This is a genomic window from Salinicoccus roseus (assembly GCF_003814515.1).
GTDB lineage: Bacteria > Bacillota > Bacilli > Staphylococcales > Salinicoccaceae > Salinicoccus > Salinicoccus roseus.
Map to the genome: position 1 here is coordinate 1,035,760 of NZ_RKQJ01000001.1, position 115,343 is coordinate 1,151,102.

A 115,343-nucleotide genomic window follows, 5' to 3' on the forward strand; every position below is an offset into this window, starting at 1 on the left:
TTGGTGAAAACACCCTTACCAAGAGACATGTCGAGCGGCTTTATCACTACACCCTCACTCGATTCCGCATAAGCTTCCTTCTTTGCCTGATCCAGCTGATGTGATTCATAAAGTTTAGATTTTGTGGTCCCTAGCCCGGCGCTTCTCAAAAACTTTTCTGTCTTAAATTTATCAATTGCAATTTTCCTTCCAACTTGGGAATTGGTAGGGTAGATAGGATTTTTCAATGTTGCACTTCTGTCCCCATTTTTTCTCAGCATCTCAATGGCATGATGGCCTGACTTCAGTTTTCTTAGTGAATACCTATAGCCACAGTCCTTCATCGTCTCGGCGAATTGAAGGACTGTATTGGTGTTCAAGCCCTGGGGATAAACATTCATTTCTGTATACGGCATTCTGTTGTAGATGTATCTCAGATCATTACTTTTCACCGTCTTTTCACCTACACTCACTTCTATTTTTTCATAATGCTCTCAATCATATGGATAGTGTCATTCTTGGCCAGCGGGCTATGCCCCCCCTTCTTATCATGATAGAGGAGGAGATTGAGATTTTCAGTATCAAGTTTCTTGTCGTTCACCTGTTTAAGGAAAGGGGTATAATGCTGCTTCATATCACCGGGACATGCCCTGTTCTGAGCATAGAATATTCTTGGCATATTATTATACTTTTCGAAGGCTTCCACCACTTTTACACGGTGCAGATATTCATCGTACGCAGTTTCCACACTTCCATATACTCTCTCAAGTAATGGGACAGAAAAATTTCGCATATAGTTTTTTATACTTGTCTGAGGATTATTCACGATGGCGGTACTGCCCACGTGCATTGATGCGAGAATCATCGACATGAATCCTCCTGCAGAAGAACCGTAATAGAATACCTGCTCATCCTTGATTCCGAGGTGTGCTGCCAATTGCGTAATCAGTGCATTATAAATCTCCAATGCAAATTCATCTCTGGTTCCCTGGCCCCATCCCAACCGCAGTCCCAGATCATGGATGGTAGGATCATCCAGGTAAACAAGTGAACTTTGAAAATCCTCTTTCCATTTATGTCGCATGAAGACCGGTGGCTGCTTTTTTGAAGTATCCACTGCACCGTTTGAAAGAACCAGCAGCTGATCTGCAGGCTCTTTAATTATGACACGAAAATGGTAGTTTAAATTTCCACTTTTATAGATGACTTTGATGTCTTCCCCTGCTGCAAATTCAATCTCGTTTATCTCAGCAATGGATCTGATTGTATGATCCATGTCCCCACCTCATTCTAATGGTTTCTTTATATTAATGCCTTATATTCAAATAAATACACGCTTAATCTGATAGACTATTCCACTTCTACCTGGAGGGTCCCCGCTTCCTGCCAAGATGCCCTGCTGAAGTTCTCATTATAGAGCACTATAACCGAGTATGGGGTATCCGTAATTTCGATCTCCAAAGGCGTATTCAAGGAGAGGATATCATAGACTTCGTGAGATTGCGAAGTACGCACGACGACTTTTATGATGCCTTTACCTTTAGGGTTGGAATAGAAGCTTTTCAGCCTGACTTTCCTTGCTTCCTTGCTGCCATTTTCTATAACGAAAGAGTTGACATTATGTGCATTGGTCATGCCAGCTCCAGGTTTCAATAGGACACTGTCTTCATTCTGTTTTTTCTCTAGAATCATGGAATCCTGCGCCATTATCCTCACTTCTCTGATGTCTGCTGAAGAGGCTTCAGGGACCTGAACAGGCTCAGGCTCCCGAAGCATCTCACGGGCTTCTTCACAATACTGTTCATACAGGTTCTTTTCACTGTTGATGCCAAAATGCAGGAGTACCGGCCAATAGTGATTAATGATTTTCTTATAGAGTGAAAAGTTCCTTCTCTCGTCAATACTAGGCTGCTGCATAAGATCGATCATCCTGCGTGCATTCATGAATATGAATTCGTCAACTTCAGGATCTGTCTCGAGCGTCAGGGTGCTATGCCAGTTACCCATTCTTGATTCAAGATGGAACAGGTCAAAGTAGTGCCGGCCCTTGGTGACTCCTTCATATACATGATTTCTTTTAAAGTACTTTTCGACTTCTTCTGCTTCGTCATAATGTCGTTCAAAAGTTTTCGAAAGCCCATGAATGCACTTTCTATAGAATGTCAAGGTATCTTCATGATCATCAAGTGCCGGCTTGAAATCAGCTTTTCCCATACCAAATACAGTCGACTTGATGTGCAGAGCATGCTTATAGTTTTTGTGGTGCCGATAATAATTGATGAGGCCATATGCGTGCCTTGAATTATAGCGCTCGACCCACTCCTCTTTAGTGGCTGCATCCGGCTTATAATCCCTTATATTGATGATTGAATGTCGCCATCCCATATCATCCTTCATCTGTTCTGCAACATTACGATCGATTTTGTGGATTATCTTCGCCATTCTCGTGGCCAAGTATTTGCTCGGGGTATAATAGGTGAGAAACTCCACCCTCTCCCTAAGGGGACGGATCAAGGCTGCCGACACCCTCGAGTCTATTCCAGCAGTAAGCGTAAGAAAAAGCTCTCCTTCTGCTTTACTCAGCCACTGTCTGCTCTCCTCGAGATATGGTTTCATCTGTTCAAATGAATATTCGGCATCACTTTCATCAACGTCAGCTCGAGGGTAGATGCGTTCAAAATCAAAAGTATCCAGGCTGAGTCTCAAACTCGGGTTCACTTTAAATATCTCTTCATATCTGGTGAAATCGAGTTCAGTATGGCCTTCACCCGGTCTTCTTACCAGCTCCATGCCCTTCCCAGAAAGGATGGAGGCAAGCAGATGATCATGTGAAGCAAGTGAGGCACTTGCTTCATGGTAGACGAGCGGCTGAAGTTGAGATGCATCGGAATAGAGGGTGCATCCTTCCTCCGAACACATGATCAAAAAGTATCTGCCATTGATGAACTCCAGCTCTTTCGGAAGATCCACAGAGTTTGAGAGCTTTTCCATTATTTCCGTATGCCCAAGCTGTCCATCTCTAATATCAAAACAATAGCCGACAAGCAGTATATCCGTCGTACTGTTGCTGAAGGAATGGACTTTAACTTCTTCCGAGTGATGGAGCTCGTAATGCCCAATGCTTATTTTCCGACAGCCTCTCAACCCTTCTGTTATGAACCCTTGAGGTGACAGCACGTATGCAGCCGGATAATCGTGTCTTTGATAATACATATTCATTCCCCTTTATGAACTCTCTTTCTCTATATTGCTCCAAGCTGGGTCAGGAAACTGTATAAGAACAGGGCGAGAAAGGCAAAAGCTGGGATATAGTTCAGGACAGGTCTCCTGTATTTTATCCGTTTTTCTTCATGCATTCCTCTTTCCTGCTGCTGCCGAGTCATCTTATCTTTATATTGAAGCTGTTCTTCCTTGGTCATGCCTTTGAATTCATTGATGAATCGTGCGTATTCATTGACTATGGGCGTACACTCCCCGAATGCTTTGGTTTCCCCATAATGGACCCAAATGGCCTTATTACACATTCTCGCCACCTGCTTAGCTGAATGTGAAACGAAAAATATCGTCTTGCCTTCTTTCTGGAACTGTTTCATGCGCTCGATGCACTTGTTTGAAAATGTTTCATCGCCAACAGACAATGCTTCATCGACAATCAATACATCCGGGTCGGTATGGATGGCGATGGCAAAACCGAGGCGTGATTTCATTCCGCTTGAATAGGATTTTATTGGCTGGTGAATGAAGTCCCCCAGTTCACTGAACTCGACGATGTCTGTGTATCTCTCATTGATCGTTTCTTCAGAAAGGCCGTGCATCAGACATTTCATACGTATATTCTCTTCCCCAGTCAGGTCCTGGTTCAGTCCCGCACTGATGGCAATGAGCGAGCTTCTGCCATTGATCCTGATTTTTCCAGATGTTGGTACAGTCACTTCCCCCAAAAGATCCGACAGGGTCGATTTCCCTGACCCGTTCAGCCCGATGATGCCGACAGAGTCCCCTGCTTGCACTTCAAAGTTTATATCGCGCAGTGCATAATATGGTTTCTCCTTGTAGAAGTGGCCCATCGTGAATAGAGAGAGCAATTTTGCTGCACGGCTTCTATTCAGATCATATACTTTGGAGACGTCCTCCACCTTCACCTTATAAGTCATATGATGACCTTCTTTCATTCATCTAAGTTTTTATAGACATCGAGAAGCTTCTCTTTTTCTAAATCCCAATTGTACTTTTTCTTTGCAGCCCTGCAGTTTTCACTATATAAATTCCTTAAAGACTCATTACTTACCAACCTATTCACTGCATCCGCCAACACCTTTGGATCAGAAGCGTCAACAGCCACTCCAACTTCTTCTCCTTCAACAACTTTCTTTATTTCGGGGAAGTTGCAGCTGATTACGGGCACATGAGCCATTATATATTCAAACAGCTTATTCGAGGAAGCGGAATAATGGTTATAGTTTATATCCTGCAATACCTGAAAGCCCACATAGGCATTACGGGTATACGCGGGGAGCTCAGACAGATGGACTTTAGCAATGAACCTCACCCGTCTCTCCAATCCTTCCGACTCAACCATTCGTACCAGTTCTTCCTTCTGCCTTCCATCACCAATAAACACGAGGGTTCCAGAATTGACATGGTGCATCATCTGAACAAGCAGCTCTAGGCCACGGCCCGGCTGTATCCCCCCTTGGTACAATAGGATTTTTTCATCCTTCGGGAGGTTAAGCTGTTCATGGATGTCCATCCTATCTCGGCCTTCTATATCGTAGAATTCCGAATAGTTATAGATGGGGATGGGATAGTATCCATAGAGTGACTGATGCTTCTTTGCACGCGTATGATTTTCCACTATCGTTTCATCGACGAATGGGAGCAGGGCACCTTCCCATCGTTTGATGAAGGCGGGGTTATATCCTGTACGGTCTGTCTGGACTTCATGGGAGTCGTAGATCAGTTTCCTCGGTTTGAGTCGTGCCTTTGAACAGATCACCCCTTGGGTCAGGGTATTCAGATCATGGGAGTGGTACACATCCGCATTAAGCCTATACCCTTTGATGATCATTCTGATACTTCTGATCACCTTGATCATGTTCTTTCTGGTGCCTCCCCCGTGCAGACCTTGGTATAGGGCAGCAAGAACAAGGAAGACTCCGGATAACAGCATCCAGGATTTATAGAGCAATCCTGGAACTACTATGGTCGTCACTCCTGCAACACTGATGATGAAGGTCCTTTTGTTTTTCTGATACAGTTCGAGGAGCCATGGGTACATCCTCACACGGTGCACATTAAAACGCTCGTTGATCACTTCAAACTTCCCAGCCCGCGGGTCTTTTCTATTTTCAATGGCAATCAGGTCGACGTTATACCCGTGTCTGCTCAGAGCCAGTCCTTCCCTCATGACTCTTGCATCATTTGTAAAATGGTTCCACACAAACATCGTTACTCTTTTCATAATTTCACCCTAAAGGCCCTACTGCATCAAACAATGATGGAAATGGTTTCACCATTAATCCTCATTCTGAGCAGTGGACCTTCCCATTCATAGTCTTCTATAGAAACTTGCTCATCCATACTGATGATCGTTTCAAAAGTGAATTCGTCAAGCCCTGCAGCTGTATTCTTAAATCTTAGCTGCTGTGTTTCAGCCGCTTTTCCGAAACCTATTGTGTTTACACTCGACACAGGCCTTTTCAACGAAGGTCTAACTTCAACACTGCCTTCAGTCCTTTTCATTTGCCGGAAGTTCACCTTGCGTCCTGAAGGAAGTGTGACTGTGGCGCCTGCTGCATCCTGTGCCTCCACCCTTACTTTCTGGTCCAGATTAAAGTTCTGATAGGCGATTTCATCTGAATAAGCTTTGTCAAGCAGAAGTACAATTGGATGGTCCTTCAGCATAACCACTATCCGTTCAAGAGTTGAAGTTTTAAATGCCCGATTTTCACCCCGTACAAGCACATACGACTCATTTTTGAAGAATTGTGTCGTTTCAACAAGTCTTGTAAACCTGTTGTCATGGGACTTATTATATTTCTCCTTTTCAAGGAAGATCGTACTGTGGGCCTGCGGGGACTGCATATACGACCTGATTGGATTGCGGCTATAGTTGAACTTCCCAGGGTCCACCAAGATGTCCTCCATATCGTACTGCAGTGTAATGCTGAGATCATCGCGGTGTTTATGAGTATTAGTGGAGAACCCTGCAATAAAGGATAGATATAGTGGACGAGGTTCCTTATATTGAAGTATTGTCATTCCAGATTCATAGTCTGTAAAATTCATATATTTCTTGTTCTGCGTCCCTACACTGTTCCCCGAATCACCGATGGCAGGCAAACGGCGGTCAGGCCTCGCAAGAATATCCAAGTAGTCTTGAGCCTCCTCCAGGTATGACACTAAAGTGGACCCGAAAGATTTATCCTGGCCGTTCAGATACTCTTCCATAGCGAGATACATGTTGCGGACCATGTTATGGTACTCCGGGGAATTTTCCAGATGGACGGCCTTTGCGCTGAAACTGAACCAGAAAGTATCTATGGCCCTATAGTAGCCAATGTTGAACAGATCCTCCCGCCCAAGGATTCTTCCAATAATCATCAATGCCCTGTCCATCATCAGTCCATGATTATTCGGGCGGTACTCTGAAGCATCACTCATGAATTCTGCATGTTCCACAAGTACATTATGGTAGCGTGGAAGGTCCAGGCTGAACTTATCCTGTGCCAGAAATAGAAAATGGATGATATTCTGAGCCCTGTTCGCTGCGGGATGGTCATACCAGATCATCCTGTTCTCGGGTTTTGTGTCATTAAAGTCCATCCATGACTCTATCAGCGTCCTTGCTTTTTTGAGGTATGCAATCTCCTTGGATTTCTCGTACTCCAACAGCAGTGCACTTACTATCCTCAATGCCTGGATATACAGCTGATAACTATCTCCATACTTGGCAGTGCGGTCGACCTGCCAATCATATCCTGCAGAGAAGTCGACAGGATCAAAATTCGGGAAAGGTACGATTTTATCCTGCAGTGCCATGTCGGCATTCTTTTTCGTATTTTTATCATATTTTACAAGACGTATTACATCCGCTTCTTCAATACGGTTGGGCAGCCTATGCCGAGTTTCAGCGTCGGGACCGACTTCATCCAACTTTCTTTCTATGCGTATAAGCCGTTGCCGCAGCTCCTTGTTGAGGGGCAACGCCCTCTTCATTTTCTTCACGCTTCCCGAATGCCTGAACCTCTTAAGACGTTCCATCATTTCATCCTTCATTTATAATCCACTTCCTCCTTCAGGTCGGAGATAATCTGCTTCAGGTCGTTATCAACCGATTTGTCATACTCATCATATAAGCTGTAGATATCAAGGAACCGCGTTACAGCTTCATGCCGTTCTTCAGGATTGATGCGATCGAGGCGGGCGATATACCAGCCTTTCACATAGAAATTGAAGCGTTCATGGAGATAGGTTTCGAGCAGTTTATGCTTTTTGAGGAATGGGATCCTCTCAACCTCAAGTCTGTAATACTTGTCGAAAAACTTCTTGCCGATCGTATTCGTCACCGATCCGCTGACTGCCGCATAATACATATGCACAAAGGTATCCACTGCAAGCACTTTCCCTGAGTTGAGCATCAGTTCCTGGAAGAATACGGTGTCCTGTCCTGCTGCCCCTTCAACCATCCTGATGGCGTTATCCTGAACAATGTCAGTTTTTATAACAACCGCCTGAATGCTTTGTGCCCGCAACCCGCTGTTTTTCATGAACCTATGTGTATCTTCTATGTAGTTGCTGCCGTCGTTATATTTTCTGACTGTGCCGGAGTACTGGAAACTGGCTTTTCGCTTATTGTCCTCCTTGATGATGTTGCCGACTACCATATCCACTTCACCATGTTCAATAAGTTCGTTCAGCAATTCCGCATAACCATCTCCAGTCGCCTCGTTATCCGGATCCAAATACGTCATGTATTTCGTCCTCACAAGATCTGCCCCCTTATTCCGGGGACGGGAAGCACTCCCAGATCCTTCAGGAAATTCATAATATCGAATGTCCGGGTATCGGCGGCGCAAACGATCGATGATTTTAATCGTCTCCGCGTCGGTGCTTCCGTCATTGACAAAGAGAACTTCCATTTTATCGAAGATGGAAGACCTGGTCAGACTGCGGAAACATTTATCTTCAAGGTACCGCCCATTGTTATGGATGGGCACGATTACCGACAACACCTTTTCCGACGGTTTGGCCGCAGGATATTCAACCATGATTTCAGTCATTGGAAGCACATAGCCCCGATTGGCGTGTAGGCTCAAATCGTTTCGGATGCATTCACTGTCGTAGAGCGTCAGTTCTGGCGATACTTCATCGTCCGTAAACTCGTGAATGTTACTATGGCTCTTAGTGACAAAATCAACGTCCGTATATACAAACCCGGCCAGGAGATCCTCAAGGTGATACTCCTCATATATATATTCGCCGCTGAAGAATGTGATGAAGTCATGCACGTCCAACATTTCTGCCGTCACAGCTTCCTTAGTAACCAGAGTTTTTTTGGCATACATCTGACGTTCAAAACTTTTCTTTACTTCCTCAGTGAGCTCATCTGCAACAACCAGAATTTGTTTTTGTGCAACTTCAGTTCTGATGCCGAAGTTCTCTGCAAACTTGACGATTCTATGATATGCCGTATCTTCCAGCATGACCTGCCTGATGCCTTTCGCCCTTATATCCTCATAGTCCGCTTCACTATGATTTTTAAGCATCGGCTCCACATCACTTCTATGATTCACCATGAGAAGATGCGGGAACCTATTATTGACACCGACGCTATAGTTCGTCAGCAACAGATTGCCCATAGCCTGTAGTTCGTATACGCGGTTTGCAAACATCGTCTCTGAATACTTCACAGAGTTCACATTAATAGCCCACCTGAAGAGCCGATGTGTATTCATGAGATCCTCATGCTGCATCGGGTATGTCAGATTTTCAATATACCTCGTAGGGAACTGATATCTGCTCTTTTTCAGATGAAAGTTCCTGTCGATTATCGTAAGGTCATACCCACTTTCTTTAGCGCCATCAAACATTTGGGATGACTCCTTATTCCTGACAGGATACTTCTCTGTCCAACTTCCGGCGAAAATGACGTGATCGTTATTGCCTTCAGCAGCATCCGACCGTGTGCCTACAGGATTATGGTATTCAGGATTGACGCCAAAATCCATCACATACACCTGGTCATGTCCACAATATTTCCGGTACTCCTCGACCATTTCCTGGGCAGAGGTGTAGACTACGTCACAAATTTCTGCAATACCTTTGAACAGATGATAATTGACAGGATCCTCTTTGGAATAGAAGGCCACCGGAATTCCGAGTGCCTTCGCATTGGTGATCATATCAAGCAGTGCCTGCCGCTTTTCACTTCTTGGGGATGCGACCTGTTCCCAGCTGCCATCGATTCCCTTCCAGGCTGTAGCCACTATTAAGAAATCAAGATTTTTGTTGAGCCCGCCCCCCTCAGCATCAATATAATGAAAGTTCGCTACATCCTTATATGAATTGTAAAGAAATTCATCGCAGATGATTCCTATATTCAAATCAAGTTTTTTGAAATAGCGGGACCCATTGCTTTTGGAGAGTCTGCTGAAATACGGCGCAATGTCCTCCAGAAAATCCACTTTCCCGAGCTGGTCAAACTTTTCATAATATTTGTGGTGAGTGTTATATACCTTTTCACTGCTCATATGTTCGAGCGCTCTGAGGTAGTCGGTCTCAAGCAGCTTGGTGTAATACCTCAGACGCTCATCCCTGTTCATTTCGCTTAAATTCTGGACTTCGGCATCATTATTCTGATCAACATTATCCCTGGTATACTTTATTTCAGACATCATTCTGCACTCCTTTTTCTACGCTCCCAGATTTTCACTTGGATTCTGCCCAATTTGGAGTTCTTCAAATTCCTATACAGTGCTTCCACCCTGATTAATCGGGATTTGGTCCGTTCCACTTCCTTCTCGAGTTGAAGTTGTCGCCCTAACAGCCCTTCTAACACAGATTTCGCCTTTTTCCTTTCCTCATTATAGTAGTGGTGGACGTCCTCTTCTATGGTACTGGATTCAGCGTACACACCCGCGAAATCATACTCAAGGTCCGAAGCCTCCATCCAGAAGGCCCGTCCCCTCTTCTCAAGTTTTGCGAGATTACGCTCCGGGAAATAAAGTGTGAGCACCGCTTCAAAATCTTCTTTCCTTTCCGGCAGCGCTACATCAAAATTCGAATCTCTGTAGCGCTTGATATCCCCTTTTATAGTGCATAATTCTTCTAATGCTATGCCCCTATGGAGATCTGCTGATTTCACAAATCCCTGTAGCCTGCTTTTCATAAACACAAGCTCCAGGAGCTCATCCTCCACGACGATATAGGACTTCGAGGTCAAAAGACGATTCTGTAAAGCTAAAACAAGGTCTTTTGTAATTCCGACCATGCTATTAAAAGGATGTGTCCGGAAGCTCGACATATTGACCTTGACCGAGTCCAGTCTCTTTGGATATACATACCATGAATCGGATAATCGGGTCCAACCGATGATTTCTCCCCCATGTTTAAATAATCCGTAAAACTCCTCATTCTCCTTTTCAAGCGAAATGACCGAGACCAACTGGTTCTTGAAATTCCCCAAGGTTCTTTTAACTTCTGTCATATCGAATTCTTCGTAGATATGTTGATTGATGTCTTCATTGAGAATGACCTCAAACATATGGGGCCTTGCCACTATCATTTCCAATCGATCTAAAAGCTGGGTGTTCATCCAATCATCCTTTCATCATAGATAATCAACGAGTTTATTTCTAAACCTGTAGTGTATATGTGCCCCTGTATAGATAAGCAGCAATGCAAGAGACCAGAAGTACAGGTGATCGTTCAAATTTCCATAGAATGGTGCTGCATCGAGCACCATGGCATTTCGATAGTTCATGAGAAGATAGGCAAAAGGATTCAATGAGGACAGCACCTGAAGTATGCCGTTCGCCTCCTCAAGAGACCAGAATATTGGCGTCATAAAGAAAAACATCCTTATGACATTTTGCAGAACATTCTTCATGTCCCTGACCAGGATGACCAGTGAAGACATTATCAATGCAATGCCGAATATCAGCATATAGCTGGCAAAGACAAAATAGAAGAATCCCAGATAGTCCAGGGGCGCTGAGTAGCCGTTCACCAGACTCAGAATGAGCAGCAGTGCTGTAGTCATACACAGATTGATCACGCTGTTTGTAAGTGCCATAGACAGCAGGATGCTTGAAGGGAACTTCATCTTTGTAACCAGACCAATCTGTGCCTGTATAGCATTTGATGCCTGATTTATACCCTGCGATATGAATAGCCAGGGGAATATGCCTGAAATCAAATAGATGATGAAAGGGATCTCTCCCACATCCCCCCTGTCCCCCCTCAGACCGAGACCAAATACTACATAATATATGAGTACTTGCATGGCCGGTTGGAGTATGTTCCAGAAGACACCAAGATAGTGGTTGGCGTATTGGCTTTTTATATTATAAATCGTAAGTTTCCATATTAGATGTCTATGTATCCACTGTTCCTTAAAAATATCCCAAATTTTGTTCATCTTTAATCCTCTATTCCTTTACAGCCTTGATCAAACAATCCGAACATATTAGATGGACAGGCAAAAACCGATTATATCATACTCTTTTCAAAATCGCCTTGGAGTCCATTCTGCCTGTTTCATTATACTGTCAAAAGATTTTCATGTCATCAAATTATACAGTGTATATAATGTAAAATTGTAAGTAATATTACATTTATATTACTTTTTTCAAAAATTTGAAAACCCTATATATAAAAGCCATAAAATCATATAAACTAGGGATATCATTGTCTAGGAGGCAAATATGAAATACAAGAATAGATTGATTATTCCTACGCTCATTTCTACCGCATTGTTCGGCGCAGCTTTGAATGCAGAGGCTGAAGAAATTACAAAGGAGGAGAGCCTGGAAGTACCAAGTTCAAAACAATCCGAAGTTAGTGAACACCCACAAGAAGAAACTGCAAAATACATAAATGAACAATCCGACTCCCCGTCTTTGGAAGCCGAACATGAAGATACCGATTCGGCACCTTCCGCTGCTACATCCAACGAACAGCTTACTCCACCAGAGGAAGAACCCTCAAAAGCTCCAGGCGATACTCAAATAGTAAATACTGAAAATCAGAAAGAGCGGATCCCAGATGAAAGTGAGAGTTACGAAGAAAGTACTGGGGGATCCTTGCAAGAAGATGAGACATCTTCCGAACATGAGAAGCAGGAAGCATTGCAAAATGTTCCAGAAGGCAATGATGAACCTGAAACTCATGGGAATGTCGTCGTTACAGATTCTGAACATACAGAAAATCAAACACCTGAAGATCAAGCCACGCCTACTGAATTACATACATCATTAAAACAAGAGCACACATCAGATGGTGATGAGGACTCTGAAGTAAAAAAAGACTCCCCAGACGGAGAAGAAATTGACGAAAATAGTCATCCTCAACAATCACAACTTCCAGAAAAAGACGATCAGGATAATACTTCAGTTGAAAATGATGAAACTGACGACGCATCGACTGAAGAGGACGAAGCTGACGACGCATCGACTGAAGAAGATGAAGCCGAGGACACATCGACTGAAGAGGATGAAGCTGACGACGCATCGACTGAAGAAGATGAAGCCGAGGACACATCGACTGAAGAAAATGAAGCCGACGACACATCGGATGAAGAGGATGAAGCTGATGACGCATCGACTGAAGAAGATGAAGCCGACGACACATCGGATGAAGAGGATGAAGCTGATGACGCATCGACTGAAGAAGATGAAGCCGACGACACATCGGATGAAAATGAGGAAAACGATCAAAGAGAAATAATTACTAAACTCAAAGAAGGTCCAGCCTTGTTTTCCTTTGCGTCAATTTCGAATGATGCAGACAGTCCAGAATATTCAGAGGCTTCTTATGCAGCGAAAATCAAATCCGCCCGAAATTCAGGTATATTCAGTCCCCTCACAAATAAAGAAGGTGTATCAGCGCAAACACTGCTAGATCATACATTATTTATCAATAGACGGGCAATCTACAAGGGAGACACCTACTATCTGATCAATCGAGAATACGAAGACCGCATGCAGGGATGGATGAAAGAGAAAGACCTGAATCTCTGGACTTTGTCGGACGAAAAAAGAAACACACGGTCCTATGCTCTGACCAACCGGAGCGGCGCTCTGCTCACCGATCCATGGGGTACTGAAAAACAGCAGAAGGCAAACCTCAACTCATACGGAGAAGGCACTGTTTTCCAAGCAGAAAAAACGGTAAACCTCGGTGCACTCACCTTCCACTACGGCAAGCTCGGCAACGACTACGGGTGGGTTCAGGAAACTAAAGTGAAGGATACGAGCGTCACCCCTGTACACTTTGACGCTTCTTATGCAGCCAAAATCAAATCCTCCAATAATTCAGGTGTGTTCAGTCCACTGACACGCTCGACAGGAGTCTCTGCACGTTCTCTGCAGAATCAGACACTGTACACTGATAAAAAAGCGGTCTACAAGGGAGATGTATTCTACCTCATCAATCGGGAGTATGGAGACCGCATGCAGGGATGGATGAAGGAGAAGGACCTGAACCTGTGGAGCCTCTCAGAAAAAAAAAGGAACACACGGTCCTATGCTCTGACCAACCGGAGCGGCGCTCTGCTCACCGATCCATGGGGTACTGAAAAACAGCAGAAGGCAAACCTCAAGTCATACGGAGAAGGCACTGTCTTCCAGGCAGAAAAAACAGTAAACCTCGGCGCACTCACCTTCCACTACGGCAAGCTCGGCAACGACTACGGGTGGGTTCAGGAAACCAAAGTGAAGGATACAAGTGTAGACCCTGTATACTTTGACTCCTCCTACGCCGCAAAAATCAGGTCTGGAAACAACTCAGGTCTGTATAGCCCGATCACAAGCACAAGCGGAAAATCCGCAAATGTACTCATGGATCGAACTCTTTTTACAAATAAAAAAGCAGTCTACAAAGGGAATACATTCTATTTAATATATAGAGAATATGGAGACCGCATGCAGGGGTGGATGAAGGAGAAGGATTTAAACCTCTGGAACCTCTCGGAAGAAAATAAACACAATAAAACATACTCCCTTTCCTCAAGAACCGGGGGGCTTTCAACAGACCCTTGGGGGACCAGTAAACAGTACATCAATCCATTAACTGCTTATCAGGAAGGTGCAGTGTTCCAAGCTGAAAAGACGCTGAACCTCGGAGCCCTTACTTTCCATTATGGCAAAATCGGCAATGACTATGGCTGGATTCAGGATACGAAACTATCTGACTATGTCCCTTCAAATCCTGCACCTGAAGTGAAAACTGTGAAATACAACATCTCACTCGACCGCGCTGTCGACATACAGATGAACCTTGGCTCCAAGCCGCAGGCCTGGGCAAATGGTGGTGGATGGAGAAACGCCACACGCAGTGAAGTGGCATACTTCATCAATCCTGCCAACCATACGACAGATACGTGGGACTACACCTATCTCGACCTGAACCGTGCGCAGAACATCTCCACTGTGGAGCTGAACAATAAGCTGCTCAACAATAAAGGCATCCTGCACAACCAGGGCACGGCCTTCCTGCAGGCGGCGAACACACACGGGGTGAACGAAGTCTACCTGATTTCACATGCCCTGCATGAAACAGGCAATGGTCAAAGTACACTTGCTCAAGGTGTCCGACTGGATGCAAACGGCAACATTTCATCCAATGGCAAACTCTACTACAACATGTACGGCATCGCAGCATATGACCACAACCCTGTGCTTGAAGGCGCACGCTACGCGCAGCGCATGGGCTGGGATACACCTGCAAAGGCGGTCATCGGTGGTGCACAGTTCATCTCGGGCGGCTACTTCAACCGTGGACAGAACACGCTCTACGCAATGCGCTGGAATCCGGCAAACCCGGGCACATACCAGTATGCAACGGACGTCAACTGGGCCTATGCCACAGCACGCAACTTGAAGAACTACTATGATCAACTCGGCATCCGCGGCCAGTACTACACAAGATATACGTTCTAGCAAAAAGACATTCCTCGATTGAGGAATGTCTTTTCTATTTGTCTATTCTCCTGTATACCTTCTTCAGTACATCCTTCTCTTCGTTCCAGTTGTACTTCAGCTTCGCCTGCTTCGCATTCTCCCTGAACCTCTCCCTGAGTGCATCATCACCCACAAGCTGTTCGATCGCAGCCTTCAGCTGGGTGGTGCTCTCGGGTTCGACCGTCAGCCCCACTTTTTCTGATTCAATGACCGCTTCGATCTCCGGAAGCTTCGAACCGATGACCGGTACGTGGGCCATGATATACTCGAAGAGTTTGTTGGATGAAGCGGAGTAGTGGTTGAAGTTCGTGTTCTCAAGGAACTGGATGCCGATGTCGGCGGATTTCGTATAGCATCTGAGTTCCTTGTACGGCACACGGTCGATGAAGATGACCTTGTCCTCCATGCCAAGTTGTTTATGGTATTCGATCAGGTTGAGGCGTTCCTTCCCATCTCCAAGCATGATCAGACGGGCGCCTTCGATATCCTTGAAGGCATCGAGCAGCTTGAACAGTCCCCTGCCCTCCTGCATGCCGCCCTGGTACAGTACAACCTTCTCGTTTGGAGCAATACCGTATTCCTTGCGGATCGGGAATTCTTCAACCTTTTCGATATCATAGAACTCCGAATAGTTATGGACCGGTGTCGGCCTTTTTCTATATATCCGCCTGTGGTAGTCCGCCCGTGTATCATTCTCCACGATGACGTGGTCGGTGAACTTGAGCAGGAATTTCTCAATCCTGTATATCTTATTGAACGAATAGTGTGTACGGCTCGTCTGCACTTCGTGGGAGTCATATATGAGCGGCTTCCTATCGAGACGCAGCTTCGCGCTGTATATGCCCTGAATGAGCGTGTTGAGGTCATGGGCATGATAGATGTCTGCGTTGCTGCTCCGTCCAAGCATCATCATCTTGAACATCTCGAGCATGTTCGGCAGATGCTTCGACAGGATCGTGGACTTCATTTTCTCCTGTATGATCTTCGGCAGCTCCATCTTGAGCGGCCGGTTGACATAGACGTTCGGCGCGACGGTTTCGCTTGACGGGAGATGCAGTTCATCCATCTCCTTCTTGGCGATCACGGTGACTTCGTATCCCGCTTCCGTAAGCGCAGTGGCTTCCCTGAGCACTCTTGCATCATTGACGAAATTGTTCCATACAAACATTGTGACTTTCTTCATAAAGCACCTCTGGTGTGTTCTAGTTATCTCTTGTGATTTCACTCTATATTCTATATCATATGGTACAGTTTTAATATCGGGAAATAATCATCATTTCCTATTCCATTTTATGGTTCTTCCATATTATAATTAAAAGATGGCGATCTGTCATTACATACCAATACCAAAACAAAGTGGGTCTATCAAATCATGAAAAAGAAAATTTTTATCGGCATACTGCTGTTCCTCATCATTGTGCTTGTGGTCATCGGGGTATATATATACAACCTGTTCAATTCATTCGAGCAGGGGGTGAGCGATTCGTTCGAAGCGACGGACCGCGACCGTTCCGAGCTCCGGCTGGATGATATCGATCCGACGATGGACAGCTTCACCGTCCTGATCCTCGGCATCGATGAAAGTGAATCACGCAAGGAGGAGGACGACCTGGAATCCGGGGACTTCCGGACGGATTCGATGATTCTTGCGACATTCGACAAGGATCAGGATGAAGTGAAACTCGTCAGCATCCCGCGGGATACATTGACGTACTTCCCTGAAGAGAACTATTTCGACAAGATTACACACGCCCACCGTGAAGGCGGCCCGGAAGCATCCATGCGCGCTGTGGAATCCCTTCTGAACGTACCGGTCGACTACTACGTCCGCGTCAACATGGCCGCCGTCGTGGATATGGTCGATGCGCTCGGCGGTGTGGAATTCGACGTGCCGTTCGACATGAACGAGCCAAACTCCATGGACCGCGGCCGTATCGAGCTTGAGGAAGGCGTCCAGGAACTGAATGGTGAAGAGGCGCTCGCAGTCGTAAGGAGCCGCCGTGTGGATACCGACCTCGGACGGGGCCAGCGCCAGCTCGAAATGGTCGAGAAGATACTCGCAAAGGCGAAATCGACCGGGGCTCTCTCGAAGATCGATGACCTGATCGAGGTCGTCGCAGACAATACGAAGCATGACATGGAATCGAAGACGATACGCAGCCTTGCGGCCTACTACTCCTTCAACGACATCGAGTTCAACACGACCCAGGTGCGCGGCTCGGATTTCTGGTTCCAGCAGAACGGTGCCTACTTCTACTGGGCGAACGAGGAGCATCTGTTCACGATCTCCAAAACCCTCCGTGATGTGCTCGATATGAAGGAGCCGGACCCGTATGACCTCATCAATGTCCGGCTGTCGGACCATATCGTGCCGTACCAGTTTGTAGACGACTACTATCTGGATGAATTCGAGCCGGAAGAGAAGCCGTACTTCATGCAGGAAGGCTACGAGAGCCGGTTCGGCGACGGCTTCAGCATTCCGGAGGACAACCCTGAGGACAGCATCGAAGGCGAAGATGATGTCGAAGAGGCGTCCGGCGAGCCAAGCCCTGAAGAAGCGACGGGCGAGGAAGCGACAGGAGAACAGCCGATGCAGGAAGAAGCGACGGGCGAAATGCCAGGCGAGCAGACGACCGAAGAGGACAACTACTGGCCGCCGGAAGACGGCAACGGTTCTGAAGGCATACAGGAGGAAAGCACGGAGCAGTTCAACTATGAGGAGAACACCGGCGAATACTACGACAACAGCACTGGCAGCGCGGACTTGGACCGTGCACAAAATGAATACTAGGAGCGGATTGTGATGCGGAAGACGTATGACAAGGAGACGAACATCAACGAGATGTTCGATTTCCTGGAAGATCAGATCAAGCACAGCGGCGAGCCGAAGATCGAAGATACGTATTTCTATCAGAACCACGAGCACAAGGAGATGTACCAGTCGATCCGGGGCTACTTCAGCGAATCGCAGAAGAATCCGGAAGTCGATGCGGCGTGCTACATCATCGCGCTGCCGGACATCTACAAGCGGATCAACATATTCGAGCTCATCTTCCCGATGGACTGGGTCAAGGAGGACGGCCGGCTGTCCGAGCCGTTCAAGCAGCTCAGGCCCCACATCCAGTATTTGGCGCTCGCAGCGGCTGAAGCGAGCGGCATCAAGTTCAACACGAAGCCTGCCCTCTCACTCGGCCTCGAGTACTGGAACCTCGAGCAGTTGAAGATATTCTGGCAGTTCACCGCCATCCGGCGCAAGAATGCAATGTAAGGAGGATTCCATGGAAATCAAAGTGGCTGACAACAACATCATGTACAACCAGTGCCTTGAAATCAGAAAACGCGTCTTCGTCGAGGAGCAGAACGTCCCGATGGACCGCGAAGTCGATGAATATGAAGACACGGCGACGCACATCCTGCTCATCGATGACGAGCCGATCGGCACGGTCAGATACCGTCCGGCCTCAGAGGGCATGATCAAGGTCGAACGCATGGCCGTCCTGCCCGAGGAACGCGGCAGGAAGCTCGGTTTCAAGCTGATGGAGTTCGTCCATGACCATGCCCTGGAGCATGGCTACACCCGCGCCAAGCTCGGGGCTCAGGTGCACGCGATCGACTTCTACAGGAAGCTCGGCTACACCGTCAGTTCCGATGAATTCGAAGATGCGGGCATTCCGCATGTATATATGGAGAAGGCACTGTAGACAGTGATCGACACCCGGATGGCATCCCGCTGTCCGGGTGTTTTTAAATAACCGTTTGGACATGAAAAGCGTCCATGATATAATGGATGTGCAAAATGAATAGAAACAGCATAGGGGAGCCGTCATGGCTGAGAAGGTGAATACCTGACCCTTGGACCTGATCTGGATAATACCAGCGTAGGGAATGTGCAGATTATACGGCATCCGTATATCCTGCTGCAGCTCTTTGACGCCTCCAGATAAGGAAGGTGTTTTTTTATACCGTTTTTGCGGTATGGGAGGCACCCGATCTTGAGAGGAGATTTTATCATGAAGAAATTATTGTCCATCTTTATACCGGTACTGCTGCTCGCAGCATGCGGCGGGAACGGGGACGGCGGCCAAACGGAGGACGATGGGCTGACGGAAGTCACCTTCGTACTCGACTGGACGCCGAATACGAACCATACAGGCATCTACGCCGCGCAGGCGGAGGGCTACTACGAGGAAGCAGGGCTCGATGTCGAGATCATCCTGCCGGGTGAAGCGGGTGCGGAACAGACCGTTGCGACGGGCAACGGGGACTTCGGCATCAGTGCCCAGGAGAACGTCACACAGGCACGCCTCCAGGACGTATCGATCGTTTCGCTGGCGGCCATCATACAGGATAATACATCCGTCTTGGCTTCACCTGAGGAATATGGACTTGAGACGCCATCCGACCTCGAGGGCCACACTTATGGGGGATACGGCTCCCCGATCGAGGAGGAGACCATCGCCTCCATCATGCAGGCGGATGATGCCGATATTGAGAATGTCGACATCATCAACATCGGCGACACGGACTTCTTCACCGCCGTACAGCGTGATGTCGACTTTGCATGGATCTACTACGGCTGGACTGGCATCGAAGCGGAACTGCGCGACTTCCCGCTCAACACGATCGACTTCACCGAGTATTCCGACGCTCTCAACTTCTACACGCCCGTCCTGATCACGAACGAAGAGATGATCGAAAATGACGCCGAAACCGTCGAGGCATTCACAGAAGCGACGGCCGAAGGCTATCAGCTTGCGATGGACGACCCGGAAACGGCGGCACAGCACCTGCTCGATGCAGAGCCGGACCTCGACGAAGAACTCGTCATGGCGAGCCAGGAGTGGCTGACGGACGTCTATCAGGGGGATGCGCCCTACTGGGGCCATCAGGAGCGGGACGTCTGGGAGAACTATATGAACTGGATGTATGAAAGCGGCCTGATCGAATCCGAACTCGACGTCGACCAGGCGTTCACGAACGAATACCTGCCTGGTGGAGAGTAAATTGGAGGAATAGCGAATGCGACGAATTTCATCATGGAGCGTGATTCCACCGCTCCTTGCGATACTGGCCATACTGGTGATCTGGCAGCTGGCCGTCTCGCTCTTTGACATCCGTGACTGGGTCCTGCCAAGCCCGATGCAGATCATACAGGAAGGCATGGATATCTATCCGCGCCTGTTGGGCCACAGCCTCGCCACAATACAGATTGCACTCGGAGGGTTCGCCCTCGGCGTAGGAGTCGGGCTTCTGCTCGCCATACTGCTCCATCTGATGCCGCGGGCCAAGGAGAGCATCTATCCGCTGATGGTACTTTCCCAGAATGTGCCCATCATCGCCCTGGCACCGCTGCTCGTGCTGTGGTTCGGCTTCGGCACACTACCGAAGATCCTGATCATCACACTCGTCTGCTTCTTCCCCGTCGCAGTCTCACTGATCGACGGATTCAGGCAGACCAATCCGACACTGCTCAACTACATGCAGATGATCGGCGCGTCCAGGCGGCAGATCTTCTTCAAGCTGGAATGGCCGAGCGCCCTGCCCTACTTCTTCTCAGGCCTCAAGATTTCAGCGACATACAGTGTGATGGGCGCCGTCATCGCGGAATGGCTCGGTGCCCAGGAGGGGCTCGGCGTCTTCATGACCGTCGCCTCCTCCGCATTCCGGACGGACCAGGTATTCGTCGCCATATTCGTCATCATGGCGATCAGCCTGCTCCTCTTCGGCTTCATCATGGTGATGGAAAAATGGCTCGTGCCATGGGATACGGACAGGAAAGGAGCGGATGATGATGACGAATAAGCTTGAGGTCCACAACCTCACACACACGTTCAATGGCGGCAACACCGTGCATGTGCTCGATGACCTGTCCCTCGATGTGGCAGATGGTGAATTCGTCACCCTGCTCGGACCCTCCGGCAGCGGCAAGAGCACCATCTTCAACCTGATCGGTGGACTCTACAGGCCCGATTCGGGCGACATCTTCATCGACGGTATCCGCGTCAACGGCACGCGCGGCAACATCAGCTACCTGCCCCAACAGGATTCCCTGCTGCCGTGGCGGACGATCGAGGACAACGTCACGCTCGTCCAGGAGATCACCGGCTCCGTCGATAAGGATACTGCCCGGGAGTGGCTCAAGCGCGCCGGACTCGAAGGATATGAAAAGTCCTACCCGAGCACGCTGTCCGGGGGCATGCGCCAGCGCGTCGCCTTCATCCGTTCGCTGCTCAGCCCGCAGGAGCTGATGCTGCTCGATGAACCGTTCGGTGCGCTCGATGAGCTCACCCGCCTCGATATGCAGGACTGGCTGCTCAAGATATGGGAGATGGACCGGCGCTCCGTCCTCTTCATCACCCACAGCATCGAAGAGGCCATCTACATGTCCGACCGGATACTCATCCTCTCCGACAAGCCCGCCCGCATTGCACGCGAAATAGAAGTGCCGTTCGAGCGGCCTCGGAATCATGACATCATCCTTGAGGAGTCATTCACCAAGCTGAAACGCGAAATCTATCATATGTTGAGAGCAGGTGATGAAGATGATTGATGCACAGATCACCGAGACGGTCAGACGGCACGCGGAAAGCATGGAAATTCGAGGAGAAATGGATGCTGAAGTGCTTGAGCTGATATATGAAAGGCGGCTCTTCAAGCTGTTCACCCCGAAGGAAGTCGGCGGACGAATGCTCGATCTGCCGGAAGCGCTGCATCTCTTTGAAGACGCGGCATGGGTCGACGGCAGCTTCGGCTGGCTTGTACAGATCGGCTCCGGAGCCGGCTTCTTCGCCACCGTCATGGAACCCGATGCAGTCAGGAAGCTTTTCACACCGCAGGAGTTCTACATCGCCGGCAGCGACCGCCCGATGGGCACTGCACGCAAGGTCCGGGGCGGCTATATGATCGGCGGCACCTGGCCGTTCTGCAGCGGCGCCCAACACGCAAGCCTCTTCACCGTCACCTGCCGGATTGCCTCCAATGATATGGAGGACGGCAGGGTGCGGGCATTCGCCCTGACGCCGGAGCAGGTTTCGGTCGAGAAGGACTGGAATGCGTTCGGACTGAAGGCGACCAGCAGCCATACCATCCGTGTGTCGGATGCATTCGTTCCTGAATCCTACCGGTTCAACGTCACAACCCCGCATTTCCATTTCGACCACCCCGTCTATCATTATCCGTTCACGGCGTTCGCCACTGCCAACATCGCATCGACGGCCATCGGAATCGCCCGGCATTTCTTCGAGGCGTCACGTGGCCACATCGACGGGAAGAAGGCGGGATGGATGGACAAGGCGCCGGAAAGGTACGGTCATGTCGACATGCTGCTTGAAGAGAAGGAAGAGGCCTTCATGCAGGCACGGAAAGACTTCTACGATGCAGTGGCATCATCTTGGCACACCCATCTGGACGGCCGCCCGCTTGATTCCTACCATTTGGATGCGGTCGTACACTGCAGCAAAAAGGTCGCCAAAGCCGGTCTGGATGGCGCCCAGGCCCTCCACCGCCACCTCGGCATGGAGGTGCTGATGGAAGATCACCCACTGAACCGCATCTACCGTGACCTGCATGTGGCATAGCAGCATGGCCTGCTGGTCGACGACACCGGAAAGCTTTAAAGGAGTTCTGGCTGTCCAATCATATACTGAAAAAAAGCAGGTTCCAGAGTCTATCATACTCTGGAACCTGCTTCTATTTTGTGTCAGAACCCGAGCCGCGACACATTCAGCGTCACCTTCATGTTGGCGTTCTTCGTCCGAATGGCATCCATCAGCGTCTTGTCCCGGGTCTCCTTCTTCGTGCGCACCCTGTACTCGAGCATGTACATCGTGCCGAGGTTCGTCGTTTCGATGTTGACGAGCTCGTTCTGTTCGAGATATTGGCGGAACACGTCGTCGAATGCGCCTTCGAAATGCATGTTTTCAGGTATGGTGATCTTGAGCACCTTCTCATCGGACCCCTTGCTGCCGTAGTCGGTCTTGTGCATCAATCCGATGATCAGGCTCATGAGGGCTGTGAATATGACGGCGAGCAGATAGAATCCGAGACCGCATGCGATGCCGACGACCATGCCGAAGAAGATGAACGCGATGTCCTTGGGATCGCTCATGGCGCTCCTGAACCGGATGATGGAAAATGCGCCAACGAGTCCGAATGCGACGGCGACATTGTTGCCGATGACGATCATGATGATGGCGACGACGACACTCATGATGACGACCGTCTGGACATAGGACTGCGAGTAGTTCACCCCGTGGTGCGTCCATTTGTAGACCAGCGTCACCACCGTACTCAGAATGGCGCTCAGGATGATTGCGAGCAGGAGCTCGATGACCGTAAACGTCGTCGTTTCATTGCCGATTTCAAAATACTGCTGTACAAATTCATTCATTGTTATCCCTTCCTTTTCTCATTTACGGCATGTTCGATGCCTTTCGTTTCAACGTCGATGCTGGTGCAGAATTTGGATACCCCTTCCTTCCGGAGCCCGTGGGCGGACAAAATTTCCGTCAGCCAAAGCGGGATGCTTGAAGACATCTTCACTTCCATCACGACAAGACCTGGGTCGATGAAGTGGGTCCCGTGCGGTCCGTCCTCTATATTCAGATCATCCGAACGGCAGCGCAGGTTGTAGTCGAACGTCACCCGGAGGTCGTCCTCCCGTATGCCGTGGAAGGCCTGGCGGTCATAGCTCACGACCACCTGTGGCGCGAGGTTGTAGAGCCCCTTGAAATGGTCCGCCTCCCTGAATATCTGCGGGTTCGTCGCCGCTTCCACCACATCGCGCCCCCCATATATGTAGTCATATGCTGCATGCAGCGGCAGCCCCGTCCGTCGTTTGTTGACCACATTATTGTACTTCTGCTTCACTTCGAGGAATGCCGTACTGGTGAGGTCGGCATCATCATAGACCCGGAGCCTCAGTTTCTGGCGGAACCTGAGCTTATTGCGTGTCTCCGTATAGATCCTGCCATCCTCGGAGTCGAAGTACAGGCTGACGATGTTGTACTTCCCATCCGTGCCGAACCGGTCGAAGCGCATATGTGCGGCTATTTCCCGGGCAATTGCTTCATACGTTTCAAAGGGGATCAGATACTTCACTTCCCTGCGGCTGAAAACTTCAAGTGCCATGGTCATTCTCCTTTCTTCCTCCTGCATGGTTCAAATGTACATGTGGATTATTAAAGGATGGTTAGACGCTGATGATAAGTCCTTTAAAAGACGGTTAATCGGCAAAATGAAAGGCCCGCCTCCCGGATGGGGAAACAGGCCAAACCTTGCGTTATTCTGCATGGGCGACAATCGCATCCCGCAGGAATTCTGCAGCACCCGGTGCGATATCATCATAGTATTTCCTGAAGCGTTCGTCATATACATACATTTCGGCGAGCCCCTGATGGGCTTCTCTGGAATACGTGCTCCATGTGAACAACAGCCATTCCTTATGCAGCCGGGCAGCCTCCCGGGCGCGGTCTTCCGTCGGGTCGTCCGCAGCCTCTTTCAGGACTGCCTTGAGCGCGGCTTCAACCGCCGTCATCCTGTCGTAGTCCGCTTCCGACATGCCCATCCATTTCTCGTTGGATGCCTTGACGGTGTCCTCCCCGTACTTCTCACGGATCTCTTCGCCGTACTGCGCCTCATTTTCCTGTAGCTTCTCATCCTTGAATCCTTCGAACTTGTCCTTATCCTCCATATCTCTGCCTCCTTCTTTCGCTTCCAACGTCTCTTCCACATTCCGTATCAGCCTATCGATCCTGCTGCGTTCTTCAAGCAGCTGCGCATGGTGCCGCCGGAGTGCCGCTTCCGCGTCGAAATCCGGGTCCTCCATGATCTGCCTGATTTCATCAAGCCGCACCCCGAGTGCCCGGTAGAACAGGATGAGCTGCAGCCGGTCCACTTCCGCCCATCCATATATCCGGTAGCCCGAACTGTTGATGCGGGCGGGTGTGAGCAGTCCGATCTTGTCGTAATACCTGAGTGTCCGCCGGCTCACTCCGGCGAGATCGGCAAGTGCCTTCACTGTATACTCCATATTTCCTCCTCCTCACCTTCATGATAGACCGTGACGCTGCGTTAATGTCAACATACATTATATCCGGAAAAGTTTATATTCCGCTTCCCGGGGTACGCTATAAACGAAAGCCGATTGAATAGAACGGGAGGAGGATGGACATGGCGAAGAAGAAGGATAAGAAACAGAATAAAAATGCAGAAAAGCCGGAGCTTGCGGTGCATGAGACACTGGAACTCCATGAGGTGATGACGGTGAAACAGTCATCGCTCCTCAAGGCCGGCATGATGGAATCGCTCGTCGAGGATGCCAAGCTGCGTGAAATCATACGCAAGGAACGCAAGATCTCCAAAAAGGCGATAGATGAAATACAGGAACTTCTGCCCTAGGGGCGGAACGATGGAAAGGAGTGGTATGTATGGAAATGGAGGAAATGCTTGAACAGGCAGGAGAAAAGCGGGATGAGCTCATCGCCACGGAGATGCTCGTCACGGCGAAGGCCGCCGTCCGCACATATGCCGTGGCACTGACGGAAGCGGCGTCCCCGGAAGTCCGGGACGTGCTGAAGCGGCAGCTGACGCAGGCGGTCAACCAGCATGCACGGATCGCCGACTACATGATGGAGAATGGCATGTATCATGCCCACAGCGTCAAGGATCAGCTCAAAAACGACAAGAAGAAAGTGAAGACCGTAAAGAAACTCACCAAAAAAGATAAATAGATGCAGAAAATCCCCCGGAACCTTCAAATTCCGGGGGATTTTACATCACAGATGGATCTTTTCAAGAATGTCGGTCAGCGCCTTCTTCTCATCTCGATCCAGCTTCTCAAGTACGTCATCCGTCACTTCACAGATCTTCTCTTCCAGTTCATCGAGCGTCTCCCTCGACTGTTCCGTCACTTCGAGGTATGAGGCCCGCATGTCATCATGATGTTGACGTTTGATGAGATAGTTCTGGTCGACGAGTTTTTGGACGGCCCGTGAAATCGAGGTCTGCTCCCGCTTCAACCGTCCGATGAGCGTCTTCTGTGTGATGCCCGGCTCCTCAGCCACCATTTCGATGATGTAGAGCTGCTCCCTCGACAATGTACCGTACTTCGTCCTGAATTCGGCCAGATGATCGATTTTCGCATTGAGCAGATAGATGTATCTGCAGACATTCCGTGTATTCAATTTACTCATAGATAGTCAACCCGCTTCTTTGACATATTACTCTCCCTCACATTATGACAATCAAGGTGCCATACTCCATAGTGGCAGTAATGCCACCAGATGGCAACCATTCATTTTAACGGATGCCTTCCAGCTGGGACTTTTCTATATATCCTATGGAAGCGGCGGTGCCCAATTGCACGTATGTAGGCAGATGTGTGTCGGTACTTTCAAGATGGGTGGTGGTCCCTTCGAATTCGCCGATGATATCGGCCATATAATGGATGAGTGACGTAATCATATCGATATGCTGCTGCGAAATCGGCGGATGATTCATATGGATCAGTGGATTGCGCCGGCGGCGCGATGGGAACATGATTGTCCGCACCCACTTGAGCTCCTCCTTAGTGAGTTCATCCCGGGACTTCAGTTCGATGGTCAGGAACGGGTCCCGATCCTTCTTCCGGAAGGCCGCCTCATACTGCGTATCGAAACGGAAGACTTCAATTGCCTGGAGCTCCCGCCGCAGCAGATACTGGTCCGACTCCTCCTGGACGAAGAATACAGTCCCGGGCCGCACCGCAAATGCTTCAAGCGCCTCGTCATACCGCTTCACCGCCCCGACGATCTTCGAATAGTCGAACAGCATCTGGTTGGCGAGCGATGGCACTTCTGCCTTCCGCGTCAGTGTGATGCTGATATGCGCATTGCTCAAGTACGCCTTGTCTGTGCTCCAGAAGAGTCTGGAAAGTCTAAGGTGTTCTTTCTTAAGTTTTTCATACCCCTTTACAGTCAAATCATGCATCATCTGTGGAGGTGCCAGCCTTTTTTCGACCAGCAGGCCGATGAGGTCGTGTATGGTGTCTTCTTCATTGATGCTTACGGTGTCTATCGTGAGTGCTGTGTCTTTGATCTTCACTTTAATCTTCAGTTGAAGCCCTCTCCTTCTCATACTCCAGGATGTTGGATAATATATCGACGCGCAGTCCGACGAGTGCCGGGTCTTCATAGAGTGCGCGCACTTTGATGTCCTTCAGCTGACTGCTCTCCTCCGGCATTTCATTGATGATGAAGTGCAGGAAGGTGATCGCAAAGTCCTCCTTCGGATTGGTCGCCTGATAAGGCTCGTGGAAATCGTTGATGTTGTTGTTGTAGAATGCCTCCCGCTCCGGCTGGGACTTGAACTTGTTCTCGATCCACTCTTCTCCGTACTGGCTCCAGAAGCGCTCGGTGTACTCCGACATCAGCGTACCTTCCTTCAATTGGTCGAGGTCGGTGCCGTCGGTTTCGAACGCCTCGATCGGCAGGGAGTAGACATGGGCAAACTCGTGGATCAGCGTACGGTACTCGCTGGCCAGGGTACGGTTGTCGCGGATGTCCATCGCAAGCGTCGTCCCCGTCTCCGTCACATCGACATAGGCGAGCGTGTTGCCCTCCCCGTCGGAAAAGAGCTCGAACTGGTCGACGTCACGGATGTGCGCCTCCGGGAAGAACGTGTGGAAGCGCGCCCATATGGCTTCGAATTCTTCCCTGGAACCGAGCGGCAGCGGCTCGTGCTCGGTCGGATTTGTGAGGGCGAAATCCTCCACCGTATAGGTGATGTAGTGGATCCTGCTCCGGTTCTCGACGAACATGTGCGGGGACTCGCGGATGTCGATGTATGTGCCGAGCGCCGCAAGATGATCGTCCCCAAGTGCGCGGCAGTCCGCCACGGTGCTGCAGTCGACGTGGTCGACTGCCCGATCGGGGTCGACATCCGCCTCATGGGCACCGTTCCCACCGGTGAGTCCGATGAGGTACAGCACACCGAGTATCGCCAGACCGACGATTGCACCGATGGCCGTCAGCTGCACAAGGACGCGCAGCACCGTATGGAGCGGCGAACGGACCCGGCCGCTCCGCTCGACCGGGGATGGTTCGATGATGCCCCGCGCAAGCAACGCCTCGCGGATTGCTTCGGTGTGGCGGTGATACTCCGGGATACCCGTCTCTGCCAGAATGACGGTATCGATGTCATGCGTGCTGAACGACGTATACTCGCCGCATGTGAAGACGATGACGGGAATGGCTTCCCTCCGGGCACGGGCCAGCAGCCACCTGAAATCGCGCTCGGCGATGTCGGTGGTGAGGATCAAGAGGTCGTAGCCCTCCCCTTTTCCGCTCCGGTCGGCCCGCACGGTTTCGAACACGTTGCTTCCGGGTTCGACGGCCTCCCCATCGATTATGCCATAGGGGGCTGAGACGCGGCCGGCGATGCGCGGATCGACCCCGTCGTCACGCAGGCGGCGCTTCAGGACCTTCGTCTGTTCCGTCGACTCGGTGCTGAGATTCGTATGTAGGTGAATGGTGTGCCGGGAATGGGACGCCGTCAGGATGGCCACTTCATGGCCGCCGATGAAGGCGTCATCCGCTTTAGTCTGATCGATATATACGCCGCCGGCCATCAGTATCTTCATGTGCCACTCCCTCCATTCACATTACCATTATGCAAAAGTTTCCCCAAAATGAAAAGTTTTAATGATAAAAGTAAATTTATCAGCTGCCGAAGTGTGCCGGCTGATCATGCTTCTGGTGCCTTGTGATGTAGAGCGCGCTCTGCTCGCGGATTTTCGTCGAGCGGTCCAGCACCCGGAGCGCCTTCTCGTACTGCTTTTCGCAGAAGTTGTAGTCTGCCGCCACCCGCTTCATCATACCATGATTGAAGTGGATTTCCGTCATCCCCTCCCCTGCAGGTGCACACATGAGGAAATGGTGGAGGTTGATCCAGAATGGATTGCGCGAGCGGCTTGTCGTGATGGGAAAGAGGACGAACTGCATGCGCTCATCGATGACGATCGGCCCCATGCGGTGGATAGCATGCGCCGCCTTGAGATGGGCGCGCCTGGCCGCGAGGTTCGTTCCGTAATAATAGATGAGCAGTTCGTCGATCAGTGCTTCTGTCGGCTTGTGTGATGGTTCCGGCGCCCTGCCGTGGTAGACCGCCTGGCACAGGAACTCCGCATGCCGGACGGGTTCGATGCAGCAGACGCCCGGATTCAATGATGGTGTCGTAAACATGGTTCACCCCTTTATGTAGTTGCAGCCTCAATTATACCCTAATTTCACTTTATATAACATAATATTAACAATATTTAAATAAATGTTAACTTAACTTTGATTAGGGGTCTGTTTTGGGGGCGGGGGACATGTGCCGCAGGGAGCCTTTTATTCTACGATACAGTCATCCGGAAATAAAAGAGGCATCGATGCGTCACAGGACGAAGCTATGAACGAGAAGATAAAGGACTATGAACCGATGATCTACAGCATCATGAAGCGTCTGAGCATACAGTACGACCAGGATGACTACATGCAGGTGGGCCGCATGGCGGTGTACAATGCGCTGTCCACCTTCGATGACATTGCGGCGAAGGGGGCGACGGAGTCCCAGTTCGTCTATACGCGGATCCATCAGCGGCTGATCGATGAGATACGCAGGGTCTCCCGCTATACGAATGCGGTGAGCGTGACGGCGGATGATCTGCTGGCGGAATCGGTCGGCGGGCGTTTGGACAACCTCCATATGATGGAACTGGAAAGCGCGCGGGGGCTGCTCGGGGAGCAGGAGCGGCTGTGGCTAGCGTACACATTGAAGGGGTACAGTGTGCGGGAAATTGCCGGGGTTACGGGCTTCAGCGTGTCGAGCGTGAAGAACTGGCGGGCGTCGGCGCGGAAGAAGCTGCGTGCGGTGTATGATGGGGCGTGACGGTGCAAGTTGTTAGAATATTATTTCTATTGCGTCCCATGGTGTCTATTTTCCCTACTCATGGTATTCTAATGCCATAGAGTGAATTGAGGAGGCATACCATGGCCAAAAATGACAAACTCGACCTTGAACTCGGCGTCCACGAAACGCTGGAACTGCATGAAGTGACGACGCTGCGCCGGTCGACTTTATTGAAAGCCCATATGATGGAATCCATCGTCGAAGACCCGGAACTGAGGAAGCTGCTGCGCAAGGAAAAGCAGGTTTCCGAGAAGGCGATCGATGAGATAGAAGCGCTGCTGCCGTAGTTCAGGATGCAATTTTGAGTACCAGAGTGATAGTGAAATGTAAGACCAGGACCCAGGGAGGCCAAACAATGGAATTCGAAGATATTTTGGATCATGCCGGCAAGAAGCGGGATGAGCTCATCGCCACGGAACTGCTCGTCTCGTCCAAAGCCACCGTCCGTGCCTATGCCGTTGCACTGACGGAAACCATTTCCCCCGAAGTGCGGGAGATTCTGAAGCGCCAGCTGTCACAGGCGTTGAACCAGCACGCCCGTATCGCCGACTATATGATCGAGCGGGAGATGTACCATCCTTTCGACCTTGAGAAACAGATCAAGAAGGATAAGAAGAAAGTGAAGAAGGCGCGTAAGATCATCGCGGAAGGCGAGAGGCCGAAGCAGCCCAGCCAGAAGGTGAAGAAGCGCAGCAGGAACGAGGAAGCCGCGGTTGATGATGCTGCGTCCATGTCTGATGCGCATGAAGCAGACCGCCAGCCGGTGGAATCCGGCAGTACGCGTACAGAATAATAGTGTGGATTGGACCGGGTACCGTGTGTTTGCTGGATGCTGCTGTACCCGGCTTTTTTACGGATAATAGTGTAAGCGGTTACTTTTATTTTTCATATAAAGCAGCTATGGATTGAAAAATATTCAAAATGTAGTATAATGTCTTACATCATTGTTGTGGAGGTATGTTCCATGGAAGTAGAAGTAGAAGCGGCGAAAGTTGGAAACATCGTAGAGTTTGACGGCATGAAAGGCAAAGTTGAGAAAGTGAACGAAAACTCCGTCATTGTCGACGTAACGATCAATGATGACTTCGATGAACACGAAATGTTCGAAAAGACTGTCATCAACCACAAGAGATACAAGATCATCGAAGAGTAGTTCTCTAGCGATCGATGGGAACGTCCGGCAACCGGGATGGAGTGAAGTTTTCTTGAAGGGGCATGTATGACAGGTGTCGCAGTATGGCGATATCGATATATGATTTTACAGATTACAGGATGCAAGACGTCCATCGATTCTTTTATAGATTTTATAAATAGAGATGAAAACCACCCTCAGCGGCTGCGGTATTGCAGTGTGCTGGGGGTGGTTTTTTTGTGTGGGCGGCTGGGGGTGTGGCGGTTAATTCACAGTGGGAAGCGTTCCGACTGCAAGTTAGACCGCCAATTCACAGTGGGAGACGGTGCGATGGCGAGTTAACCCTCCAACTCACCGTCGCGAGCGGAACGATGGCAAGTTAACCCTCCAATTCACCGTCGCAAGCGGAACGATGGCAAGTTAACCCTCCAACTCACCGTCGCAAGCGGAACGATGGCAAGTTAACCCTCCAATTCACCGTCGCGGGCAAAACGATGGCAAGTTAATCCTCCAACTCACCGTCGCAAGCGGAACGATGGCAAGTTAATCCTCCAACTCACCGTCGCAAGCGGAACGATGGCAAGTTAATCCTCCAACTCACCGTCGCGCCCAAAACGATGGCAAGTTAACACCCCCACAACCCCCGCACCTCACAAAAAATCAGCAGTCCCCCATCGAAAGGAGCTGCTGATCTTCATTTTCATAGATGGTAGTGCACGAGGTCGAGCATGCGGTGGTCTTCCGTGAGCTGGGAGACGGACTGGTCGATGCGTGAGACGGAATGGCTCAAGTATTCGTAGGTGGTGGTGCGTGTCTTGAAGTTGAGCTCGACATGCATGATCTTACCGGTGTGGTGATGATGGTAGCGCGGGATGTTGTGGTCATCGGCCGCGGTGAAGGTTTCGTGCGTGTCCTCGTCGACCGGCTCGTCGTCGCAGCTGCCGGTGATGAGGAGGCCGACGCCTTCCATATCTTTGATGATGGTGCTGATTTCGTCATCGGCATCGGAGATGCAGACGATGACGTAGTCCGGGTCTTCGGTGTCGTAGATGTAGCGGAGCCAGCGTTTGATCGACCCGCTGAGTGATGAGACGTGGAGTGTCGGGCGCTTCTTCTCCGCTTCGGGGCGGAAGCTGCCGGCGTAGCCGCCGAGTATTGCGAGCTTCATTCCGTTGATGATGTAGATTTCGTATGGCTCACCGAAGAACGGTTCCTTCGTCATCGGATGGGTGATGTTGCAGTTCATCCATGGGAAGTTGGAGAAGCTCATCGTCCGTCGCAGATGGGAGATGTTCGACATGTCCTGGTGGTTGAAGACGCCGAAGTCGTATCCCATGTAGTTCATGCTGGTGATGGACGGATTGCGCGGGGCGATGTACTCCATATCGATCCCGAGCGTCCCGCCGAGGTCACACAGGAGGATGTGGTTGTTCTCTTCAAAAGAGAGTCCACGCTTGTACCTTGAGACTTTGGACAGGGTGACGCCGGGCTTTTTGCCGAGCTGACGATTGATGTGCTGCGTCAGGATGAGGCTGACGCTGAAGAATTCCTGCATGGCGCTCCCTCCTTTCTCATTAGGATATGCTTAACCGATCAGGATGCGCTCTTTAGGGAAGTGGTACGGCAGTTCCTTCTGCCGGCCGGCCATGGAGAACAGGAATGAAATGAACCCGATCCGGCCGATGAACATGAATATCATGACGACGATCTTACTCGGCGCCGACAGTTCGTCGGTGATGCCGGTGGATAGTCCGGATGTTCCGAATGCGCTGGTCACTTCGAAGATGACGTCGATCAGATCGAAGCGGCTGTCCTCGAACAGGACGACGGAGATGATGCCGCTGAAGACGAGGAAGACGGCGAGCGTTATGACGGCGAATGCGCGGTGCAGATCCTCCTTCGCGATCTCCCGGTTGAAGATGCGGATGTCCGTACGGCCACGGCTGAAGGCGACCAGGAACAGGATGAGCAGGGCAAACGTCGTCGTCCGGATGCCGCCGCCGGCCGAACTCGGCGAGGCGCCGATGAACATCAGGGCGCTCATCATCAGCTGGGTGGCATCACTGAACAGGCTCGGGTCGACGGTCGTCAGCCCTCCGCTGCGCGTCGTCGCGGAGGCGAACAGGCTGTTCATCATCGTCTTGAACCATGAATCGCGGACGAAATAGTTCTGCGATTCCATGATGAAGATGAAGAAAGCACCGATGAAGAAGAGTCCTGCATACGTCACCGTCGTAATCTTGGCGAACAGTGTGAAGCGGAAGTTCTTATGATGCTTGCTCAAATAGTTCCTCACTTCGATCAGCACCGGATAGCCGATGGCCCCGAGCATGATCTGGATCATCACCGGCACCTGCAGTATGTAGGCTTCTTCAAACCCGAGCAGGGAATCGCCGAACAGATCCATCCCGCCGTTCGTCGTGGCGGATACGGAGAGGAAGATGCCGTGCATGAGCGAATAATACACGTCGTTCGTCTCGACAAGGAAGTATGTCACATACATGAATGCCCCCACCGCTTCAATCACCAGCAGCACCTTGATGATTTCGAGAACCAGCTTGACTGCGCCGGAAAATTTGTACTGGTTGTTGTCGACTGCAATCTGCATGCGTTCGCGGAGGCCGATGCGGCGGCCGAACAGGACCCATACCATGGTTCCCATCGCCATGATGCCGATGCCGCCGAGGTTCATGATCAGCATGATGACGACATATCCCCCGAGGTTGAATGTCTCGGAAATGTTGATTGATGTCAGACCCGTCACCGACAGGGCCGAGGCGGCGACGAAGATGGTGTCGATCAGCGCCGTCGTCTTCTCTCCTCTGTAGAATACAGGCAGGCTGAGCAATACACTCGCCAGCATCAATGCAATGAGATAGTACAGAAATATACCCCTTTGTGGACTGAGAGAATCCAGGAAGCGCTCCAGCCACTTGAACATTGCAACCCCTTCTTTCAAATGCATTCGTTACACATCATATATTCAAAAATACACTTCATTATCACGCAGGTGGACACCTGTGTCAAGACACGCCGTAATTGCTTCTACAGTACCCTCTTTCACCCCCTTACATGCATAATAAAAAGCACCGGCCATCGGCCGGTGCCCCTCTCCTACTCCAATGTCGCCGTCGTCTGCTGCAGCTGTCCATCGCGGTAGTATTCTATCTGCATCTCTTCGCCCTGTTCCTTTTCATAGTACAGGTATTTCCTGAGTTCCATCATGTTCTCCACTTCGTTTCCGTCGAGCGATACGACGACATCAAGCGCCTCGAGCCCTGCCGCATCAGCCGGCGTCCCTTCTTCGACGTGGCTGATGATGACGCCGGAATTCACATCATCCGGAAGATTCATCTCATTGACCAGCACTTCTGCAGGGACCGTATAGAGATCCTGGAGCAGCACACCGAGATAAGGCCGCTGCACTTCGCCGTTCTCCTCGAGCTGTGTGACGATCTGCTCGACTTCATTTGCCGGAATGGCGAAGCCGATGCCTTCGACCGTCGGCATGCTGATCTTCATGGAGTTGATGCCAATCAGGTCGCCGTTCTGGTCGACCAGTGCCCCGCCGGAGTTGCCGGGGTTGATGGCGGCATCAGTCTGGAGGACGTTCGCCTCCCAGTCGTAGTTGCCGTCGGTATCGATGTCGACGGGGACGCTCCGGTCAAGTCCGGAGATGATGCCCCGGGATACGGAGCCCGAGAATGCCTGGCCGAGCGGCGAACCGATCGCAATGGCCGTCTCGCCGACGAGCAGCTGGTCGCTGTTGCCGAAGTCTATGGCATCATCGATATTGCCGCGTTCGACGCGTACGACCGCGAGGTCCGTCCAGAGGTCGGTGCCGATGATCTCACCGCTCAGCTGGTCGCCATTTTCAAGGTTGACCTGGAGCTCCGTCGCACCTTCCACAACATGGTTGTTCGTGACGATGTACGCATGGTCGTCAGTCAGCTTATAGATGACACCGGAGCCGGTACCCGCTTCCTCGGGCTCGCTTTCCGGCCCTTCCTGGAGGCCCGGCACGACTTCGCCCATCCTTTGCAGGTTGATGATCGAAACGACCGACTGCTTCGCCTTCTGGATGGCGGCCGTCGTATCCGAAATGACCTTATCGGAGTTGCCGCTCTCTTCCTTGAGCTGTCCCTTGATGTCCTCCATCTCCTGCTCGTTCTCTTCGGAGACGCTCCGATCGGCGGCCTCTTCGGTATCCGCGCCATCTTCCGCTCCGTTGCCGCCGCTGCCGTCATCGTTCAGGAAGTTGAACAGGAGCAGCATGGCGAGTGCGCCGAGCAGTCCTGCGATGAATGGCAGGAGGAAGCCGCCGAGGCAGCCGCGCCGCCTGTTGCCGTCGTTCCCGCCATTACCATCATTGATGTGCCGTTCGTCATCGGCAGGCCGGTCCGCATCGTCACTTCCCGCGGTCATGCCGGCAGTGCCGCCCATGCTGGCTGGTACGCTCTGGTCCCTGTATCCTTCCTCGCCCGGAGCATATTCCCGCTCCGTTTCCGGAGGCTGTTCATTTTCACGCCGTCTGGCCGTTGCCGGCATCTCTTCCGCATCACTCGATGCTGCCTGGGTTTCGATGTCTTCATCGTGAGGTGCCTGTGACACGGGCTCCCTTTCATCCGTCATATTGTCCTGCTGTGACGGTCCCTGGTCCGCTCCGTCCCTGCGCTCTGGCTCCTCGCCCGAAAACGTCCTACGCTTCCGGCGGTATCTATCTTTTGGAATGATATGCTTCTTCGATCTTTCCAAACGCGACCCCTCCTAACTGTTTTGTACCCCCCATTATAGGGATTTTAATGGTTGCTTTCCACTTTTTCACCATGTCCATGATCATTGCTCAGGAACCATCCTGCTGCGATGATGATCACCATGACTGCCCAGAAGATCAGCTTCCATGTTCCGGAATGCGGGAAATCATGCGGAATGACTGCGATGGCATCATGCGCAAGCGTAAGCACGGCAAGCTTCACGCCGACCCAGCCGACGATTATGAAGGCTGCGACTTCGAGCCCGGGCTTCCTGTTGAGCAGTTCGACGAACCATGTGGCGAAGAACCGCATGATGATGACACCGATCAGTCCGCCGATGAGCATTACGGTGTACTGTCCAGCATTGACGCCGAAGAAGTCGCCGCCGACTTCAGGCAGTGCAAGTGCGATGGCTGCGGCTGCAAGTATCGAATCGATGGCGAATGCGATATCCGCAAGCTCCACCTTGAATACCGTGAACCAGAATCCGCTGCCCTTCTTCTCCTTCGCTGCGTCTACCGCAATGCCTTCAGTGCCGGCTGTCGGTTCCTCCGGCTCCTTATTCCCCTGCCACAGCTTGTACAGGTGCGAGATCGACACGTAGAACAGGTAGAGTGCACCGAGTGCCTGCATCCACCACCACTGGACGAGCCAGACGAGCAGCAGGATGGCGATCATGCGGAAGACGAATGCACCGAGCAGTCCGTAGAACAGCGCCTTCTTCCGGCGTTTCCTATCCAGGTGCTTGACCATTACGGCGAGCACGACCGCGTTGTCTGCAGCAAGCAGCCCCTCAAGCACGATCAGGACGACGAGCACCCATGCGTACTCCAAAATTATCGCAAAATCCATAACATTTCCTCCTAAAATTTGATGTGAACGCAAAAAGACCTTGATCGCATGCCAAAAAGGCATGCGGTCAAGGTCTCACGACACAATACGATGTATTGCTCAATGCACCGGGATTCATCCGTCATGACGATGCATTGGTGGGTCGCCCCACTCGTTACTCCCCTTTTCCGCTGAAAAGGTGTACGTCCACTATGATTACATCCTAAATATAGACGATGTGGCGTCCAAAGTAAAGTGCAGATGCTACAGCAGCGTATAAAGTTTTATTTCAGGATACTTCTCGCTGAACCAGCGCATGGCGAACTCGTTCTCGAACAGGAAGACCTGGTTGTCATAGCGGTCGAGCACGAGGTTCGAGCGCGACGTACTCATCGCATCCGTGATGGCATCCTCGTTCTCCACCCAGCGGGCGATTTTCTTGCCGACCGGCTCCATGATGACGTCGGTGTTGTACTCGTTCTTCATGCGGTGTTCGAACACTTCGAACTGCAGCTGGCCGACGGCGCCGAGTATCGGCTGGTTCGTGTGCACCGTCTTGTAGTACTGGATCGCGCCCTCCTGCACGAGCTGTTCGATGCCCTTGTAGAAGTGCTTCTGCTTCATGACGTTCTTGGCGGATACCTTCATGAATATCTCCGGTGTGAACTGCGGCAGATCCTCGAAATCGACCTTCTGACCATCATAGAGCGTATCCCCGATCTGGAAGTTGCCGGTGTCATACAGTCCGATGATGTCGCCGGCGTATGCCTCGTTGACGGTCTCCGTATCATCTGCCATGAACATCGTCGCACGGTTGACCTTCGTCTTCCGGCCGGTGCGGGCCAGGGTGACGTCCATGCCGCGCGTGAACTTGCCGGAGACGACGCGCATGAACGCCAGGCGGTCGCGGTGGCGCGGGTCCATGTTGGCCTGGATCTTGAAGATGAAGCCGCTGAAGTCTTCATTCTTCGGCGACACCTGCGACTCCTCCTTCGTCTTCCGTGGCGTCGGCATCGGCGCGTAGTCGACATACGTGTCGAGGAACTCCTCGATGCCGAACGTGGACAGTGCGGAACCGAAGAATACCGGTGTCAGGTCGCCCGTCGCAATCTTGTCGCGGTCGAAGGCATCCCCCGCCTCCTCGACGAGCATGAACTCATCGATTGCGGTCTGGAACGCTTCGTCTTCTGCGATCGGGTGTGCTTCCTTGAGTGCATAGTCCTCATCAAGCGTAAGCTTCTCCTCTTCGCGGTAAGGGTTGATCGTGCGGTCCTTGCGGTTGATGATGCCGAAGAAGGAGGGCCCCATGCCGATCGGCCATGTCATCGGATACGTCTCGATCTCGAGCGTCTCCTCGATCTCCTCGAGCAGTTCGAACGGCTCCTTGCCGACACGGTCGAGCTTGTTGATGAACGTGAAGATCGGGATGCCGCGCATTCGGCAGACTTTGAAGAGCTTCAGCGTCTGCGGCTCGATGCCCTTTGCGGCATCGATGACCATGACGGCGGAGTCGACCGCCATCAGTGTGCGGTACGTATCTTCCGAGAAGTCCTCGTGGCCCGGTGTATCCAGGATGTTGATCTTGTATCCGTCGAAGTCGAACTGCATGACGGAGCTCGTGACACTGATGCCACGCTCCTGCTCCACCTTCATCCAGTCGGAAGTGGCGAACTTGCCGCCCTTCTTCCCCTTGACCGTACCTGCCTGACGGATGGCGCCGCCGAACAGCAGCAGCTTCTCGGTCAGCGTCGTCTTCCCGGCATCCGGGTGCGAGATGATGGCGAACGTCTTTCTTTTTTCTATTTCATGAGTGAAATCCATAATTTTCTCCTTACTTTGTAGAGGTTGCGCGTGTAATGTCACGTGCGACTGATTCGCATGTTTCCTCATCCATCACATTGAACAGATGGAGGATGATCTCCTCGGCCTGATCCGCTTCGCTTAAGTCCCGGCTGTACTCCAGGCTGAAGTTCATATCCGGTATGCTGACGATGTACGTGTTCCGTTCCTCGTGCGGGAAAATGAAGACCGGCATGCGGGCGTCATTGATGGATGTCTGCGTCTGTAACATACTCATCCCTCCGGTATTTGCGGTATGCCCGATCCAGTGCGATCAGGTCGTCGCGGTGCGGCACCTTCACATAGTCCGCCATGATCTGGTACGGCTCGCGCCCCTTGCATGCGAGCACCACCGTGTCGCCGGGCTCTGCGATGTCGATCGCGTATTCGATGCCTTCGGTGCGGTCCGTGAATGAATGGTAGTTGTCATGCGATGCGCCTGCCGCGAGCGCATCGACGAGCATTTTTGGATCGTCATTGGCCGGGTTGTCCGGCGTGAAGATCGCCACATCAGCCCGGGTGGAGATGCGCCCCATTTCGCGGGCCTTCGAAAGATCCCGCTCCCCAGTCATGCCGACGAGGAAGATCAGGCGCTGGGTGACGAAGGGTTCGATCGTATCGATGATCTTGTCGAGCGCGTCCGGCGTATGGGCGAAATCGATGATGATGTCGATCGGCAGTGTCTTATCGAGCACCTCCAGGCGCCCTTCGACCGGTGCCATGTCGCCGACAGCCGCGATGATGCGGGAGAGCCGGTACCCCTGCAGCCATTCACTTATGATGGCGCACATCAGATTCTGTATATTGAAGTGGCCGATGTACGGCGACTCGACGTGGAAGGCCCCTTCCGGCGTGTTGAGCATGAAGTTGAAGCCTTCGAGCGTCCCCTCGATGTCCGTCGGATGGAAGTCCGCTTCCGGGGTCATGCCGTAGGTGATCACTTCGTGCGGCGTCATTCTGCTGTAGCGCGCACTCCATGGGTCGTCCTGGTTGAGGACGATGTATTTGCGGTCCTTCATGTTGTGCCCCATCTGGGAGAACAGCAGCCCCTTCGTATAGCCGTATTCATCCATCGTATTATGGAAGTCGAGGTGGTCCTGCGTCAGGTTGGTGAAGATTGTTATATCATATTCGATGCCGAATGTGCGGCCGAGGCCGAGCGCGTGCGAGGACACTTCCATCGTGAACACTTCCGTCTCCCGCTCATGGGCCTCCTGGATGCGCTTGTGCAGGCGCGTCGTCTCAGGCGTCGTATTCGTGCTGCCGTAGCGGTCTTCATTGATCATGAATCCGTTCGTCCCGAGATAGGCACTGTTCTTGCCGAGCGCCCGGCTCAGGTTATGGATCATCGTCGCCACGGTCGTCTTGCCGTTCGTACCGGTGACCCCGATCATCGTCTGGGTCTCATGCGGGAAATCATAGATGTACTCCGCAAACAGCGCCGCCACCTTTTCCGGATCCTTGACGATGAGCAGTCCGGCACCTTCCGGCAGCTCAACATGACGGTCTGTGACGATGAACCGGCAGCCGGACCGGATGGCCTGCGGAATGAAGTCAAACCCGTCCACCTGGTAGCCCCTGATCGCGACGAACACGGAACCTTCGTCCACTTCACGGGAATCCATCGTTATATTTGTCACGGTTTCCGGGAAATCCCCATAGGCCTCTTTTATTTTCAGAAGGGAAATCAGAGTCTTCGAATTCATGTTTCCTGCCACCTTTCAACTTTTATATTATACAATAGAAGCGTGGTGTTTAATAGTAGGAATTGACAGATGGAACCGCCCCCAGTATCATCAAACAATGATATACTGGGTGGTAAAATATGCTCCACCCATCAAATAATCTTCTAAAAAGGTGACACAATGGCAACCAATGATCATAAGAAAAGATTCTGGAAACTTGCTTTCATCCTCTTCCTGACTGAAATCGTCCGGGGGATGTTCATATTAAGCTACCTGCCCGCCCTGCCGACCATCGGCATCATTTCGCTCAGCCTGTCGGCCATCGTCATCACGATGCACTATGTATTCGATGCCGTGACGAACATCTGGCTCGGCTTCCTGATGCGCAAGATCGGCGCCTGGTGGACGATGTTCCTGTCATATGTCGTCGGCGTCGGTGCCATGGTCACCGTCATGTTCGACCAGAGCTTCTACGTGCTGCTGATCGCAGCATGCCTGCTCGGCATCAGCGTGTGTCCGATATGGATCATCGCACTGTCGAACGTGAAGGATGAGAACCGTGGCCGCGAGATGGGCCTCATCTTCTTCGCATGGCTTGCGGGGCTCGGTGCCGGCATGGTCGTCATGAACTTCCTGATCGGCATCTTCGATGCCGGTGCAGTCTATGCGATGGCCGGGGTGTTCCTGATCAACTTCATCGTCTTCCTCGTCATGCCGGGCGACTACAAGGTGAAAACCCGGGAAGGACAGACGGCGAGCCGGCGCAAACAGCGCCTTCCGCTCCGCGAGACGTGGGATATCCTCCGCCACCATATGAAGAACATGCCGGGCATCATGCTGCAGGGACTCGGTGTCGGGATGCTGCTGCCGGTCCTGCCGACATACATCACGACGCTGCTCGAGCTCAACTATTTCGAATATACCTTCTTCATCCTGCTCGTCTTCGGCATCGTCGGCTTCGGCATGACGGTGCTGAGCCGGGCGCTCGACGTCCATACCGAACGCTTCACGCGTAGTGTGATCACGGGCGGCTTCTTCATCTATGCTGCAGGTGTCATCTGGTTCAGTACGCTTGAGACGGTATGGCTCATCTTCGCCATCGCAAGCTTCATCGGCCTCGCCTACGGCATCATGCTGCCGGCATGGAATAAATACCTCGCCGGCACGATCGCCAGCAGCCAGAAGGAGGAGTCATGGGGCGTCATCAGTTCCGTCCAGGGCATCGGCGCCATGATCGGCCCGGCGCTCGGCGGGCTCATCGCCGACATCTTCGGCACGGTGACCGCCACCCTCATGGCGAGCGGTCTGATCTTCGTCCTCCTGTTCGTCTACTACGGCGTGCTGTTCTCCATCAACTGGCGGACAGCGCGGAGCTGACCCGGGCCCCGCCCGCGACTACTAATACGCCCGTTTCCCTGTGCATATGGAAACGGGTTTTTCATTTTCCCGAAAAGGTCTCGTGCAATTGGTAGGCAAGCCGGGGATTAAACGGTAGAATGGAGGTAAGCGCTATCGCTGAAGTCCAATTCCAATGGGGTGTTTATATATGATGAAAATAATGATGTTCGTACTGCTGAGCCTGCCGTTCGGCAATGGCGAGGTGGCGGACTATGAGACATATGACAAGGAACTCGCACAAGTATCCGGGGAGACGATACATAATGTGATCAATACGCACTTCCAGACATCGTTCAGCTTCGCGGCGACGGGGGATGTGCTGATCCACGACCACCTGTATGAGGATGTGGAGACGGAGTCGGGCTATGATTTCATCTCCCGCGTCGATGAGGTGGCACCGTATCTCCAGAAGCAGGATCTCGTATTCATGAACCAGGAGACGCCGATCGGCGGGGAGGACCTGCGGCTGAGCGGCTACCCGATGTTCAATGCCCCGCTTGAGGCGGCGGACCTGCTCGAGTATTTCGATGCGGACATCGTGTCCTTTGCCAACAACCACACGCTGGACCGGAGTACGGAAGGCGTGGAGCGTACGGCGGATATACTGAATGAGAAGGGGATCGAGTACGTCGGGGCGAACACAAGCCCTGAGGATGCAGAGCGTAAGCGGATCATGGAGGTCGACGGCGTCGAAGTCGGCTTCCTCGCCTACACCTACGGGACGAACGGCATCCCGGTGCCCGAGGGTGAGGACCACCTCGTGAACCTGATCGACATGGAGACGATCCTCTCCGACATGGAGGACCTGCGTGATGAGGTCGACATGCTGGTCGTCAGCATGCACCAGGGCGTCGAGTATGAACCGTATCCGCGCGATGAGCATGTGGCGCAGTTCGAACAGATTGCGGAAGCCGGCGCGGACATTGTGCTCGGCCACCACCCGCACGTGCTGCAGCCGGTCGACATCTATGAACGGGAGGACGGCGGGGAGACCGTCATCGCCTACTCCCTCGCCAACTTCTTCAGCGCCCAGCAGGATCTCGACACCAAGCTCGGCGGCATCATCGAATTCGATGTGAACCACAAGCAGGGCACAGGTGACACCACTGTCGAAGGCGTCCGCTTCATGCCGACATACGTCCACAGCGAGGAGTACGACAACTTCGAATTGATCCCGCTGGCCGATGCCGACGAATATGGCCTTGAGGACGCCGATGGCGTCTATCAAGATGTCAGCGACCATATGCAGTCATATACGGAAGAGCTCGAAATCGTGGAATACCTGGAATAATAATGAGTTGCGCCCCGAAACCCGGGAGGAAAGATTTGGGTTTCGGGGCGTTTTTGTGTGGGATGGGATGTGTTGGGGTGTTGGGGGCTTAACTTGCAGTCGTTTTGCCTCCGACGGTGAGTTAACCCGCTAACTTGCAGTCGTTCTGTCTGCGATGGTGAGTTAACCCGCCAACTTGCCATCGTTCCGCCTGCGACGGTGAGTTAACCCGCCAACTTGCCGTCGTTCTGTCTGCGATGGTGAGTTAACCTGCTAACTTGCCGTCGTTCTGTCTACGATGGTGAGTTAACCCGCTAACTTGCCCTCGTTCTGCCTGCGATGGTGAGTTAAGAATTACCAGATGACCTCCCTCTCCGACTTTTCACCTCAATCCACCAGAATTCGTTTACCTTTTTCATATTTGGAATTGTATCCTTTCATTTTCAGCAGGTCTCCGAGATTTAAGGTGTCAATCGTATAAGTTGAATGTTTACCTTTTCTTACGAGTGTACAGTATTTATTCAAATACCGCTCTATCCTGCGGTCGCTGACCCTCGCCCCGGTAATCCAACGAATACCCTTTTTGCTGAGATTTTCTTCAGAAAATAAAGTGGCAAAATCGATGATTGACTGCACCGTCTGATGCTCTATCGTTTCCTGATGCCCGCATGACGTGCAATGTGACCGGTAGCGGTCAAGGGTCAGCTTGAAACTGCCGCATCGCCCGCAGTATAACCCCGTCCGAATCCGGGCCACATCCACTTCCGGCAACGCCATCGGATCTTCGATGATGCAGTTCCGGATGGTATCCGACAGGGCCGACGCGTCAGCTCCGGAACGCCGGCGTGCAACGTCGCGCATGTAGTATTTCAGCATGGGACGTGTGATAATGTGATTTTTACTTTCTTCCGTATCGACTGTGAGGTTGAAGTTCGGATTGACGAATGCCACTTTCCTGTCGACTTCGAAAGGATGACCATGGCGGCCTCCATATTTCAGCCGGATGAGCTTGCCGGCGGTCCGGCTGACTTGGGCGACCGGATCCTCGGAAATCTGGAAGCTGTTGACCGACCAGCTGCCGTCGGCATACTGATACATGCCGCTGTAATTCTTGATTTCGTTGACGATCAGACGATCTCCATACACGATCAGCGCATCAATCTGCAGTGTGGCATTCTCCACTTTCATCCAGATGTCCCGGAAGATCAGCAGGTGGTCATGACCGACTTCATCCCACAGACGGTCATATGACTGCTCGCCTTCGAACCCCTGTCGCAGTATCTTCAGCGTCTTCCTTTCCCCCTCCCCGAGTGCTGTACGCCGTTCAAGCACCTCGTAAAAATTAAGTTCCTTCGATTTCTTCCTGTCCGTCAAAAACATAAAACACCTCCTATTATATATATGGAGGAAAATGGCCGTTTTGCTCTTTTATTTTTTGGGCAGTTTTACACTTCAGGCAAAATAAAAAAGCGGCATGACTCCCCATCCTCTCGGGATCAGGGTCATGCCGCTTTTCATCTTTACTTCTGTCTGCCCACTCTTTCGTTCTTTTCGAGTGTCTCTGCCATGAAATCGAGGAGCGCATCCTTCATATCGGATTTCAGGGCGTATTCAATCGTCGTCTTGACGAATCCGGTCTTGTCCCCCACGTCATAGCGGCGGCCTTCGAAATCGACGGCATGTACGTCCCCGCCGCCTTCAGCGACGGCGCGGATGGCATCTGTGAGCTGGATCTCTCCGCCGGCGCCGACTTCTCCTTTTTCGAGGTGGTCGAATATCTCGGGGGTGAGGACGTAGCGGCCCATGATTGCCAGTGTGGAGTCGGTGACGCCCGGCGCAGGTTTTTCGAACATATCGGAGAGATGATAGAGGTTGCCCTCCTGGCGGTCGAATTCCACGATGCCGTAGCGGGATGTTTCGGATTCGGGCACCTGTTTCACCCCGATAATCGGGCTGTGGCACGCGTTGTACTGTTCCATCAGCTGGCCAATTGCAGGGGTGCCGCCTTCGTTATCAACGATGTCGTCCCCGAGCAGAACTGCGAAAGGTTCATCGCCGATGAACTGTCTGGCTGTATGTATGGCGTGGCCGAGTCCTTTCGGTGCCTTCTGCCTGACATAGAAGATGTTCGCAAGCCCGGTCGCATGTTCGACCTTTTCGAGCAGTTCGAACTTCTCCTTCTTCTTGAGGTTCATTTCAAGCTCGATCTGATGGTCAAAATGGTCCTCAATCGCCCGCTTATGCTTGCCGGTGACGATGATGATGTCCTCGATGCCCGCCTCGACCGCCTCTTCGACGATGTACTGGATCGTCGGTTTGTCGAGGATCGGCAGCATCTCCTTCGGCATCGCCTTCGTCGCCGGGAGGAACCGCGTTCCAAGTCCTGCAGCAGGAATGACCGCTTTTCTTACTTTCTGCATGCTTCCATCTCCTTTTCTGTTCCCTCTCATTTCCTATACTATAACAAATACTGCACCACTATATGCGGTTTGCGTGTGATTTATTTATAGGAGGACGCGGCTGCCAGAATCCGCCCACCAAAAAAGGAGGGCCCGCGGCCCTCCATAATCCCCAGTCCATCAGGCTGCCTCCGCTTCTGCTCTCTCTTTCTGTGCGGTGCGCCTTTCCTTCCGTCTGACGAGGATGATGCTGATTTCATATAATCCGATCATCGGTAAAAGTGTAATGAGGTGGGTGAAGAAATCGGGTGGTGCAATGAGTGCAGTGATGACAAGCAGCCCGAAGTAGGCGAACTTTCTGGATTTCTTCATGAGATCGGAATCAAGCAATTCTATATGATTAAGGAATAGAACAACAATCGGCAGCTGGAAGATCAGTCCGAACGGAATCGTCGTGATCAAAAGGAATGACATGTACTCATCCGCTGTGACGAGCACATCGAAGTTGATCTGCCCCATCTCTATCAGAAAAAAGTAGCTGATCGGATGGACGACGAAATAGCCGAAGGAGAGGCCGACCACGAACAGTCCGAGCATGACCGGCAGCGACCCCTTGAGGAACTGGGTCTCCTTGTCGACCAGCCCGGGCCGGACGAACTGCCAAAGGAACCAGCAGATGAACGGCAGGCTGAGCCCGAGGCTCATGGCTGCCGAAGTCCGGATGTAGAACCGTATGACTTCAAAGGGGCCGAGGACGACAATGTCTGCGCCCTTCGAGACGACCGGGAACCACCAGGCGACCGTCATGAATATGAGGAAGAACCATAGGACAAAGACGACTGCCGATTTGATCAGCAGGCTCCGCAGATCCTCGATGTGATCCATGAGCGGTGCATATGGATCTTCCGTACTCACCTTCTTCCTTTTCCTCGGCTCCTCCGGTTCCTGCGGATTGCGCGGTCCATTGCCGTTTCCGCCCCCGCCGCTGCCGCCGGTACCACCGGACGACTTTTCCTCTTCGGCCTTCTTTTCCCTTTCGGCCTTCCGCTTGTGTACCGGACTGACATTCAGATTTTGGTATGGATCCATCTATATCACCTATTCTTCTTCGAGACGTCCGCCTTCCTCCGCGAATCTGATCACGCCTTCTGCGCAGCGGTAGGCAAGTGCACCGACTGTCGCAGTCGGATTATACCCCCCATTATGGACGAAGTTTCCGGCACCGACAACAAACAGGTTATCCCGGTCCCAATGCTGCAGCCAGTTGTTCACGACACTGACTTCAGGGTCGTCGCCCATGATCGTACCACCTGTGTTGTGTGTGGACTGGTAAGGGACGATGCTGTAGTCGCCGAGCTCGCTGTTCTGTACGACTTCTGAAGCCCCCATCTCCTCCAATACTTCTACAGAGCGTTCTGCAAGGTACTTGTGGCGCGCCCTGTCCTGATCTTTGAAGTTATATGTCAACTGCACGAGCGGAACTCCGTAGACATCGGTGTATTCCTCATCGAGGTCAAGATAGTTGTCCTTATGCGGCAGGGTCGCCCCCTGTCCGGAAACGCTCAATGTACGTGTATAGCTTTCTATCGACTCCTTCTTGAACTCGCTGCCCCAGGAAGGTGTGTCGGGGCGTATCCGGTTCGTAGCGATCGGTCGGTTGCCGGTCTGGGTGATCGAGATGTTGCCGCCATGCAGGAAGTCTAGATCCGCATGGTCGAAGTTGTCCCCGTTGAAATCATCGAAGGCCATGCCGAGGGCGCCGGCTCCCATGAATGTATTGAACTGTTCATCAAAGTAGCCCGTCGCGCCGCCGAAGATCTGGTAGCAGTAGCTGCGGCCGAGTGAGCCCTCCTCCGTTTCCGGATCATACTGCTGGCCGATGTCGGACACCCTGAGGAGCTTGTAGTTGTTGAACACGTAGCTGTTCAGCACCACGACATCCGCAGGCTGAATGAACTCTTTACCTGTACGTGTATCGACGTATCTGACGCCGCTGACCTGGCTCTCATCCTCCTCATCCGTCAGTATCTCGACCACGTTGGCATGCGTCCGGACTTCGAAGTTGCCCGTCTTGCGCGCTGTCGGAATGACCGTCACTTCCGGTGAGGACTTCGCACCGTATTCACAGCCGAAGCGCTCACAGAAGGCGCAGTACTGGCAGGCTGCGATCGTTTCTCCATCAGGGTTCTCGAACTGTTCGCTCAAGTTTGCCGATGGCATCATGATCGGGCTGTGGCCGAGTCCGGAAGACGCTTTCTCGAACATCTCGAGTATGCGTGTCTTGATCATCGGCGGTGTCGGATAGGCATCCGACCGCTCTCCGCCGAGCGGGTTCTCTTCCCCCGAGATGCCACACGTCTTCTCGAACTTGTCGAAATACGGTTCGAGTTCGTCGTATGTAATCCCCCAATCCTGAAGACGGTATCCTTCGTCCTCCATCAGCTTCTCTTCACCATATTTCTCCTCCGTCATGCTCCGGATTTCGAAGTCGTATGGCAGGAATCTCCATGTCTGGCCGTTCCAGTGGGTCCCTGCGCCGCCGAGGTTTTCACCGAGCAGGAAGGATCCCATCTGACGCATCGGTAGCGCACGCTGATCAGGATTGTTCCTGAAGGTGAGGGTCTCCTTCGAGACATCCTGCATGAGTTCGTACCGTATCGCGTACTTGTATTCATCATGAATGTTCTGGTAGTCTTCCGTGCCGCGTTCCCTGCCCCGTTCGAGGCCGACGACCTGAAGACCCGCCTTCGCCGCTTCTGCCGCTATGATGCCGCCTGTCCATCCGACACCTACCGTCACTACATCCACTCTGTCCAATTCCGTCGCCATTAGCCATTCCCCCCATATAATGATTGCGGATCGATCTCTTCGAAACTTCCAGTGTCGATGCGGTCGATGTACTGGTGCTGGTGTCCCGGGAAGTTCTTCATCTTCCAGCCCTCCATGCCCCGGTTGCCTCGGTAGAGGGGATCTGCGTAGACGCCTTCGATCGTCGCCGAGCGCAGAAGTCCGAAGAAGTCTTCGGGCTTGGCCGTAGCTGCAGGGACGCCCATGTCGGCTTCCCCTTCCTGGAACCGCGTCAGTATCTCATCCTGATCCTCGCCGTCAAGGTTGCTGAAGTCATCGTCGAACTGATCGTTGGACTCGGTGTTGAGCCGTTCGATACCCAGCCTGAACAGATCTGCCCGCTTCAGCCTCGACTGGTATCCCTGTGTCGGTTCACCTTCATAGAACGGCCCCTGCATATATTCCTTGGTGTTATTGCCGTATTCCCCGGCCAGCTGCATATCCAGGAAATAGGGGGCACCGAGTGCGATGGCTCCGGGTCCCATGTCGTCTTCCGGGAATATGCGCTCCATCGCCTGTGAAATCGTTTCGAATTCAGCGTCATTGTGGAAGAAGATCCGGCCTGGATTCTCCTGGCCCTGCTGCGCCGTGTCTCCTCCAGTCCCCTGGTCGTTCTGCGCCGTGTCGCTTCCGGAGTCCGCCATGTTGAATCCCACAAAACCGCCGAGCAGCGACCCGCCAATGATGCCGCCTGTCGCAACGCCGGTGGTCTTGAGGAAATCACGCCTCGAAAACTGCTTATCGTCAGGTCCTTTTTCCGCCATAATCAACACCCCTTTGATAAATAGATGATTTCATTATATAATATTAACAAAATATTGCAAATAGAGATTGGGGTGAATTATTTGGCTTTCTTCAAATATCTGACATGGGACAATTCACACATGGATCTGCGCTATACAAAGGATGAATATGGCGGTGACGTCCACATCACCAAAGTCTACCGTGACGACCGGGATGTGAACATGGAACGGGTCAACCGGAAGTATTCGGATCAGCTCAGGGACGCCCAGCGTGCCATCTTCGGCAACCGCCTCGGCATGTTCCTCGTCTACTTTGCCCTCGTCATCATGCCGGCACTCGTCCTCGGCGTCATCCAGAACAACATCCTGCTCATCGCCGTCATCACCGTCTATACGATCATCGCCTATTTCATCGTCGAGGCCGTCAACCAGGTGGAGATTAACCGACTGCTCTACAAGTTGGATCAGGAAATAAAATCCTCACCCCGCATCGAAAACCGCCGATGAAATAAAAGGAAGGGCTGAAGTCGAATGACTTCAGCCCTTCTTTGCTTTGCCCCGCGATGTATTCAGTCCGCCGACCTTTCCCCACAGACGGCCCAGGGCATCCGCCCGGCGGAAGTTGACCCCCGTCTGCTTTTCTCCGACTGCGATGCATTTCTGTGCACCATCACCCGTCATGCGGATCCACCACAGCCCTTCATTGACATGGAGCCTGTCGAAGCGGACTTTCCTTCCCGGCGTGATGATGCCCCTCGTCGGCGCCTGCTTCGATGGATGGTCACGGATGCGGATGCGGCTGTCTGCCGTAAAGTGGCCGTGCCACAGCCAGGTCTCCGGCCCGTCATCTTCCGGGATATTTATTTTCAATGGATCGATGCCGCTGCATACGAAGGCGCGCTCCCCTACGATGTAGCCGTAATGCTGGAACTGGATGTGCAGATGGCTCGCCATCGTGACGTTGCTGTAGTTCGTGTTCGACTGGAGCCCGACTGTATCGCCCTGCCGGACGGTCTGGCCAATCCGGACTTTGAGGTTCCGGTCGAGATGCCCGTAGATCACCTGGATGCCGAGCGCCCTGTTCGCCACGACAACCGTCCCCCCGAAGTTGCCGTGCCGCGCTGTACCTGCAGCCACCACTCCGCCGCATACCGCCGGAACCGGTGCCAGGTGTGCCTTGGCGAGATCGTATGCCCGGTGGTATCCGCCACAGTATGCGTCGTAATTGTAGCCGTCCACCGTATAATCCCGCTTCCCCCATACGCCGCTGCTGTAGCGAGTCGGATCCGATGTGACCCTGAAGCCTTTGCCCACAAGATAATCGATTGGATTCATGAATAGCCTCCTTTTCCATGCTGATCCATATATCGAAATCTCGTGTGTAAAAAGTCATTGACCACATCGGTCAATAGGAATATAATGAAGTTGACCAGATTGGTCAATACAAAGGAGGAGCCCATGAAAAAGCCATTCAAAAAGCTGGATGACGCCCAGCAGTACCACATCCTTACGACTGCCATGGCCGAATTTTCGAAGTATGGCTACAGGCAGGCATCGACCAATCGCATCGTGAAGTCGGCAGGCATCAGCAAGGGGATGCTCTACTACTATTTCGACAGCAAGCAGTCGCTCTACCTGAGCGCTGCGAAGTATGCCTATGACCACTTCACCGTCCATCTCCTCGATCAGGTCCGGCTCGAGGAGGAGGGCTTCATCGAGAGGCTCGCCAGGCTGTCCCGAACCAAGCACAAATATTTCATCCAGCATCCTGAAGTTTCCCAGTTCGTGACCCATATGTTCTACGATACGGAGATGCTCGGCGACTATCAGCAGTCGCTGCAGGCACTGCGGGAATCGAACCTCGCTGCGATGTATGAGAAGGTCGATATGGACCTGTTCCGGCCCGACATCGACCGGGAGACGATGATGAAGATGATCCGCTGGACATTCGATGGGTACATCAGGGAAATGGAGCAGCACTTCGAAGCGGAAGGCATCGACTTCGGACAGATCGACGTCTATTTCGACCGGTTCGAAGGCTACCTTGGGACAATGCGCAAGCTCTACTATAAGGAGGCAGCACAATGACAGTACTTGAACTGAAAGGTCTGACGAAACGCTTTGGCAAAACAATCGCTGCAGATGATGTATCATTCGAGCTCAGGGAGGGCGAAATCTTCGGCTTCATCGGGCCGAACGGTGCCGGAAAATCAACGACGCTGCGCATGATCATCGGCGCCCTCACCCCGGATGCGGGTGAGATACTGATGGACGGCACCCCGATCAATAAAAACCGGCACTACAGTCAGAACATCGCCTACGTGCCGGGGGACATCAACCTGTGGGGGAACCTGACCGGTGAAGAGGTCATCCGCTTCTTCATGAAAGTGCGCGGCTACACGGACATGGAACACAAGGACCGGCTGGTCGAGCGGTTCCGCCTCGACACCTCGAAGAAGTGCAAGGCCTATTCCAAGGGGAACCGGCAGAAGGTGGCCCTGATATGCGCCTTCCTTTCCGATGCCCGCCTGCTCATCTTCGATGAGCCGACTTCCGGCCTCGATCCGCTGATGGAACGCAATTTCCATGAAGAGGTGACGGCGGCCAAAAAGGATGGCAGGAGCATCCTGCTCTCAAGCCATATCCTGTCTGAAGTGGAGAAGCTGGCCGACCGCATCGCCATCATCCGTGAAGGACAGATCATCGAAACCGGAATGCTCGAGACACTGCGCCATATCACCCGGACTGAATACGTCGTCCAGGCGGAAGGCGATCTCGACGCTCTCAAAGAACTTCCCTATGTGCATGACTATGAGGTGACGGAAACGGGCGTCCACATGCGGGTGGACAACGATGCGGTCGGCGACTTCCTGCAGGCACTCGCCCCCCATCAGCCGAGCCATCTGGAATCGCTGCCGCCAAGGCTCGAGGACATATTCATGCGCTACTACGAAGGCCGGCGTGAACAGTCATGAGACATTTCCTGAAGCTGACGCTGGATGATGCATGGTTCCGCATACTCCTATGGATCATCGGCATCAGTGCACTGACGCTCATCGTCCCCTACGCCTTCCTGGGGCTGTATGACGATCCCACAGAGCGCGAATTGCTCCGCGAGACGCTGGACAACCCGGCGCTGATTGCGATGGTCGGTCCCGTGCCGGAAGGCGCCTATACCATCGCCATCATGTTCAGTCATGAGATGCTCGTATTCATGGGTGTCATCCACGGTCTGTTCGGCGTCATGATCGCCAATTCGGTCAGCCGCAAGATGGAGGACCAGGGCCTGATCGAATTCGTCAACAGCGCAGGCATCACACGCCAATCCATCTTCATGACGCAGCTCCTCATCGGGGTCGGCATGAATGCGGTCCTCGGCCTCGTGCTTTTCGCCGGCCTGTTTCTGACCCCGGACGACTCGTTCACATTTGCAGGCAGTGCGATGTATGCCATCGGCACCAGCCTCTTCGGGCTGATGTTCTATGCACTGACGCTCTTATTCGCACAGCTCTTCCCGGCATCAGAGTGGGCGTTCGGGGTTTCACTTTCCGTCCTGCTCCTACTGTATCTCTACCGTGCGATCACGGATGTCGCAAGTCCGGACCTGTCCGTCGTATCACCATACAATTGGCTGACACGGCTCGAGCCGTTTGCGGGCAATGAAATCGTCTGGCTGCTGCCATTCCTCCTCATCCTGCTCTTCTTCGGCCTCGCGTGGATTTTATTTTCCAGAAGGGATCTCGATGATGCCTATCTGAACTTCACCATGAATAAAAAGCCGCGTGCCATCGGATCCTATCCACGGCTCATGATGGGCGGCATGAAGATACTTGTGGCAAGCTGGCTCATCGGCATGGTGCTGATCGGCGCCTCATACGGCTCGATATTCGCCGACCTCGATACGTTCATTGGGGGAAATGAATTCCTTGAAGAGAGCATGGCTGCTGCCGGAGTGGATATCGTCACCCAGTTCATCAGCGTGCTCGTGCTGATCACTTCGATCATCGGCATCATCCCAGCCCTGATGATCTCTGGACGCATTCTGCGCGAGGAGAAGCACGGCCGCCTCGAATGGCTGGAGAGTGCGGGCATCCGTCGCCGGACGATGCTCCTCTCCCACGGCATCTACGCAGCCGTGATCGGGATCATCGGAATCGCGGTCGCCATGCTCGGCATGTATGGCGCCAGCATGAACGCCGAAGGCATCGATATGACATTCAGCGACTATATGCTCATCGCCGTCAACTATGGCGGAGCCGTCGTCCTGTTCGTCGGACTGTCGGTACTGCTGATCGGCATCTCGGCCCGCCTCCACATCATCGTCTGGTTCTATCTGCTCTATTCCTTCTTCGTCAACTATCTCGGCCTCATCCTCAACCTTGATGATGTGTGGCGGATGGCGACGCCGTTCCATTACCTGGCCGAAGTTCCGAAGGAATCGATGGACTGGGCGGCCTGGGGTGGCGTTGTCGCCATCGGCATCATCCTGATGGTGCTCGGCGTACTGTTCTTCAGGAGAAGGGATGTCGGATGATGTGTGGTGGCCTGCAATTCGCAGTCGGAATGGGTGCGACGGTGAATTAGGGCGTTAACTTGCCATGGTTTTGCCTGCGATGGTGAGTTGGGCGTCCAACTTGCCATCGTTCCGTCCGCGACGGTGAGTTGGAGGCCTAACTTGCCATCGTTCTGTCTGCGACGGTGAATTAGGGCGTTAACTTTCCATCGTTTTGCCTACGACGGTGAATTGGCTCCCCAAACCCGTAACAATCATCACAACATCAAAAACGGTCTGAACCCCCACTCGGTTCAGACCGTTTTCACTTCTAGATTTCGAATGTCATGCCCGCTTCTGCCAGCATGATCCTGCCGACCGGGTGCTGTTTGGCACTGTCGAGGAGAACTTCCAGCTCCGCATCGTGTGGAAGATTGGTGAGGACTGCCTGCTGGACGTCTGCCTTGGACGCGAGCCGGCCGGCTTCTTCGGCGTTCATGTGCCCCTCCACTTTTCCGTCGAACCCTTCGTACAGCTTGCTGTCGACGAGGAGCAGGTCTGCTCCGAAGGAGAAACGGACGAGACTGCCGCGGTAGCATGTATCCGATGTATACACACATACCGCACCATCATTGTCCGTAACCCTTATGGCATAGGTTTCGACTGAGTGTTCGTTACGGTGGAACTCGAATCTGAACGGACCGATGGTATAGGCTTTATGCGCCTTCACCGGCAGGAAGGTGGTGTATTTCATCCGGCGGATCGTCTTTGCAGCTGCACCGCTCTCCGGTCCATATATTTTGAGGTTGCGGTCGACGCGCTTCAGTTGTCTGGCCACCCTGCGTGCCAGCATGAACGCTTCGGCGTCTCCCGCATGGTCATGATGATAGTGGGATAGGATGATATAGTCCAGATCATGTATGCCGATATATTTCTGTATACCGCCTGCGATGCCGCTGCCGGCATCCAGCAGTATCCTGACCCCGTCCTTCTCCAAAAGATAGCCGGATGTCGGCTCTGTACCGTTCGGAAAGCTGTTCCACATTCCAATAATGGTGACTTTCATGACATCATCCCCTATAGGCTTCTACTATCCCATTTACCCATTTTCTTCTCCCTGCAAGCGGTGTGGGCCTTTCATTTTAAAATATTCCATGAAAAAGAGGCGAGGGTCCCCCGCCTCCATATTGATGCCGGTCACTCCGCCCCGGCGTCGTTCGCTTCCGCAAGCATCGTCTCCCTAAGGTTGCTGCGGTAGCGCCAAATATTCTGGATGATCGTCTTGACGACCGCATAAGTCGGTATGGCGATCAGCATGCCGATGAATCCGGCGATATTTCCTGCAGCAAGCACCACGGTGATGACCGTGAGCGGATGCAGCTTCAATGTCTGGCCCATGACGTTCGGTGTAATCAGGTTGCTTTCGATCTGCTGGGCGACCAGTGTGATGCCCGATACCCAGAGCAGCAGAATCGGGTCCTGGATGACAGCAAGGAGCGCTGCCGGCAGGAAGGCCACCCATGGACCGATGAATGGAATCAGGTTCATGAAGAGCGCGAATATCGCGAGCAGCAGTGCATAATCCAGTCCAATGATTGCATAACCGATATAGAGGATGATGCACAGGATGAAGCTGACCAGCATCTGCCCCTGGATGAAGGCACGCAGTGTCCGGTCGACATCATACATCATCTCGGTCATGAACTGCTTCGTTGTACCGCTGAACGGGGAGACCATGGATGGAATGAACTTCTCGTGATCCTTCAGCATGAAGAAGAAGAAGAACGGAATCAGGATAAGCGTGATCAGTATGCTCACCGTACTCGTCAGGATGGTGAAGGCATTGCTCGCCAGATTGGAGAGCATCTGGGATCCCTGATCCAGTGCATCCTGCACATACTGCTGGGGATCGATCGGAAGCCGGTCACGATAGGACAGGATGACATTGAAGAGATCCTGTATATCGTTCTGGATCGCCGGTGCACGGGAGATCAGGTTCTGCACCTGCTGGGTGACCATCGGAACGATGACCATGGCAAGCGCCGTCAGCACGAGTATAATGATGACGAACACCGCGAGGATGCTCGTCAGCCTCCCTACCCCCCGCCGCTCCAGCAGACGCTGTATGGGCTCGGTGATGTAGTAGAGCAGGCCGCCCAGCAGCAGCGGCACGAATATTGTCGTCACGACCGTCAATGCCGGTTCGAAGACGACCTGGACCCGGATGACGAGCATGATGATCAAAAGCGTTATGATGATTGCTATACCGGTTTGGAACCAGACTTTATTCGTCATATGATTGCTCCTTCATTCTCATTTTGAAATTTGTATACAGTGTATCATAAAAATACATATTCCAATAAAATTTATATGGACAAATGCATAAGGTACCAGTAATATAAATGTTGTCAGAATCTTCAAGACAAAGGGGAAAAGGGGAAAATAACTATGCAGACAATCGTAGATTTTCTGAATGGTCTGGTATGGAGTTCACCACTCGTTTACGGTCTTTTGGCCGTAGGGCTCTACTTCAGCCTTAGGATGCGCTTCTTCCAGATCAGACACTTCAAGGAAATGATCAGACTGATGTTCCAAGGGGAGAAATCACCAGTCGGCATTTCAAGCTTCCAGGCACTCGCGATATCACTATCGGGACGTGTCGGAACCGGTAACATCGTCGGTGTTGCAACAGCCATCTTCATCGGTGGTCCCGGCGCAATCTTCTGGATGTGGCTCATCGCCTTCCTGGGCGCGGGGAGTGCATTCGTGGAATCCACACTGGCTCAGATCTATAAGCAGAATGAAGATAATCAATACCGTGGTGGCCCAGCCTACTACATAGAAAAAGGACTTGGCGGAAAGCTCGGCAAGATCTATGCCGGTGCATTCGCCCTCGTGACCATCCTTGCGACAGGATTCCTGCTTCCGGGCATACAATCCAACTCGATCGCAGGATCCATGACGAATTCGTTCCCGCTGCCGCACTGGGTGATCGGTGCAGCACTTGTCATACTTGTCGGTCTCGTCATCTTCGGCGGGGTCAGGTCGATTGCACGCGTTGCCTCCGCCGTCGTACCATTCATGGCGCTGATCTATGTCCTCGTCGCCATCATCGTCGTCATCATGAATATCCAGGATGTTCCGGCGCTGTTAGGACTCATCTTCAGAAGTGCCTTCGGCATGGAGCAGCAGTTCGGCGGCATCGTCGGTGCGATGATTGCCATCGGCGTACAGCGCGGCATATACTCAAACGAAGCCGGACAGGGTACAGGACCGCACGCAGCTGGTGCTGCTGAAGTCTCCCACCCTGCAAAGCAGGGGCTTGTCCAGGCATTCTCGGTATATGTCGATACACTTTTCGTATGTACAGCAACAGCACTCATGATCCTCATGACGGGTATGTACAACGTATCCGACGGTGAAGACGGACTCATCGTCGACAGTGGTGTCCACCAGGTGTCACCGGATGGTGAAGAGAACTATGGCGGTACGGTCGCCTATACGCAGGCCGGACTCGACCGGGCGTTCAGCGGTCAGGAGACGTTCGATGTTGATTTCGTAGGCTTCGGCTCCTACTTCATCTCATTTGCACTGCTGTTCTTCTGCTACACCACCATCCTTGCCTACTACTACATCGCAGAGACGAACCTCGTCTACCTGACGCATGGCCGCTGGCCGATCGCCAAGATCCTCCTGGGTGTGCTGCTGATTGCTTCCGTATTCTACGGTACAATCAGTTCAGCCGGACTCGCATGGGATATGGGTGACCTCGGTGTCGGACTGATGGCATGGCTCAACGTCATCGCCATACTGATCCTCCAGAAGCCGGCCATCGCCGCGCTCAAGGACTTCGAGCGTCAGAAGAAAGAGAAGGGTTCCGGAAAGTTCGCCGTGTATTCACCAGATCCATCAGAGGTGAAGGAAGCGGACTTCTGGCATCATGACTATCCGAAACGCCTCGAAGATGAAAAAGAGTACAATATGGACTTCAAGAACATCGATCGATAATTTGTAGATGTTATATGTTTCAGATATACCCCCTTATTGGTAAAATGACCATGAGGGGGTATTATTATGGACATGACACCAGGAAAGATACACAGTATTGATTTCAAATCGGAAACGTTGGAAGAAACTTATGAAATCCAATACTATCTGCCGAAAAACTATTCAGACCTTTATAAACACCGTGTGGTGATCACATTCGATTCTCAGGACTTCTTCAGGTATGGCCAGATCGAACGTGCCTACGAAAAACTGAGGAAGGCTGAGGAGATCGACCGCGCCATCATCGTCGGCGTGCCCTACCCGAGCGTCGACTGGAGATATGACTACTTCGACCCGAACGGAGAGCATCACGAGGCATTCATCACTTTCGTCGCCCACGAGCTCATCAGCTGGGTGGATGAAAACTTCCCGACACTGAAGGTCGGCACATCACGTACACTGATGGGCGATTCCCTGGCCGGGAGCTTTGCATTTTCCATTGCTGCCAAGTATCCGGCGACTTTTTCGAATGCATTGGCCCTGAGCCCGTTCGTCGATGATGCATTCATCGAACGCTTCAAATCGCAGATGACACTCATGCATCTCGATCTGTATCATACGATCGGTCTCGAGGAGGATGACTTCGAAACGATTTCCGGTGAGCAGGCAGACTTCCTGACACCGAACCGCGAACTCAACGAATATCTCTCCACGCAGATGCTCGAATACACGTACCGCGAACTTGATGGCGGCCATATCTGGAAGTCTTGGAAACCTGAGCTTGAACCGGCGCTTCGGCACTTCCTTAGTTAGAATATTGTGGTATTTTGAAAAAACTTTGATATAATGATTATATAATCGAACAGGGAGGAATTACGATGAAGTTTGGGGTAGCGATGTTTCCATCCAAAGAACTACAAGATAAAGTGAATCAATATAGAAAAAGATATGATGCACACTACGCACTTATTCCCCCACACATTACGATCAAGGACCGTTTTGAAGCGGATGAGTCCGAGAAAGAGGAAATTGCAAAGTATCTGAAGGAAGTTGCAAAAAAGCATGAGCCGACTGAAATTGAAATCAAGAAGGTTTCCAGCTTTTCACCGAACTCACTCGTCATCTATTTCAAGGTGGAAAAGAATGAAAAACTCCAATCCCTGCATGATGCATTGAACAGCGGTGACTTCTATGGTGAAAACAAACACCCATTCGTCCCGCACCTTACAATCGCACAGGGCCAGACAACGCAGGAATATGAAGACATCTTCGGCCATCTGAGCATGATCGGCATCCAGCACAAGGAAACGCTTGATAAGATCAGCCTCCTCTACCAGTTGGAAAACGGTGTATGGCAAGTCTATGAAACATATAGGCTTGGCGAAGGTTAAAAAGTAAAGAAATTGATGATCATGCCTGCCTCCCCTATCCGGGTGGCAGGCTTTTTTGCGTGGTCCGGAGTGTGAATGGGGGGTGGGCCTCCAACTTGCCGTCGTACCGCCTGCGACGGTGAATTAACCCGCTAATTTGCCATCGTTCCGTCCGCGATGGTGAGTTAACCCGCCAACTTGCCATCGTTCCGTCCGCGACGGTGAGTTAACCTCCCAACTTGCCGTCGTTCCGCCTGCGACGGTGAGTTAACCTCCCAACTTGCCATCGTTCCGCCCACGACGGTGAGTTAACCCGCCAACTTGCCATCGTTCCACCTGCGACGGTGAGTTAACCTCCCAACTTGCCGTCGTTCTGCCTGCGACGGTGAGTTAACCCGCCAACTCGCCATCGTTCCGCCTGCGACGGTGAATTAAACCGTCAACAGCCAACCGCCCGACACACCAATCACCCCCAACCCCACAAAAAAACAGCACCCCATGAAGGGATGCTGTCCTATATCCAATCTCTATCAACCTATGCCATGATGTGGTAGCCGGAGTCTACGTGGAGCACTTCACCGGTGATGCCGCTTGCGAGGTCGCTGAGCAGGAAGGCTACCGTATTGCCGACTTCGAGCTGATCGACGTTGCGCTTGAGTGGTGCACGCTCTTCGATTTCCTTGAGGATGGACTTGAAGTCTCCGACTGCTGAAGAACTCAGTGTACGGATCGGGCCTGCGGATACCGCATTGACGCGGATGCCGGATTCACCGAGATCGAGGGCCAGGTAGCGTACGCTGGACTCGAGGGCTGCTTTCGCAACACCCATGACGTTGTAGTTCGGCATTGCACGTTCGCCGCCGAGGTATGTCATCGTGACGATGCTGCCGCCTTCATTCATGATCGTCTTGGCGTGCTTGGAAACGACTGCGAGTGAGTATGCACTGATGTCGAGTGCATTCTTGAAGCCTTCCCGCGTCGTTTCGCTGTAGCCGCCCTGCAGCTCGTCCTTACCTGCATAGGCGATGGCGTGGAGGACGCCGTCGATGCCGCCTGTCTTCTCTTTGATTTCGTTGAATGCCGCTTCCACCTGCTCATCGTTCGTGACGTCACATTCAACAATGACATCGTGGTCGCCTTCAAGGTCGCCGACCAGTTTATCCAGTTCGCGTCTGAAACGCTCATTCAAAATCGTAAATACAAGTTTTGCACCCATCTGGTCCAGTGCCCGCGCTGCGCCCCATGCGATACTGCGCTTGTTGGCGACACCCATGATGACAAAAGTTTTACCTTCGAGATTCATATGTCATAAACTCCCTTTTTGTTAATTGTGCGCAACAGTCTGCACATCAATTACCGTTTGTTATTAGTACCTACTACTAATCTACATTTTTTCAGCCTGGAATGCAACAAAAAAGATGGCACCGGAACAACTGCCCGCATAAAAAAAGCGCACATCCGACCACATCGGATGCACGCCTGTTTCATCAATAAAGTTCAAGCTCGCGCTTGAGCTCTTCGACATATTCCCTTGATCCCGTCATGAAGATGCGGTCATCCACATGCAGCGGCGTATCGCCATGCGGCACGAGGGATTCCTGGCCGCGCAATATCCTGAGGAAGATGATGTCCCCGGTGAACGGGAAGTTCCGGAGCAGCATCTCATCATAACGGTAGTTGTTCATCTGGATTTCATAGATTGCTGTATCCTCATCCGAGAGGAGCTGCATCATGTTCGGTGATTCGATCAGGCCGCGCAGCAGCGTCTTCGAACTGAGCATCGTCGAGAACAGCTCGTAGCCGCGTTCCTTGACGGCACTCTCCTGCGTCGGATCGTCGACGCGGTAGATGATGCGCTCGACGCCCTTCTTGTCGGCCATTTCGGCAACCCGCCAGTTGATTTCGGAATCATTGGCGCCGAGCACGACGACATCCGCATCGAAGGCTTCGATCTCATCGAGCGCCTCCTCCGAGTATTCCGGAATTTCATGGAAACTCAGATTATCGGTACTCCGCTCCCTCGAATCCGAATAGTTCTTGTGGAAGACGAGCTTCACATTATACAGCCCGCCGGCGATGCTGTGGGCTACCGGTACGGTCAGCTGGTTGTTGCCGAAGACCGTCACATTGATTACGCGGTCTTCATTTTCACCCTCGGGATAGAGCTGCCTGAATATTGCCGGTGTGATGATGCAGGCGATGACGGCACTCAGTATGAACATGCCGCTTTCTGCGTTCGTGATCATGCCGATCTGCTCGGCGATGACAGCAGCTGCGATGATGAGCGACAATGTCGACGTCAGCAGGAAACCTGCTGCTGTAACACGCTTCGCATCAAAGTATCGGAGCAGCACCAGTACCGGCACCAGCTTGCTGAGCAGGAAGGCGAGCAGCAGCACAGGTATCAGTATGAACACCCGGCTGTCCGAGAACAGCGACGGCAGGTCGAGGTCCACGCCCACCATGATGAAGAAGATGGGAATGAAGAATCCGTAGCCGAATGAATCGAGCTTGTGGACGATGTCCTGATCGGGCTTGAGCAGGCTGACGATGCAGCCGGCGATGAAGGCGCCGAGGATGTTCTCAGCCCCCACCCCTTCGGCAAGCGCCACCAGCATGATGATCAGGGCGAACACGCCCCGGATGCCGATCTGCATCGTACCATTGTTCAACTGCTTGATGAAGTGCGACTGGTTCATGACCCGACCCAGTAGATAGAACAGGATTGCAAAGCCGACGAGGATCGTCATCAGCCAGATCGGCTGGCTGGCGTCCGCGTACAGCTGGGAATAGAATGCCAGCATGATCATCGTGGAGAGATCCGCAATGACAGCGACGAGCAGGATGATCTGCCCCATCTGCGTCGTGATGAGGTTCGCCTCCTTCAGTGTCGGTACGACGACACCGAGTGAAATTGTGGAGATGATGATGACGAGCAGGAAGATGTCATCAAATATACCGAATCCCCGCATCATGAACGCAAACAGCAGGCTGAGCGTCAGGATGCCGAGGAATATGCCGGTGGTCAGTAGAAGCGTGTTCGGCAGCGGACGTTTCAGCACCTTCGATTTCTTCTGCCCGGTGGATTTCTGGGTGAAGGCGTCGAAGTCGATCTCAAGTCCACTGAGGAACATCAGAAATATAAAACCCAGTGTGGAGAGGATGTTCAGCCACGGATCGCCTGCATCGACGATATTGAGGAATGATCTTCCGATGATGACCCCGACGATGATCTCCGCAACCACGACCGGGAGGAAACTTACTTTAAGGCGGCTGATCAGTATTGGCGTAAGCAATGCCGCAAGCACAACGATCGCCAATGATACTACAGATGGTCCATGTTCCATAAGTTACTCCTTATAACAGATACGACATGAAGGCGTTCGCAAGCGAGAAATAGACGAGCAGGCTGATGATGTCGTTTGCCGTCGTTATGAATGGCCCGCTGGCGACTGCCGGGTCGATGTTCAGCCGGCTCATCAGCAGCGGTATGAGTGTACCGAGCAGTGTGGCCAGCGTCATCGCAATCAGCAGACTGACTCCGACGATGATACCAAGAATCGAGGAGTCATACAAGAGTGTAATGATGCCGAAGATGATCAGGCCGCATACAAGTCCTGTGATGAGGCCCGATCCCATCTCGCGCAGGGCCAGTTTTATTTTGCTCGTGTCCTTTATTTCCCCGGTCGCGATACCGCGGACGGCCACAGCCAGCGACTGTGTGCCGCTGTTGCCGGCCATGCCCCCGATGATCGGAATGAAGGCACCGAGGACGGCCACCTGGGCCAGTGTATCCTCGAATGTCGTCAGCATCGCTGCAGTGATCATGCCCATGAACGTCAGGCCGATGAGCCACGGCAGCCGCTTCTTCGCTGTGGAGAATGAAGAGTCGGAAGCCGGTTCGATTTCACTCATACCGGCAAGCCGGGAGTAGTCCTCGTGGGCCTCTTCAGCCATGACGTCCATGATGTCGTCCGCCGTGATGATGCCGACCAGGTGATCCTGGTAGTCGACGACCGGCATCGCAAGGAAGTCGTAGTCCCGCATGATCTGGGCCACTTCCTCCTGGTCATCCGAGACGCGTGCCGAGACGACACGCTCGACCATGATGTCACCGATATAGGCGTCGTCATCCGCAATGATCAGTTCACGGAGGGACAGGATCCCTGCAAGCTTCCGGTCCGGATCCACGACGAACACATAATAGATCGTCTCCGAATCAAGCGCCATCTGCTTGAGGTGCCGCATTGCCTCACGCACGGTCATGAGGGAGGTCACACTGACGAACTCGGTCGTCATGATACCGCCGGCCGTGTCCTCCTCATAGTTCATGAGCTTGCGTATCTCCTGCGCATCCGCACGGTCCATCAGCGTCAGGAATGAAGTGAGCTTCTCCTTCGTCACTTCGTTCAATATGTCGACGGCGTTGTCGTACTGCATCGCCCCGAGCATGCTTGCTGCATACCGGGCATCCATCTCTTCGAACAGTGCGTCGTACTCTTCCGGTTCGAGCTCCAGGCTGTCGAAGAACTCCGCCACCTCTTCCGGACTGAGGAAATGATACATCTTCTGCCGGTCTTCTTCCTCGAGTTCGAGATAGAACTCACTCTGCTCGTAGGTATGCAGGTCGAAGAAGGCCTCACGGAACGCATCCATCTCCCCCTCCCTCAGGCGGGCGAGCAATGCTTCATATTCAAGTTCCATTTCTGTCTTTTCTATCACATCAGCCATGATGCCACCCCCACGGGATTATTTTTTCCAAAGGATGCCTAAACTAAAAAAGCACCATGACAGTGCTTTCACCCCTAGGAGATAAAGGAATCGTGCACCCGTTTCCAGAATGGGAACGGTCTGAAGCGGGCGAACCTCATCTTCTCATCCGCCACCCTGAACTGGATCGATTTGACGCCCTTGTGCACGAGATTGATATGGTCGATCGTCATCTGGTAGACTTCGCTGTTTACCGGCAGCACCTGGCATGTGTGGTGCTTCGGCAGGACGAGCGGTGAACCGACGGTACGGAAGACCCTGTTGTTGATCGAGGCGATTTCCGTAATCTGTATCGCTTCGATGGACGGATGGATCAGCGCACCGCCGAGGGCCTTGTTGTAGGCGGTCGAGCCGGATGGCGTCGAAATGCACAGGCCATCCCCCCTGAACCGTTCGAAATGCTGGTTCCGGATATCGACATCCATGACGAGCGTCGTCCCGTTGTCGGTCCTGAGCGTCGCTTCATTCAGCGCAAGATACCGCGTTTCCGTACCTTCCGACTCGTAGCGGATGATCGTCTCGAGCAGTGGATACTCGATCACCTGGAATTCGTCGTTCTGTATGGCGATGATGAGCCGCTCCACTTCCTGCGGCAGCCAGTCTGCATAGAAGCCGAGGTGCCCTGTATGTACACCGACGAATGCCGTGTGGTCAAGGAGGTGCTGATAGCGGTGGAAGGCCTGGAGCAGCGTGCCGTCCCCTCCGACCGAAATAACGATGTCAGGCGCCTTCTCATCGGGGGTCATCCCCATGTCCACCATGTAGTTCATCATTTTATCCTTCAATGCATTCGATTTGGTGTCTCCTTTGGAAACGATGAAAAACCTCATATAGCCACACCTTCCTGAGCCTTTGTCTGTAGTCGATCAGCGTATGTTCCGCTTCTTCGTATAATATTTCTGGGCATCCTGGATCTCTTCACGGATCTCGGACATCTCCTGATCGAGAAGATATGCCGCCTCAGCCGCGTTCTGGAGCCGCTTCTTTATTTCCGGAGGATATTCCCCGCTGTATTTGTAGTTCAGCGTATGTTCTATAGTCGCCCAGAAGTTCATAGCCAGCGTGCGGATCTGGATTTCTGCGAGGATGGTCACCGCGCCGCCGATGCGCTCCACCGGGTATTCGACGATAAGGTGGTAGGAACGGTAGCCGCTCTCCTTCGTGTTGGCGACGTAGTCGCGCTCTTCGACCACCTTCATGTCCGAGCGGTTGCGGATCTGGGTACAGATCAGCTCGATGTCATCAACGAACTGGCACATGATCCTCACACCTGCAATATCATACATGCCCTCCTGCAGACGGTCATAGGGGATATTGCGTGCACTCGCTTTCTCTATGATGCTCTGCACCGGCTTGACCCTTGCCGTCACGAATTCCACCGGCGAGGACTGGCGAGTGAGCTGATAATCCTGCCGCATCCCCTTCAGTTTGATCTTGAGCTCCTCGACAGCCTGCTTGTAAGGTGCAAGAAACTTCTCCCATTGTTCCATCACTTACACTCCAGTCCCTAAATCCGTTCTATTGTATGAACTCTTCCTTGACTGCACTCTCAAATGCTTCCCCGTAATTGTCGTTGTCTTCGATGTTATCGACCAGGTAATCCAGCTCATCCCAGAAATCCGTCAGGATGACATCCGTATTGAGGATGACTTCAGCACCATGATGGGCCTTCAGCATGGACCAGGTTTCCTTTACAAAGTGAACCCGTCTGAACGCTTCCCCGTCGTCCAGCATGTATATGAACGCCATGTTATCGGAATCGACGATCATGCGTGCCGCTGCCTCGAGCCCCTGTGTGTCTTCCTCTGCGTAGCATTTCAATGCCGCGTCTTCAAATTTAATTTCCGTTACATATATATCCATTATATTCACTCCTTGCGCAATTTATTTTACCATAGTATCTTGCATTTGATAACGTTGGAATCTGTTTACTTTACACTGCATTTCAAATTTAAGATAATATACATTAAGGAGTGGATCTGATGAAAGAACTCGAAATAGAATTTAAGAACCTCTTGACCGGAGAGGAATATGGACGCCTGCACGAAGCGCTGTTCAAGAACACACAGCCGGTTGTACAGACGAATTTCTATATAGATACCCCTGATTTCAGCCTGAAACACAACCGTCTGCTGCTGAGGATCAGGGATATGGGCGGACAACAGGTCATGACGCTGAAGGAACCGACCGTAAAAGGCGTGATGGAGTACCACGGTGAAGTGGAGAGCGACCTGAATTTCGACCACAACATCCGTAAGGACGAGATACCTGAACTCATCTGTGGCGAGCTCGAGCGCTTCGGCATAGATACGGCACAGCTCAAGATATACGGCGCCCTTTCCACCGAAAGGCGTGAAACGGCCTATAAGGATGGCCTGCTCGTGCTCGACAAGAACAGCTATCTCGACACGGAAGACTTTGAACTCGAATTCGAAGTGGACAATTACGACAAGGGTGAAACGCACTTCCTGAACCTGCTTGAGGAATATGGAATCGAACGCCGCCGGGAAGTGACGAAGGTCGCACGTTTCTACAACAAACTGAACGACATCAGATCGGGTGACAACTATGCCAATTCCATTTAAGGAGATCGGCCAGGACAAGCTGTACCGCATGATCGACATCTTCTACAGCTATGTTGCAGAAGATGCGCGCATCAACCACCTTTTTCCGGACGACCTGACTGAGACGGCCTATAAACAGAAGCTGTTCCAGACACAGTTCCTTGGTGGGCCGAACCTCTATAATGATGAATACGGCCATCCGATGCTGAAAGCACGCCATGCCCCGTTCCGCATCACGCCGGAAGCGGCTGAAGCGTGGCTTGAGAACATGGACCGGGCGATGAACGACGTAGGTCTTGAAGAGGAATTGAAAGCATACATTATGGCACGTTACACATTGACAGCGAACCATATGGTGAATTCAATAGATTAAGCAGGGTGAGGACATGAATAGAACTGGAACACAGTCACTTGTATTGGAACCGACATCCCATTATATTGAGATATTTTATTTTTTCGACCCGTTCTCCAACGACTGCCGCGCACTGGAACCGATCATCAACAAGCTCCAGCTCGAATATCGCGGACACGTATCGATCAAGAAGATATTGGCGCCATCATTGCAGGTGCTGACAAAGTGCCAGGCCCAGTCCACCTCGGATATCGACAACATCGCACTCGCCTACAAGGCGGCTGAAATACAGGGGCGCAACAAGGCACGTGCATTCATACGCTATGTTCTCAACCGCATTGCACCGACAAGAAATATATGCACAATCGAGCACATGGAGGAAAGCGCCAGGCTCGCCGGCCTCGATGTGAATGCCTTCACAGCCGATGCACACTCTGAGGATGTGCGCAGTCTGCTGAAACGCGACCTCATGGTCTACCGTGAGATGGACGTCGAAGAGCTGCCCGCCATGGTCTTCTTCTCGGGAGATGTGGAGGCTGAAGGTGTGAAGGTGGAGGGCGTCTACCCCTACCACATCTACACCTACATCATCAACGAACTCATCGACAAGGAGATAGAGAAGCATCCGCTGCCGAGCATCCATGATTACATCGAGTCGTATGAAGTGTTCAGCTTCCACGAGCTGAAGACAGTCTTCGAATGGCGTACCGGCCTCCTGCTCAATGAGCTCAAGAAGCTGCGTCTGCAGCGGCTGGTGGAAGAAGTTGAAACGGAAGATGGCATGTACTACCAGATACGGGGTGGCCCCTCTTCCTTTGGAAGATAGTATTTTTATTAGTTTTTTATAGATTGAATTTTGGAAGGACACCAGAGATGGTGTCCCTTTTTTGGTTGGGTGTGCAGCAATCCGATCTTCCAATTCACAGTCGCAGGCGTTTCGACTGCGAGTTAGACCCACACGCCCAGCCCACAATCCATGCTTATATGATATGATATAGCAAAAAGAAAAGTGAGGTATCAAAGATGCATCGAACCGATCTGGAACGGCTGCTTTCTCAGATTGAGATTTTCCGTTCATTGACGGATGAGGAACTCGGGCTCATCGTGGATATTTCAAACCAGAGGAAATTCTACCGCAACACCCATATATTCATGCAGGACGAACCGATGAATCATGTCTATTTCGTCGCATCGGGCAAAGTGAAGATCTACCGCAACGACCCTTCGGGCAGGGAGCAGATCGTGAACTTCTTCCAGGCCGGCGAGATGTTCCCGCACCACGGACTGTTCCGTAAGGATTCATACCCTGCGAACGCAATCACTGTAGAGACGTCGGAGCTGATCACCATCGAAAAGTATGATTTCGAACAGCTGCTGATGGACCACCCGGAAGTGTCGATCAAGATGTTCCGGACACTCGGGCAGCTGATCGTCGATCTGCAGAAGCGTCTCGAGGACAAGATCTTCCGTTCGACGGACAAGCAGATCCTGCTGCTGCTCGAACGCCTGCTGACGAACCACGGTGAAGTGATCGATGAGACATACAGCCGGATATCCACACGCCTGACGAAGCAGGACATCGCGAACATCATCGGTACGACCCGGGAGACCGTGAGCCGCAACATTACACACTTCAAGAAAATGGAGATCATCACCGAGGGTGCAGACGGCCACCTCATCGTCCATCTTCCGAATCTGAACGCACATTTGAAAGCCTCCACCTGAATCAGGTGGAGGCTTCATCGTAGTATTGGGACTGGTCTGTAAACAGCGTCAGCACAAGGTAGAGTATCAGGCACAGGCTGAAGAATGCGAATCCCCAGCCGACCGTCTTCTGGTCGACGAGCAGATAATTGTTGCACAGTGTGCTCTCGAAGAAGATGTAGAGATAGGCCATGATGCTGAAGAGGATGGCCAGCACGAGCAGCAGGATGCTTTCCGTCGCCTTTCCGATCTTCGACCAGCTGTCCCGGAGCGGAACGCCTGCCAGGAACGGAAGCGAGATGAACTTGAATGCTTCGACTGCCATGATCTCGAGCGATTCATCCATCGCCTTCGGCACCATCCAGTACATGACGATGATGAGGAAGAGGATGATTCCCGGCAGGCCGCTTCCATTCCACTTGCCGAAGAATTGCCGGAAACGCTTCATGAAGAATGGCGCCATCAGAAGGCCGGAAACGAAGAGCAGCGGCATCTGCATGTGCATATGGAATGCCATGATCGATTCGAGCAGGTGCCTCACAGGCGGCAGTGCAAGGAAGAGGAAGAGTACAAGTCCATACCAGAACTGCTTCATGATGCCGCCTCCCCTACATATTTGTCGAGTGTCTGCACTGCCCCGTCGATATCCCGGTAGTCGAGCACTTCTACGAGTCCGCCGTCCGGTCCGAGCAGGTAGAATGAAGTGTTGTGTTGATAATCCGCATCTCCTTCAGGGATGACTGTGACGCCGTACGTATCGAGTACCGTGTCGAGGTCCGAAGCTTCAGGCACCCGGAGCATCCGCCACGTGTCGCCGTCGGCATCAAAGTATTCAGCATACCTATCGAGCACCTCCACCGTATCGCGTTCGGTATCGAATGACGTGCTCAGGAAGACCAGATCATCACTGTAGGCTTCCGCATCGAACGTATCGTACACTTCCTTCATGTTCGCCTCCATCATCGGACAGGCCGTCTCACATGATGTATAGATGAATGTCATCAGGATGTATTTCCCCTCGAATTCATCGAATGGATACGCCCGCCCCTTGTTGTCGACGACGTCCACATCCGGGAAATCGGGCTTTTCATTTTTCAGGGATTCGACGCGTTCCGCTTCTATCGTATAGATCCGGAAGCCGTCTGTGGAAATATAGAACAGGAGGCCTCCCAGCAGCAGGATGATTATGATGGATATGATGTCCTTTTTCATGCGGGCGGCCTCCTTTCATTTGAATTACCATGTTCTGTGCGGCGGTGACCCCGGTGGTGCATTTTCAATCAGGTCGACAAGCGGGACGACGTAGCCCATCGAGATGATGAGGATGGCGACGATAACCCACAGCCCCCAGTTCTCGGTCCATTTTGGTGTTGGATGTGCATTGTCCTCAACACGTGAATCCATGAATGGTGTGTCCCCTTTTGGTGCAAAGAACATCAGATGGAATACGATGTAGACGATGAGGATGACACCGAAGAACAGCAGCGTGCCGCCTGTTGCCAGGAAGGATAGGTATGGTTCCCAGCCGAGTGCCGTGGCGCTGTCCCCATATGTCGTATAGGAAGTCCGTCTCGGTGCGCCGAACAGGCCGACTGCATGCATGGAAAGTGCCATCAGTGCCATGCCGACCGTCCAGGTTGCTGTCTGGAACATGCCGAGATGGTGGATGAATGGCGTCATCACACGGCCTGAGAGGTGCGGGATGAGCCAATAGACAAGTCCGAAGAATGTCATCACGACGGTCACGCCGACTGTGATGTGGAAGTGTCCGACCACCCACAGCGAGTTGTGTACGACCTGGTTCAGCTGGTTGTTTGTTTGGGCGATGCCGCCGGCGCCCCCGATGATGAATGAAATCATCGCAATCATGATCGTGAGGAAGCGTACATCTCCCCAAGGGAGGACCCACAGCCAGCCGAGGAGTCCGCGTCCGCCGCGTTTGCGTCCCGTGCGTTCAAGCACCGCGAACATTGCGAATGCCGTCATCAGTGAAGGGAATGCGATGGACAGGCTCATGAATACGTGCATGAACTTGAGTCCTTCTGAGAAGGCCGGGTCGACGATCTGGTGGTGGAAGCCGCCGGGTACATTCAGGATGACGATGAGTATGACGACGAGCCTTGCGAGCGTGTCGCTGAAGATGCGTCCGCCGATGATCTTCGGCAGGATCGTATACCATACGGAGATCGCAACCAGGTACCAGACGTTGACCAACGTATGGCCGAAGCTCCAGAACAGTGTCCGGCTGAGCATGACGTTGATGGTCTCCGTCCAGCCGAATGCCCAAGGGATGAGCATGAGTACTTCGACGGTGACACCGAGGCTGCCGAAAATCACGAGCGTGTAGATGCCGACTGCGAAGAATGCCAGTATCGGGAGATGCTGCCCTTTATTCCTCCGCTTCCATTGGAAGGCGCTGATGAAGACGCCGAGGCCGGCCAGCCAGATGCACAGGACGACGAACACGAGGCCGATATAGAACCACGGTGACGCCTGCATCGGCGGATAGAAGGTGTACATGACGGTCGCTTCACCGGCAAGCACCATCCACACGACGAGTAGAGAGCCGATCAGGAAGCTCGCAAGACTGGACCAGGCGAGTATCTTCACAGTTTTGGACAGTTCACCGAGCGTATGCCTTATGGCTGCATACAGGTAGCCATTCGTGAACAGCGTCGTGAATGCCAGGATCAGCAGGATGCCGTGGAGTGTAAGCACTTCGTAGTAGTTGAAGCTCGCCGGGAGCTCGAATACGCCGCCCCGGTTCAGCCCTTGGAGCAGTCCGAGTGTACCTCCGATCAGGAGCATGATGAATGCGAGGAAGAAGTGTACAAGCGGAAGGGTGTTGTTCTTCATATGTGTCTGTATTGTATTTGCCATAGTCTATTCCTCCACCGTTATGGTCGCAGACATCGTCTGGTGTCCGGTTCCACAGTATTCGTTGCAGATCAGCAGAAACTCATCCGAGTCGTGGAAAGTCTGGGTGATGCGCTGGACCTGTCCCGGGACGACCATCGTGTTGAGGTTCGTATGCGGGGCATTGACGCCGTGGATGACATCCTTCGAAGTCATGATGAAGGTCACTTCCGCACCTTTCGGGACGGTGATTTCACTCGGTTCGAAGCTGAACGCCTGAAGCGTCATCACGACTTCATATTCATTCTCCCCTGTCTGGTAGACTCCGGGATTGTCGAACGGCGCGGTGTTCTCCACCTGGGCCGGGTCGATCGTCTCCTTGTGGCTTGGAGGCGCCATTCCCTGCGCGAATGCCTGGTACCCTGTAATTGCCATCGAAATGACCAGCACAGCCACTCCGAATATGAGCCATATCTCTTCAAATCTATGCATTTTCATTTTCTTTCTCTCCCATCTAGAATCTCATCATATAGAACATCAACAGCAACAGTATGAATAAAATGATCGTGCCGCCTACGAAGACGACTGTAGAAAACAGCGTTCCCTTCAGAGATTCCAATTCCTCCTGTGAAGGCTGGTGTACTGTATTGTATGGCGGTTTCGTATATTTCCTTTTCATCCCGCTCTCCCCTTTCTCCTTGATTGATGTGTTTGAAATTTATCTTGATTTAATTATATATTTTAAATACATCTTTTAACGTGATGCATATCACGATGCCTCAAGTCGAATTTGTGACAATGGGAGATTTTGATGGGAGAATTTTGTAAGTTGAGGGTTACTTTGCCGGTGTTGGCGTGGTGAGGGTGAATTGGAGAGTTAACTCACCGTCGCGGGCAGAACGATGGCAAGTTAGGGAGTTAACTCACCGTCGCGGAAGATACGATGGCGAGTTGGGAGCTCAATTCACCGTCGTAGGAGAAACGATGGCGAGTTGGGAGCTTAACTCACCATCGCAGGCGAAACGATGGCAAGTTGGACGCCTAACTCACCGTCGCGGCCGAAACGATGGCGAGTTGGGAGCTTAACTCACCGTCGTAGGAGAAACGATGGCGAGTTGGGAGCTTAACTCACCATCGCAGGCGAAACGATGGCAAGTTGGAGACTTAACTCACCGTCGCAAACAGAACGATGGCAAGTTGGAGGATTAAACAAAAAAACGCGGCGATCCAATTCGGATCACCGCGCTGCAATAATTATATCCATGTTAAACCAATTCAAATAAAAAAAGCAGCACACCTTCTATAGTGTGCTGCTCAAACAAAGGGGATGGGAGAAATTTTTCACTGTTTTAACAAAGGGGTATGTTTCAGTGATAAAAATTTCATGTCTAGAATATACCACGGTTTAAGGCCTCAGACAATATTTTGAATGGCTTTTCACAATATGGACATAATGAAAACGTATCCACCTTATATCTTGTACATAAAATACATACATGTATAGTTTATTGCATAAACTAAAAGGTCCCCGACCTTAAAATAGATCGGGGACTGCCAGGCATTATACCTCCTGGAGCAGAGCTTCAAACTGATCGAGCTGTGCTTCGAATACCTTCATGGCATTCTCTATCGGTTCTGATGTCGTCATGTCGACACCGGCATTTTTGAGCACATTGATCGGATAGTCGGATGAACCTTTTTTCAGGAATTCGTTGATGTAGCGTTCGGCTGTAGCTTCGCCTTCTTCAAGCACCTGTTTGGACAGACTAGCAGCTGCAGCATAGCCGGTGGAGTACTGGTAGACATAATAGTTCATGTAGAAGTGCGGGATGCGCGCCCACTCCACTTCGATATGATCGTCATATTCGACCGCGTCACCGAAGTACTTGCGGTTGAGTTCTCCATATACTTCATTCAGCTTGCCGGCTGTGAGCGGTTCCCCCGCCTCCTTCATGGAGTGGATCTTGTGCTCGAATTCAGCGAACATCGTCTGCCTGAAGACGGAGCCCCTGAATCCCTCGAGCTGCTCATTCAGCAGATAGAGCTTCTTCTTCGTATCTTCAAGGTTTTTGAACATATAGTCGGCAAGCAGTGCTTCGTTGAAGTTGCTGGCGACTTCAGCGACGAAGATGGAGTAGCCGGACATATTGGATGGCTGGTTCTGTCTGCTGTAGTAGCTGTGGACACTGTGGCCGAATTCATGCGTCAGAGTAAACAGGTTATTCACGTTGTCCTGCCAGTTCATGAGGATGAATGGATTCGTGCCGTACGTACCTGAGGAATAGGCGCCGCTCCGCTTGCCTTTATTCTCATATACATCGACCCAGCGGTTCTCGAGGCCTTCCTTGATGATGTTCACATAAGTCTCGCCCATCGGCTCGAGTGATGCGAGCATCCATTCCTTCGCTTCTTCATAGCTCATTTCGAAGTCGACATCTTTGACCATTGGTGTATAGACATCATACATCTTGAGTTTATCGAGGCCGAGCATCTTTCGGCGGAGTTCCGTATAGCGGTGCATCAGGTGCAGGTGATCGTTCACCGTCTTCACAAGGTTGTCATAGACCTCTTCCGGAATGAAGTTGTTGGACAGCGCCTGGTGCCTTGCGGATTCATAGCCGCGTGCCTGGGCCTGGAATACATGTGTGCTGACGACACCCTGCAGTGTCTGGCTGAGCGTATTTTTATATGCGCCATATGTGCTGTACAGGTTCTCGTATGCCGACTGCCTCAATTCACGGTCGCTGGATTTGAGGAGGTCGATGTAGGTGCCCTGCGTCAGCGCGTGTGCATTGCCTTCGGAATCCACTGCATCAGGGAATTCAAGGTCGGCATTGTTGAACATGCCGAATGTTGAAGTCGGGTTCGACATGACCTCCCCTGCCTGAGCCAGCAGTTTCTCCTCCTTGTCGCTGAGCACATATGCACGCTTTTTATTGAGCTTCTCAAGATCGAAAGAGAACTCGCTGAGGCGGGGATCCATGCGCCACTCTTCGAGTGTCTCCTCATCGACCTTCATGATTTCCGGCACGAGGAAACTCCATGCAGTATTGAACTTCACCACGAGCGTGCGTGCCTTCGATTCGAGTGCACTGTATTTGTCTTCCGATGTATCCTGATCATGCTTCAAGTGTGCATAGACGAACAGTCTGCCGATTTCCTCACTCAGTTCCCGTTCCGTCTCCAAAGCGTCGGCGAGTGTTTCCAATGAATCGATCTGTCCTTTGAAGCGCTCCTCTTCCCCGAGTCGCCCTTCCAGTTCCTTATATTTTTCTTCGAATGCCGCATCCGATTCGAAGATGGTTTCAAGATTCCAAGTGTTCTTCTCTTCCTGTTCCTGTCGTGTAATGACTTTTGACATAATTACCCCTCCATTTTTCTGATGGTATAATTTTCTCAATATTCGTTATAAATTTCAAGTATCGAAGTTTATTGTGAAATATATAACATTTTATAGGCGGAAAGAAGTGCATTCAGCACCTCCTCTTTCGGGGGTGCAGTCTGCATTTCACGCATATGGATGAAGCGGCCGAACTGACCCCTGTCGAACACCCCCTTCTCCAGTGCATGCATGATATAAAGCTTCCATTCCAGCGGTGGATTCAGTATCCACCTTTCTGGCTCGACACTCATGCACAGATGCGGCGGCAGATTTCCGGCATCCAGTGAAAGCTGGTAGAGGAATGTGAGTGTGGGATTCAGCCGATTCTTCTGCTGGCGTTCCCGCTGTATCATGCGGCTGATGTCCTTCTGCCCAAGCTGGAGTGGAGCGACGGGTTCTGCGGGGTGTCGGGCAAGCAGGTCATCAGGGGTGATTTCTTCAGTGTGGCATGTCCACCGGTTGCCGCCTCTGTGATGTCTGAGATGCCATTTCATCAGTCTTTTGTGGGTGTTCGAATAGGTGAACAGGGCGGTGTTATAGAGGGTCGACATCTGAAAATGTGTGGGGATGATACAGCCGTCCCCCTGTCTGATGGATGCTTCATCAAGCAGCCAGATGACATCCAGGCCGATGGAATGGTAGCCTTTCGACCGCTCGGTGATGAGTTCCGGAGAAATCGCCGAATACTGGATTTCAAGCGCCCGGTTTCCAACCATCAAGTCAGGAATCTGCTCGATTTCCTGAAGATAGTACTCCATCGAAACGTGATGACGTCTGTTCAATGCCTGATAGAGGTCATGCTTCGCCTCAAGGTGTTCAAGGGACTCTTTTTTATACAGATAGCGGATGCAGTCGACGATCCTATGGTGGGAAAAGTGCGCCGTCTTGACGTTGCCCGCCTTGAAGGTGACGGGTGCCTCACATACCGGGCAGAAGTATTTCACTCCTTTTCTTGCTTCATCTGCTGTGATCCTTGTGCCATGTGTGTCAGTTGCTGTGAACATAAAAAAACCTCCTCTTCTATATATGGAAGAAAAGGGGGTTTTTGATTTATTTTCGCTTCAAGTAAATTATTTTTCTTTAAAAAATCTTCTTACCCGGGCTCTGACGTTGATGCTCATGATGATTTGACCGTATTCTTCAACCACCATGCTGGATATCTCTGCTGGAGAACTGTATTCGAGAAGTTTCGCTTCGATGCGTTCCATATCCATGTAGTCCATGCGGTAGTCGAAGAAAATCTGATAGTAGTAGCTTCCTTCGTGGACGATGAGCAGATCTTCGTACTGCGTTTCATCGACTTCCACTTCGTGGGTGTATTTTATGAGATCCTCGAAGTCATTGAATTTCACCATGACCGGCTCTTTCGTCACTGGCGCAATTTCTTCCTTGTCTCCGGAAATGCTTTCAAGGAACTGTTCTACATCATTATTATTCATATCCATAGGCGTCTGCTCCGTTGAGAATGGTTTATCATCCTGAGATTTGGAAACCACCACTTCAATCCCTTTGTCATAGGCATGCACTTGGATCCATAGCGGCCCTTCCATTGAGAAATCTTCTTCATGCTCGTGGTTCACTTCGTCCATGATGGACCAGAAGAACTCTTCACCACGCTTCCGGTTCATCCATAGGTCTTCTCTATCAAATCCGCGATTCTCGATGTCCTGGTAGGTAATGAAAAACTTGATCGTCGAGTCGTCAATTCTTTCAATCCTCATACTTCTCACTCCTCTCCTTCAAGTATGCTCCTTATCTATATTATACCTTATTCTTATGGGGTAAAACCAGTTTTGGAATTGTCATGTCATTATACGCCAAAATACCCGCAGACATCAAGTAATCTGCGGGCATCTCAATCGTAAGTATTATATCAGTTATTTTTGGGGAAACACACTTATAGTTCAGCGAGGCGCTTTGCTTCCATCAGATGGAAAGTCCTCACCTTACGAGGCAGGAAACGACGGATTTCATCTTCGTTGTAGCCAACTTGAAGACGTTTTTCATCCATGATGATCGGCCTTCTGAGAAGACCAGGATTCTCCATGATCAATGTGTAAAGTTCCTGCATTGGCAAGCTGTCGATATCTACATTAAGTTTCTGGAAAGTCTTGGATCTTGTAGAAATAATTTCGTCTGTGCCATCTTCAGTCATTCTGAGGATGGACTTCACTTCATCCAATGTAAGTGGTTCAGAGAATATATTTCTTTCATTATAAGGAATTTCATGTTCTTGTAACCATGCTTTCGCTTTACGGCATGATGTGCAGCTTGGAGAAGTAAAAAGTGTTACCATACAACTCACACTCCAATTTTAAAAAGATTTGTAACAACAATCTATACCCGATTCATCTCCATTATAAACATATTTCATATAACTTCGATAAATTGATGTATAAACTTTATTTACACTACGTAGTATACAGGGTGAACATTAAAATAAAATGAGAATTATGTAATAATCTCACAAATTTTTAGAAAAGTTATGATTAGATTAAATTTCAGCATCAGCGCATCCATATTGCAAGCAGCCCGGAAGTTTATTATCATGTATATAATGACTAACATAAAGGTGATTACGACATGAAAACATTATTCTCAGGAGTACAACCAAGCGGCATCCCCACTATCGGAAACTATATCGGGGCATACAAACAGTTTGTTGAGATGCAGGAGGAATATGATTCCTATTTCTGCATCGTTGACCAGCATGCCATAACCGTCCCGCAGGACCGTCTCAAACTCAGGGACAATACAAAGAAACTCGCAGCCATCTATCTTGCCTCCGGCCTCGATCCGGAAAAGATTACACTCTTCATCCAGAGTGAAGTGGCGGCACATGCGAAGGCAGCATGGATGATGCAGTGTGTAGGATATATCGGGGAGCTTGAGCGCATGACCCAATATAAGGATAAGGCACGCAAGCAGAACCAGCGCGACGGCATCAGCGTCGGCCTGTTGACATACCCATCCCTCATGGCTGCCGACATCCTCATCTACAGCGCTGATGTCGTGCCTGTCGGAGAAGACCAGGGTCAGCACCTTGAATTGACCCGCGACTTGGCAGAACGCTTCAACTCGAAATACAACGACATCCTGACAGTACCTGAAGTCAAGCATCCGGAAGTCGGCGGACGCATCATGAGCCTGAACGATCCGACGAAGAAGATGTCGAAGAGTGATGACAACCAGAAGGGCTTCATCTCACTTCTTGATGATCCGAAAGCCGCGGCCAAGAAGATCCGCAGCGCCGTAACGGACTCGGGCAGCGAAATCAAGTACGACAAGGAAGAGAAGCCCGGAGTTTCAAACCTGCTGACGATCTATTCCTCCCTGACTTCAAAGAGCATCAAAGATCTCGAGAAGGAATACGAAGGCAGCAACTACGGCACATTCAAATCCGACCTCGGAGAAGTTGTCGAACAGTTCCTGACGGAATTCCAGGATAAAGTGAACCACTATCTGGAAAGCGGCGAGCTGGATGACATTCTGGACGAAGGTGCCATGAAGGCATCACGCAAAGCCGATAAGATGGTCGAAAAGATGGAACGTGCAATGGGACTCGGCAGAAAACGCAGATAAATTTCATATTACAGCGGACGGGCAGCTTCCTGTCCGTTTTTTTGTTATCGGTGAAGGTTCTGCGATATCCAATCCAGAGTCGCAGGCGTTTCGACTGCGAGTTAGACCTGGAACAGCAGAAAGCCTGCCTTCCACATTGGAAGACAGGCTTCATCTATATATTATTCTTCGTATTTCTTGAATACAAGGCTTGCGTTATGTCCACCGAAACCGAAGCTGTTTGATATCGCATATCGGATATCCGCTTCTACTGCACCTTCTGTGACGTAGTTCAAGTCGCATTCAGGGTCTGGATTGTCCAGATTGATCGTCGGATGGACCTTGCCATCCCGGAGGCTCAGCACCGTGATGATGGCTTCCATGCCACCGGTACCACCGAGCAGGTGGCCTGTCATTGATTTCGTGGAATTGACGAGCAGGTTATAGGCATGATCTTTGAATACATTGCGGATGGCAATCGTTTCAAACAGGTCATTGTACTGTGTACTTGTACCATGGCCATTCACATAACCGATTTCATTCGGGTCGATGCCTGCATCCTTCATCGCTTCGATCATCGCGCGGGCACCGCCCTCGCCTTCTTCAGCTGGTGCTGTGATGTGATGTGCATCGCCTGTTGTTCCATAGCCGACAACTTCACCATATATCTTTGCACCGCGTGCTTTGGCATGTTCAAGCTCTTCAAGCATGACGATGCCTGCACCTTCACCGATGACGAATCCATCCCTGTCCTTGGAATATGGACGGGAAGCCTTATTCGGATCATCCGCTGTGGTCAGTGCTTTGTTCGCCTGGAAGCCTGCAACCCCCATCCGGGTGATCGGCGCTTCTGTTCCGCCCGTCACCATGGCATCGGCCTGGCCACGTTCTATGAACTTGAAGGCTTCACCGATGGAGTTCGTACCTGTCGCACAGGCAGTGACAGTGGCGCCATTGGGACCTTTCAATCCATGCTTGATGGAGACCTGGCCGCTTGCCATGTCCGGAATCATCATTGGAACGAAGAAAGGGCTCACACGGCGTGGTCCGCGCTCATAGAGCACTTTGAAACCATCTTCAAGGGCTTGGATGCCGCCGATTCCGGAACCGATCCATACACCGATGCGTTCACGGTTGTCGTCGGTGATTTCAACCCCGCTGTCCTTCACCGCTTCATCGGAGGCCACCATCGCATATTGCGTAAAGCGGTCCATACGGCGTGCTTCCTTTTTGTCCATATAGTCTTCAATATTGAAGTCCTTGAGTTCCCCCGCCACGTGAACATTATATTCACTGTTGTCGATGCGGGTGATCTTATCGATACCATTTACTCCCTTGAGGGCATTCTCCCAGGTTTCAGGTGCAGAATTACCAATTGGCGTCAACGCACCGATACCTGTTACAACTACTCTTCTCTTATCCATGAGTTTCCTCCTTATTGTCTCCCCATGTCAGGCATATTGCCCCCCATGTCAGGCCGCCACCAAAGCCGACCAGAACGAGGGTGTCTCCTGACTTTATTCTACCATTTTTAACTTCATGATGGATACTAAGCGGTATTGATGCAGCCGAAGTATTTCCATATCTGTCAACTGTCACACTCATGCGGTCCTCTGGAAGACCCATGCGTTCGCGTGCTGCATTCATGATCCGGATATTCGCCTGATGCGGCACCAGCATATCGATGTCTTCCTTGGAGAGTCCCGCTTTCTCTGTCACATGGACACTGGACTCGCCCATCTGCCTGACGGCAAACTTGTAGACTTCCCGGCCATTCATCCTGATGTTGCCGTCCGCTTCATCATCGTAGAGGTACGGTCCCCCATGCCCGTTGCTGCCGAGCTCGAAGGAATGCATTCCGTGCCCTTCCGCCACTTCACCCATGACGACGGCGCCTGCCCCGTCACCGAACAGGACAGCTGTGGAACGGTCTTCGAAGTCGGTGATCTTGGACAGCTTGTCTGCTCCGACCACCAGTACATGATCATATGTTCCCGTCTGGATGAACTGCTGGGCTGTGACCATCCCATAAATGAAACCTGTACAGGCCGCCAGCTGGTCCATTGATGGCACCGGCCTCAAGCCAAGCCTTTTCTGAAGCAGGGTTGCGACAGTCGGGAACTGATGATCGCCTGTCGAAGTCGCCACGATGACCAGGTCGATGTCCTCTGGACCGACGCCTGAGTTCTCCAGGGCCTCCTTCGCCGCTTCATAGGCCATGTCACTCGTATCCATGTCCTCGGCAAAACGCCGTTCTTTGATGCCTGTCATCTCTGTAATCCATTCGTCGGAAGTATCAAGTATCTTTTCAAAGTCATGGTTGGTAAATACCTTCTCCGGTACATAGGTCCCCAGACCCAGAACACCTACATTTTTCATTTGACCACACCTTATAATCTCATATTATCACTAGGTACTAATTTATCATATTTGAAGGTGTCATACAACAAAAAAAGCATCCATGCCTGGCATGGATGCTTCGTATTTCAGCTTATTCAGTTTCAGTTACGCCCCAGTTATAAGGGAGTGTTTCTTCGTTGTAGCCGAGTTCGATGCTGTAGTTTGCGACTCTTTCATTTACAGGTACTACATATGATCTGTAGAGTGTCGGTACTACCGGCATCTCCTCAACCATAAGCGCCTGCCATTCGTTGTAGATTTCCTGTCTCTGCTCTACATCGAATGCTTCAGGAGAGTTGCCCTCTTCCATCAGCTGTGTGCTTTCTTCAGTCGCATAGCGTGGGTAGTTGAATGGTACATCCGGACCGTAGAGACCGTATGGATCCACATCGGAACCGACGCCCCATGCACCCTGGTAGATGTCCACTTCAGGATCGTCGTTTTCAACCATATCGTAGAATGTGTTGAATTCGATCAGGCGGCCGTTTGTAAGCTGTACATTCAGGCCGATATCTTTCCAGGACTGGATGTAGTAGTTTGCCAGTGGTTCTGCAGTGTCGCCGCCGGACATGGAAGCGAAGTTGATCTCAAGCGGTTCGCCATCCGGTGTTTCACGGAAGCCGTCGCCATCAGTATCTTCGTATCCTGCTTCATCAAGGATCTGATTCGCCTGCTCTGGATCGTATTCAGGAACTTCCAGGCTGTCGTCATGCCAGTTTGCGTGATATGGCGTGATCAGGGATGTCGCTTTCCAGCGGAGTCCGTTGTAGAAACGCTCGCCGACTGCGTCGTTGTCCATCGCATGCCACATTGCACGACGGAGTTCCTTGTCGCCCATCTTCATTTCTTCCGGCTTGTAGTCTACACGTCCTTCGTCTTCGTTCCACTCACCCAGTTTGAAACCGATGTAAGTGTATGCACCTTCGATGTTTGCAAGCCATTCCACGCCTTCCATTCCCTCAACATCAGGATACTGGTCGGTCGGGAAGTTGATTGCAAAATCGACTTCTCCAGTTTCCAGAGCATTCGCTATGGAAGATGGAGATACGACAGTCAGTTCGACGCCGTCAAGGTTCGGTTCGCCTCTCCAGTAGTCTTCATACTTGGACATTACAACCGCTTCACCCGGAGTGATGGAGTCCACTTTATATGGTCCCATTCCAAGCGGGTTCTCGCGTGTCTGTGGCGCTTCAGCCATATCTGCGATCTCTACCCCTTCATAGTGGTGCTCAGGCATAGCGTATGCCCAGAATCCACCGGCAGTGAGGGATGGTGCCAATTCCTTATAAGTAAATGTAGCAGTGTACTCATCTTCCACTTCGATGCCGGAAATTTCTTCTGCATCTCCAGATTTGTACTCGTCATAGCCTTCGATCAGAGTGAATCCGTCAGTCGCGCCACGGATACCCGGGTATTCCGGATGTCCGATGACTTCGTATGAATAGACATAGTCATCGATTGTGACAGGTTCACCATCGTGCCAAGTGACACCTTCCTGCATAGTGAATGTAACTGTGTTATCGTCTTGATTCACTTCGTAGGTCATGGCGCCATCGTTCGTGTACTGGAAGTCTTCATCCATTGACATCAGCGGCTCATCGAAGAGGCTGATGACCTCAAAGTCAGGGTTCCCCTGGTAAAGGTTGAAGTTCAATGTACCCTCGAATGGCGTGTCTGAAGTCAGACCTACATTAAGGGTGCCTCCCTCGCTCACTTCACCATCATTAGATACGGTCTGGTTGAAGTCTTCATAGTTGTATACATCTCCTGAAGCTGAATCATCGGATCCTTCCTCCGACCCTTCTTCAGAACCTTCTTCTGTTGATTCTTCAGACCCTGTGTCGCCAGAGCCCTCTTCTTCTGACGTCTCTTCTGATGAGCCCCCGCCACATGCAGCCAATGCCAATACCATGATCAGCATCGTAAGGAACATCAATTTCGACCAAGAATATTTCCCCATCGTATTTCCTCCCTATAATTTAGAATATAACTGATATATATACTTAGTTCAGCTGAAACTGAAACTTAGTACCAGAATATGGTTAAAACCGTCTTTGCATTTTAGTGCGTATGTAACTCCATCTACGCATAATGTTATCACAATTGTCTGAAATATCAATGTCTTGTTAAGAATAAATTTCAATATATGTGTATTATAACACTCTATTGTTATTTTTTTGTAAACATCAGCAGTTTCATCGAAAGCGCTTTCATTTTATTTCATTTATAAGGTTCCATTTCACTGGAACCCTATAGATTATGCCTGTCTCTGTCTTGCATCTCCAGCACGTCTCATCGCTTCCCCGATGTTCCGTACACACAGCATGAGCACAAGGATCATGATTGCCGCCGGCACCCAGATCCACGGTCTATGCTGGAGGGTCTGGGAATTCGTTGCGTAGGCCATCAGCGTACCGAGGGAAGGGTAGTCTTCCGGGAAACCGAATCCGATGAATGACAGACCCGACTCGATGCCGATATTCGCCGCAAGCGACAGCGTGCCGTTGACGATGATGATGCCGACCAGGTTCGGCATGAGTTGCGTAAAGACGATCTTCCCATGCGAACTGCCCAATGTTTTGGAAGCACTGATGTAGTCGAGCTCCCGCTCCTGGATGGCGAGCGACCGCACCAGCCGTGCGGTACCCGTCCACAGGAATGCCGCCATCATGAACGAGAAGGTGAAGATGTCATAGGATGGTGAGATCGTGACGAAAACGATGACGATCATCAGGAATGGCAGCACCATGAAGAAGTCGACGATGCGCATCATGATGTTGTCTATCTGGCCACCGAAGTAGCCGGAAACGACCCCGTATACGACACCAAAACCGACACTCATGAGTGTCACGAGTATACCGATCGCGAGGGAGTTCCTCGTACCGATGATCAGCTGGCCGAAGATGTCCCGTCCGCCATAGTCGGTGCCGAGCCTGAACGTCTCGTCAGGCGCCTGGTTGATGGCAAACAGATCGACCATGACGATCTCCTCCCTGTCGAGGAACATCGTCAGCCCGAATACATAGGCTGTAATGATCGTGAACAGGATGAGTGAAAATAGTGCAAGCTTGTCTGCTATCACTTCCTGGATGATGATCCGCCACCCCGGAGTACTCCTCGGCAGATTCTTGGAATCGAGCGCGCCATGGCCCGCAGCCCCGTGAGGCAGGTCTGCCTTAACGGTCATGTCCATATCGCCCTTTTCGTAGGTATGGTCATCATCCGTGCGTGCTTCGAACGGGTCCCCATTTCTCGGCTTGTCATCACTTTCCGTATTGCGTCGATCCAGTTCCTGCTGACGGAGACGCGCTTTGTCTTTATTTGCATCTTCTTCCGGACGCCCGGCGCCGGAATTCTGATTGAAATCATTTCTATTGCCCACTTTATACGCTCCCTCCTATTTGATGCGGATCCTAGGATCTACGATACTGAGAATGATGTCCGATATCAGTGCACCGAGAATGGCCAGGAATCCATAGAACAGGATGAGCACATTCGCCACACTGAAATCGCGTGTTGAAATGGAATCCAGGAACAGGCGGCCCATGCCCGGATAGCTGTAGATCATCTCTATGAAGATGGAGCCCCCGAGCAGTGCAGTGATCTCATAGCCGAAGAATGCTGCAATCGGCAGGATGGAGTTCCTGAAGACATGTCTGTTGTATACTGCGGACTCCTTGACACCCTTGGCACGTGCCAGAATGATGAAGTCCTTCTGTTTCGTCTCTATGATGCCGCTCCTCAAATACTGCACCGTTCCCACCAGCCCGATCAGGGCGATGGCGAAGCTCGGCAGGACGAGATGGTTTATCTTGCTGAGGATATAGTCGATGCTGCCCGGCTCAAGCCCCGGTGCGACGGAGCCGCCTGTCGGGAACCAGCCCAGATTGTAACCGAAGACCCACAGTATGACGAGTCCGAAAATGAACTGCGGCGTTGCAAAACCGAGATATGTATATCCAGTGATTGCATTATCGAGCAGTGAGTCGTTATAGCGTCCTGATACGAGTCCGAGCGGCAGCCCAAGCAGGTAGATCAGGATTGTCGAGAACAGCGAAAGCCATACCGTGTTCATCAGACGGTCGCCGATTACATCCATAACCGGACGCTGGTGGAAGATTGATGTTCCAAAGTCACCCTGGAACATCGCAAAGACCCAGTCCCTGTACTGGATGTACCAAGGATTGTTCAGGCCGAGTGCCTCCCTTTTGGCTTCGATGGCCTCCCTAGGAATGTTCGGATCGATCAGTCCGGACAGTGCATCGCCCGGCATCATCGACCCCATTATGAATACGAGTACACTTAAAATGACGAGTTGTGGAAATGTGATCAGAAGTCTTCTTATTGTAAATTTCAGCATATGTTCATCAACCTTTCACCGGCAACGCCACTCTGTGCGTCTCCGTAATGGATTGCAGCGGGAAGGCCCTGCCCTCTTCATCAAGATGGTCGGCGAAATTCTGGTCGTACTCTTCCTTGACCATCTGCCTGAATGCGAGATTGGCTTCTATTTCGTCCACATCCGTATCCGGAATTGCTGCAATCAGCCGCTTCGTATATATATGCTGTGGATTCTTGAAGATTTCTTCCGTCTTCCCCTCTTCGACGAGCCGCCCCTGGTACATGATGCCGATATGCCGGCACATGTGCCGGACGACACCGAGGTCATGGGCGATGAACATCATCGTAAGATTCATATCTTGCTGGATGTCCTGCATGAAGTTGAGCACCTGCGCCTGTACAGACACATCGAGTGCCGATACCGGCTCGTCGGCGATGATCAGCTTCGGGTTCAGTGCGATCGCCCTGGCCACACCGATCCGCTGGCGCTGTCCACCCGAGAACTCATGCGGATACTTATAGAGGGAGCCCGGCGGCAGACCGACACGCTGAAGCAGCCCCAGCACTTCCGGAACAAGCTCGTTCCTCGGCTTCTTATTGTAGTTCCTGATCGGTTCAGCGACGATGTCGAATACGCGCTTCCTTGGGTTGAGCGAGGAATACGGATCCTGGAAGATCATCTGGATATCATCCCTGACATCGACCTTCTTCCCTTTGCTGTTGAGCTTCTGTCCTTCAAAATATATTTCGCCATCAGTGACATGGTTCAATCCCATGACTGCTTTTCCAGTCGTGGTCTTTCCTGAACCCGACTCTCCCACAAGGCCGTAGGTCGTGCCCTCGGGGATACTGATGCTGACCCCATCCACCGCCTTGACATGGTCCTTGACCGTGTTGAAGAAGCCGCCCTTTATCGGGTAGTGGACTTTAAGATCTTTAATTTCCAATAGATTCATCGTGCACTTCCTCCTCGGGCCCCTGTTTCAATCTGGTATTCCTCTGCATCGATATCCTGGGCGGAGCCGCCTTCGAGGGAAAAGTTCCTGTAGCAGGTGCAGCGTACATGATGCCCCTCTGCAATTTCCCTGAGCTGTGGATTCTTCTCATGTTCGGAAGCAGGCACCCATGGGATGCGCGGCGCGAAACGGCAGCCTGTCCGGTCCATCTTGTTCAGTGCCGGCACCACACCCTGTATGACATGCAGCTTGCTGCCAAGCATCGACTCGGTCGGCAATGAATTCAGAAGTGAGCGTGTGTATGGATGCTGCGGGTTCTTGAAGAGCTCCCGCACAGGGGCCACTTCAACAATCTGGCCGGCATACATGACGGCTACACGATCGGCCATTTCAGCCACGACCCCAAGGTCGTGCGTGATCAGAAGGACGCCTGAATTCAGGTCGTCCTGAAGCTCACGGATCAGGTCGAGGATCTGGGCCTGGATCGTCACATCAAGTGCCGTCGTCGGCTCATCGGCGATGAGCAGCTTCGGACGGTTGGCGATTGCGATTGCGATGACGACACGTTGCCGCATGCCCCCGGACAGTTCATGGGGATAGGCCTCTGCGACCCTGTCGGCACGCGGAATGCCGACGCGGTCCAGCAGTTCGACAGCGTAGGACTCCCGTTCATTCTTCGATTTCGTGTTATGTATCTTGAGTGTTTCGATGATCTGCTGCTTTATCTTCATCAGTGGGTTGAGCGCCGTCATCGGATCCTGGAAAATCATCGCCATGTCTCCCCCACGGATTTTATTCATCTTGCCTTCATTCAGTTTCAGGAGGTTCCGTCCCTGAAAGTTGACTTCCCCTTCAATGCGGGCCTTCCTATGCAGCCCCATCAGTGAGAATGCTGTTGCACTTTTCCCTGAGCCCGACTCCCCTACAAGCGCCAGAACTTCATTCGGCTGTATGCTGAATGAAACATCATCCACTGCCGGGAAATACTCGCTGCCGATTTTAAAGGAAGTCGTCAGGTTATTCACTTCTAAAAGCTTTTCAGTCATTTATCTTCACCTATTCTTTCCCCTTTTATACATGATTGCTTAATTGGGTGTTCCAATGTGGTGGAAACTGCATTGCTGCAGTCGATATACGGAATATGCATCGATGAATGGAGGTTGGGTGTTCTCCAGTACAAAGGCTGACTGCCTGGCGCGGATCCATTTGTGGCTCCAAAAGCCTGCGGTCATCATATTCCATAGTTTTCACCTCCATATATTTTAAAGCCACTGGAATTAATTTGCAATATTCATTTTTTGAATTGCAACAATATTTAAGCATTTGCAGAAACTAAATATACACTAGTGAATAAATGTTTTCAACCCAATTTTCCTGTCTTTACAGCCTGATTTGTAAGCGTTTATAAAATATTGTTGAATTGATGGGCTTTGGAAGCCGTTATGTGAAAAAATTATTTTTGCAGTCCTGTACTGAGATTACCACTATACATGGAAATCGTTTTAGGTTATCATTAGCTTATATAATTATGTAGTGGAGGCAGGACCATGAAATATATCATCAGTTTCATCTGGGCACTCATGCTGACTCAAATGGTCAACTTCGTTCTTAACAGCCTTGGCGGCGGCGGGCCACTCAACATCTGGAGCGGTGTACTCCTTGCAGTACTCGTCACAGTGACGATAATCGTTCTGGACTTCATGCTCAAGCCGGACAAGACGAACGAAGCACAGCATAACCATTGATCATAAAAAGGCTCGCCACGATGTGGTGAGCCTTTTTTTCGTTGTGGCCTGCCTCCGGTGTATCCAGGGGAACCATACGCTATACTTCCACCCCGAACGCCCTCGCTTCGATGACGAGCTGCCGGACCAGTTCGCCGGCTGACATGTAGCGGGCCATGCTCTTCCCCTGACCGGCAAGGAGCATAGCATATTCTGTACTGCCTGCAGCCTTCGAGGCATCCTGTATCGGCTGGGTCAGGCGCCTCTGGACCGGATAGTCGACCATGCGCTTTGTATGCACGGCCATATCCCTGATGAACGTATTCTGGATCGCTCGTGCAGCACGACCGGTGAATACCTTCGTCAATACGGAGGGAGTATGCCGATTCTCCGACAGCGCATTCTTATGTACCGGATGCGCTCCGCTTTCTTCTGTGGATATGAAGGCCGTGCCCAGCTGGACGCCTGCAGCACCGAGTACCATTGCGGCTGCCACTCCACGCCCATCCATGATACCGCCTGCAGCGATGACCGGAATCGACAGCTGGTCAGCCGCTTCCGGGATCAGACTCATGAGCCCCACGATGCTGTCATCCACAGGGTTGAGGAATGTCCCCCGGTGGCCGCCCGCTTCTGCCCCCTGAAGCACAACAGCATCGAATCCGGCCCGTTCAATCGCTTCAGCTTCCTCCACTGTCGTTGCTGTACCGAGCAGGATCGTCCCGGCCTCTTTCAGCCGTTCGATGTGACGATTTTCCGGGATGCCGAAAATGAAGGAGCATACAGGCACCTTCTCCTCCACAATGACATCGAGCTGGGCATCGAACTTCACTTTGATGTCCTTCATATCCGGCGGTATGAAAGTTTCCTGCTCCAGCCCAAAGTGGTCATACACCGGCCTCAGCTTTTCATAGGCACCGGCAATATTCTCTTCAGTGACTTTGAAGTTCCATGGGACGAACAGGTTGGCACCGAAGGCGCCATCGTTCCGCTTCTTCAGTCCATGGATCGCTTTACGCAATGCTTCCGGATCCATGCCGCCTGCACCGATCATGCCGAGTCCCCCGGCCCGGGAGACGGCACTGACCAGTTCTTCGGTCGTGACGCCGCCTGCCATAGGCGCCTGTATGATTGCATGCTCCACCCCGAGCAGTTCCTTGAGCATACTGTTGCCTCGTGATGTATCCACTTGCCCTACCCCCTTGACGTTACTTCCATGAACGTGTTTCTACTATTTAAATGGAGGTGGTCCGTCCACCCCCTTGTTACTGTACACTACAATGGCCCACATTGTGTTTATCTATACCCCAATTTCCAGATGCTATACAATTTTACATATCTATTCTATGATAAAAGAAATAATAAATTTGAAATGAAGGTGCAGAGGTATGAAAATACTACCCGCAATCCGTTCCATGAAGGATTTTGAAAAACTGATCGGCAGTCCCTACCGGGCATGTGTCATCCTCGATATCCATATCGGTCACTTGGAAAGCCATATTACTACAATAAAAAAACATGGATTCGACGTCTACCTGCATCTGGACCTCATCAAAGGGCTGGCGGTGGACACTGCTTCACTCGAATACATCCATCAGAAATATCGGCCGACAGGTATCGTGACCACACGCGGCAGGATCATCAAAAAGGCCAACCAGCTCGGCCTGGAGACTGTACTGCGCATTTTTGTCATCGATTCCTCAGCCATCGAGAAAAGCATCGAACTCATCAGACAGACGGAGCCGAAGCTGATTGAAATCCTGCCCGGCGTAATTCCGAAAGTGATCCACCTGATCAATTCAGAAGTGGAAGCTGATGTCATCGCAGGCGGATTGATCGAAACACAGCGCGAAGTCGACGAAGCCATCGCTGCTGGAGCAAAGTATGTGACTACGAGCAAGACCAGCTTGTGGTTCGATCCGGCCAACCATACTTCATGAGGTATATAAAAGTTGACAGCGCTGCCATTATAGGATAGATTATAAAGTAAGTTAATAGGACACGGAGAGACAGAGCCCACATTAGTAGCTTTTACATAGCTACCAGTGTGGGCTTTTTTATGTTTTATTAGCGAATCAATCAAACAAAGGAGTGGTTTGCAATGAATGAACTCGTTGCAGAATTTGTTGGAACGGCAATACTTATCCTGTTCGGGGCAGGCGTCGTCGCCAACGTCAATTTGAAGGGGTCCCTGGCGAAAGGGTCGGACTGGATCGTCATCGCATTCGGTTGGGGTTTTGCGGTGGCTTTTGCCGTATATGCCGTCGGCCAGTTCTCAGGTGCACACATCAACCCGGCCGTTACACTCGGCTTCGCATTTGCAGGTGAATTCGAGTGGGCGAAAGTAATTCCTTACATCATCGCACAGGTGCTCGGGGCAATGGTTGGGGCATTCCTCGTCTGGCTGCACTTCATGGCGCACTTCAAGGATGAGGAGGACGAAGGCACGAAACTTGGTGTGTTCGCCACAGGTCCGGCCTATCCAAACTATGTCGCCAACTTCACCAGTGAGATGATCGGTACATTCATCCTCGTCATGGGCCTGCTCTTCATCGGTGCCAATGATTTCACTGAAGGCCTGAACCCGCTCATCGTCGGCTTCCTCATTACGGCGATCGGACTCAGTCTCGGCGGTACTACGGGATATGCCATCAACCCGGCCCGTGACTTCGGCCCGCGGCTCGCTCACTTCCTCATGCCGATTCCAGGCAAGGGAAAATCGAACTTCGTCTATGCCATCGTACCGATACTCGGTCCTTTGGCCGGCGGTGCGCTCGGTGCAGTGGTATATAACGCGATATTCCTGGGTTCACCGGACCTTTTCCTCGCCATTGCGATCGTCTTCACTGTTTTGGTTCTCGTGCTTGGGGTATTTCTTAATAAAAGCATCCTTAAGGGCGAAGCTTCCAAACTGATGTAGATTTCAACGTTTTTGAATACAACAAAAGTAAAGGGGAATGAATCAATGGAAAAATATATCATGTCTATCGACCAGGGCACTACGAGTTCACGCGCCATCCTGTTCAACAAGGAAAGTGATATCGTCGGCACCAGCCAGAAGGAGTTCAAGCAGTATTTCCCGGAATCTGGATGGGTGGAGCATAACGCCAATGAAATCTGGAGTTCGGTCCTCTCCGTGGTTGCAGGTGTCATGTCTGAAAATGACATCAAAGCCGAACAGATTGAGGGCATCGGCATCACAAACCAGCGTGAAACCACCGTCGTCTGGGATAAGAATACCGGCCGGCCCGTCCACAACGCCATCGTCTGGCAATCCCGCCAGACCGCAGACATCTGTGATGAACTGAAATCCCAGGGCCATGAGGATACATTCCGCAACAAGACCGGTCTGCTCCTCGATCCTTACTTCTCCGGTACGAAAGTCAAATGGATCCTCGACAATGTCGAAGGCGCACGGGAAAAGGCGGAGAACGGCGACCTTCTTTTCGGTACCATCGACACGTGGCTCATCTGGCGCTTCACTGAAGGGGATGTCCACGTCACGGACTATACCAACGCCAGCCGTACACTGATGTACAACATCCATGAGCTGGAATGGGATAAGGAACTGCTCGACATACTGGGTGTTCCGGAATCCATGCTGCCGGAAGTCAAATCCTCGAGTGAAGTATACGGGGAAACGACGAAATCCCACTTCTTCGGACGCAACGTTCCCATTGCAGGGGTTGCAGGAGACCAGCAGGCGGCCCTGTTCGGCCAGACCTGCTTCAAGGAGGGCGACGCGAAGAACACTTATGGTACCGGCTGCTTCCTGCTCATGAATACAGGCACGGAAGCCATCCAGAGTCAAAACGGCCTGTTGACGACGATTGCCTACGGCATCGACGGCAATGTGAAATACGCTCTCGAAGGATCCATCTTCGTTGCGGGATCCGCCATCCAGTGGCTGAGGGACGGGTTGCGCATGTTCAATGACTCGCCGCAGTCGGAATCATACGCGAACCGCATCGAATCGACGGAAGGCGTATATATGGTTCCGGCATTCACCGGACTCGGCGCGCCATACTGGGATTCTGAAGCTCGCGGTGCCATCTTCGGACTGAGCCGCGGGACTGAAAAGGAACATTTCGTCCGCGCCACGCTTGAATCCCTCGCCTACCAGACGAAGGACGTCCTGGATGCGATGCAGAAGGATTCTAATATAGAGTTGGAGACGCTGCGTGTGGATGGCGGCGCTGCAGCCAATGACTTCCTCATGCAGTTCCAGGCAGACATCCTCGATACGACTGTAGAACGTCCGGAAGTGCTTGAAACGACGGCCGTCGGGGCAGCCTATCTTGCAGGCCTCGCAGTCGGCTTCTGGAAATCCACCGATGAATTGAAATCGGTCAGCGAAACGGACAGCGTATTCGAACCGAAGATGGAACAGGAGCAGCGTGATGCCCTCTATGATGGCTGGCAGCACGCCGTACAAGCCACACAGGCATTCAAACCGAAACACAGCTTCAAGAAAGAAGATTCACAATAAAGACCCGAGGACGCATGGGCTTTATTTGCCATAAAAATAGGAGGTAGGAAAATGCTGAACACATTGACCAGAAAAGACCAGTTACAGCACATGGAGAAAGTCGACTACGATATCGTCGTCATCGGCGGCGGCATCACCGGTGCCGGAATCGCACTCGATGCGGCGAAGCGCGGCATGAAGGTCGCACTCGTCGAGATGCAGGACTTTGCTGAAGGGACGAGCAGCCGGAGCACGAAGCTCGTCCACGGTGGACTGCGGTATCTGAAGCAGTTCCAGGTAGGTGTCGTGCGCGAAACCGGACTCGAGCGTGCCATCGTATATGAGAATGGCCCGCATGTGACGACCCCTGAATGGATGCTGCTCCCATTCCACAAAGGCGGCACCTTTGGACAGTTCACGACAAGCATCGGCCTGCGTGTCTATGACATGCTTGCTGAAGTCAAAAGGAGCGAGCAGCGCAAGATGCTGAGCGTGGGTGATGTGCTTGAGAAGGAACCACTCGTGAAGCGGGACGGCCTGCTTGGCGGCGGCTACTATGTAGAGTACAGGACGGATGATGCACGTATGACGATTGAGGTCATGAAGAAGGCTGCAGAGTTCGGTGCAGACCCGATCAACCACGTGAAAGCCGTAGGCTTCGTATACGACGAAGGCAAAATAGTCGGCATTCACGCCGAAGACCAGCTCAGCGGGGAGACCCATCAGATCCTCGGCCGCCGTGTCATCAATGCGACCGGGCCATGGGTGGATGATGTCCGCTCGAATGATGAGGAAGCCAAAAAGGGCAAGAAACAGCTCTTCCTCTCAAAAGGTGTCCACCTCGTCTTCGATGAGCAGGACTTCCCACTCCACCAGGCAGTCTACTTCGATGCCAAATCAGACGGCCGCATGATCTTCGCTATCCCTAGGGACGGCAAGACATATGTCGGAACGACGGATACGCATTATGAAGGGGACAAGCAGAACCCCGTTACAACACGCGAAGACCGTCAGTATCTTCTCGATACGGCGAATGACATGTTCCCTGGACTGGACCTTACAGAAGAGCATATTGAGTCCACGTGGGCAGGCATACGCCCCCTCATCCATGAAGAAGGCAAGGACCCTTCAGAAATATCACGGAAGGATGAGATCTGGGAAGCGAACAGCAATCTCATCACCATAGCCGGCGGAAAGCTGACCGGCTACCGCCACATGGCCAAGGAGATCGTCGACCTCGTGGCCAAACGTCTCGCCAAAGACTATGGGCTCAAATTCGAGAAAAGCGATACCGTGAATCAGCCGATTTCAGGCGGTGATGTGGGCGGCAGTGAAGGCTTCAATGAATTCGTGAGGAATATGGGCAACCGTGCCCCATCCTATGGCCTCTCCATCACAAATGGCCAGAAACTTGCCTCCCATTACGGCAGCAATATCGAAAAGATTTATGAAATCATCGGTGGACTCGGAGAAGCTTCAGAGCACTACGGACTGCCGAAGGACATCCACGCAAAAGTCATCTACAGCATACAGCACGAAATGGCTGCAAACCCGCGTGACTACTTCGTCAGACGTACAGGTGAACTCTACTTCGACATCGCCAGGGTAGAGGAATACAAAGATGGCGTCATCCAATTGATGAGCGACATCCTAGACTGGGACGGCAGCACACGCCAGACCTACAGAGATGAACTTGAAGTCGCCTGCCGTGAAGCAAAAGGCGTCTCCACCATGGAACACGCATAAATCATCTTCACCCGCCCGAATATGGGCGGGTTTTTTATTTTGGTTCGGCGAGTGGGCGGGCAGCGTGGGCTTAACCCGCGGTCGGAACACCTGCGACGGTGAGTTAACCCCCTAACTTGCCATCGTTCCGCCTGCGACGGTGAGTTAATCCCCTAACTTGCCATCGTTCCGCCCGCGACGGTGAGTTAACCCCCTAACTTGCCATCGTTCCGCCCGCGACGGTGAGTTAATCCCCTAACTTGCCATCGTTCCGCCCGCGACGGTGAGTTAACACCCCATCCCCGGCACAAATAAAAAAAGCGCCGGCTTCTGCAGCCGGCGCTTCATCTTTATACTTCTTCTTTTCTGAATCTCCTCAGGAAATCCTGGAGTCTTGGGTTATCCGACTTGTTGATGACTTCATCGGCGGTTCCGGATTCGGCGATGACGCCATCATCCAGGAACAGGACGCGGTCTGCGATTTCCAATGCAAAATCCATTTCATGTGTGACGAGCACCATGGCCATTTCATCCTGTTCTGCGAGGTCACGTATGACTTCTAGCACTTCCCCGACAAGTTCCGGGTCGAGTGCTGAAGTGACTTCATCGAACAGCATGATCTTCGGCTTCATGACCAGTGCACGAGCCATGGCGACCCGCTGCTTCTGTCCGCCTGAAAGGTTCGCAGGATAGGCTTCATATTTTTCGCCGAGCCCCACCCGGTCGAGCATCTGCTTGGAAAGTTCCACGGCTTCCGATTTCTTCATCTTCTTGACCTGGACAAGTGGTGTGACGCAGTTGTCCAGTATCGTCTTATGCGGGAAGAGGTTGAAGTGCTGGAAGACCATGCCGATATTCTTCCTTACCCCACGCAGGTGCTTTTCGTTCGCCGTCTTCATCTTTCCGCCCGATTCCATCCTCCATAAATTTTCTCCGGCGACTATGATGTCGCCGTCAGTCGGCTCCTCAAGCGTCATCAGCAGACGGATGATCGTAGTCTTCCCCGACCCACTCGGGCCGATGATGGCAATCTTCTCAGTCGGGTATATATCAAGATTGATACCCTTCAGGACATGTGTATCACCGAATGACTTATGAACATCCTTATATTGTACGATTGGTTCCATTATTCGGCCACCTTCACTTTCTTTTTCTTAGTCTCGAATCGACGATTCATTTTATTTTCAAGTCTTCTGATCAAAAGTGCAGAAGGATAGCTGAGCAGAAGGAACAGGAGCGCGACGATGGTCAACGGTTCAATATAGGACCATGTCTGCGCGCCATAGCTCCGTGCGATGCTCAGTATGCCTACAACCCCGATGGTTGCTGCAAGCGGTACTTCCTTGAACAGTATGATCAGATAGTTCCCGAGCATCGGTATCGTCGGCGGCAGTGCCTGCGGCAGGACGATCTTCGTCCATTTGTCACGGGTCGAGAAGTTGAGTGCCGTCGATGCTTCCCACTGTCCCTTGTCCACACTTTCTATTCCGGAACGGTACACTTCACTGATATAGGTGGAAAAATGAATTCCAAGTGCCAGCATGGCGGCGACGAACGGTGTAAAGGACGTTCCGACATACGGCACCATCGGCCACGCGAAGTACAGGAAGAAAATCTGCACGATCGGCGGCGTGGATCGTATGAACTCCTTGATCCAGTAGACGATGAAATTGAATGGTTTGATTGGAGTGGACTCGAGAATCAGCCAGACGAACCCTGCAACCATTGCCAACAGATAGCTGGCAATGGTGAGTCCCAATGTGATCTTGAGTCCTTCCAATATGATCGGAAATGCGTTGAAGAATGTTTCCCAACTCCAATATGTTGCTGACATCAGCTCGCCACCCCTCTCCTGGAGATTTTCTCACCTTTTTTGGAAAGCCAGATGAGCGGCAGTGCGATGATGAAGTACATCACCAGTACCATCAAATAGGCCAGCGGCCCTTCTGAAAGGTTGGATGACCGATATATGTCCCCGTAGTAGAGTATGTCGGTCAGGCCGATCAGCGAGACGAGGGCCGTACCTTTAAGTATCTGTATCGAATAGTTGCCGAACTCGGGCAGCATCAGCCTGAGTGCCTGGGGCAGTATTACATGCCTCATGCGCTGGAACCTTGAAAGGTTCAATGCGACACTCGCCTCCGTCTGGCCCTTGTCGATGGAAAGTATGGAACTTCTGACGACTTCGGACATATATGCCCCATAGTTCAGTGCAATGGCAATGACCCCTACCCACCAGTTGCTTCCAAGATCGATATTGAACAGCATCGGCACTGCATAATAGAGCCAGAAGAGCTGGACAATCAGCGAAGTCCCCCGGAAGATTTCAACATATAATGTAGTGAAGCCACGAATGAATGGATTTTTCGCCAACCGTGAAAGGCCGGCGATGAATGCCATTACGAAAGAGAAGAACGTGGCCACCAGAAATATGCTGATGGTCGTCCATGCACCCTGGGACAGGTAGGTCAGTATGTTCACCCCAGTATCAAACATTTTCCTCACTCCTTATCTGCCAATAAAAAGGTCCAGTATTTCCAAAGGAATGACTGGACCTGAAAAGATTATTCGCCTTCACACAGCTGCTCGGTTGTCACTTCTCCGACTTCCACTCTGTTGTTTTCTGCAGTGAAGCCTTGGGATTCATCGAGAATCTCATCGATTGTGCCATCTTCCTTCAACGTTTCGAGTGCATCGTTATATGCAGTGCGGAGCTCTTCATCCTCAAGGTTGAATGCTGCTGCACCAAAGCTTGGGATGCCCTCGATATCGGGCTGTTCGAAATCTTCCACGATCTCCACATCGTCACTGTCCAGTGATTCATATGCTGCCCTGAGCGTTGCTTCAGTCGCCGCTGTCACATCCGCGTTACCGGATTGGACAGCTGAAAGCTGTGCAGGTATGTCTCCGACCGACATGATCTGGCTTGGATCTACACCTTCCTGATCGAGGAAGTCGAACTGTGTCGTTCCTTCCATAAGTGCCACCGTCACGTCAGGATTTTCTGCGATATCCGCATAGCTGTGGATATCTTGCGGGTTGCCCGCTTGGACCACGAGCCCTTCACCGTACTGCATTTCAGGTTCTGCAAACAGTGCATTTTCACAACGGTCCGGCAGGATCGCCATACCTGCAGTGATGACATCATACTGTCCGGCCTGTACGCCCGGAATCAGTTCGCCCCAGTCCGTCAGGTGCCCTTCCACATTGTCGATGCCCATTTCCTGGAACACCGCTGTCGCTATGTCTATTGCAGCCCCTTCAAGTTCTCCACTCTCTGAATCCTCATAAGCGTAAGGCGGTTCATTCGCAAATCCGATGTTCACTGTGCCACTATCCTGAAGTTCAGCAAGCTTTCCTGATTCTCCACCGGATTCTCCTTCTCCGGACCCGCTGTCTTCCGAGCCTCCATTACCGCAGGCTGCGAGTACGAGAACAAGCCCAAGCATAAGTACTAATGCGTAATTCTTCAAAAGAATCTCCTCCTAGTAAGTTGGTTATCTTTCCCTAGCCATGAACATGTACAACGTTAGTATACAGGAGTGATGCTCTGTGTCAAATTCAGGATTTGATGGATAAAAAAGGTGTAAACATAATGTCGGGGGCTATGCTGTAAAAGCAGTAGGACTTGAATCAATTTTATTATAATTTTACAGATAATTCAAATTATATTGTAAATTTAAACTTATAGAATGATTTTCATCAACTGAGATATATGCAGAAAAAAAGCTGCCCCTCATCAGAGGGACAGCTTGGATAAAACTGATCTACATATCAAATTGCAGCGCGCCGTCTCGGTAGTCTATCTTTACATTGATGCCTTCCGACATATCCGCTTCAATTAGTTTCCTTGCAAGCGGTGTTTCTATGTGACGCTGGATGAAGCGTTTGAGCGGACGTGCACCGAACTGCGGTTCGTAGGCCTCTTCAGATATCCAGTCCTTGACCGCATCAGTGACTTCAACGGTCATATGCTGGTCTGTAAGGCGCCTGTTCAGGTCATTGATCAGCTTGTCTGTAATGAGCTTCATGTTCTCCCTGGACAGCGGACTGAAGATGACGATGTCGTCCATGCGGTTGATGATCTCAGGTTTGAAGTGCTGATGGACCTCCTTCATGACGATGTCCTTCGTACCTTCGGAGATCTCCCCATCCTGCATCACCGTATCGAGCAGATGGTTCGAGCCGATATTCGATGTCATGATGATGATCGTATTCCTGAAGTCGACCGACCTTCCCTTCGAATCCGTCAGGCGGCCTTCGTCCAGCAGCTGGAGCAGGATGTTGAAGACATCCGTGTGGGCCTTCTCCACTTCATCCAGGAGGATGACGGAGTACGGCTGGCGGCGGATGGCTTCCGTCAGCTGGCCGCCCTCCTCATGTCCGACATATCCCGGCGGTGCACCGATGAGCCTGGAGACGGCATGCCGTTCCATGTATTCACTCATATCGATGCGGATCATGTGCTTCTCGGAATCGAACATCGTCGCCGCCAGCGTCTTAGCGAGTTCCGTCTTGCCGACACCGGTCGGGCCGAGGAATAGGAAGCTGCCGGTCGGCCGGTTCGGATCCTTGATGCCGGCCCGTGCCCTTATAACAGCATCGGCAACGAGGTCAACCGCCTCATCCTGCCCGACTACACGTTCATGAAGTATATCGGACAGCTTCAACAGTTTATCCTTTTCGGTTTCGACGAGCTTCGTTACCGGTATACCGGTCCACTGGCTGACGATGTAGCCGATTTCATCCTCCGTCACCACTTCGCGGATGATGCGGTTCTCACCGGCGCTTTCCTCCTGGAGGGCCGCTTCCAGCTCTGAGAGTTCACGCTCGAGCTGCGGCAGCCTGCCGTGCCGGAGTTCTGCGGCCTTTTCAAGCTCATAGTTGTTTTCGGCCTCCTCGAGCTCCTGCCGTGTACGGTCGAGCTCTTCACGCTTATCGTTGACCTTCTGGATCTGCCCCTTCTCCTTCTCCACACGCTGAGCGAGGGACTGCTGGGCTTCACGTCCTTCGGACAATTCCTTCTGCAGCTCTTCAAGCCGTGTCCTTGATACGGAATCATCCTCCGACTTCAAGGCCTGCTCTTCGATTTCAAGCTGCATGACGCGGCGGTTGATCTGGTCGAGCTCGGTTGGATTCGAGCCCATCTCCGTCCGTATCGTGGCACTCGCCTGGTCCATCAGGTCGATCGCCTTATCCGGCAGGAACCTGTCCGTAATGTACCGGTCGGACAGTTCAGCCGCTGCAACGAGGGCGCGATCGGTGATCCGCACCCCGTGGTGCACCTCATAGCGCTCCTTGAGCCCGCGGAGGATGGAAATCGTATCCTCGACATCGGGCTCCGGTATCTGTACCTTCTGGAAACGGCGTTCCAGGGCGGAGTCCTTTTCGATATATTCGCGGTATTCATTCAGTGTGGTGGCCCCGATGCAGTGGAGTTCCCCTCGGGCGAGCATCGGCTTCAGCATATTGCCGGCATCCATCGCACCTTCAGTCTTGCCGGCGCCCACCAGCATATGGATCTCATCGATGAAGAGGATGATCCGCCCTTCCGACTCCTTCACTTCCTTGAGTACGGCCTTCAGGCGTTCCTCGAATTCACCGCGGTACTTCGCACCGGCGACAAGCGCAGAAAGATCGAGTTCAAATATCGTCTTATCAAGCAGGCTGTCCGGGACGTCCTTGCGCACGATGCGCTGGGCGAGCCCTTCCACGATCGCCGTCTTGCCGACGCCCGGCTCCCCGATCAGGACCGGGTTGTTCTTGCGTTTTCTGCTCAGTATGCGGATGGAGTTGCGGATTTCCTCATCGCGCCCGATGACGGGATCCACATTGCCGCTCCGGACTTCCTCGACGAGGTCACGTCCATATTTTTCCAAAACTTCATATTGCACTTCCGGATTTTGTGTTGTCACATGATTTCCCCCTCTTACTTTGTTGATGATCTCCCTGATCACTTCACTCTTGTTTCCGACGGTCTCCTTCAGGATCGGTTCCGTCTCGATGCCTGCCATGAGCATGTGTTCGACCGAGATGTATTCATCCTTCATTTCGCCCATGATCTTCTCTGCCCTGTTCACGACCTGTGTGAAGCCGTTCGACATGTACTGCCCATATTGGACATTGTCTCCCTTGACCACATTGTACTTCGACAGTTTTTCATCATATTTCGTGAGCAGTGCATCCACATCGATGTTGGCCCGTTCCAGTACATCCCGTGCCATGCTTTCATCTATGGTGAAGAGCGCCTTCATGACGGCTTCCACTTCGATCGACTGGAGCTTCATGTCGACGGAAATCGACTGTGCCCTTTCGATGATGGACTGTACCGTGTACGTCATCCTGTTGATATCCATATTCATCACCTCTTGTTCTAAAATGGGAGCAGCTTTATTCAAACCGCCTCAAAATGTTTGACCTTTTTTGACCTTTAACTATATTATACACCCACTGCATTTATTTTCAAGTAATTGATAGCTTTTATCCGACATTTATTTTATATTATATCCTAGGGTTTCATAGGAGGTTGAATCATGGATATTTTGGAAATTATCCGTTACATATTTTTGGGGCTGCTGCAGGGGTTCACTGAACCGATTCCTGTATCATCCAGCGGCCATCTCGTCATCGCCCGGGAAATTTTCGGGATAGAGGCCAAGGGCCTGTCGTTCGAAATACTGCTGAATACCGCATCACTCATTGCGATACTCTTCATCTACCGCCAGGATATCACTGCAATCGTGGTCAATCTGAGCCGCTTCCTGTTCAAAGGGGCGCGGGATGAGGAAGCCGTCGAGGACTTCCGCTATACCATCTATCTCATCATCGCCACCATTCCGGTCGGTGTCTTCGGCATCCTGCTGAAGGACGTCATCGGGGACAACGTCTCTATGCTGACCGTCGGACTGATGCTGTTCATCACCGGCCTCGCACTCTGGTTCATCAAGAACAAGCGGGGCGTGAAGCGCGACGGCGACCTGAGCATCAAGGATGCCATCATCGTCGGGCTGGCCCAGTGCGTTGCACTGATGCCAGGCGTGAGCCGCAGCGGTGCCGCACTCGTCGGTTCAATGGCTGTAGGCATGAACCAGAAGAACGCCCTCAGGTTCGTATTCCTGCTCTACATCCCCGTATCGCTCGGCACGGCACTGATCTCCGTCGGGGACCTCGTGAACGACCCCGAGATCATATCGCTGGCCATTCCCTATGCGCTTGCATTCATCGCCAGCATCATCGCCACATACTTCGGCCTGAAGTGGCTTCAGGGGGTCATGGAGCGCGGGAACCTTGCAATCTTCACCTATTACTGTTTTGCGCTCGGTTCATTCGCCATCCTGTATCATCTGTTCATCCTGTAGGATATGGTCCATACAATATCATCCATACCCCGGCAGTACACACCGGACACAAAAAAATCCCACAACCTTCAGGTTGTGGGATTTGCTTATATGCCGGCCTAGCTCACACCGAGTGCTATCTTGGCGTAACGGCTCATTTTATCTTTGTCCCATGGCGGATTCCATACGATGTTGACTTCCGTCTCTTTGACTTCAGGAAGTTCGGAGAGTGCAGTTTTGACCTGGTCCACAATCTGTGGTCCCATCGGGCAGCCCATGGAGGTAAGTGTCATTTCAACACCTGCGTTGCCATCTTCATCAAGATGTACACCATAGACGAGTCCGAGGTTGACGATATCGATGCCGAGTTCCGGGTCGATGACGTTCTCAAGGGCACCCATCATGCTTTCTTCCATTGCTTTATCCATTTATCTCACTCCTTTTAGAGTATATACTATATAATATATCAAAAAAACTACACGATATAAACATAAATGATATGATAGTTATGATAGTTTTATGAATGTTGACAAGGAGATTTGCCGTAATGGAAAAGCATCTTATATGTTTGGACCTGGATGGGACGCTGCTGAACGACGACAAGGCAATCAGCCCATTCACCAAAAAAACACTACTCGAACTGAAGACACGCGGCCATGAAATCATGATTTCGACCGGCCGCCCCTATAGAGCAAGCGAACCCTACTACCGGGAACTGGGCATGAATACACCAATCGTCAATTTCAACGGCGCCTTCGTCCACCATCCCCAGGATCTGTACTTCAAGACAGTGCATGAGGAACTCGACCTGGAAGTCGCCCAGGAGATCGTCAAGCGTGTACCGGATTTGAACATACAGAACATCATCGCCGAAGTGAAGGACAATGTCTATATCCACTACCATGACGAGGTGCTCTTCGAGGCCTTCAGCATGGGCAACCCGCAGGTCAAGATCGGTGACCTGACCCAGAACATCGAATCGGGCCCGACGACCATACTGATCCAGGCTGAGGAACCGGAAGTGCCGGCCATAAGGCAGGCACTGGATGACCTGTTCGCCGAAACGATCGAACACCGCCGCTGGGGTGCGCCCTATCCGGTCATCGAGATCGTCAAGAAGGGCATCAACAAGGCGGTCGGCGTCGACTACTGCCGGGGCTACCTCGGCATAGACCAGAAGTACACGATCGCCTTCGGCGATGAGGACAACGACACCGAAATGCTCCGCTATGTCGAGCATGGGGTGGCGATGGGCAATGCCATCGATGAAATCAGGACAGTGGCCGACTACATGACCGACACCAATAATGACGAAGGCATCGGCCAGTTCCTGAACGACTTTTTCAAATTGAATCTATAACAAAGAAAGGAGCAGATGATATGCAGTTGATCGCAGACAGCTGTTCAGATATCTCCGTGGAGGAACTGGACAGGATGGAGATAGAAATGATTCCACTGAAGATTACGATTGATGACAAGGACTACCTGGACCAGTTCGACATTTCAAGTACGGAGGTGCTCGATGCCATTTCAGAAGGCAAACGTCCATTGACGAGCCAGGCGAACCCTGAGGATTTCACCAAGGTCTTCCAGAAATACGTGGAACGCGGGGAACCTGTACTCTACATCGCCTTCTCGAGCGAACTCTCGGGCACATACCAGAGTGCCGTAATCGCAAAGGATACGATTCTGGATGACCACCCTGATGCGGACATCACCATCATCGATACGAAGGCTGCAAGCTATGGCCTCGGACTGATTGTGGAGCGTGCCCATGGCTATGTGGAATCAGGATTGTCCAAAGATGAGGTTATTGCCAAAGTCGAAAAGGATGTCAAGGACATCCGCCACTTCTTCACAGTCGACGATCTCGACTATCTGGCAAAGGGGGGACGTCTGTCGAAAGGACAGGCATTCCTCGGCGGCCTGCTCAACATCAAGCCGCTGCTCCATGTTGAAGAGGGGAAACTCGTCCCGCTCGAGAAGCACCGTGGCACCAAGAAGGTGCACAGCAGCATGGTCAAGCACCTGATCGCCGACAATGTCACCCGTGAGGTGCATATCACCCAGGCCAATGCGGAAGCGCAGGCGGAGCAGCTGAAGCAGAAGATACTGGACGGTACCACCATCACTGACGTCAGGATCAGTACAATAGGGCCGACGATCAGCAGTCATACGGGCAATGGCACGGTAGCAATGTTCTATTTCAATGAAGGGGTGTAGGCATGGGAAAGGTTATTATTGTAGGCGGCGTGGCCGGAGGCGCCACGACAGCCGCACAGCTCAGAAGGATCGATCCGGAAATCGACATCACCATCTATGAGAAGGGCCGCGACATCAGCTACGGCAACTGCGGCCTGCCCTATCACATCGGCGGAGAAGTCGAAGAGCGCGACCAGCTGGTCGCGGCGACACCCGAAAGTTTTGCGGAACGCGATGTCACCGTCGAAATATTCCATGAGGTGACGGCAGTCGATCCGGATAACAGGACGGTACAGGTGAAGGATATCAGAAATGACCGCACGTTCGATGCAGCGTACGACTACCTGATCCTCTCCCCCGGTGGTTCCCCGCGCCTCATTCCAGCACTGCTTGATGTGCCCCAGGCATTCGTCCTCCATTCCCTGGAGCACCTGGATGAAATCAAGGCCCACATCGAAGAGAAGAACATCACGCGTGCCGTCGTCGTCGGTGCCGGGTACATCGGCCTTGAGATGGCTGAGAACCTTGTCCACCGAGGCATCGAGGTGACGCTTGTGCACCGGGACACGGAAATCTATCGGCCGCTCGAGTCCGATATGAGCGATTTCTTCATGGAGGAGCTCAAATCCCGGGGAGTCGATGTGAAGCTCGATACGGAAATTGTGGAGGTTTCAGGTGATACTGCGACCCTCTCAAACGGTGAAAAGATCGAGGCTCCGATGATCATCGCAGGCATCGGCATCACACCGCGCACTGATTTCCTTGAAGGATCAGGCATCATATTGAATGATGAAGGCTATATCTGCACAGATAAGCATGGCTGCACCAACAAGGAAGGGGTATATGCCGTCGGGGATGCGATCGAAACGAACTACCATCACGTGGACCGTCCGGTCCATGTGGCACTCGCATGGGGTGCCCACAGGATGGCATATGTCATCAGCAACCAGATCAGCGGTGACAGTTCCGTCTGCTTCGAGGGGCTGCTCGGCACCAACATCATCCGCTTCTTCGACTACGATATCGCTACGCTCGGCCTGACCGAGCCGGAGCTTGCGGACTATCCGCACTTTGTTGTGGACCATAGGCAGAAGAACAAGGCCGGGTACATGTCGGACAGTGTACCGATCCATGTCCGCGCCTATGTGGGCAAGGATGACGGCAAGATACTGCGTGCAGTCGTCGTCGGTACCGAAGGCGTCGACAAGCGCATCGACATCCTGTCGGCCCATATCCGCCTCGGCGGGACCGCCATGGACCTTGCCAACATCGAAGTCGCCTACTCCCCGCCATACTCAAGCCCGAAAAGCGTGCTCAACATGATCGGATATAAGGCGATAGAGAAAATGAAGAAAATACATGAATAAAATATAACCCCCTCCAGCCGGAGGGGGTTATATTATTAATAACGAATTATTCCCCGCTTCTTCTTCCTCTTCTCGCAACAATCCAGATGAAGATTCCGAACCCGCCGAAGATGAGGAGCCCGGCGTATATATAGCCGTTGTTGAATCCTCTTTCTTCGATTACGGCATAGAGTTCCGTCTCTTCGCGGTCAAGCACTGCCAGGAAGGCATCATCCTCCATGTCGCTGCTGCGCAGAAGGTCACCGATCAGGAGCCCGCTCAGCATCTTTCCTTCATCCTGGGACTCGATCGGGATTTCGGCATTTTCCGTAACCGACGTGTCGTTCAGATTCAGTATGAAATCAACATCGGAAGTATAGTATCTCTGGACATAATGTCCATCTTCGTTCTTCAGTATCTCCCTTTCCCCTTCAAACATGTTCGGGTGCTGCGACAGCACGTTATTGAGCGACTCGATGTAGTCCACGACCTCCTGGTCGGTCCAGAGGTCCATCTGACGGTGAACGTGCGGTATGTCGTCCCCATTCAGTGCGACTTCCGTTCCGTATTGGAAGGCGATCGGCCCCGGATATGCATACAGATAAGCCGTGAGCTGGCTGATGCGGGTGCCGGGGAACATGTTCTCTTCCACCGCAGACTTTGTGAAGCGTTCGCTGAACCAATGGTCGGCAAGCAAAAGTGTGCCGTCGGTCGGATGTTCGGGAATCTCCCGGTCCGTCGTACTGAATGATTCAGTCAGCTGATTGGTTATGGCAGGGTCGTTCACATGGTCGAACCCTTCTGCAGACATCCCCTCCCCGGGGATGATGCCGTAGGTCGTCACGCCTTCAGGCATGAAGGTTTCGGCATCGATGCCATCCTGCACGAGGGTCATGCTGACTCCATCGACATCATATTCGTCGACGAACGCCTGGGCCATCTCCTTGTACCGCGTCTGGTTGTCCGCATTGGTGAAGTCTATGAATTCGGCGTCGATCATATCATAATAGCTCTGCTGGAGTGCATTCAGCTCGGGATCTTCAAGTGCCGTGTAGCCATCGGCCATTGTGGCCGGCATATCGACGACGACTTCCATATCCCGTCCATGTGCGGCATCGATCAGGTCGCGGAATGCTTCAGCGCCGCCGAAAGCCGCTTCGACCTCTCCATAGGCTTCGACATCATAGCCGAGGTAATCTTCATCCGCCTTGTCGAATACCGGGGACAGCATCAGCGTATCGAAGCCCATCTTTTCTATGTAGTCCAGATTGTTTTGGATACCCTCGAAGTCGCCGCCAAACGGCAGCGGTGCGTCTTCATCGTCTGTGACGCTGATGTCATTCCCTGAATCGGCATTCAGGAAACGGTCGACGACGATCGTATAGATCCGTGCTTCATCGGCCTCCTGGGCCGCCACTTCGCCGTTCGACATGGATATGCCCATGAGCAGAACCGCCATATATATCATTATTCTCTTCATTGCTATCCTACCTTCTATTTTTATACTGCAAGTATACTAGATAAAATTTGAAAAAAGCACCATGTCAATAAACGTTCACAAATTTGCATGAAAAAAGGCACCCTGTAGAAGAGTGCCTGGCCCAGTCCCGCCTACGCGAACAATGCGCTCAACGGACCAGCCGGTAGATAGATTCCAAGGGCAATCGTCACGATCAGGAATATGACCAGCGCGATGACGAGATTGCGTCCCGTCCCCTTTTTGCGCTGCTTGATCAGTGCCATCTCCATCAGGCCGATCGTGATGAGACCCGCAAGGAATTTGAGCCCGTACATCATCTGGTCGCCGCTGCTGAAGTCGAGGAACAGCATGAGGCCAGTGAACAGGATGATCAGGTAGATCAGCCTCAGGACCATATGCAGTGCTTTTGAATACTTGGATTCGCCATCCGGACTGTCGATCGAATTATACGTGATGATGAACAGTATGATCGCCAGTACGAGCGCTGTCAGGTGCAAGTGTATCATTTAATCTTCCTTTCAAATATGAATCAAGAATATCTTATCATATTTCAGGAAGGATTACCCATCAATATATGTCGTCAATGTACCGATGCCATTGACGGATATGCGCACCTCATCGCCGGGCTGCAGGAACTTCGGCGGATTCATGCCGGCACCGACACCGCCCGGTGTTCCCGTAGCGATGATGTCACCCGGCTCAAGGGTCACATACTTGGAGACTTCAGCAATCAGTTCGTCGAGCTTCAATACCATCTCGCGCGTGCTGCCATCCTGTCTGATCTCACCGTTCACCTTGGTTACGATCGATGTCTGCTCGGGATTCGGGAGTTCATCCTTCGTGACGATGAACGGCCCCATCGGGCAGCCGCCCTTCAGGCTTTTGGAAAGGAATGCCTGGTGATGTTCCTTCTGCAGGTCACGGGCAGTGATATCGTTGATGATCGTATAGCCGTAGATGTGATCCAGTGCCATGGAACTCTGGATCTTCTCGGCGCGCTTGCCGATGACGACGCCAAGTTCCCCTTCGTAGTCCAGTTCGCTGGTGATGTCCTGATGATTTGGAATCGTGGCCTCATCTCCGACCAGGCTAGTCGCCGCCTTTGTGAAGACATAGAGGCTCTGCACTTCGTTGTTCATCTCTTCGGCATGCTTCCTGTAGTTCCGTCCGAAGGCGATCACGTTGTTCGGCGGCGTGACGGGTGCACGGAAAGTGATTTCATTGAACGGCGCCTTGTACTGGTCTGCATCTCCCGACTCCTGTGCCTTTTCCACTAATTTTCGGACATGTTCCTGGAAATCCAGCGTGTGGTATCTAGAAATGCCTTCAAGCAGGGTTTTAGGATAATCCGCTTCATCTCCGAACGCTTCGAACAGCTTCGGAAGGATCCAGGCACTCTCCTCACGCTTTACTTTGACGCCGTAATACGTATGATTCCCATAATCAAATGTTAAAAATTTCATGGAATACGCTCCTTATGTGTGTATTTACTTCATTATAACAGACAATGGCTATCTGTTGATTCCATTTTCAGAATTATGCGTAAATAAATCCTCGATGCTTCTGATACGGTAACGGTGCATCACGGTTGCAAGGACCATCAGGAAAACCAGAATGATGAGGACGGTCCAAATCATGGCTGCAATCTCCATTTCCCCATACATTCCCGCGCCTATGCCGTAGAAGATCATCATGAAGACGACATTCGACAGGATGTAGAGCGTCAGGAAATATCTGCCCATCCGCCTGAACACTTCCAATACGGAAGACGGCACGATGGTGGTGAGGTACATCATCAGCAAGAAATAACCGAGGGCGAGCACCGGCCCGCCGAAGTTCTCCGCCAACAGGCGGCCGCTGTAGCTGCCGAGGGTCAGCACCTGGATCATCTTGATTGCCATGCCTCCGCCTGCAAGTACGATGAAGAGGATGATGTGCATCACCGGATTCGAGCGGATGAAACGGACGATATCGAGTCTGCCGAGGCTCATGCCGACGAGCAGCCAGGGCAGCACGGTGAACAGCAGCCCATAGAGCGTGCTGATTACATTCCTCGAGAACAGTTCAATGTTCAGTGCGATGATGGCGAAGTAGTCCGTACTCCTGAAGACACTGGTGAATTCCTGGACATCCTGCATCGCCGTATATATGATGTCCGTCGGGGAGCCGACGCTCGCAAAGAAGCCGACGAGCACATTGGCCGTCAGATGGAAGAAGAACAGCAGCAGTGCCGCCAGGAGGGACACCGCCCAGTGCGCCTTCAGGAAGAGCAGTGCCACCAATGCCATCAGTACGAGGCCGGGCAGGAAATCAAACGCGAATATGAAGAATGTCTGTACGATGCCGAGCGCCAGAACGAAAGCTGCCACTTTGGCGAGATTGCCGATCCCGTAATGCCTGAAGGCATTGATGAGATAGCCTGTGGCCAGGGCCACGAGCGGTACGATGGCGCCGCCGATGAAGATGTCCAGCACCTGGAAGGTGCTCAAATTGCTGCCGCTCAAGTATTCATATGGGTTCAAAGCTTCATAGGGCATCATGAAAAAGAGGCCGTTCATCAGCAGTATGCCGAGGAACGCAAGCCCTAGGATGATGCTTGAACGTGTGCTGTCAGTCATCAAATTTAATCGCTCCATAATCAAAGAAATATAGGTATACCGTAACATCTTTTCTGAGTGCCTGCATTATCGAGCGACTGTATATGTCCATCTGTGTCCGGTATCTTTCCACGAGATCGGCTTCAGTCAGACCCGTATGCGCCACCCGGTCCGTCTTGTAGTCGATGATGACGAAATCATCCTCCATCTCAAGGAGTGCATCGATGATCCCCTGCACCATCTGCCGGTCGAAGCCGGAATAGCCGATGGCCTGCTGGTTCATGATGAATGGAATCTCCGTATGGATCGACTGCTGGTCTGCAAGCAGCTGACGCATCGTTTCATCTTCCAGGAACCGGTGGATGTTCTGGATCATCTGGGTCTGGTGTGCCTGCGTGATCAGCGGATCGTCGGCCGTCTGTTCCAGGATCATCCGTTCGATGAAGGCCGCCTGCGCTTCTGCATCCAGTGTGCGGAGCGCATCATAGCGGTTGAGCAGATGCATCATCATCTGGTGCATCATCATCCCGAACACCGGCGCATCGAGCGATTCGTTGCGGAAGTTCGGAGCACGGAAGTTCGGTGTCCGGTCGTGCCGGATTACGGCACTGTCATCCGGCGGCGTTTCATTGCGCCGTTTGATCTCCGTCACGGATTCCTTATATACGGTTTCCGTCGCCTCCCTGTACGGATACCGGTGGAGGATGCGGTCCTTCAGCAGCTGGTCCCCCCTGACCTTCAGGCCCTCCAGCGCTTCGAGGGATGTATATTCGACCGCCTGGGGTTCCGCCTCCACCTCTTCAATGGTGTGCACTTCAAGTGCATCCATGGGCGTATTGATGAGGACTGGGGCAAGCAGATCCTGTATGCTCCGGATGGAGAGCCTGTCGTCCGCATGGACCATACCGCCTCCATAGCTGTACTTCTCCGTCCGCTCACGCTTGTAGACGAGGGGGATGATCAACTGGTCGATGGCACGCGTCAACGCCACATAGACGAGGCGCATCTCCTCGCTGATCCGTTCCTGCTGGATCATCTGTTTGACGACCTGGGCATGGATGCTCGGCAGGAGCACCTGCTGCTCCGGCATGAAGCGTTTGAAGGCGATGCCCCCATCAGGGTGGATGGTCACCTTCTTCGTGACATCCATCATGTTCAGCTGCCTGTGCAGGCCGGCATATATGACATGGTTGAATTCGAGTCCCTTGGATGCGTGGATGGTCATGACACGGAGCGTATCCGCATCATCGGAGACCGTATTCTCCTCGCCGAAATCCTGGCCGTCCTGGATCATGCGCCCGATGTAGGTGATGAATTCGTAGAGGGAGAGGTGGGACATCTTCTCGAAATCCATCGCCTTCTCCACAAAGCCATTCAGATTGGCACGGCGTGTGAGGCCGCCCTTGAGTCCTGCGAAATACTCCAGGATATTGAGTTCAAGGTAGATTTCATCGATCAGCTCCGGCACACTCATGTACCTTGCATAGTCCTGCAGCGTCCGGAGCGTATCCAGGAACTCCTCGATCTTCTTCATCACGAGTGCCGGACCCTCGTAGCCGACAAGGGCCTCATACATATATTCACAGTCGGAATCGGCCCGTATGCGTGCGATGTCATTCTCCGAGAAGTCGAACATCGGCAGGCGCATGACGCCGACCAGATGGTCATCCTGCAGCGGATTGTCGACGATGGACAGGATGCTGATCATCGTGCGGATCTCAAGGGTGTCGAGATAGCCCGACCGGTTGTTGACGAACACCGGCAGTTCCGCTTCCGACAGCAGTTTACGGTAGGCTTCATTATCCCTCGTGTTCCGTGTCAGGATGACGATGTCCCGGTAGTCCGCCCCTGCTTTCCTGAGGCGCTTCACCACCTGGACGATGTGGAGTATCTCCGCATCCTCCCCCTTGCCTTCCGCATCTTCGATGATGTGGCACTCCGAGGCGAGCGGCGGGGCATCCAGATAATTCCCCTGGACGAGGCGGTGGGTTTCATCATACTCCACTTCCCCGACTTCCCTGTCCATGATGCGCTCGAAGACTGCATTCGTCAGATCGATCACTTCGCCGCGGGAGCGGAAGTTGTGGTTCAGGCTGATGACCCGGCCGCTGCCGGGCTCACGGAAGCGTTCGGACTTTTCGATGAAGAGTGACGGATCAGCCTGTCTGAATTTATAGATGGACTGTTTGACATCCCCCACCATGAACAGGTTGCCCGTCGCCTCATCCCCGCTTTTCAGGGCCTGGATGATAGCCTCCTGGACACGGTTGATGTCCTGGTATTCATCGATCATGACCTCCTTGAACCGGCTCTGGTACATGGAGCGGACCGCTCCGTCGGATGCATTCAGGATGGCCAGCGCATAATGCTCATAGTCGGAGAAATCCATTTCATTGCGGGTACGCTTCTGTCTGCGGAAGCGTTCGATCACTTCCAGCACAATGCGGACCAGGGTGTTGCTGTAGCCGTTCAGCGGGCCGAGTTCATCCTTCACACGGTCGAGCGTATAGACCGGAGCATCCCTGATTTCCGCATACCGCTTCTTCACACGGTTCTGCACTGCAAGCAGCTGCGCTTTGGCATCCGGGTCTTCGATGTTTTTGATGAATGCAGAGCGGCCATCTTTGAGGCCGAACGCCGGCAGTTCCACCGGCCGGCCTTCCCGGTTCTCCTCCATCGCACCCATGACCGTGCGGCCGAGCCCCTCGAGGGCATCGAAGGCATCACGCACCTGCGTTTCCTTGATCGATTCGTGCGTCACCACATGATAATGCTGGCGCAGCTGGTCGACATCGGCCATCAGGGCGTCGAGCTTCAGTTTGATGTTGTGGTTGTGCGCATCCAGGATGTCCTGCAGGTGCGCTTCATTCAGATACTGGTCGATGTTCCCCTCCAGATAGCCTTCCGGGTCGGGGCTCGCCACAGCGGTATAGTAAAGGTCGCGGATCGTATTCAGCAGCCCATCGTTGCTCTTGTCGGTCGACAGCATCATCGACAGCGTGTTGAAATCCTCTCCTCCTTCATCGTAGTAGGATTCGAGTACGTTCGATATCACCTGGTCCAGGCGGATCTTCATCTCGACATCCCCGAGCGTCCGCATATCCGGGGACAGGCCGATCGTATTGTAGTGCATCTGTATGAGGTGCAGGCAGAAGCTGTGGAGTGTGGATATGTGCGCCTCCTTCAGCTTGAGCATCTCGGTGTAGATGGCCGGGTCGCGCTTCTCCCCATACGCCTGGCGCAATGCCTTCTCTATCTTGTCCTTCATGTCCCGTGCACTCATGTTGGTGAAGGTGGCGACGAACACTTCGTCGATGCTGTAGCGGCCACCGAGGATCTTGCGGATGATCCGTTCGACCAGGACGGTCGTCTTGCCGCTGCCGGCCGCTGCGGCCACCAGCACGTCCGATCCTTCATATTCAATCGCTTCAAGCTGTTTATCTGTCCACTGGACCATCAATGGATACCTCACTTTCAAATAGGCTGACTGCTTCCTCATCCAATTCGTTCTTCCTTATATCCCGGCGGTTCATCAGCGCATCGATGTGGCATGCGGACTTGAAGTCGCACATCTCACATGCAAGCCGGGTGTTCCCCGCGTCCATCGCCATCGGTGACGCGAGCACTTCCCCGCCGTATATCTCATCCGTTGCATTCCTGTACATGTCCATGATGTGGTCGGCGTAATGCCGGAAGAGCTCCGGACTGAAGTACTTGCCCTTCGTCCGGGCATTGATCTTGCCGTTCTTCGATACGGAGATCGGGAGATATCTGTTGTATTCCTTGAAATCGTCGAGGTCCGCAAGCATGCCGCTGATGCCGACAGATGTCTCATCGAGCTGCGCATCATATTCCGCGTGCTCGTTGATGAATACGCCGTCCGGACGCATGCGCTTCTTGTGCTCGGCTTCCGCCGCCTCCAGCGCCGCCTCGTCATCAAGTGACAGGAGCGGATCCCTGACCGGGAAGAAGAGCATGCTGTTCGGCATGATCTTCTCCTTGCCGAAGTGTTCCCTCCCCTGGTCCATCAGCACATGCATGTAGGTCATCATCTGCAGCTCGAGTCCGTTCAGTACGCCTTCACGCGAGATGCTCCGTGTGCTCGACTTGTAGTCGATGAGGTTGACGTAGGCGCCGTCCTTCGTCTCATACATGTCGACGCGGTCGATCTTTCCGCGCAGGTGGATCTTGTAGCCATCATTGCTCGTCAGCGTGACCTCCTCCATCGGACTGTCCCTGAAGCCGAATGACAGCTCGACATCGGCAATCCTGTAGTGGCCGAGCGATTCGATGTCCTTCATGAAGAGGAGCAGTTTGATGATCGCATCGCGGGCCCTTGATTTCAGGGATTTATAGTATCCGGTATGTTCGAATATGCCGAACTGGATCGCCTGTGAAAACCGTTCGATGGAGTCCGCCACCTGTTCGCGGACCTTCTCCTCCGGATGACGCAGCGTATAGTCGAGCGACTTGACGACATCATAGAGCACCTCGTGATACAGGTTGCCGAGTTCGATCGGCGCCACCTGATAGGGCTTCCGCACCTTGAGCTTCAGGCCGTATCGGCTGAAATGCTGGAATGGGCATCTGAAGAATGATTCGAACCGTGAAACGCTGGCATTCATCTCGGGGGTATAGAGCGCCTCCGCCGTCTCGCGCGTCAGGGGCTCCGCCCGGTTGTCATACGTCAGGTTGCGCTTGAGGCGCGGGTACACATCGTGCCAGCGCTCCTTCATCAGTATATGATATGCCTCGACCCATCCCCTGTATTCCGGGAGCTCGAGGAATGCTTCCGGCGACCCGACGGGTGCCGTCATCATCTCACGCACTTTCAGGTGCAGGAGCGGTTCCATGCTTTCTATCGATGTGATCAGACGGGACGGATTGAAGCGGTCGTATTCCGATGTCCGCCTGTATTCATAATTTTTCACGCGTGTCTCCCCAGGCAGGAGCTCTTCGAGGAACGGGCTGATCTTCGTCGCTTCGCCGGACGGCAGTGTGCCCGCCCAGCTGAGGTATAGCCCCTCCGTCGCACGGGTCACACCAAGATAGAAGACGAAGCGCTCATCCTGGGCAAGGGTTCTGGAACTTGGGGAGAGCTCGATGTCCGCATGCTCGAACACCGTCTTCTCCTCATCGGAGATGATTTCCGTATTGCGGCTCTCCCGCGGCATGACGTCCCGGTTCAGGCCGATGATGAAGATGTATTTCTTGTTCTCCACCTTCGACAGGTCGAGGGAACCGACCATCACCTGGTCGATCGTCGATGGCAGCAGGCTGAACTCCGCATTCTTCAGACCGTCGATGAAAGTCTCGTAGAAGAGGGTGAATGGCACCTCTTCATCATCAAACACCGTATAGGCATCATCCAGCAGCCGGATGAACATGTTGTAGGCCTGTTCAGTCTCATCCCGCACCTGTATTTCGTTCCTTTCATCGAGTGCCTGCATCTCTTCGGCGAGCACATCGATGATCCCCTCATCCACGATGAAGTCATAGATGGTATTGATGTAGTCGCGCACTGTGCCTTCCTTCCTGAATTCCCTGAAGACCTTCTCGAGCTTTTCGAGCACTTCATTCTTGAAATCGATCATCCCGGCGTACGCATCGCTTTTGTCCACCCGCCTGATGCCTTCATCCGTCACTTCCGTATAATAGCGGAACTGTTCGTCATCGAACAGGGAGGCGCCACTCAGGCCGCGCTCCAGCACGAAGTTCTCGAGCTGATCGATGTAGTGCCGCTTTGATGCTTCGCACAAGTATCCCGTCTTCAGCACATTCATGAATGCGCCGAACTCATAGTTCCGCATGTAGCACTCCAGGAGGCTCATGATGAACTGGATGAAGGGATGGGAGTGCATGGGCACTTTCTGGTCGATATGATAGGAGATGCCGTACCGGCGGAAGACCGATTGGAGCACGGGTTCATAGTTCGCGTCCCGGTAGAGTACACCGACATCGGTATAGTGGGCCTTCCCGTCGAAGACGAGCGACTCGATCTCCCTGGCCACATCATTGACTTCCTCAAGGACGTTCGGCGCCTCGGTGAATACGACCCCGTCATAGTCGTAGATCGACTCGTTCCGGTCGAAGTACCGTTCGACCTGGATGAGCCCATTCCTGCTGGAGCGTCTGAAGTCCTCCCCGAAATGCTCGAAGGACAGCCTGTGGTCGCCCATATGGTAGCGCAGACGTTCAATGACGGAATCCGTCTTCCGGAACAGCTGCTTGTTCGTCCCCTGATGGGTCAGCAGCAGGTTGATTTCCCGGACCCGTGTCTCAAGCGCCTGGATCAGCGCAAACTCGCTCTCCGTGAAGTTGTGGAACCCATCGATGTAGATGACGGCGTCCTCGAGCGAGCGGATCGGTGTATCCGAATACAGGAGATCGATGAACTGGTCAGCCAGATTGATGTCCTCGATCTGGAGTTCCGTGATGCGCTTTTCCCAATTGCGGTAGATGATCTCGAGATCATGCATCTTGTCCCGGACGCGGCCGGACGGGGTCTCGATGCGCCCGAAATCATCAGGTGAAACACGGTAGGCACGGAATTCACTCAGCATATCCAGCACCTTGCCGGAAAATTTTATGTACTGTGCGCTGTCGCGATAGAATTCGAATTCCGATTTCATTTCATTCATCATCTTGTGCAGCAGCATGATGTGGCCGCTCTCGGACAGTGCATCCCGTGTCGAATGCCCCGTCTCATTGAAGATGTGCCACATCAATCGCGAGAAGCTGA

104 protein-coding genes and 1 riboswitch (2 of these 105 only partly in view) are annotated in these 115,343 nt (G+C 52.1%); of the genes, 37 read left to right on the top strand and 67 right to left on the bottom strand.

All coding sequences use genetic code 11. The annotated features are described in order from the left end of the window. The 9 genes from EDC33_RS05295 to EDC33_RS05335 all read right to left on the bottom strand — a co-directional run. Nucleotides 1-395 carry the 5' portion of an ATP-grasp domain-containing protein gene (locus EDC33_RS05295; RefSeq protein WP_249036077.1) on the bottom strand. Its footprint begins 751 nt before the window's first position, so only the first 395 of its 1,146 coding nucleotides appear in the window; the start codon lies at nt 393-395; its stop codon lies beyond the left edge, outside the window. A gap of 59 nt (nt 396-454) precedes the next feature. Then, entirely contained in the window at nt 455-1,255 is an 801-nt protein-coding gene (locus EDC33_RS05300; protein ID WP_124010438.1) for a glycosyl transferase, read from the bottom strand. A gap of 74 nt (nt 1,256-1,329) precedes the next feature. Beyond that, nucleotides 1,330-3,192 (bottom strand): hypothetical protein, encoded by a 1,863-nt coding sequence (locus tag EDC33_RS05305; protein ID WP_124010439.1) that lies wholly within the window; start codon nt 3,190-3,192, stop codon nt 1,330-1,332. A gap of 29 nt (nt 3,193-3,221) precedes the next feature. After that, the gene (locus EDC33_RS05310; protein WP_124010440.1) at nt 3,222-4,133 is read right to left on the bottom strand and encodes an ABC transporter ATP-binding protein; all 912 of its coding nucleotides are present in this window, start codon (nt 4,131-4,133) and stop codon (nt 3,222-3,224) included. 14 nt (nt 4,134-4,147) lie between these two features. Then, complete coding sequence (locus EDC33_RS05315; RefSeq protein WP_124010441.1) at nt 4,148-5,440, bottom strand: glycosyltransferase; 1,293 nt, start codon at nt 5,438-5,440, stop codon at nt 4,148-4,150. 26 nt (nt 5,441-5,466) lie between these two features. After that, the gene (locus EDC33_RS05320) at nt 5,467-7,242 is read right to left on the bottom strand and encodes a heparinase II/III domain-containing protein (protein ID WP_170156361.1); all 1,776 of its coding nucleotides are present in this window, start codon (nt 7,240-7,242) and stop codon (nt 5,467-5,469) included. Nucleotides 7,243-7,253: 11 nt separating this feature from the next. Further along, nucleotides 7,254-9,875, bottom strand: coding sequence for a glycosyltransferase (locus EDC33_RS05325; protein WP_229716621.1), 2,622 nt, complete (start codon nt 9,873-9,875; stop codon nt 7,254-7,256). Then, nucleotides 9,875-10,795, bottom strand: a complete 921-nt coding sequence (locus tag EDC33_RS12750; RefSeq protein WP_229716620.1) for a hypothetical protein — start codon at nt 10,793-10,795, stop codon at nt 9,875-9,877. Before EDC33_RS12750 ends, EDC33_RS05325 begins: the two co-directional genes overlap by 1 nt. A 15-nt stretch (nt 10,796-10,810) precedes the next feature. Continuing rightward, nucleotides 10,811-11,620: an ABC transporter permease gene (locus EDC33_RS05335; protein WP_124010443.1), complete on the bottom strand. Its 810-nt coding sequence runs from the start codon at nt 11,618-11,620 to the stop codon at nt 10,811-10,813. A gap of 286 nt (nt 11,621-11,906) precedes the next feature. Between EDC33_RS05335 and EDC33_RS05340 the strand changes: the two genes are divergently transcribed. Beyond that, nucleotides 11,907-15,140, top strand: a complete 3,234-nt coding sequence (locus EDC33_RS05340) for a glucosaminidase domain-containing protein (protein ID WP_124010444.1) — start codon at nt 11,907-11,909, stop codon at nt 15,138-15,140. 34 nt (nt 15,141-15,174) lie between these two features. Here EDC33_RS05340 and EDC33_RS05345 read toward each other — a convergent pair whose 3' ends face one another. Beyond that, entirely contained in the window at nt 15,175-16,344 is a 1,170-nt protein-coding gene (locus EDC33_RS05345; protein ID WP_124010445.1) for a glycosyltransferase family 4 protein, read from the bottom strand. Nucleotides 16,345-16,533: 189 nt separating this feature from the next. On the opposite strand from EDC33_RS05345, the gene EDC33_RS05350 reads away from it, so the two are divergent. The 7 genes from EDC33_RS05350 to EDC33_RS05380 all read left to right on the top strand — a co-directional run bounded on the left by EDC33_RS05350 (nt 16,534) and on the right by EDC33_RS05380 (nt 22,738). Further along, complete coding sequence (locus EDC33_RS05350; RefSeq protein WP_124010446.1) at nt 16,534-17,952, top strand: LCP family protein; 1,419 nt, start codon at nt 16,534-16,536, stop codon at nt 17,950-17,952. A gap of 12 nt (nt 17,953-17,964) precedes the next feature. Beyond that, complete coding sequence (locus tag EDC33_RS05355; RefSeq protein WP_094906478.1) at nt 17,965-18,429, top strand: DUF2538 family protein; 465 nt, start codon at nt 17,965-17,967, stop codon at nt 18,427-18,429. Between the two features lie 10 nt (nt 18,430-18,439). Then, the gene (locus tag EDC33_RS05360) at nt 18,440-18,862 is read left to right on the top strand and encodes a GNAT family N-acetyltransferase (protein ID WP_124010447.1); all 423 of its coding nucleotides are present in this window, start codon (nt 18,440-18,442) and stop codon (nt 18,860-18,862) included. Between the two features lie 102 nt (nt 18,863-18,964). After that, nucleotides 18,965-19,063: riboswitch (TPP riboswitch) on the top strand. 108 nt (nt 19,064-19,171) lie between these two features. Then, nucleotides 19,172-20,164 (top strand): ABC transporter substrate-binding protein, encoded by a 993-nt coding sequence (locus EDC33_RS05365; RefSeq protein ID WP_124010448.1) that lies wholly within the window; start codon nt 19,172-19,174, stop codon nt 20,162-20,164. Nucleotides 20,165-20,180: 16 nt separating this feature from the next. Next, nucleotides 20,181-20,963, top strand: a complete 783-nt coding sequence (locus EDC33_RS05370; protein WP_124010449.1) for an ABC transporter permease — start codon at nt 20,181-20,183, stop codon at nt 20,961-20,963. Next, on the top strand, nt 20,947-21,711 hold the full coding sequence (locus EDC33_RS05375; protein ID WP_346255830.1) for an ABC transporter ATP-binding protein: 765 nt from the start codon (nt 20,947-20,949) through the stop codon (nt 21,709-21,711). Before EDC33_RS05370 ends, EDC33_RS05375 begins: the two co-directional genes overlap by 17 nt. Next, nucleotides 21,698-22,738: an acyl-CoA dehydrogenase family protein gene (locus EDC33_RS05380; RefSeq protein WP_124010450.1), complete on the top strand. Its 1,041-nt coding sequence runs from the start codon at nt 21,698-21,700 to the stop codon at nt 22,736-22,738. Before EDC33_RS05375 ends, EDC33_RS05380 begins: the two co-directional genes overlap by 14 nt. Before the next feature lie 122 nt (nt 22,739-22,860). Here EDC33_RS05380 and EDC33_RS05385 read toward each other — a convergent pair whose 3' ends face one another. The 3 genes from EDC33_RS05385 to EDC33_RS05395 all read right to left on the bottom strand — a co-directional run bounded on the left by EDC33_RS05385 (nt 22,861) and on the right by EDC33_RS05395 (nt 25,191). After that, nucleotides 22,861-23,550 carry a DUF4956 domain-containing protein gene (locus tag EDC33_RS05385; protein WP_124010451.1) on the bottom strand — a complete coding sequence of 230 codons (690 nt, stop codon included), beginning with the start codon at nt 23,548-23,550 and terminating at the stop codon, nt 22,861-22,863. A 2-nt stretch (nt 23,551-23,552) separates the two neighbouring features. Continuing rightward, nucleotides 23,553-24,290 carry a polyphosphate polymerase domain-containing protein gene (locus EDC33_RS05390; protein ID WP_124010452.1) on the bottom strand — a complete coding sequence of 246 codons (738 nt, stop codon included), beginning with the start codon at nt 24,288-24,290 and terminating at the stop codon, nt 23,553-23,555. 151 nt (nt 24,291-24,441) lie between these two features. Beyond that, nucleotides 24,442-25,191 carry a MerR family transcriptional regulator gene (locus tag EDC33_RS05395; protein WP_124010453.1) on the bottom strand — a complete coding sequence of 250 codons (750 nt, stop codon included), beginning with the start codon at nt 25,189-25,191 and terminating at the stop codon, nt 24,442-24,444. Between the two features lie 140 nt (nt 25,192-25,331). Here EDC33_RS05395 and EDC33_RS05400 point away from each other — a divergent pair, with 140 nt between their 5' ends. Further along, the gene (locus EDC33_RS05400) at nt 25,332-25,559 is read left to right on the top strand and encodes a spore coat protein (RefSeq protein ID WP_124010454.1); all 228 of its coding nucleotides are present in this window, start codon (nt 25,332-25,334) and stop codon (nt 25,557-25,559) included. 29 nt (nt 25,560-25,588) lie between these two features. Next, on the top strand, nt 25,589-25,891 hold the full coding sequence (locus EDC33_RS05405) for a spore coat protein (RefSeq protein ID WP_229716619.1): 303 nt from the start codon (nt 25,589-25,591) through the stop codon (nt 25,889-25,891). 45 nt (nt 25,892-25,936) lie between these two features. Here the strand turns inward: EDC33_RS05405 and EDC33_RS05410 are convergent, their stop codons facing one another. The 4 genes from EDC33_RS05410 to EDC33_RS05425 form a co-directional block, all read right to left on the bottom strand. After that, nucleotides 25,937-26,353 (bottom strand): MarR family winged helix-turn-helix transcriptional regulator, encoded by a 417-nt coding sequence (locus EDC33_RS05410; protein WP_124010455.1) that lies wholly within the window; start codon nt 26,351-26,353, stop codon nt 25,937-25,939. 106 nt (nt 26,354-26,459) lie between these two features. After that, complete coding sequence (locus tag EDC33_RS05415; RefSeq protein WP_124010456.1) at nt 26,460-27,242, bottom strand: hypothetical protein; 783 nt, start codon at nt 27,240-27,242, stop codon at nt 26,460-26,462. Nucleotide 27,243: 1 nt separating this feature from the next. After that, nucleotides 27,244-28,779: a hypothetical protein gene (locus EDC33_RS05420; RefSeq protein WP_124010457.1), complete on the bottom strand. Its 1,536-nt coding sequence runs from the start codon at nt 28,777-28,779 to the stop codon at nt 27,244-27,246. A gap of 79 nt (nt 28,780-28,858) precedes the next feature. After that, entirely contained in the window at nt 28,859-29,380 is a 522-nt protein-coding gene (locus EDC33_RS05425) for a competence protein ComK (RefSeq protein ID WP_124010458.1), read from the bottom strand. A gap of 208 nt (nt 29,381-29,588) precedes the next feature. Here EDC33_RS05425 and EDC33_RS05430 point away from each other — a divergent pair, with 208 nt between their 5' ends. The 4 genes from EDC33_RS05430 to EDC33_RS05445 all read left to right on the top strand — a co-directional run bounded on the left by EDC33_RS05430 (nt 29,589) and on the right by EDC33_RS05445 (nt 31,242). Beyond that, on the top strand, nt 29,589-30,068 hold the full coding sequence (locus EDC33_RS05430) for a sigma-70 family RNA polymerase sigma factor (RefSeq protein WP_124010459.1): 480 nt from the start codon (nt 29,589-29,591) through the stop codon (nt 30,066-30,068). 101 nt (nt 30,069-30,169) lie between these two features. Continuing rightward, a complete protein-coding gene (locus tag EDC33_RS05435) occupies nt 30,170-30,376 on the top strand; it encodes a spore coat protein (RefSeq protein WP_124010460.1) in 207 nt (68 codons plus the stop codon). 68 nt (nt 30,377-30,444) lie between these two features. Continuing rightward, a complete protein-coding gene (locus EDC33_RS05440; protein WP_124010461.1) occupies nt 30,445-30,882 on the top strand; it encodes a spore coat protein in 438 nt (145 codons plus the stop codon). Nucleotides 30,883-31,053: 171 nt separating this feature from the next. After that, nucleotides 31,054-31,242, top strand: a complete 189-nt coding sequence (locus tag EDC33_RS05445; protein ID WP_094906494.1) for a YkvS family protein — start codon at nt 31,054-31,056, stop codon at nt 31,240-31,242. Nucleotides 31,243-31,921: 679 nt separating this feature from the next. Here EDC33_RS05445 and EDC33_RS05450 read toward each other — a convergent pair. The 7 genes from EDC33_RS05450 to EDC33_RS05480 all read right to left on the bottom strand — a co-directional run bounded on the left by EDC33_RS05450 (nt 31,922) and on the right by EDC33_RS05480 (nt 40,351). Beyond that, nucleotides 31,922-32,776 (bottom strand): bifunctional UDP-sugar hydrolase/5'-nucleotidase, encoded by an 855-nt coding sequence (locus EDC33_RS05450; protein ID WP_094906495.1) that lies wholly within the window; start codon nt 32,774-32,776, stop codon nt 31,922-31,924. Nucleotides 32,777-32,806: 30 nt separating this feature from the next. Next, nucleotides 32,807-34,162 (bottom strand): TrkH family potassium uptake protein, encoded by a 1,356-nt coding sequence (locus EDC33_RS05455; RefSeq protein ID WP_124010657.1) that lies wholly within the window; start codon nt 34,160-34,162, stop codon nt 32,807-32,809. A 173-nt stretch (nt 34,163-34,335) separates the two neighbouring features. Beyond that, a complete protein-coding gene (locus EDC33_RS05460; protein ID WP_124010462.1) occupies nt 34,336-35,976 on the bottom strand; it encodes a S1C family serine protease in 1,641 nt (546 codons plus the stop codon). Between the two features lie 44 nt (nt 35,977-36,020). Beyond that, on the bottom strand, nt 36,021-36,827 hold the full coding sequence (locus tag EDC33_RS05465; RefSeq protein ID WP_040104945.1) for a TerC family protein: 807 nt from the start codon (nt 36,825-36,827) through the stop codon (nt 36,021-36,023). A gap of 243 nt (nt 36,828-37,070) precedes the next feature. After that, a complete protein-coding gene (locus tag EDC33_RS05470) occupies nt 37,071-38,627 on the bottom strand; it encodes a peptide chain release factor 3 (protein ID WP_094906498.1) in 1,557 nt (518 codons plus the stop codon). A 10-nt stretch (nt 38,628-38,637) separates the two neighbouring features. Further along, nucleotides 38,638-38,877: a YueH family protein gene (locus EDC33_RS05475; protein ID WP_170156362.1), complete on the bottom strand. Its 240-nt coding sequence runs from the start codon at nt 38,875-38,877 to the stop codon at nt 38,638-38,640. Further along, nucleotides 38,849-40,351, bottom strand: a complete 1,503-nt coding sequence (locus EDC33_RS05480) for a UDP-N-acetylmuramoyl-L-alanyl-D-glutamate--2,6-diaminopimelate ligase (RefSeq protein WP_124010464.1) — start codon at nt 40,349-40,351, stop codon at nt 38,849-38,851. The genes EDC33_RS05475 and EDC33_RS05480 overlap by 29 nt, the downstream gene beginning before the upstream one ends. A 159-nt stretch (nt 40,352-40,510) precedes the next feature. Here EDC33_RS05480 and EDC33_RS05485 point away from each other — a divergent pair, with 159 nt between their 5' ends. Continuing rightward, nucleotides 40,511-41,707, top strand: a complete 1,197-nt coding sequence (locus tag EDC33_RS05485) for an MFS transporter (RefSeq protein WP_124010465.1) — start codon at nt 40,511-40,513, stop codon at nt 41,705-41,707. 169 nt (nt 41,708-41,876) lie between these two features. Continuing rightward, on the top strand, nt 41,877-43,019 hold the full coding sequence (locus EDC33_RS05490) for a CapA family protein (protein WP_229716618.1): 1,143 nt from the start codon (nt 41,877-41,879) through the stop codon (nt 43,017-43,019). A 366-nt stretch (nt 43,020-43,385) separates the two neighbouring features. Here the strand turns inward: EDC33_RS05490 and EDC33_RS05495 are convergent, their stop codons facing one another. The 5 genes from EDC33_RS05495 to EDC33_RS05515 form a co-directional block, all read right to left on the bottom strand. Beyond that, entirely contained in the window at nt 43,386-44,378 is a 993-nt protein-coding gene (locus EDC33_RS05495; protein ID WP_124010466.1) for a nuclease-related domain-containing protein, read from the bottom strand. 140 nt (nt 44,379-44,518) lie between these two features. After that, nucleotides 44,519-45,418, bottom strand: coding sequence for a UTP--glucose-1-phosphate uridylyltransferase GalU (gene galU, locus EDC33_RS05500; RefSeq protein WP_124010467.1), 900 nt, complete (start codon nt 45,416-45,418; stop codon nt 44,519-44,521). A gap of 159 nt (nt 45,419-45,577) precedes the next feature. Continuing rightward, a complete protein-coding gene (gene tatC / locus EDC33_RS05505) occupies nt 45,578-46,486 on the bottom strand; it encodes a twin-arginine translocase subunit TatC (RefSeq protein WP_124010468.1) in 909 nt (302 codons plus the stop codon). Nucleotides 46,487-46,495: 9 nt separating this feature from the next. Then, on the bottom strand, nt 46,496-48,226 hold the full coding sequence (locus tag EDC33_RS05510) for a GMC family oxidoreductase (protein WP_124010469.1): 1,731 nt from the start codon (nt 48,224-48,226) through the stop codon (nt 46,496-46,498). Then, entirely contained in the window at nt 48,226-49,008 is a 783-nt protein-coding gene (locus EDC33_RS05515; protein ID WP_094906509.1) for a gluconate 2-dehydrogenase subunit 3 family protein, read from the bottom strand. Before EDC33_RS05515 ends, EDC33_RS05510 begins: the two co-directional genes overlap by 1 nt. Before the next feature lie 81 nt (nt 49,009-49,089). Between EDC33_RS05515 and EDC33_RS05520 the strand changes: the two genes are divergently transcribed. Beyond that, nucleotides 49,090-49,494, top strand: a complete 405-nt coding sequence (locus EDC33_RS05520) for a hypothetical protein (protein WP_094906510.1) — start codon at nt 49,090-49,092, stop codon at nt 49,492-49,494. Nucleotides 49,495-49,524: 30 nt separating this feature from the next. Here the strand turns inward: EDC33_RS05520 and EDC33_RS05525 are convergent, their stop codons facing one another. Next, nucleotides 49,525-50,322, bottom strand: coding sequence for a M23 family metallopeptidase (locus EDC33_RS05525; RefSeq protein WP_124010470.1), 798 nt, complete (start codon nt 50,320-50,322; stop codon nt 49,525-49,527). Between the two features lie 123 nt (nt 50,323-50,445). Between EDC33_RS05525 and EDC33_RS05530 the strand changes: the two genes are divergently transcribed. From EDC33_RS05530 to EDC33_RS05540, 3 genes are read left to right on the top strand one after another with little or no spacing between them, the layout of a single operon-like run. Continuing rightward, entirely contained in the window at nt 50,446-51,075 is a 630-nt protein-coding gene (locus EDC33_RS05530) for a TetR/AcrR family transcriptional regulator (RefSeq protein ID WP_170156363.1), read from the top strand. Continuing rightward, nucleotides 51,072-51,962: an ABC transporter ATP-binding protein gene (locus tag EDC33_RS05535; RefSeq protein ID WP_124010472.1), complete on the top strand. Its 891-nt coding sequence runs from the start codon at nt 51,072-51,074 to the stop codon at nt 51,960-51,962. The genes EDC33_RS05530 and EDC33_RS05535 overlap by 4 nt, the downstream gene beginning before the upstream one ends. Continuing rightward, a complete protein-coding gene (locus tag EDC33_RS05540) occupies nt 51,959-53,521 on the top strand; it encodes an ABC transporter permease (protein WP_124010473.1) in 1,563 nt (520 codons plus the stop codon). Before EDC33_RS05535 ends, EDC33_RS05540 begins: the two co-directional genes overlap by 4 nt. 289 nt (nt 53,522-53,810) lie before the next feature. Here EDC33_RS05540 and EDC33_RS05545 read toward each other — a convergent pair whose 3' ends face one another. Together EDC33_RS05545 and EDC33_RS05550 are read right to left on the bottom strand one after the other, a co-directional pair. Beyond that, nucleotides 53,811-54,545: an MBL fold metallo-hydrolase gene (locus EDC33_RS05545; protein ID WP_124010474.1), complete on the bottom strand. Its 735-nt coding sequence runs from the start codon at nt 54,543-54,545 to the stop codon at nt 53,811-53,813. A 131-nt stretch (nt 54,546-54,676) separates the two neighbouring features. Continuing rightward, on the bottom strand, nt 54,677-55,774 hold the full coding sequence (locus EDC33_RS05550) for an AI-2E family transporter (RefSeq protein WP_094906516.1): 1,098 nt from the start codon (nt 55,772-55,774) through the stop codon (nt 54,677-54,679). 153 nt (nt 55,775-55,927) lie between these two features. Between EDC33_RS05550 and EDC33_RS05555 the strand changes: the two genes are divergently transcribed. The 3 genes from EDC33_RS05555 (at nt 55,928) to EDC33_RS05565 (ending at nt 58,857) form a co-directional block, all read left to right on the top strand. After that, complete coding sequence (locus EDC33_RS05555; RefSeq protein WP_124010475.1) at nt 55,928-57,487, top strand: alanine/glycine:cation symporter family protein; 1,560 nt, start codon at nt 55,928-55,930, stop codon at nt 57,485-57,487. A gap of 66 nt (nt 57,488-57,553) precedes the next feature. After that, complete coding sequence (locus EDC33_RS05560; protein WP_094906518.1) at nt 57,554-58,279, top strand: alpha/beta hydrolase; 726 nt, start codon at nt 57,554-57,556, stop codon at nt 58,277-58,279. 65 nt (nt 58,280-58,344) lie between these two features. Continuing rightward, nucleotides 58,345-58,857, top strand: a complete 513-nt coding sequence (locus tag EDC33_RS05565; RefSeq protein WP_040104964.1) for a YjcG family protein — start codon at nt 58,345-58,347, stop codon at nt 58,855-58,857. Between the two features lie 514 nt (nt 58,858-59,371). Here the strand turns inward: EDC33_RS05565 and fabI are convergent. From fabI to EDC33_RS05595, 6 genes are all read right to left on the bottom strand, one after another. Next, nucleotides 59,372-60,139 (bottom strand): enoyl-ACP reductase FabI, encoded by a 768-nt coding sequence (gene fabI, locus EDC33_RS05570; protein WP_040104965.1) that lies wholly within the window; start codon nt 60,137-60,139, stop codon nt 59,372-59,374. Nucleotides 60,140-60,323: 184 nt separating this feature from the next. Continuing rightward, the gene (locus tag EDC33_RS05575) at nt 60,324-62,183 is read right to left on the bottom strand and encodes a cation:proton antiporter family protein (protein WP_124010476.1); all 1,860 of its coding nucleotides are present in this window, start codon (nt 62,181-62,183) and stop codon (nt 60,324-60,326) included. A 10-nt stretch (nt 62,184-62,193) separates the two neighbouring features. Further along, nucleotides 62,194-63,567, bottom strand: coding sequence for a magnesium transporter (gene mgtE, locus EDC33_RS05580; protein ID WP_040104967.1), 1,374 nt, complete (start codon nt 63,565-63,567; stop codon nt 62,194-62,196). Nucleotides 63,568-63,641: 74 nt separating this feature from the next. After that, nucleotides 63,642-64,436: an NAD kinase gene (locus tag EDC33_RS05585; protein WP_094906522.1), complete on the bottom strand. Its 795-nt coding sequence runs from the start codon at nt 64,434-64,436 to the stop codon at nt 63,642-63,644. Nucleotides 64,437-64,472: 36 nt separating this feature from the next. Beyond that, nucleotides 64,473-65,096 carry a GTP diphosphokinase gene (gene yjbM, locus EDC33_RS05590; protein ID WP_040104969.1) on the bottom strand — a complete coding sequence of 208 codons (624 nt, stop codon included), beginning with the start codon at nt 65,094-65,096 and terminating at the stop codon, nt 64,473-64,475. A gap of 28 nt (nt 65,097-65,124) precedes the next feature. Continuing rightward, complete coding sequence (locus EDC33_RS05595) at nt 65,125-65,469, bottom strand: UPF0738 family protein (protein ID WP_094906524.1); 345 nt, start codon at nt 65,467-65,469, stop codon at nt 65,125-65,127. Nucleotides 65,470-65,588: 119 nt separating this feature from the next. Here EDC33_RS05595 and EDC33_RS05600 point away from each other — a divergent pair, with 119 nt between their 5' ends. The 4 genes from EDC33_RS05600 (at nt 65,589) to EDC33_RS05615 (ending at nt 68,247) form a co-directional block, all read left to right on the top strand. After that, the gene (locus EDC33_RS05600; RefSeq protein WP_124010477.1) at nt 65,589-66,191 is read left to right on the top strand and encodes a CYTH domain-containing protein; all 603 of its coding nucleotides are present in this window, start codon (nt 65,589-65,591) and stop codon (nt 66,189-66,191) included. Further along, entirely contained in the window at nt 66,175-66,543 is a 369-nt protein-coding gene (locus tag EDC33_RS05605) for a globin domain-containing protein (RefSeq protein WP_124010478.1), read from the top strand. The genes EDC33_RS05600 and EDC33_RS05605 overlap by 17 nt, the downstream gene beginning before the upstream one ends. A gap of 13 nt (nt 66,544-66,556) precedes the next feature. Continuing rightward, the gene (locus tag EDC33_RS05610) at nt 66,557-67,348 is read left to right on the top strand and encodes a DsbA family protein (RefSeq protein ID WP_124010479.1); all 792 of its coding nucleotides are present in this window, start codon (nt 66,557-66,559) and stop codon (nt 67,346-67,348) included. Nucleotides 67,349-67,545: 197 nt separating this feature from the next. Continuing rightward, complete coding sequence (locus EDC33_RS05615) at nt 67,546-68,247, top strand: Crp/Fnr family transcriptional regulator (protein ID WP_124010480.1); 702 nt, start codon at nt 67,546-67,548, stop codon at nt 68,245-68,247. 1 nt (nt 68,248) lies between these two features. Here EDC33_RS05615 and EDC33_RS05620 read toward each other — a convergent pair whose 3' ends face one another. The 9 genes from EDC33_RS05620 to spxA form a co-directional block, all read right to left on the bottom strand. Beyond that, nucleotides 68,249-68,821 (bottom strand): hypothetical protein, encoded by a 573-nt coding sequence (locus EDC33_RS05620; RefSeq protein WP_188358159.1) that lies wholly within the window; start codon nt 68,819-68,821, stop codon nt 68,249-68,251. Further along, nucleotides 68,818-69,438: an SCO family protein gene (locus EDC33_RS05625; RefSeq protein WP_124010482.1), complete on the bottom strand. Its 621-nt coding sequence runs from the start codon at nt 69,436-69,438 to the stop codon at nt 68,818-68,820. Before EDC33_RS05625 ends, EDC33_RS05620 begins: the two co-directional genes overlap by 4 nt. 24 nt (nt 69,439-69,462) lie before the next feature. Continuing rightward, on the bottom strand, nt 69,463-71,106 hold the full coding sequence (locus EDC33_RS05630; protein ID WP_124010483.1) for a cbb3-type cytochrome c oxidase subunit I: 1,644 nt from the start codon (nt 71,104-71,106) through the stop codon (nt 69,463-69,465). A gap of 3 nt (nt 71,107-71,109) precedes the next feature. Next, nucleotides 71,110-71,580 carry a cytochrome c oxidase subunit II gene (locus EDC33_RS05635; protein ID WP_124010484.1) on the bottom strand — a complete coding sequence of 157 codons (471 nt, stop codon included), beginning with the start codon at nt 71,578-71,580 and terminating at the stop codon, nt 71,110-71,112. Nucleotides 71,581-71,596: 16 nt separating this feature from the next. Next, nucleotides 71,597-71,761, bottom strand: a complete 165-nt coding sequence (locus tag EDC33_RS12635) for a hypothetical protein (protein ID WP_156964943.1) — start codon at nt 71,759-71,761, stop codon at nt 71,597-71,599. A gap of 882 nt (nt 71,762-72,643) precedes the next feature. Beyond that, nucleotides 72,644-74,443: an oligoendopeptidase F gene (gene pepF / locus EDC33_RS05640; RefSeq protein ID WP_124010485.1), complete on the bottom strand. Its 1,800-nt coding sequence runs from the start codon at nt 74,441-74,443 to the stop codon at nt 72,644-72,646. A gap of 68 nt (nt 74,444-74,511) precedes the next feature. After that, on the bottom strand, nt 74,512-75,468 hold the full coding sequence (locus EDC33_RS05645; protein ID WP_094906530.1) for a competence protein CoiA: 957 nt from the start codon (nt 75,466-75,468) through the stop codon (nt 74,512-74,514). 66 nt (nt 75,469-75,534) lie between these two features. Further along, a complete protein-coding gene (locus EDC33_RS05650; RefSeq protein ID WP_040104980.1) occupies nt 75,535-76,185 on the bottom strand; it encodes an adaptor protein MecA in 651 nt (216 codons plus the stop codon). 176 nt (nt 76,186-76,361) lie between these two features. Continuing rightward, on the bottom strand, nt 76,362-76,760 hold the full coding sequence (spxA, locus tag EDC33_RS05655; RefSeq protein WP_040104981.1) for a transcriptional regulator SpxA: 399 nt from the start codon (nt 76,758-76,760) through the stop codon (nt 76,362-76,364). 287 nt (nt 76,761-77,047) lie between these two features. On the opposite strand from spxA, the gene trpS reads away from it, so the two are divergent. After that, nucleotides 77,048-78,046: a tryptophan--tRNA ligase gene (trpS, locus tag EDC33_RS05660; RefSeq protein WP_040104982.1), complete on the top strand. Its 999-nt coding sequence runs from the start codon at nt 77,048-77,050 to the stop codon at nt 78,044-78,046. Between the two features lie 161 nt (nt 78,047-78,207). Here trpS and fabF read toward each other — a convergent pair whose 3' ends face one another. The 7 genes from fabF to EDC33_RS05695 form a co-directional block, all read right to left on the bottom strand. Then, entirely contained in the window at nt 78,208-79,449 is a 1,242-nt protein-coding gene (gene fabF / locus EDC33_RS05665) for a beta-ketoacyl-ACP synthase II (protein ID WP_124010486.1), read from the bottom strand. Next, entirely contained in the window at nt 79,442-80,404 is a 963-nt protein-coding gene (locus EDC33_RS05670; protein WP_094906532.1) for a beta-ketoacyl-ACP synthase III, read from the bottom strand. The genes fabF and EDC33_RS05670 overlap by 8 nt, the downstream gene beginning before the upstream one ends. A gap of 112 nt (nt 80,405-80,516) precedes the next feature. Further along, complete coding sequence (locus EDC33_RS05675) at nt 80,517-82,385, bottom strand: oligopeptide ABC transporter substrate-binding protein (RefSeq protein ID WP_124010487.1); 1,869 nt, start codon at nt 82,383-82,385, stop codon at nt 80,517-80,519. A gap of 297 nt (nt 82,386-82,682) precedes the next feature. Continuing rightward, entirely contained in the window at nt 82,683-83,807 is a 1,125-nt protein-coding gene (locus tag EDC33_RS05680) for an ABC transporter permease (protein ID WP_124010488.1), read from the bottom strand. Nucleotides 83,808-83,822: 15 nt separating this feature from the next. Then, nucleotides 83,823-84,785 carry an oligopeptide ABC transporter permease gene (opp4B, locus tag EDC33_RS05685; protein WP_094906535.1) on the bottom strand — a complete coding sequence of 321 codons (963 nt, stop codon included), beginning with the start codon at nt 84,783-84,785 and terminating at the stop codon, nt 83,823-83,825. 7 nt (nt 84,786-84,792) lie between these two features. After that, a complete protein-coding gene (locus EDC33_RS05690) occupies nt 84,793-85,722 on the bottom strand; it encodes an ATP-binding cassette domain-containing protein (RefSeq protein ID WP_094906536.1) in 930 nt (309 codons plus the stop codon). After that, nucleotides 85,719-86,768 (bottom strand): ABC transporter ATP-binding protein, encoded by a 1,050-nt coding sequence (locus EDC33_RS05695; RefSeq protein WP_124010489.1) that lies wholly within the window; start codon nt 86,766-86,768, stop codon nt 85,719-85,721. Before EDC33_RS05695 ends, EDC33_RS05690 begins: the two co-directional genes overlap by 4 nt. A gap of 501 nt (nt 86,769-87,269) precedes the next feature. Here EDC33_RS05695 and EDC33_RS05700 point away from each other — a divergent pair. Then, on the top strand, nt 87,270-87,467 hold the full coding sequence (locus EDC33_RS05700) for a YjzD family protein (RefSeq protein ID WP_040104989.1): 198 nt from the start codon (nt 87,270-87,272) through the stop codon (nt 87,465-87,467). Between the two features lie 79 nt (nt 87,468-87,546). On the opposite strand, the gene EDC33_RS05705 is transcribed toward EDC33_RS05700, so the two are convergent. Next, the gene (locus tag EDC33_RS05705; RefSeq protein WP_229716615.1) at nt 87,547-88,635 is read right to left on the bottom strand and encodes an NAD(P)H-dependent flavin oxidoreductase; all 1,089 of its coding nucleotides are present in this window, start codon (nt 88,633-88,635) and stop codon (nt 87,547-87,549) included. Between the two features lie 199 nt (nt 88,636-88,834). Between EDC33_RS05705 and EDC33_RS05710 the strand changes: the two genes are divergently transcribed. The 4 genes from EDC33_RS05710 (at nt 88,835) to EDC33_RS05725 (ending at nt 93,660) form a co-directional block, all read left to right on the top strand. After that, entirely contained in the window at nt 88,835-89,386 is a 552-nt protein-coding gene (locus EDC33_RS05710; RefSeq protein ID WP_124010490.1) for a glycerol-3-phosphate responsive antiterminator, read from the top strand. Nucleotides 89,387-89,547: 161 nt separating this feature from the next. After that, nucleotides 89,548-90,366, top strand: a complete 819-nt coding sequence (locus tag EDC33_RS05715) for an MIP/aquaporin family protein (protein WP_124010491.1) — start codon at nt 89,548-89,550, stop codon at nt 90,364-90,366. 45 nt (nt 90,367-90,411) lie between these two features. Beyond that, a complete protein-coding gene (glpK, locus tag EDC33_RS05720) occupies nt 90,412-91,935 on the top strand; it encodes a glycerol kinase GlpK (RefSeq protein ID WP_124010492.1) in 1,524 nt (507 codons plus the stop codon). Between the two features lie 51 nt (nt 91,936-91,986). Continuing rightward, nucleotides 91,987-93,660 (top strand): glycerol-3-phosphate dehydrogenase/oxidase, encoded by a 1,674-nt coding sequence (locus tag EDC33_RS05725; RefSeq protein ID WP_124010493.1) that lies wholly within the window; start codon nt 91,987-91,989, stop codon nt 93,658-93,660. Nucleotides 93,661-93,989: 329 nt separating this feature from the next. On the opposite strand, the gene EDC33_RS05730 is transcribed toward EDC33_RS05725, so the two are convergent. The 5 genes from EDC33_RS05730 to clpB form a co-directional block, all read right to left on the bottom strand. Then, nucleotides 93,990-94,769 (bottom strand): amino acid ABC transporter ATP-binding protein, encoded by a 780-nt coding sequence (locus tag EDC33_RS05730; protein ID WP_094906544.1) that lies wholly within the window; start codon nt 94,767-94,769, stop codon nt 93,990-93,992. Further along, nucleotides 94,766-95,473, bottom strand: coding sequence for an ectoine/hydroxyectoine ABC transporter permease subunit EhuD (ehuD, locus tag EDC33_RS05735; RefSeq protein ID WP_094906545.1), 708 nt, complete (start codon nt 95,471-95,473; stop codon nt 94,766-94,768). Before ehuD ends, EDC33_RS05730 begins: the two co-directional genes overlap by 4 nt. Next, on the bottom strand, nt 95,473-96,135 hold the full coding sequence (ehuC, locus tag EDC33_RS05740; RefSeq protein ID WP_094906546.1) for an ectoine/hydroxyectoine ABC transporter permease subunit EhuC: 663 nt from the start codon (nt 96,133-96,135) through the stop codon (nt 95,473-95,475). Before ehuC ends, ehuD begins: the two co-directional genes overlap by 1 nt. A 68-nt stretch (nt 96,136-96,203) precedes the next feature. Further along, the gene (ehuB, locus tag EDC33_RS05745; RefSeq protein WP_094906547.1) at nt 96,204-97,088 is read right to left on the bottom strand and encodes an ectoine/hydroxyectoine ABC transporter substrate-binding protein EhuB; all 885 of its coding nucleotides are present in this window, start codon (nt 97,086-97,088) and stop codon (nt 96,204-96,206) included. 318 nt (nt 97,089-97,406) lie between these two features. Further along, nucleotides 97,407-99,995, bottom strand: coding sequence for an ATP-dependent chaperone ClpB (gene clpB / locus EDC33_RS05750; protein ID WP_124010494.1), 2,589 nt, complete (start codon nt 99,993-99,995; stop codon nt 97,407-97,409). Nucleotides 99,996-100,172: 177 nt separating this feature from the next. Between clpB and EDC33_RS05755 the strand changes: the two genes are divergently transcribed. Then, nucleotides 100,173-100,997, top strand: coding sequence for an undecaprenyl-diphosphate phosphatase (locus EDC33_RS05755; protein ID WP_124010495.1), 825 nt, complete (start codon nt 100,173-100,175; stop codon nt 100,995-100,997). Nucleotides 100,998-101,095: 98 nt separating this feature from the next. On the opposite strand, the gene EDC33_RS05760 is transcribed toward EDC33_RS05755, so the two are convergent. Continuing rightward, nucleotides 101,096-101,404 (bottom strand): metal-sulfur cluster assembly factor, encoded by a 309-nt coding sequence (locus EDC33_RS05760; RefSeq protein WP_040105000.1) that lies wholly within the window; start codon nt 101,402-101,404, stop codon nt 101,096-101,098. Nucleotides 101,405-101,523: 119 nt separating this feature from the next. On the opposite strand from EDC33_RS05760, the gene EDC33_RS05765 reads away from it, so the two are divergent. The 3 genes from EDC33_RS05765 to EDC33_RS05775 are packed head-to-tail and all read left to right on the top strand — an operon-like array spanning nt 101,524 to nt 104,545. After that, entirely contained in the window at nt 101,524-102,336 is an 813-nt protein-coding gene (locus EDC33_RS05765) for a Cof-type HAD-IIB family hydrolase (protein WP_040105001.1), read from the top strand. A 20-nt stretch (nt 102,337-102,356) separates the two neighbouring features. Then, nucleotides 102,357-103,199, top strand: coding sequence for a DegV family protein (locus EDC33_RS05770; protein ID WP_040105002.1), 843 nt, complete (start codon nt 102,357-102,359; stop codon nt 103,197-103,199). Nucleotides 103,200-103,201: 2 nt separating this feature from the next. Continuing rightward, the gene (locus EDC33_RS05775) at nt 103,202-104,545 is read left to right on the top strand and encodes a CoA-disulfide reductase (protein ID WP_124010496.1); all 1,344 of its coding nucleotides are present in this window, start codon (nt 103,202-103,204) and stop codon (nt 104,543-104,545) included. A gap of 46 nt (nt 104,546-104,591) precedes the next feature. Here the strand turns inward: EDC33_RS05775 and EDC33_RS05780 are convergent, their stop codons facing one another. From EDC33_RS05780 to EDC33_RS05805, 6 genes are all read right to left on the bottom strand, one after another. Then, nucleotides 104,592-106,004, bottom strand: coding sequence for an alpha-amylase family glycosyl hydrolase (locus tag EDC33_RS05780; protein ID WP_124010497.1), 1,413 nt, complete (start codon nt 106,002-106,004; stop codon nt 104,592-104,594). 131 nt (nt 106,005-106,135) lie between these two features. Then, a complete protein-coding gene (locus tag EDC33_RS05785; protein ID WP_040105005.1) occupies nt 106,136-106,510 on the bottom strand; it encodes a YisL family protein in 375 nt (124 codons plus the stop codon). A 54-nt stretch (nt 106,511-106,564) separates the two neighbouring features. After that, entirely contained in the window at nt 106,565-107,467 is a 903-nt protein-coding gene (locus EDC33_RS05790) for a fumarylacetoacetate hydrolase family protein (RefSeq protein ID WP_124010498.1), read from the bottom strand. A gap of 48 nt (nt 107,468-107,515) precedes the next feature. Continuing rightward, nucleotides 107,516-108,622, bottom strand: a complete 1,107-nt coding sequence (locus tag EDC33_RS05795) for a DUF418 domain-containing protein (protein ID WP_052443630.1) — start codon at nt 108,620-108,622, stop codon at nt 107,516-107,518. Continuing rightward, the gene (gene addA, locus EDC33_RS05800; RefSeq protein ID WP_229716613.1) at nt 108,615-112,100 is read right to left on the bottom strand and encodes a helicase-exonuclease AddAB subunit AddA; all 3,486 of its coding nucleotides are present in this window, start codon (nt 112,098-112,100) and stop codon (nt 108,615-108,617) included. The genes EDC33_RS05795 and addA overlap by 8 nt, the downstream gene beginning before the upstream one ends. Continuing rightward, nucleotides 112,039-115,343: the 3' portion of a PD-(D/E)XK nuclease family protein gene (locus EDC33_RS05805; RefSeq protein ID WP_124010499.1), read on the bottom strand. Its footprint extends 205 nt past the window's final position; 3,305 of the gene's 3,510 nt are visible here — the last part of the coding sequence; the start codon falls outside the window, past its right edge; the stop codon is at nt 112,039-112,041. Before EDC33_RS05805 ends, addA begins: the two co-directional genes overlap by 62 nt.

Bases quoted from the DNA above. Each gene is read 5' to 3' on its own strand.
- EDC33_RS05375 (WP_346255830.1), top strand. From the start codon at position 20,947: ATGATGATGACGAATAAGCTTGAGGTCCACAACCTCACACACACGTTC.
- EDC33_RS05510 (WP_124010469.1), bottom strand. From the start codon at position 48,226: ATGGCGACGGAATTGGACAGAGTGGATGTAGTGACGGTAGGTGTCGGA.
- EDC33_RS05605 (WP_124010478.1), top strand. From the start codon at position 66,175: ATGCCAATTCCATTTAAGGAGATCGGCCAGGACAAGCTGTACCGCATG.
- EDC33_RS05560 (WP_094906518.1), top strand. From the start codon at position 57,554: ATGGACATGACACCAGGAAAGATACACAGTATTGATTTCAAATCGGAA.
- pepF (WP_124010485.1), bottom strand. From the start codon at position 74,443: ATGTCAAAAGTCATTACACGACAGGAACAGGAAGAGAAGAACACTTGG.
- EDC33_RS05530 (WP_170156363.1), top strand. From the start codon at position 50,446: ATGAAAAAGCCATTCAAAAAGCTGGATGACGCCCAGCAGTACCACATC.
- EDC33_RS05325 (WP_229716621.1), bottom strand. From the start codon at position 9,875: ATGTCTGAAATAAAGTATACCAGGGATAATGTTGATCAGAATAATGAT.
- EDC33_RS05690 (WP_094906536.1), bottom strand. From the start codon at position 85,722: ATGAATCTATTGGAAATTAAAGATCTTAAAGTCCACTACCCGATAAAG.
- trpS (WP_040104982.1), top strand. From the start codon at position 77,048: ATGAAAACATTATTCTCAGGAGTACAACCAAGCGGCATCCCCACTATC.
- EDC33_RS05790 (WP_124010498.1), bottom strand. From the start codon at position 107,467: ATGAAATTTTTAACATTTGATTATGGGAATCATACGTATTACGGCGTC.
- EDC33_RS05360 (WP_124010447.1), top strand. From the start codon at position 18,440: ATGGAAATCAAAGTGGCTGACAACAACATCATGTACAACCAGTGCCTT.
- EDC33_RS05780 (WP_124010497.1), bottom strand. From the start codon at position 106,004: ATGAAGAGAATAATGATATATATGGCGGTTCTGCTCATGGGCATATCC.
- EDC33_RS05755 (WP_124010495.1), top strand. From the start codon at position 100,173: ATGGATATTTTGGAAATTATCCGTTACATATTTTTGGGGCTGCTGCAG.
- EDC33_RS05465 (WP_040104945.1), bottom strand. From the start codon at position 36,827: ATGGATTTTGCGATAATTTTGGAGTACGCATGGGTGCTCGTCGTCCTG.
- EDC33_RS05695 (WP_124010489.1), bottom strand. From the start codon at position 86,768: ATGACTGAAAAGCTTTTAGAAGTGAATAACCTGACGACTTCCTTTAAA.
- glpK (WP_124010492.1), top strand. From the start codon at position 90,412: ATGGAAAAATATATCATGTCTATCGACCAGGGCACTACGAGTTCACGC.
- EDC33_RS12635 (WP_156964943.1), bottom strand. From the start codon at position 71,761: ATGAAAAGGAAATATACGAAACCGCCATACAATACAGTACACCAGCCT.
- EDC33_RS05565 (WP_040104964.1), top strand. From the start codon at position 58,345: ATGAAGTTTGGGGTAGCGATGTTTCCATCCAAAGAACTACAAGATAAA.
- EDC33_RS05475 (WP_170156362.1), bottom strand. From the start codon at position 38,877: ATGTTACAGACGCAGACATCCATCAATGACGCCCGCATGCCGGTCTTC.
- EDC33_RS05340 (WP_124010444.1), top strand. From the start codon at position 11,907: ATGAAATACAAGAATAGATTGATTATTCCTACGCTCATTTCTACCGCA.
- EDC33_RS05675 (WP_124010487.1), bottom strand. From the start codon at position 82,385: ATGGGGAAATATTCTTGGTCGAAATTGATGTTCCTTACGATGCTGATC.
- EDC33_RS05710 (WP_124010490.1), top strand. From the start codon at position 88,835: ATGAAAATACTACCCGCAATCCGTTCCATGAAGGATTTTGAAAAACTG.
- EDC33_RS05490 (WP_229716618.1), top strand. From the start codon at position 41,877: ATGATGAAAATAATGATGTTCGTACTGCTGAGCCTGCCGTTCGGCAAT.
- EDC33_RS05450 (WP_094906495.1), bottom strand. From the start codon at position 32,776: ATGCAGGAATTCTTCAGCGTCAGCCTCATCCTGACGCAGCACATCAAT.
- EDC33_RS05400 (WP_124010454.1), top strand. From the start codon at position 25,332: ATGGCGAAGAAGAAGGATAAGAAACAGAATAAAAATGCAGAAAAGCCG.
- EDC33_RS05600 (WP_124010477.1), top strand. From the start codon at position 65,589: ATGAAAGAACTCGAAATAGAATTTAAGAACCTCTTGACCGGAGAGGAA.
- EDC33_RS05385 (WP_124010451.1), bottom strand. From the start codon at position 23,550: ATGAATGAATTTGTACAGCAGTATTTTGAAATCGGCAATGAAACGACG.
- EDC33_RS05440 (WP_124010461.1), top strand. From the start codon at position 30,445: ATGGAATTCGAAGATATTTTGGATCATGCCGGCAAGAAGCGGGATGAG.
- EDC33_RS05470 (WP_094906498.1), bottom strand. From the start codon at position 38,627: ATGGATTTCACTCATGAAATAGAAAAAAGAAAGACGTTCGCCATCATC.
- spxA (WP_040104981.1), bottom strand. From the start codon at position 76,760: ATGGTAACACTTTTTACTTCTCCAAGCTGCACATCATGCCGTAAAGCG.
- EDC33_RS05485 (WP_124010465.1), top strand. From the start codon at position 40,511: ATGGCAACCAATGATCATAAGAAAAGATTCTGGAAACTTGCTTTCATC.
- fabF (WP_124010486.1), bottom strand. From the start codon at position 79,449: ATGGATAAGAGAAGAGTAGTTGTAACAGGTATCGGTGCGTTGACGCCA.
- EDC33_RS05650 (WP_040104980.1), bottom strand. From the start codon at position 76,185: ATGAGGATTGAAAGAATTGACGACTCGACGATCAAGTTTTTCATTACC.
- EDC33_RS05355 (WP_094906478.1), top strand. From the start codon at position 17,965: ATGCGGAAGACGTATGACAAGGAGACGAACATCAACGAGATGTTCGAT.
- mgtE (WP_040104967.1), bottom strand. From the start codon at position 63,567: ATGGCTGATGTGATAGAAAAGACAGAAATGGAACTTGAATATGAAGCA.
- EDC33_RS05335 (WP_124010443.1), bottom strand. From the start codon at position 11,620: ATGAACAAAATTTGGGATATTTTTAAGGAACAGTGGATACATAGACAT.
- EDC33_RS05445 (WP_094906494.1), top strand. From the start codon at position 31,054: ATGGAAGTAGAAGTAGAAGCGGCGAAAGTTGGAAACATCGTAGAGTTT.
- fabI (WP_040104965.1), bottom strand. From the start codon at position 60,139: ATGAATCTCGAAGGTAAAACTTTTGTCATCATGGGTGTCGCCAACAAG.
- EDC33_RS05320 (WP_170156361.1), bottom strand. From the start codon at position 7,242: ATGGAACGTCTTAAGAGGTTCAGGCATTCGGGAAGCGTGAAGAAAATG.
- EDC33_RS05635 (WP_124010484.1), bottom strand. From the start codon at position 71,580: ATGAAAATGCATAGATTTGAAGAGATATGGCTCATATTCGGAGTGGCT.
- EDC33_RS05365 (WP_124010448.1), top strand. From the start codon at position 19,172: ATGAAGAAATTATTGTCCATCTTTATACCGGTACTGCTGCTCGCAGCA.
- addA (WP_229716613.1), bottom strand. From the start codon at position 112,100: ATGAGGAAGCAGTCAGCCTATTTGAAAGTGAGGTATCCATTGATGGTC.
- EDC33_RS05390 (WP_124010452.1), bottom strand. From the start codon at position 24,290: ATGGCACTTGAAGTTTTCAGCCGCAGGGAAGTGAAGTATCTGATCCCC.
- EDC33_RS05455 (WP_124010657.1), bottom strand. From the start codon at position 34,162: ATGTTCAAGTGGCTGGAGCGCTTCCTGGATTCTCTCAGTCCACAAAGG.
- EDC33_RS05540 (WP_124010473.1), top strand. From the start codon at position 51,959: ATGAGACATTTCCTGAAGCTGACGCTGGATGATGCATGGTTCCGCATA.
- EDC33_RS05795 (WP_052443630.1), bottom strand. From the start codon at position 108,622: ATGACTGACAGCACACGTTCAAGCATCATCCTAGGGCTTGCGTTCCTC.
- EDC33_RS05615 (WP_124010480.1), top strand. From the start codon at position 67,546: ATGCATCGAACCGATCTGGAACGGCTGCTTTCTCAGATTGAGATTTTC.
- EDC33_RS05770 (WP_040105002.1), top strand. From the start codon at position 102,357: ATGCAGTTGATCGCAGACAGCTGTTCAGATATCTCCGTGGAGGAACTG.
- EDC33_RS05715 (WP_124010491.1), top strand. From the start codon at position 89,548: ATGAATGAACTCGTTGCAGAATTTGTTGGAACGGCAATACTTATCCTG.
- EDC33_RS05430 (WP_124010459.1), top strand. From the start codon at position 29,589: ATGAACGAGAAGATAAAGGACTATGAACCGATGATCTACAGCATCATG.
- EDC33_RS05495 (WP_124010466.1), bottom strand. From the start codon at position 44,378: ATGTTTTTGACGGACAGGAAGAAATCGAAGGAACTTAATTTTTACGAG.
- EDC33_RS05300 (WP_124010438.1), bottom strand. From the start codon at position 1,255: ATGGATCATACAATCAGATCCATTGCTGAGATAAACGAGATTGAATTT.
- ehuD (WP_094906545.1), bottom strand. From the start codon at position 95,473: ATGTCAGCAACATATTGGAGTTGGGAAACATTCTTCAACGCATTTCCG.
- EDC33_RS05435 (WP_124010460.1), top strand. From the start codon at position 30,170: ATGGCCAAAAATGACAAACTCGACCTTGAACTCGGCGTCCACGAAACG.
- EDC33_RS05535 (WP_124010472.1), top strand. From the start codon at position 51,072: ATGACAGTACTTGAACTGAAAGGTCTGACGAAACGCTTTGGCAAAACA.
- EDC33_RS12750 (WP_229716620.1), bottom strand. From the start codon at position 10,795: ATGAACACCCAGCTTTTAGATCGATTGGAAATGATAGTGGCAAGGCCC.
- EDC33_RS05345 (WP_124010445.1), bottom strand. From the start codon at position 16,344: ATGAAGAAAGTCACAATGTTTGTATGGAACAATTTCGTCAATGATGCA.
- EDC33_RS05645 (WP_094906530.1), bottom strand. From the start codon at position 75,468: ATGTTCACAGCAACTGACACACATGGCACAAGGATCACAGCAGATGAA.
- EDC33_RS05405 (WP_229716619.1), top strand. From the start codon at position 25,589: ATGGAAATGGAGGAAATGCTTGAACAGGCAGGAGAAAAGCGGGATGAG.
- EDC33_RS05395 (WP_124010453.1), bottom strand. From the start codon at position 25,191: ATGGAGTATACAGTGAAGGCACTTGCCGATCTCGCCGGAGTGAGCCGG.
- EDC33_RS05625 (WP_124010482.1), bottom strand. From the start codon at position 69,438: ATGAAAAAGGACATCATATCCATCATAATCATCCTGCTGCTGGGAGGC.
- EDC33_RS05620 (WP_188358159.1), bottom strand. From the start codon at position 68,821: ATGAAGCAGTTCTGGTATGGACTTGTACTCTTCCTCTTCCTTGCACTG.
- EDC33_RS05480 (WP_124010464.1), bottom strand. From the start codon at position 40,351: ATGAATTCGAAGACTCTGATTTCCCTTCTGAAAATAAAAGAGGCCTAT.
- EDC33_RS05700 (WP_040104989.1), top strand. From the start codon at position 87,270: ATGAAATATATCATCAGTTTCATCTGGGCACTCATGCTGACTCAAATG.
- EDC33_RS05595 (WP_094906524.1), bottom strand. From the start codon at position 65,469: ATGGATATATATGTAACGGAAATTAAATTTGAAGACGCGGCATTGAAA.
- ehuC (WP_094906546.1), bottom strand. From the start codon at position 96,135: ATGTTTGATACTGGGGTGAACATACTGACCTACCTGTCCCAGGGTGCA.
- ehuB (WP_094906547.1), bottom strand. From the start codon at position 97,088: ATGCTTGGGCTTGTTCTCGTACTCGCAGCCTGCGGTAATGGAGGCTCG.
- EDC33_RS05425 (WP_124010458.1), bottom strand. From the start codon at position 29,380: ATGTTTACGACACCATCATTGAATCCGGGCGTCTGCTGCATCGAACCC.
- EDC33_RS05760 (WP_040105000.1), bottom strand. From the start codon at position 101,404: ATGGATAAAGCAATGGAAGAAAGCATGATGGGTGCCCTTGAGAACGTC.
- EDC33_RS05420 (WP_124010457.1), bottom strand. From the start codon at position 28,779: ATGAAGATACTGATGGCCGGCGGCGTATATATCGATCAGACTAAAGCG.
- EDC33_RS05775 (WP_124010496.1), top strand. From the start codon at position 103,202: ATGGGAAAGGTTATTATTGTAGGCGGCGTGGCCGGAGGCGCCACGACA.
- EDC33_RS05585 (WP_094906522.1), bottom strand. From the start codon at position 64,436: ATGAGGTTTTTCATCGTTTCCAAAGGAGACACCAAATCGAATGCATTG.
- EDC33_RS05785 (WP_040105005.1), bottom strand. From the start codon at position 106,510: ATGATACACTTGCACCTGACAGCGCTCGTACTGGCGATCATACTGTTC.
- galU (WP_124010467.1), bottom strand. From the start codon at position 45,418: ATGCAGAAAGTAAGAAAAGCGGTCATTCCTGCTGCAGGACTTGGAACG.
- EDC33_RS05315 (WP_124010441.1), bottom strand. From the start codon at position 5,440: ATGAAAAGAGTAACGATGTTTGTGTGGAACCATTTTACAAATGATGCA.
- EDC33_RS05550 (WP_094906516.1), bottom strand. From the start codon at position 55,774: ATGACGAATAAAGTCTGGTTCCAAACCGGTATAGCAATCATCATAACG.
- EDC33_RS05370 (WP_124010449.1), top strand. From the start codon at position 20,181: ATGCGACGAATTTCATCATGGAGCGTGATTCCACCGCTCCTTGCGATA.
- EDC33_RS05525 (WP_124010470.1), bottom strand. From the start codon at position 50,322: ATGAATCCAATCGATTATCTTGTGGGCAAAGGCTTCAGGGTCACATCG.
- opp4B (WP_094906535.1), bottom strand. From the start codon at position 84,785: ATGCTGAAATTTACAATAAGAAGACTTCTGATCACATTTCCACAACTC.
- EDC33_RS05610 (WP_124010479.1), top strand. From the start codon at position 66,557: ATGAATAGAACTGGAACACAGTCACTTGTATTGGAACCGACATCCCAT.
- EDC33_RS05410 (WP_124010455.1), bottom strand. From the start codon at position 26,353: ATGAGTAAATTGAATACACGGAATGTCTGCAGATACATCTATCTGCTC.
- EDC33_RS05380 (WP_124010450.1), top strand. From the start codon at position 21,698: ATGAAGATGATTGATGCACAGATCACCGAGACGGTCAGACGGCACGCG.
- EDC33_RS05725 (WP_124010493.1), top strand. From the start codon at position 91,987: ATGCTGAACACATTGACCAGAAAAGACCAGTTACAGCACATGGAGAAA.
- EDC33_RS05630 (WP_124010483.1), bottom strand. From the start codon at position 71,106: ATGGCAAATACAATACAGACACATATGAAGAACAACACCCTTCCGCTT.
- EDC33_RS05670 (WP_094906532.1), bottom strand. From the start codon at position 80,404: ATGAAAAATGTAGGTGTTCTGGGTCTGGGGACCTATGTACCGGAGAAG.
- tatC (WP_124010468.1), bottom strand. From the start codon at position 46,486: ATGGATCCATACCAAAATCTGAATGTCAGTCCGGTACACAAGCGGAAG.
- EDC33_RS05555 (WP_124010475.1), top strand. From the start codon at position 55,928: ATGCAGACAATCGTAGATTTTCTGAATGGTCTGGTATGGAGTTCACCA.
- EDC33_RS05305 (WP_124010439.1), bottom strand. From the start codon at position 3,192: ATGTATTATCAAAGACACGATTATCCGGCTGCATACGTGCTGTCACCT.
- EDC33_RS05515 (WP_094906509.1), bottom strand. From the start codon at position 49,008: ATGGCGGAAAAAGGACCTGACGATAAGCAGTTTTCGAGGCGTGATTTC.
- EDC33_RS05310 (WP_124010440.1), bottom strand. From the start codon at position 4,133: ATGACTTATAAGGTGAAGGTGGAGGACGTCTCCAAAGTATATGATCTG.
- EDC33_RS05575 (WP_124010476.1), bottom strand. From the start codon at position 62,183: ATGGAACATGGACCATCTGTAGTATCATTGGCGATCGTTGTGCTTGCG.
- EDC33_RS05765 (WP_040105001.1), top strand. From the start codon at position 101,524: ATGGAAAAGCATCTTATATGTTTGGACCTGGATGGGACGCTGCTGAAC.
- EDC33_RS05350 (WP_124010446.1), top strand. From the start codon at position 16,534: ATGAAAAAGAAAATTTTTATCGGCATACTGCTGTTCCTCATCATTGTG.
- yjbM (WP_040104969.1), bottom strand. From the start codon at position 65,096: ATGGAACAATGGGAGAAGTTTCTTGCACCTTACAAGCAGGCTGTCGAG.
- clpB (WP_124010494.1), bottom strand. From the start codon at position 99,995: ATGGATATCAACAGGATGACGTACACGGTACAGTCCATCATCGAAAGG.
- EDC33_RS05545 (WP_124010474.1), bottom strand. From the start codon at position 54,545: ATGAAAGTCACCATTATTGGAATGTGGAACAGCTTTCCGAACGGTACA.